Source organism: Streptomyces macrolidinus, assembly GCF_023887685.1.
Classification (GTDB): Bacteria; Actinomycetota; Actinomycetes; order Streptomycetales; family Streptomycetaceae; genus Streptomyces; species Streptomyces macrolidinus.
In genome coordinates, this window is the sequence record NZ_JAMWMR010000001.1 from 341508 (window position 1) to 455831 (window position 114324).

Annotated in this window: 107 protein-coding genes, 2 tRNA genes and 3 pseudogenes (2 of these 112 running past the window's edge); 74 read left to right on the forward strand and 38 right to left on the reverse strand. The window is 70.8% G+C overall.

Annotated features, from left to right (window positions below):
• From proB to NGF19_RS01615, 5 genes are all read left to right on the forward strand, one after another.
• Nucleotides 1–1082, forward strand: partial view of a glutamate 5-kinase gene (gene proB, locus NGF19_RS01595; protein ID WP_252421570.1) — the 3' portion only. 100 nt of this gene lie to the left of the window's left edge; 1082 of the gene's 1182 nt are visible here — the last part of the coding sequence; its start codon lies beyond the left edge, outside the window; its stop codon occupies nt 1080–1082.
• A gap of 168 nt (nt 1083–1250) precedes the next feature.
• On the forward strand, nt 1251–1664 hold the full coding sequence (locus tag NGF19_RS01600; RefSeq protein ID WP_252421571.1) for a DUF8830 family protein: 414 nt from the start codon (nt 1251–1253) through the stop codon (nt 1662–1664).
• A gap of 99 nt (nt 1665–1763) precedes the next feature.
• On the forward strand, nt 1764–3050 hold the full coding sequence (locus NGF19_RS01605; protein ID WP_252421572.1) for a glutamate-5-semialdehyde dehydrogenase: 1287 nt from the start codon (nt 1764–1766) through the stop codon (nt 3048–3050).
• Between the two features lie 78 nt (nt 3051–3128).
• Nucleotides 3129–3737: an SCO2584 family spore wall biosynthesis protein gene (locus NGF19_RS01610; protein ID WP_252421573.1), complete on the forward strand. Its 609-nt coding sequence runs from the start codon at nt 3129–3131 to the stop codon at nt 3735–3737.
• Between the two features lie 85 nt (nt 3738–3822).
• Nucleotides 3823–4890 (forward strand): SCO2583 family membrane protein, encoded by a 1068-nt coding sequence (locus NGF19_RS01615; RefSeq protein WP_252421574.1) that lies wholly within the window; start codon nt 3823–3825, stop codon nt 4888–4890.
• Between the two features lie 22 nt (nt 4891–4912).
• On the opposite strand, the gene NGF19_RS01620 is transcribed toward NGF19_RS01615, so the two are convergent.
• Nucleotides 4913–6043 (reverse strand): M48 family metallopeptidase, encoded by a 1131-nt coding sequence (locus NGF19_RS01620; protein ID WP_252421742.1) that lies wholly within the window; start codon nt 6041–6043, stop codon nt 4913–4915.
• 149 nt (nt 6044–6192) lie between these two features.
• Between NGF19_RS01620 and NGF19_RS01625 the strand changes: the two genes are divergently transcribed.
• The 18 genes from NGF19_RS01625 to holA all read left to right on the forward strand — a co-directional run bounded on the left by NGF19_RS01625 (nt 6193) and on the right by holA (nt 23283).
• Nucleotides 6193–6351, forward strand: a complete 159-nt coding sequence (locus tag NGF19_RS01625; RefSeq protein ID WP_252421576.1) for a hypothetical protein — start codon at nt 6193–6195, stop codon at nt 6349–6351.
• A 124-nt stretch (nt 6352–6475) separates the two neighbouring features.
• Nucleotides 6476–6892, forward strand: a complete 417-nt coding sequence (locus NGF19_RS01630; RefSeq protein ID WP_252421578.1) for a hypothetical protein — start codon at nt 6476–6478, stop codon at nt 6890–6892.
• A gap of 115 nt (nt 6893–7007) precedes the next feature.
• Entirely contained in the window at nt 7008–7163 is a 156-nt protein-coding gene (locus NGF19_RS01635; RefSeq protein ID WP_252421580.1) for a hypothetical protein, read from the forward strand.
• Between the two features lie 79 nt (nt 7164–7242).
• Nucleotides 7243–7905 carry a nicotinate-nucleotide adenylyltransferase gene (gene nadD / locus NGF19_RS01640; protein WP_252421582.1) on the forward strand — a complete coding sequence of 221 codons (663 nt, stop codon included), beginning with the start codon at nt 7243–7245 and terminating at the stop codon, nt 7903–7905.
• A gap of 16 nt (nt 7906–7921) precedes the next feature.
• A complete protein-coding gene (locus NGF19_RS01645) occupies nt 7922–9664 on the forward strand; it encodes an LCP family protein (RefSeq protein WP_252421584.1) in 1743 nt (580 codons plus the stop codon).
• 139 nt (nt 9665–9803) lie between these two features.
• Complete coding sequence (gene rsfS, locus NGF19_RS01650; RefSeq protein WP_252421586.1) at nt 9804–10250, forward strand: ribosome silencing factor; 447 nt, start codon at nt 9804–9806, stop codon at nt 10248–10250.
• Complete coding sequence (locus NGF19_RS01655) at nt 10247–10927, forward strand: histidine phosphatase family protein (RefSeq protein ID WP_252421588.1); 681 nt, start codon at nt 10247–10249, stop codon at nt 10925–10927. The genes rsfS and NGF19_RS01655 overlap by 4 nt, the downstream gene beginning before the upstream one ends.
• Before the next feature lie 96 nt (nt 10928–11023).
• Nucleotides 11024–11096, forward strand: a tRNA-Ala gene (locus NGF19_RS01660).
• Nucleotides 11097–11532: 436 nt separating this feature from the next.
• Nucleotides 11533–11766 (forward strand): hypothetical protein, encoded by a 234-nt coding sequence (locus NGF19_RS01665; RefSeq protein ID WP_252421590.1) that lies wholly within the window; start codon nt 11533–11535, stop codon nt 11764–11766.
• 147 nt (nt 11767–11913) lie between these two features.
• Nucleotides 11914–11986: transfer RNA gene (locus NGF19_RS01670), tRNA-Ala, on the forward strand.
• A gap of 299 nt (nt 11987–12285) precedes the next feature.
• The gene (leuS, locus tag NGF19_RS01675) at nt 12286–15171 is read left to right on the forward strand and encodes a leucine--tRNA ligase (protein WP_252421591.1); all 2886 of its coding nucleotides are present in this window, start codon (nt 12286–12288) and stop codon (nt 15169–15171) included.
• Nucleotides 15172–15363: 192 nt separating this feature from the next.
• Nucleotides 15364–16164, forward strand: a complete 801-nt coding sequence (locus NGF19_RS01680; protein WP_252421592.1) for a hypothetical protein — start codon at nt 15364–15366, stop codon at nt 16162–16164.
• 72 nt (nt 16165–16236) lie between these two features.
• Nucleotides 16237–17082: a DegV family protein gene (locus tag NGF19_RS01685; protein ID WP_252421593.1), complete on the forward strand. Its 846-nt coding sequence runs from the start codon at nt 16237–16239 to the stop codon at nt 17080–17082.
• Nucleotides 17083–17165: 83 nt separating this feature from the next.
• Nucleotides 17166–18173 carry a ComEA family DNA-binding protein gene (locus NGF19_RS01690; protein ID WP_252421594.1) on the forward strand — a complete coding sequence of 336 codons (1008 nt, stop codon included), beginning with the start codon at nt 17166–17168 and terminating at the stop codon, nt 18171–18173.
• A complete protein-coding gene (locus tag NGF19_RS01695; protein ID WP_372505540.1) occupies nt 18170–20827 on the forward strand; it encodes a ComEC/Rec2 family competence protein in 2658 nt (885 codons plus the stop codon). Before NGF19_RS01690 ends, NGF19_RS01695 begins: the two co-directional genes overlap by 4 nt.
• Nucleotides 20828–21016: 189 nt before the next feature.
• Nucleotides 21017–21898, forward strand: a complete 882-nt coding sequence (locus NGF19_RS01700; RefSeq protein WP_252421744.1) for a YceI family protein — start codon at nt 21017–21019, stop codon at nt 21896–21898.
• Between the two features lie 42 nt (nt 21899–21940).
• Nucleotides 21941–22186, forward strand: coding sequence for a hypothetical protein (locus tag NGF19_RS01705; RefSeq protein ID WP_252421595.1), 246 nt, complete (start codon nt 21941–21943; stop codon nt 22184–22186).
• Nucleotides 22187–22293: 107 nt separating this feature from the next.
• Entirely contained in the window at nt 22294–23283 is a 990-nt protein-coding gene (holA, locus tag NGF19_RS01710) for a DNA polymerase III subunit delta (protein WP_289733807.1), read from the forward strand.
• Nucleotides 23284–23473: 190 nt separating this feature from the next.
• Here the strand turns inward: holA and rpsT are convergent, their stop codons facing one another.
• On the reverse strand, nt 23474–23740 hold the full coding sequence (gene rpsT / locus NGF19_RS01715; RefSeq protein ID WP_252421596.1) for a 30S ribosomal protein S20: 267 nt from the start codon (nt 23738–23740) through the stop codon (nt 23474–23476).
• Between the two features lie 232 nt (nt 23741–23972).
• Between rpsT and lepA the strand changes: the two genes are divergently transcribed.
• From lepA to NGF19_RS01740, 5 genes are all read left to right on the forward strand, one after another.
• On the forward strand, nt 23973–25841 hold the full coding sequence (gene lepA / locus NGF19_RS01720) for a translation elongation factor 4 (protein ID WP_252421597.1): 1869 nt from the start codon (nt 23973–23975) through the stop codon (nt 25839–25841).
• Between the two features lie 291 nt (nt 25842–26132).
• On the forward strand, nt 26133–28007 hold the full coding sequence (locus tag NGF19_RS01725) for an AMP-dependent synthetase/ligase (RefSeq protein WP_252421599.1): 1875 nt from the start codon (nt 26133–26135) through the stop codon (nt 28005–28007).
• Between the two features lie 249 nt (nt 28008–28256).
• Nucleotides 28257–30158, forward strand: coding sequence for a SpoIIE family protein phosphatase (locus NGF19_RS01730; RefSeq protein WP_252421600.1), 1902 nt, complete (start codon nt 28257–28259; stop codon nt 30156–30158).
• 62 nt (nt 30159–30220) lie between these two features.
• Nucleotides 30221–31453 (forward strand): radical SAM family heme chaperone HemW, encoded by a 1233-nt coding sequence (gene hemW, locus NGF19_RS01735; protein ID WP_252421602.1) that lies wholly within the window; start codon nt 30221–30223, stop codon nt 31451–31453.
• A gap of 102 nt (nt 31454–31555) precedes the next feature.
• Nucleotides 31556–32146, forward strand: a complete 591-nt coding sequence (locus tag NGF19_RS01740; protein ID WP_252421604.1) for a Uma2 family endonuclease — start codon at nt 31556–31558, stop codon at nt 32144–32146.
• On the opposite strand, the gene NGF19_RS01745 is transcribed toward NGF19_RS01740, so the two are convergent.
• Both NGF19_RS01745 and NGF19_RS01750 read right to left on the reverse strand, forming a co-directional pair.
• Nucleotides 32124–32933, reverse strand: coding sequence for a DUF3097 domain-containing protein (locus NGF19_RS01745; protein WP_252421605.1), 810 nt, complete (start codon nt 32931–32933; stop codon nt 32124–32126). The genes NGF19_RS01740 and NGF19_RS01745 overlap by 23 nt on opposite strands.
• A 46-nt stretch (nt 32934–32979) precedes the next feature.
• Nucleotides 32980–33714: an MBL fold metallo-hydrolase gene (locus NGF19_RS01750; RefSeq protein WP_252421607.1), complete on the reverse strand. Its 735-nt coding sequence runs from the start codon at nt 33712–33714 to the stop codon at nt 32980–32982.
• A 197-nt stretch (nt 33715–33911) separates the two neighbouring features.
• Here NGF19_RS01750 and hrcA point away from each other — a divergent pair, with 197 nt between their 5' ends.
• The 11 genes from hrcA (at nt 33912) to NGF19_RS01805 (ending at nt 46052) form a co-directional block, all read left to right on the forward strand.
• Entirely contained in the window at nt 33912–34931 is a 1020-nt protein-coding gene (gene hrcA / locus NGF19_RS01755) for a heat-inducible transcriptional repressor HrcA (protein ID WP_252421609.1), read from the forward strand.
• Nucleotides 34932–36068: a molecular chaperone DnaJ gene (dnaJ, locus tag NGF19_RS01760; protein ID WP_252421611.1), complete on the forward strand. Its 1137-nt coding sequence runs from the start codon at nt 34932–34934 to the stop codon at nt 36066–36068.
• Nucleotides 36069–36227: 159 nt separating this feature from the next.
• Nucleotides 36228–37337 (forward strand): nitronate monooxygenase, encoded by a 1110-nt coding sequence (locus NGF19_RS01765; RefSeq protein ID WP_252421613.1) that lies wholly within the window; start codon nt 36228–36230, stop codon nt 37335–37337.
• Nucleotides 37334–38074, forward strand: a complete 741-nt coding sequence (locus tag NGF19_RS01770; RefSeq protein WP_252421615.1) for a 16S rRNA (uracil(1498)-N(3))-methyltransferase — start codon at nt 37334–37336, stop codon at nt 38072–38074. The genes NGF19_RS01765 and NGF19_RS01770 overlap by 4 nt, the downstream gene beginning before the upstream one ends.
• A gap of 21 nt (nt 38075–38095) precedes the next feature.
• On the forward strand, nt 38096–38488 hold the full coding sequence (locus NGF19_RS01775; RefSeq protein WP_252421617.1) for a VOC family protein: 393 nt from the start codon (nt 38096–38098) through the stop codon (nt 38486–38488).
• 96 nt (nt 38489–38584) lie between these two features.
• The gene (locus NGF19_RS01780) at nt 38585–39148 is read left to right on the forward strand and encodes a hypothetical protein (protein WP_252421618.1); all 564 of its coding nucleotides are present in this window, start codon (nt 38585–38587) and stop codon (nt 39146–39148) included.
• Nucleotides 39149–39249: 101 nt separating this feature from the next.
• Entirely contained in the window at nt 39250–42456 is a 3207-nt protein-coding gene (locus tag NGF19_RS01785; protein ID WP_252421619.1) for a S41 family peptidase, read from the forward strand.
• A gap of 72 nt (nt 42457–42528) precedes the next feature.
• Nucleotides 42529–42882, forward strand: a complete 354-nt coding sequence (locus NGF19_RS01790) for a histidine triad nucleotide-binding protein (protein WP_252421620.1) — start codon at nt 42529–42531, stop codon at nt 42880–42882.
• Nucleotides 42883–42897: 15 nt separating this feature from the next.
• Complete coding sequence (locus NGF19_RS01795; protein ID WP_252421621.1) at nt 42898–43803, forward strand: ribonuclease Z; 906 nt, start codon at nt 42898–42900, stop codon at nt 43801–43803.
• 76 nt (nt 43804–43879) lie between these two features.
• Entirely contained in the window at nt 43880–44872 is a 993-nt protein-coding gene (locus tag NGF19_RS01800) for an adenosine deaminase (RefSeq protein WP_252421622.1), read from the forward strand.
• Nucleotides 44873–44891: 19 nt separating this feature from the next.
• Nucleotides 44892–46052, forward strand: a complete 1161-nt coding sequence (locus tag NGF19_RS01805) for a carbohydrate kinase family protein (protein ID WP_289733812.1) — start codon at nt 44892–44894, stop codon at nt 46050–46052.
• Nucleotides 46053–46088: 36 nt separating this feature from the next.
• Here NGF19_RS01805 and era read toward each other — a convergent pair whose 3' ends face one another.
• The 8 genes from era to NGF19_RS01845 form a co-directional block, all read right to left on the reverse strand.
• Complete coding sequence (gene era / locus NGF19_RS01810) at nt 46089–47048, reverse strand: GTPase Era (protein ID WP_252421624.1); 960 nt, start codon at nt 47046–47048, stop codon at nt 46089–46091.
• An 85-nt stretch (nt 47049–47133) separates the two neighbouring features.
• Complete coding sequence (locus NGF19_RS01815) at nt 47134–47487, reverse strand: cytidine deaminase-like protein (protein ID WP_252421625.1); 354 nt, start codon at nt 47485–47487, stop codon at nt 47134–47136.
• A gap of 88 nt (nt 47488–47575) precedes the next feature.
• Nucleotides 47576–48448: a helix-turn-helix transcriptional regulator gene (locus NGF19_RS01820; RefSeq protein ID WP_252421626.1), complete on the reverse strand. Its 873-nt coding sequence runs from the start codon at nt 48446–48448 to the stop codon at nt 47576–47578.
• A 66-nt stretch (nt 48449–48514) separates the two neighbouring features.
• Nucleotides 48515–48874, reverse strand: coding sequence for an MmcQ/YjbR family DNA-binding protein (locus NGF19_RS01825; protein WP_252421627.1), 360 nt, complete (start codon nt 48872–48874; stop codon nt 48515–48517).
• Nucleotides 48871–50178 carry a hemolysin family protein gene (locus NGF19_RS01830; RefSeq protein ID WP_252421629.1) on the reverse strand — a complete coding sequence of 436 codons (1308 nt, stop codon included), beginning with the start codon at nt 50176–50178 and terminating at the stop codon, nt 48871–48873. The genes NGF19_RS01825 and NGF19_RS01830 overlap by 4 nt, the downstream gene beginning before the upstream one ends.
• Nucleotides 50175–50672 carry an rRNA maturation RNase YbeY gene (ybeY, locus tag NGF19_RS01835; protein ID WP_252421631.1) on the reverse strand — a complete coding sequence of 166 codons (498 nt, stop codon included), beginning with the start codon at nt 50670–50672 and terminating at the stop codon, nt 50175–50177. The genes NGF19_RS01830 and ybeY overlap by 4 nt, the downstream gene beginning before the upstream one ends.
• Nucleotides 50673–50684: 12 nt before the next feature.
• On the reverse strand, nt 50685–52835 hold the full coding sequence (locus NGF19_RS01840; protein WP_252421633.1) for a PhoH family protein: 2151 nt from the start codon (nt 52833–52835) through the stop codon (nt 50685–50687).
• 199 nt (nt 52836–53034) lie between these two features.
• Entirely contained in the window at nt 53035–53757 is a 723-nt protein-coding gene (locus NGF19_RS01845; RefSeq protein WP_252421635.1) for an SGNH/GDSL hydrolase family protein, read from the reverse strand.
• A 107-nt stretch (nt 53758–53864) separates the two neighbouring features.
• Between NGF19_RS01845 and NGF19_RS01850 the strand changes: the two genes are divergently transcribed.
• A complete protein-coding gene (locus tag NGF19_RS01850) occupies nt 53865–54587 on the forward strand; it encodes a TetR/AcrR family transcriptional regulator (RefSeq protein WP_252421636.1) in 723 nt (240 codons plus the stop codon).
• 33 nt (nt 54588–54620) lie between these two features.
• On the opposite strand, the gene NGF19_RS01855 is transcribed toward NGF19_RS01850, so the two are convergent.
• Complete coding sequence (locus NGF19_RS01855) at nt 54621–54887, reverse strand: protealysin inhibitor emfourin (protein ID WP_252421638.1); 267 nt, start codon at nt 54885–54887, stop codon at nt 54621–54623.
• 32 nt (nt 54888–54919) lie between these two features.
• Nucleotides 54920–55990, reverse strand: coding sequence for a M4 family metallopeptidase (locus NGF19_RS01860; protein WP_252421640.1), 1071 nt, complete (start codon nt 55988–55990; stop codon nt 54920–54922).
• Nucleotides 55991–56345: 355 nt separating this feature from the next.
• On the opposite strand from NGF19_RS01860, the gene leuA reads away from it, so the two are divergent.
• The gene (gene leuA, locus NGF19_RS01865) at nt 56346–58067 is read left to right on the forward strand and encodes a 2-isopropylmalate synthase (RefSeq protein ID WP_252421642.1); all 1722 of its coding nucleotides are present in this window, start codon (nt 56346–56348) and stop codon (nt 58065–58067) included.
• Between the two features lie 182 nt (nt 58068–58249).
• Nucleotides 58250–58954, forward strand: coding sequence for a tellurite resistance TerB family protein (locus NGF19_RS01870; protein WP_252421644.1), 705 nt, complete (start codon nt 58250–58252; stop codon nt 58952–58954).
• Between the two features lie 33 nt (nt 58955–58987).
• Here NGF19_RS01870 and NGF19_RS01875 read toward each other — a convergent pair whose 3' ends face one another.
• The gene (locus tag NGF19_RS01875) at nt 58988–59521 is read right to left on the reverse strand and encodes a GNAT family N-acetyltransferase (RefSeq protein ID WP_252421645.1); all 534 of its coding nucleotides are present in this window, start codon (nt 59519–59521) and stop codon (nt 58988–58990) included.
• 288 nt (nt 59522–59809) lie between these two features.
• Between NGF19_RS01875 and NGF19_RS01880 the strand changes: the two genes are divergently transcribed.
• The 10 genes and pseudogenes from NGF19_RS01880 to NGF19_RS01925 all read left to right on the forward strand — a co-directional run bounded on the left by NGF19_RS01880 (nt 59810) and on the right by NGF19_RS01925 (nt 68928).
• Nucleotides 59810–60598: an SCO2525 family SAM-dependent methyltransferase gene (locus NGF19_RS01880; protein ID WP_252421646.1), complete on the forward strand. Its 789-nt coding sequence runs from the start codon at nt 59810–59812 to the stop codon at nt 60596–60598.
• Between the two features lie 71 nt (nt 60599–60669).
• A complete protein-coding gene (locus NGF19_RS01885; protein WP_252421647.1) occupies nt 60670–62508 on the forward strand; it encodes an SCO2524 family protein in 1839 nt (612 codons plus the stop codon).
• 2 nt (nt 62509–62510) lie between these two features.
• Complete coding sequence (locus NGF19_RS01890; RefSeq protein WP_252421746.1) at nt 62511–63428, forward strand: SCO2523 family variant P-loop protein; 918 nt, start codon at nt 62511–62513, stop codon at nt 63426–63428.
• Nucleotides 63425–64408 (forward strand): SCO2522 family protein, encoded by a 984-nt coding sequence (locus NGF19_RS01895; RefSeq protein WP_252421648.1) that lies wholly within the window; start codon nt 63425–63427, stop codon nt 64406–64408. Before NGF19_RS01890 ends, NGF19_RS01895 begins: the two co-directional genes overlap by 4 nt.
• 1 nt (nt 64409) lies before the next feature.
• The gene (locus NGF19_RS01900) at nt 64410–65378 is read left to right on the forward strand and encodes an SCO2521 family protein (RefSeq protein ID WP_252421649.1); all 969 of its coding nucleotides are present in this window, start codon (nt 64410–64412) and stop codon (nt 65376–65378) included.
• Nucleotides 65379–65425: 47 nt separating this feature from the next.
• Entirely contained in the window at nt 65426–66457 is a 1032-nt protein-coding gene (locus NGF19_RS01905) for a DUF6879 family protein (RefSeq protein ID WP_252421650.1), read from the forward strand.
• A 47-nt stretch (nt 66458–66504) separates the two neighbouring features.
• A pseudogene (locus NGF19_RS01910) lies at nt 66505–66669 on the forward strand (response regulator transcription factor); the annotation flags it as partial.
• 34 nt (nt 66670–66703) lie between these two features.
• Nucleotides 66704–67450, forward strand: coding sequence for a DNA repair protein RecO (recO, locus tag NGF19_RS01915; RefSeq protein WP_252421651.1), 747 nt, complete (start codon nt 66704–66706; stop codon nt 67448–67450).
• A gap of 24 nt (nt 67451–67474) precedes the next feature.
• Nucleotides 67475–68320 carry an isoprenyl transferase gene (locus NGF19_RS01920; RefSeq protein WP_252421652.1) on the forward strand — a complete coding sequence of 282 codons (846 nt, stop codon included), beginning with the start codon at nt 67475–67477 and terminating at the stop codon, nt 68318–68320.
• Between the two features lie 71 nt (nt 68321–68391).
• Nucleotides 68392–68928, forward strand: a complete 537-nt coding sequence (locus NGF19_RS01925) for a hypothetical protein (RefSeq protein WP_252421654.1) — start codon at nt 68392–68394, stop codon at nt 68926–68928.
• Between the two features lie 40 nt (nt 68929–68968).
• Here the strand turns inward: NGF19_RS01925 and NGF19_RS01930 are convergent, their stop codons facing one another.
• From NGF19_RS01930 to NGF19_RS01945, 4 genes are read right to left on the reverse strand one after another with little or no spacing between them, the layout of a single operon-like run.
• Nucleotides 68969–69391, reverse strand: a complete 423-nt coding sequence (locus NGF19_RS01930) for a Fur family transcriptional regulator (RefSeq protein ID WP_252421656.1) — start codon at nt 69389–69391, stop codon at nt 68969–68971.
• A gap of 59 nt (nt 69392–69450) precedes the next feature.
• Nucleotides 69451–70353 carry a metal ABC transporter permease gene (locus tag NGF19_RS01935; protein WP_252421658.1) on the reverse strand — a complete coding sequence of 301 codons (903 nt, stop codon included), beginning with the start codon at nt 70351–70353 and terminating at the stop codon, nt 69451–69453.
• Complete coding sequence (locus tag NGF19_RS01940; RefSeq protein WP_252421660.1) at nt 70353–71120, reverse strand: metal ABC transporter ATP-binding protein; 768 nt, start codon at nt 71118–71120, stop codon at nt 70353–70355. The genes NGF19_RS01935 and NGF19_RS01940 overlap by 1 nt, the downstream gene beginning before the upstream one ends.
• Nucleotides 71121–71137: 17 nt before the next feature.
• The gene (locus NGF19_RS01945; protein ID WP_252421662.1) at nt 71138–72094 is read right to left on the reverse strand and encodes a metal ABC transporter substrate-binding protein; all 957 of its coding nucleotides are present in this window, start codon (nt 72092–72094) and stop codon (nt 71138–71140) included.
• Nucleotides 72095–72292: 198 nt separating this feature from the next.
• On the opposite strand from NGF19_RS01945, the gene NGF19_RS01950 reads away from it, so the two are divergent.
• On the forward strand, nt 72293–73675 hold the full coding sequence (locus NGF19_RS01950) for a glycine--tRNA ligase (RefSeq protein ID WP_252421747.1): 1383 nt from the start codon (nt 72293–72295) through the stop codon (nt 73673–73675).
• An 85-nt stretch (nt 73676–73760) separates the two neighbouring features.
• Here NGF19_RS01950 and NGF19_RS01955 read toward each other — a convergent pair whose 3' ends face one another.
• Nucleotides 73761–74216, reverse strand: coding sequence for a VOC family protein (locus NGF19_RS01955; protein WP_252421664.1), 456 nt, complete (start codon nt 74214–74216; stop codon nt 73761–73763).
• Nucleotides 74217–74297: 81 nt separating this feature from the next.
• A complete protein-coding gene (locus NGF19_RS01960) occupies nt 74298–75356 on the reverse strand; it encodes a chitinase (protein WP_252421665.1) in 1059 nt (352 codons plus the stop codon).
• Between the two features lie 326 nt (nt 75357–75682).
• On the opposite strand from NGF19_RS01960, the gene NGF19_RS01965 reads away from it, so the two are divergent.
• The 6 genes from NGF19_RS01965 (at nt 75683) to tgmC (ending at nt 79884) form a co-directional block, all read left to right on the forward strand.
• Complete coding sequence (locus tag NGF19_RS01965; protein ID WP_252421666.1) at nt 75683–75928, forward strand: hypothetical protein; 246 nt, start codon at nt 75683–75685, stop codon at nt 75926–75928.
• Nucleotides 75897–76421, forward strand: a complete 525-nt coding sequence (locus tag NGF19_RS01970) for a DUF6879 family protein (protein WP_252421667.1) — start codon at nt 75897–75899, stop codon at nt 76419–76421. The genes NGF19_RS01965 and NGF19_RS01970 overlap by 32 nt, the downstream gene beginning before the upstream one ends.
• A gap of 12 nt (nt 76422–76433) precedes the next feature.
• The gene (locus NGF19_RS01975; protein WP_252421668.1) at nt 76434–77285 is read left to right on the forward strand and encodes a helix-turn-helix domain-containing protein; all 852 of its coding nucleotides are present in this window, start codon (nt 76434–76436) and stop codon (nt 77283–77285) included.
• 180 nt (nt 77286–77465) lie between these two features.
• The gene (tgmA, locus tag NGF19_RS01980; RefSeq protein WP_252421669.1) at nt 77466–77726 is read left to right on the forward strand and encodes a putative ATP-grasp-modified RiPP; all 261 of its coding nucleotides are present in this window, start codon (nt 77466–77468) and stop codon (nt 77724–77726) included.
• Nucleotides 77726–78694, forward strand: a complete 969-nt coding sequence (gene tgmB, locus NGF19_RS01985) for an ATP-grasp ribosomal peptide maturase (RefSeq protein WP_252421670.1) — start codon at nt 77726–77728, stop codon at nt 78692–78694. The genes tgmA and tgmB overlap by 1 nt, the downstream gene beginning before the upstream one ends.
• The gene (gene tgmC, locus NGF19_RS01990; RefSeq protein WP_252421749.1) at nt 78694–79884 is read left to right on the forward strand and encodes an ATP-grasp peptide maturase system methyltransferase; all 1191 of its coding nucleotides are present in this window, start codon (nt 78694–78696) and stop codon (nt 79882–79884) included. Before tgmB ends, tgmC begins: the two co-directional genes overlap by 1 nt.
• 125 nt (nt 79885–80009) lie before the next feature.
• Here tgmC and NGF19_RS01995 read toward each other — a convergent pair whose 3' ends face one another.
• From NGF19_RS01995 to NGF19_RS02005, 3 genes are read right to left on the reverse strand one after another with little or no spacing between them, the layout of a single operon-like run.
• Nucleotides 80010–80225 carry a DUF397 domain-containing protein gene (locus NGF19_RS01995; RefSeq protein ID WP_252421671.1) on the reverse strand — a complete coding sequence of 72 codons (216 nt, stop codon included), beginning with the start codon at nt 80223–80225 and terminating at the stop codon, nt 80010–80012.
• Between the two features lie 55 nt (nt 80226–80280).
• The gene (locus tag NGF19_RS02000) at nt 80281–80490 is read right to left on the reverse strand and encodes a DUF397 domain-containing protein (RefSeq protein ID WP_252421672.1); all 210 of its coding nucleotides are present in this window, start codon (nt 80488–80490) and stop codon (nt 80281–80283) included.
• Entirely contained in the window at nt 80487–81314 is an 828-nt protein-coding gene (locus tag NGF19_RS02005) for a helix-turn-helix domain-containing protein (protein ID WP_252421674.1), read from the reverse strand. The genes NGF19_RS02000 and NGF19_RS02005 overlap by 4 nt, the downstream gene beginning before the upstream one ends.
• A 353-nt stretch (nt 81315–81667) precedes the next feature.
• Between NGF19_RS02005 and NGF19_RS31310 the strand changes: the two genes are divergently transcribed.
• The 3 genes from NGF19_RS31310 to NGF19_RS02020 all read left to right on the forward strand — a co-directional run bounded on the left by NGF19_RS31310 (nt 81668) and on the right by NGF19_RS02020 (nt 83658).
• Nucleotides 81668–82294, forward strand: coding sequence for a DUF7848 domain-containing protein (locus tag NGF19_RS31310; protein WP_505016629.1), 627 nt, complete (start codon nt 81668–81670; stop codon nt 82292–82294).
• 49 nt (nt 82295–82343) lie between these two features.
• The gene (locus NGF19_RS30565; RefSeq protein WP_289733828.1) at nt 82344–82472 is read left to right on the forward strand and encodes a hypothetical protein; all 129 of its coding nucleotides are present in this window, start codon (nt 82344–82346) and stop codon (nt 82470–82472) included.
• 70 nt (nt 82473–82542) lie between these two features.
• Nucleotides 82543–83658 (forward strand): methyltransferase domain-containing protein, encoded by a 1116-nt coding sequence (locus NGF19_RS02020; RefSeq protein WP_289733955.1) that lies wholly within the window; start codon nt 82543–82545, stop codon nt 83656–83658.
• 189 nt (nt 83659–83847) lie between these two features.
• On the opposite strand, the gene NGF19_RS02025 is transcribed toward NGF19_RS02020, so the two are convergent.
• Nucleotides 83848–85074 (reverse strand): MFS transporter, encoded by a 1227-nt coding sequence (locus NGF19_RS02025; protein WP_252421682.1) that lies wholly within the window; start codon nt 85072–85074, stop codon nt 83848–83850.
• A 55-nt stretch (nt 85075–85129) separates the two neighbouring features.
• On the opposite strand from NGF19_RS02025, the gene NGF19_RS02030 reads away from it, so the two are divergent.
• Nucleotides 85130–85492: a winged helix-turn-helix transcriptional regulator gene (locus NGF19_RS02030; protein WP_252421683.1), complete on the forward strand. Its 363-nt coding sequence runs from the start codon at nt 85130–85132 to the stop codon at nt 85490–85492.
• 92 nt (nt 85493–85584) lie between these two features.
• Here the strand turns inward: NGF19_RS02030 and NGF19_RS02035 are convergent, their stop codons facing one another.
• Nucleotides 85585–86277 (reverse strand): hypothetical protein, encoded by a 693-nt coding sequence (locus NGF19_RS02035; protein WP_252421684.1) that lies wholly within the window; start codon nt 86275–86277, stop codon nt 85585–85587.
• A gap of 59 nt (nt 86278–86336) precedes the next feature.
• Here NGF19_RS02035 and NGF19_RS02040 point away from each other — a divergent pair.
• Nucleotides 86337–86672 (forward strand): annotated as a pseudogene (locus tag NGF19_RS02040) (TetR-like C-terminal domain-containing protein); the annotation flags it as partial.
• Nucleotides 86673–86841: 169 nt separating this feature from the next.
• On the opposite strand, the gene NGF19_RS02045 reads toward NGF19_RS02040, so the two are convergent.
• A complete protein-coding gene (locus tag NGF19_RS02045; protein ID WP_252421685.1) occupies nt 86842–88269 on the reverse strand; it encodes an MFS transporter in 1428 nt (475 codons plus the stop codon).
• Between the two features lie 100 nt (nt 88270–88369).
• Here NGF19_RS02045 and NGF19_RS02050 point away from each other — a divergent pair, with 100 nt between their 5' ends.
• The gene (locus NGF19_RS02050; protein WP_252421686.1) at nt 88370–89335 is read left to right on the forward strand and encodes an MmyB family transcriptional regulator; all 966 of its coding nucleotides are present in this window, start codon (nt 88370–88372) and stop codon (nt 89333–89335) included.
• A 3-nt stretch (nt 89336–89338) separates the two neighbouring features.
• On the opposite strand, the gene NGF19_RS02055 is transcribed toward NGF19_RS02050, so the two are convergent.
• The gene (locus NGF19_RS02055; RefSeq protein WP_252421687.1) at nt 89339–90784 is read right to left on the reverse strand and encodes an MFS transporter; all 1446 of its coding nucleotides are present in this window, start codon (nt 90782–90784) and stop codon (nt 89339–89341) included.
• 106 nt (nt 90785–90890) lie between these two features.
• Between NGF19_RS02055 and dusB the strand changes: the two genes are divergently transcribed.
• The 3 genes from dusB (at nt 90891) to NGF19_RS02070 (ending at nt 96271) form a co-directional block, all read left to right on the forward strand.
• The gene (gene dusB / locus NGF19_RS02060) at nt 90891–92048 is read left to right on the forward strand and encodes a tRNA dihydrouridine synthase DusB (RefSeq protein WP_372505544.1); all 1158 of its coding nucleotides are present in this window, start codon (nt 90891–90893) and stop codon (nt 92046–92048) included.
• A gap of 543 nt (nt 92049–92591) precedes the next feature.
• The gene (gene ppdK, locus NGF19_RS02065) at nt 92592–95285 is read left to right on the forward strand and encodes a pyruvate, phosphate dikinase (protein WP_252421688.1); all 2694 of its coding nucleotides are present in this window, start codon (nt 92592–92594) and stop codon (nt 95283–95285) included.
• A 203-nt stretch (nt 95286–95488) separates the two neighbouring features.
• Nucleotides 95489–96271, forward strand: coding sequence for a sulfite exporter TauE/SafE family protein (locus tag NGF19_RS02070; RefSeq protein ID WP_252421689.1), 783 nt, complete (start codon nt 95489–95491; stop codon nt 96269–96271).
• Between the two features lie 4 nt (nt 96272–96275).
• On the opposite strand, the gene NGF19_RS02075 is transcribed toward NGF19_RS02070, so the two are convergent.
• Both NGF19_RS02075 and NGF19_RS02080 read right to left on the reverse strand, forming a co-directional pair.
• The gene (locus NGF19_RS02075; RefSeq protein WP_505016630.1) at nt 96276–96974 is read right to left on the reverse strand and encodes a class F sortase; all 699 of its coding nucleotides are present in this window, start codon (nt 96972–96974) and stop codon (nt 96276–96278) included.
• A 114-nt stretch (nt 96975–97088) separates the two neighbouring features.
• Nucleotides 97089–97610, reverse strand: a complete 522-nt coding sequence (locus tag NGF19_RS02080; protein ID WP_252421691.1) for a GVDTG sorting domain-containing protein — start codon at nt 97608–97610, stop codon at nt 97089–97091.
• 317 nt (nt 97611–97927) lie between these two features.
• Here NGF19_RS02080 and NGF19_RS02085 point away from each other — a divergent pair, with 317 nt between their 5' ends.
• Nucleotides 97928–98563: an NADPH-dependent FMN reductase gene (locus NGF19_RS02085; protein ID WP_252421692.1), complete on the forward strand. Its 636-nt coding sequence runs from the start codon at nt 97928–97930 to the stop codon at nt 98561–98563.
• Nucleotides 98564–98570: 7 nt separating this feature from the next.
• On the opposite strand, the gene NGF19_RS02090 is transcribed toward NGF19_RS02085, so the two are convergent.
• Nucleotides 98571–99473 carry an aminoglycoside phosphotransferase family protein gene (locus tag NGF19_RS02090; protein ID WP_252421693.1) on the reverse strand — a complete coding sequence of 301 codons (903 nt, stop codon included), beginning with the start codon at nt 99471–99473 and terminating at the stop codon, nt 98571–98573.
• Nucleotides 99474–99666: 193 nt separating this feature from the next.
• Here NGF19_RS02090 and NGF19_RS02095 point away from each other — a divergent pair, with 193 nt between their 5' ends.
• Nucleotides 99667–100584 carry an intradiol ring-cleavage dioxygenase gene (locus NGF19_RS02095; protein WP_252421694.1) on the forward strand — a complete coding sequence of 306 codons (918 nt, stop codon included), beginning with the start codon at nt 99667–99669 and terminating at the stop codon, nt 100582–100584.
• On the opposite strand, the gene NGF19_RS02100 is transcribed toward NGF19_RS02095, so the two are convergent.
• The gene (locus tag NGF19_RS02100) at nt 100559–102028 is read right to left on the reverse strand and encodes a membrane-associated oxidoreductase (protein WP_252421751.1); all 1470 of its coding nucleotides are present in this window, start codon (nt 102026–102028) and stop codon (nt 100559–100561) included. The genes NGF19_RS02095 and NGF19_RS02100 overlap by 26 nt on opposite strands.
• A 2-nt stretch (nt 102029–102030) precedes the next feature.
• Nucleotides 102031–102726 carry a SanA/YdcF family protein gene (locus tag NGF19_RS02105; protein WP_252421695.1) on the reverse strand — a complete coding sequence of 232 codons (696 nt, stop codon included), beginning with the start codon at nt 102724–102726 and terminating at the stop codon, nt 102031–102033.
• A 200-nt stretch (nt 102727–102926) separates the two neighbouring features.
• Here NGF19_RS02105 and NGF19_RS02110 point away from each other — a divergent pair, with 200 nt between their 5' ends.
• The 3 genes from NGF19_RS02110 to dnaG all read left to right on the forward strand — a co-directional run bounded on the left by NGF19_RS02110 (nt 102927) and on the right by dnaG (nt 107708).
• A complete protein-coding gene (locus NGF19_RS02110) occupies nt 102927–104270 on the forward strand; it encodes a deoxyguanosinetriphosphate triphosphohydrolase (protein ID WP_252421696.1) in 1344 nt (447 codons plus the stop codon).
• Between the two features lie 164 nt (nt 104271–104434).
• On the forward strand, nt 104435–105700 hold the full coding sequence (locus NGF19_RS02115; RefSeq protein ID WP_252421697.1) for an NAD(P)/FAD-dependent oxidoreductase: 1266 nt from the start codon (nt 104435–104437) through the stop codon (nt 105698–105700).
• Nucleotides 105701–105803: 103 nt separating this feature from the next.
• Nucleotides 105804–107708 carry a DNA primase gene (dnaG, locus tag NGF19_RS02120; protein WP_252421699.1) on the forward strand — a complete coding sequence of 635 codons (1905 nt, stop codon included), beginning with the start codon at nt 105804–105806 and terminating at the stop codon, nt 107706–107708.
• Nucleotides 107709–107726: 18 nt separating this feature from the next.
• Here the strand turns inward: dnaG and NGF19_RS02125 are convergent, their stop codons facing one another.
• Nucleotides 107727–107942, reverse strand: a complete 216-nt coding sequence (locus NGF19_RS02125) for a hypothetical protein (RefSeq protein ID WP_252421700.1) — start codon at nt 107940–107942, stop codon at nt 107727–107729.
• 18 nt (nt 107943–107960) lie between these two features.
• Nucleotides 107961–108089 (reverse strand): hypothetical protein, encoded by a 129-nt coding sequence (locus NGF19_RS30570; RefSeq protein WP_289733837.1) that lies wholly within the window; start codon nt 108087–108089, stop codon nt 107961–107963.
• A gap of 150 nt (nt 108090–108239) precedes the next feature.
• On the opposite strand from NGF19_RS30570, the pseudogene NGF19_RS02130 reads away from it, so the two are divergent.
• Nucleotides 108240–109481, forward strand: a pseudogene (locus NGF19_RS02130) (RNA polymerase sigma factor).
• A 79-nt stretch (nt 109482–109560) separates the two neighbouring features.
• Here NGF19_RS02130 and NGF19_RS02135 read toward each other — a convergent pair.
• The 3 genes from NGF19_RS02135 to NGF19_RS02145 form a co-directional block, all read right to left on the reverse strand.
• On the reverse strand, nt 109561–111480 hold the full coding sequence (locus NGF19_RS02135) for an ABC transporter ATP-binding protein (protein WP_252421702.1): 1920 nt from the start codon (nt 111478–111480) through the stop codon (nt 109561–109563).
• Nucleotides 111480–113213, reverse strand: coding sequence for an ABC transporter ATP-binding protein (locus NGF19_RS02140; protein WP_252421703.1), 1734 nt, complete (start codon nt 113211–113213; stop codon nt 111480–111482). Before NGF19_RS02140 ends, NGF19_RS02135 begins: the two co-directional genes overlap by 1 nt.
• A gap of 110 nt (nt 113214–113323) precedes the next feature.
• On the reverse strand, nt 113324–114324 hold the 3' portion of the coding sequence (locus NGF19_RS02145; protein WP_252421704.1) for an FGGY family carbohydrate kinase. It continues 454 nt past the right edge of the window; only the last 1001 of its 1455 coding nucleotides appear in the window; the start codon falls outside the window, past its right edge; it ends in the stop codon at nt 113324–113326.

Sequence of the window (114324 nt, forward strand, 5' to 3'; positions counted from 1 at the left end):
GCGTCGATGCGCTCGTAGACGCCCTCGCCAAGAGTCGAAAGGATGGGGCGGCCCGAAGGGCCTCTGTTGAGGGTGGTGGTGGGAGACGGGTGGGCGGAGGGGAGAAGGAGATCGTTCTGGTCTCCTCCGGTGCCATCGCCGCCGGTCTCGCCCCTCTCGGTCTGCGCCGCCGCCCCCGCGATCTGGCTCGTCAGCAGGCCGCCGCCAGTGTCGGCCAGGGCCTCCTGGTCGCCCGCTACACGGCGTCCTGCGCCCGCCACGGCATCCGTGTCGGCCAGGTGCTGCTGACCTCCGACGACACCAGCCGCCGCGCCCACCACCGCAACGCCTCCCGCACCCTCGACAAGCTCCTCGCGATGGGCGCGCTGCCGATCGTCAACGAGAACGACACGGTCGCCACGGACGAGATCCGCTTCGGCGACAACGACCGCCTCGCCGCCCTCGTCGCCCACCTCGTCCACGCGGACCTGCTGGTCCTGCTCTCGGACGTGGACGGCGTCTACGACGGCGACCCCAGCAGGCCCGGCACCTCGCGGATCACGGAGGTACGCGGGCCCGAGGACCTCGCCCATGTCGAGATCGGCAGCGCGGGCAAGGCGGGTGTCGGCACCGGTGGCATGGTCACCAAGGTCGAGGCGGCCGGGATCGCGGCGGCGGCCGGCATCCCCGTGGTGCTCACCTCCGCCGTGCACGCGGCCGACGCCCTCGCGGGCCGCGACACCGGCACCTACTTCCACCCCACCGGCAAGCGCTGCGCCGACCGCCTGCTGTGGCTGCAGCACGCCTCCACTCCCCAGGGCGCGCTCACGCTCGACGACGGGGCCGTGGACGCGGTCGTCACCCGCCGCAAGTCGCTGCTGCCCGCCGGGATCGCGGCCGTCGAGGGCGACTTCACCGCCGGTGACCCCGTCGAGCTGCGCGACGGCGAGGGACGGGCCGTGGCGCGCGGGCTCGTCAACTTCGACGCCCGGGAGATCCCCCGGCTGATCGGCCGCTCGACCAGGGAGCTGGCCCGCGAACTCGGCCCCGCCTACGAACGCGAGGTCGTCCACCGGGACGACCTGGTGGTCCTTCACTCATAGGGCCCCTTGCGCGAGCCCCACCGCACGCGCGGCCGAAAGGCGCCGCCCCGCGGCCCCGGGGTGGGGACGTTCCGTAAAACCACCCCACGGAGGCGTGCGGCCTGCTCAACTGTGTTCCACGGGCACATTCCGCACGAGCACCACAAGCACCCGCGTAAGGAGGCTGTCGTGAGACGAGTACGCCCTGAGCGCGCGCTGACCAGCGTCGCGGCCGGGACGGCGTACGAACCGCCCGCCGACACCCCCCGCCTGTGGCATGTCACCCTCAGCCTCTCCGGCGCCACGGCCCCGCTGGACGAGGTCCGGCGCGCCCTGGAGCAGCTCGCCCACGACCACCCCTTCCTGCTCACCAGCCGCTACGCCCGCGACCACGCGGAGATCCGTTACTGGGAGGAGGCCCGCGATCTGCACGACGCCGCCGCGGTCGCGCTGCGCCTGTGGGGCGAGCACCGCCAGAGCGCGGGGCTGCCGCCCTGGGAGATCGTCGGCCTGGAGGTCATCGACCGCGAGACGTACCACCAGCGCGTCGCCGAGGGGTACGGCCCACCGCCCGCGACCCGCGTCGGCATACAGCCCTTCTGAGACACCGCCCTCGCAACCCCGGTGACCGCCCTTCGGCCACGTGTCTCGGCCGGTGGGATGACCCGTGAGGAGAGCCGTCCGGCGCACTACCCTGCCCCCATGACCACGCTCTCCCCGTACGACTCGATGTCCCCGGTCACGCAGGCCGCCTACCGCGCCCGAGCCGCCGCCGCCGACCTCGCGCCGCTGCCGCGCGCCGAGAAGGACGACGCGCTGCTCGCCATCGCGGACGCGCTGGAGGTCCGCGCGCAGGAGATCGTCGAGGCCAACGCCCGGGACATCGCCCGTGCCCGCGAGGCCGGCAGCAGCGAGGCGATCGTCGACCGGCTCACGCTCACCCCCGAGCGCATCCGGGCCATCGCCTCCGACGTACGGGACGTGGCCGCGCTGCCCGACCCGGTCGGCGAGGTCGTCCGCGGCTCCACGCTGCCCAACGGCATCGATCTGCGCCAGGTCCGTGTCCCGCTCGGCGTGGTCGGGATCATCTACGAGGCCCGCCCGAACGTGACGGTCGACGCCGCCGCCCTCTGCCTGAAGTCGGGCAACGCCGTCCTGCTGCGCGGTTCGTCCTCCGCGTACGAGTCGAACACCGCCCTCGTACGGGTGGTGCGCGACGCCGTGGGCGGGGCCGGGCTGCCCGCCGACGCCGTGCAGCTCGTGCCCGGCGAGAGCCGCGAGTCCGTGCACGAGCTGATGCGGGCCCGCGGACTGGTCGACGTGCTCATCCCGCGCGGCGGTGCCTCCCTGATCCGGACCGTCGTCCAGGAGTCCACGGTCCCGGTCATCGAGACGGGCACCGGCAACTGCCATGTCTACGTCGACGCCCACGCCGACATCGACATGGCGATCGAGATCCTGATCAACTCCAAGGCCCAGCGGGTGAGCGTGTGCAACGCCGCCGAGACGCTCCTCGTCCATCAGGACATCGCCCCCGAGTTCCTGCCGCGCGCCCTGGACGCCCTCGCGGACGCCGGGGTCACCGTGCACGCGGACGCGCGTGTGCTGGCGTACGCCAAGGACTCCCGGGCCACGGTGGTGGAGGCCACGCCGGAGGACTGGGACACCGAGTACCTCTCGTACGACATCGCCGCCGCGGTCGTGGACTCCCTGGACAGCGCCGTGCAGCACATCCGGCTGTGGAGCTCCGGCCACACCGAGGCCATCGTCACGACCTCCCAGCAGGCCGCCCGCCGGTTCACCCGGTTGGTCGATTCGACGACGGTCGCCGTGAACGCGTCCACGCGCTTCACGGACGGCAGCCAGTTCGGCTTCGGCGCGGAGATCGGCATCTCCACCCAGAAGCTGCACGCCAGGGGCCCGATGGGGCTGCCGGAGCTGACCAGCACCAAGTACATCGTGACCGGGGACGGGCACGTACGGCGCTGAGCGTGCCCCGAGGACGGGCGGGCAGACGAAGTTCCTTACGGTCTGCCCAAATTGACCCCCCAGGTCTACTCTGGATCCGTGCCGGAGGACGTGGGGGGCACGCCGTCTCACGACGGCCGGGAGCCCGACGACGACCGCGACCGCGGAGGCAGGGACGAAGAGTTCGCCTCCGTGGTCTTCGACGAGGCCTTCGTACGGGCCGCCGCCGTCCATGAGCCCACGGCCGTGGAGCGGCTCCTCGCCGCCGCCGAGGCCCGCGCGGCGGCCCAGGAGGCCGAAGCACGCCGGGCGCGCGCCAGGGGCGCGCGAGGCGACGACGAGCGCTATGACGACCGCTTCGGGCCCGACGACGACCGCGACACCGGCCTCGGCCCGGACCCGGACGACCTGGACGACACGGAGTTCCCGGCGGGGTACCACCGCGCGCGACGCCCCTACGGCCGGGGCAAGGGAGCCCGCTGGCACCGCCCGGTCGCCTGGCTGTTGGCCCTCGTGATGGGCATCGGCATGGTCGCGCTGGCCTTCACCGCGGTCTACCGGGGCGCCTCCTCGGGCCGCCAGAGCCAGGTCCCCTCACCCGCCCCCACCGGTCTCGAACAGGGCGGGAAGGCCACCACGGGCACGGACCCCTCGGCCTCCGCGGACTACTCACCCCCGGCGTTCTCGGCGGTCCCGCGCACCCCCTGACGTTCGGACACCTGGTGAGAACCTGTCAGAACTTGTCGTGTACCAGGGCGTTTACGGCAGCGCCAGGAGACCTACTCTGAAAGGTATGGGCGGGCCCGCAGAACCACCTGAGGGAACACCCGCGGGTACGCCCGGGGGCGGCGAGGACGAATACAGATCGGTCGTGTTCGACGAGTCCTTCGTACGGGCCGCCCGGCTCCAGGAGTACTCCGCGTACGAACGCATGGCCGACCGCGCCCCGGCCGTACGCCGTCGCCGACCGCTGCGCCGCGGCCTGTCCTGGCCCGCGCTGATCCTCGTCATGCTGATCGCGGTCGCCTTCGGCACCGCGCTCTACAAGAGCGTGCACCACCCCTCCCCGCAGTCCGCGAGACGCGCGCTCGAGCAGCCGCGGATGACGGTGATACCCCTGGCCCCGCAGTCCGCCGTGCCCGGCGCGGCCGACCCCGAGGCCCTGTACGCGCACAGCCCCGCCGCCCGGTTCCGAGTCGGCGCCAAGGGCATCACACTGCCCGCCGTCCGGCGCACCGCGCACTTCTCCGAGGACCAGGTCTACGCCGCGCTGGTCATCGCGAAGGACTACCTCGTGGAGTCCTCGCTCGACCCGGCCGTCCTCACCGGCGGCGCCACCCGCCCCGTACGGTTCCTGCTCGCGCCCGAGCAACTCGGCCAGTTCGACCGCAGCTTCGCGCATCCGGCCGCCGACGGGCGCCACACACCCACCGGCTGGCTGGTCCGCTTCGACCCCTCCCGCGTCGAGCTGGCCGACCGCCGTGTCCGCGTCCAGGGCACGCTGAAGGCGGAGGAGACGGGCTCCGGCACGCTGGAGGTCACCGCCGACCACACCCTGGCGTACGCGCTGAGGCCGACGGGTGCCGGAGCGAAGGCGCCGGTCTCGCTGTTCACCGTGCGGCGCCGGATGACCTTCCGGTTCGTCCGCGACGATCTGCGGCTGCACCAGGCCGAGCTGGTCGCCTCCTCCGTCCAGGCCGGGCCGCTGGCCTGCGCCGAGGACTCCGCGGACCGGCTGCGCCCGCTGCTGGCGGGCCAGCGGGCCAAGGCCGGCGCCCCGGCGGGCACCGACCTGTACGCGACGGAGGGCGCCACGGCGCTGTGCGGCACCCTGGCGGGGGCCGCACAGCCGAAGCCGTGAGCGGTCGGTCGAGACGGTCGGATCAGTCGGCCGTGCCCGGGTTCCCGTCGTCCGAGCGGCCCTCGCGCGGGGCGTCCTCGGGGGTGTCCTTGGTCGGGTCCTTGGGCGTGTTGCCGGAGAACCCGGCGAATCCGCGCCGCATCCGGCCGCCGAGGTCGCCCGCCCCGCCCGCGATATCGGTGACCAGCTTCATCAGCGGGTCCTTGGAGCGCTTGACCTCGCTCGCGTAGCTGGCCGCGGACTGCCGGAAGGAGTCGGACACCGAGGTGTCGCCGTCCTCGTCGCGCCGCGGGTAGTGACCGTCCATGATCCGCTGGTAGTCGCGGGTGGCGGCCCACTTGCGCAGCTCGGCCGCGCGGACCGTGGCGAAGGGGTGGGTGCGCGGCAGCACGTTGAGGATCTTGAGCACGGAGTCGCGCAGATCGCCCCCGGCCTCGTACTCGTCGGCCTGCTCGAGGAACGCGTCCACGTTCATCTCGTGCAGGTGGTTGCCGCCCGCGAGCTTCATCAGCCCGCGCATGGAGGCCTGGAGGTCCTGTCCGACCAGCAGTCCGGCCCGGTCGGCCGACAGCTCCGACTTGCGGAACCACTCCCGCAGCGCGGTCACGATCGCCATGATCGCGACGTTGCCCAGCGGGATCCAGGCGACCCGGAGCGCGAGGGTGGTCAGGAACAGCAGGATGGTGCGGTAGACGGCGTGTCCGGACAGCGCGTGCCCGACCTCGTGCCCGACGACCGCGCGCATCTCCTCCTCGTTCAGCAGTTCGACCAGACCCGTCGTCACGACGATGATCGGCTCGTCCAGGCCGATGCACATCGCGTTCGGCTGCGGGTCCTGGGTGACGTACATCGGCGGGACCTTCTCCAGGTCCAGGATGTGGCAGGCGTCCCGCAGCATGTCGTCGAGGTGCGCGAACTGTACGTCCGAGACCCGTACGGAGTCGGACAGGAACAGCAGCCGCAGGCTGCGCTCGGGCAGCAGACCGCTGAGCGCCTTGAAGACCGCGTCGAAGCCGCTGAGCTTGCGCAGGGCCACCAGGGCCGAACGGTCCGCCGGGTGTTCGTACGCGCGCGAGGAGATCCCTGGGAAGCGCCTGCGCTGCCTGCTCGGCACGTTCGCGTGCCCGTTCTGCTCGTGGCCGGAGTCGGACATGTGTTCCCCCAGTGTCTGAAGGCTCATGGTGCGTATGACCATCGGACGACGACGTACGACGACGTGCGGTGCCCGATGTGCCCCCGAGGCGGGGTCCAGCCTAGGCGGAGATACGGTGACAGGGCAGCACAGCCCAAGGAGCGCCCCTCATGAACCCCATCGCCGCCTCCTGGTTCACCGAGGCCGCAGTGGCCGCCGAACGACAGGGCGGAGGCGATCTCCTGCGCGTCGTCCTGATCGTCACGATCGTCGGCTGCGCCCTGGCCGCGTGGCTCCTGCTGCGCGGCTACAAGCGTGAGGACCGGTAGCCGAGGACGAGAGCCGGTGGCCAGGGGCAAGTGACACCGAGCGGCGCCACGGCTGGGCTGCCCGGCCGGAGCGAGTCGGCCTCCGACCGGAACCCCTGCCGCGTCGTACGCGTACCCCGTGGCCATGGAGAGACGCAGGAACAGCCACCCGGAAGCAGCGGGTTGCCTCGCCCTCGTGGCGGGAGGGCTCGCGGGGTACGGCTCCTACCGCCTGTCCCGCGCGGCCCGCAGGGCCTGTGCCGTCCTGCTGCGTGAGCATCCCAGCATCTTCGACCTGTGGACCTGGGAAGCCCCGCTCACCATCGTCGCGGCCTCCTTCACCGGCCTCGCCGCATGGGCGGTGCCCGCGGTCGCACTGCGCCGGTGCGGCAGCGGCGCAGTGCGACGGACCGCCCCGGCCCTGTCGTTCCTCGTGGTCCTCGCGGCGTTCACGCCGGCCCACTTCGCCTGGTTCGGCACCCCGATGGGCATGGGGAGCGACACGGGCGCGTGCCCGGCCGACCATGTGCCGCCGTGGTGGCCCGCGTGGCTGCCGAGCTGACCTTCACCACGCGGCCCGTTCCCCAACAGTGGAGTCGCCGTGAGCCGCGCGAAGGCGCCCGCATACGATGAGCGAACGTCTTTATCCCGCCCACACCGGATAGGTTCTGCCGAAGATGAGCTTCCACAGCACCGCTGCACAGTTGGCCACTCTCGCCGAGGGCGAAGGCGGCAACCACGAGAGCCTCAGCCCCTTCGTGACGGGCGGAGCCGCCCTCGTCATCCTCCTTCTGCTGCTGTGGATCACGACGCGTTTCAACCGCGACCGCTGAGCCCGGCACACGGCCCGGTCCCGCTGTCCGCCGCAGGGGGCGACGGAGCCCGGTGGCCGGGCCGGTAGGGTCTGCACGCATGGGAGAGCAGCACAAGCCCGCCGGTCCGGCGAAGGGCCCGGGGCCCGGCCCCGGCAGCGGACCCTCGAACCCGGGCAAACGCCGCCTTGGCGTGATGGGTGGAACGTTTGACCCGATTCATCACGGGCACCTCGTCGCGGCCAGTGAGGTCGCCGCGCAATTCCACCTGGACGAAGTGGTGTTCGTGCCCACCGGCCAGCCGTGGCAGAAGACCGACCGCAAGGTCAGCCCGGCCGAGGACCGGTATCTGATGACGGTCATCGCGACCGCCGAGAACCCCCAGTTCTCGGTCAGCCGCATCGACATCGACCGCGGTGGCCCCACCTACACCACGGACACCCTGCGCGATCTGAAGGCGCTCAACCCCGACACCGACCTCTTCTTCATCACCGGTGCGGACGCGCTCGGCCAGATCCTCACCTGGCGCTACACGGACGAGTTGTTCTCTCTCGCGCACTTCATCGGCGTCACCCGGCCCGGCCACACCCTGGCCGACCCGGGCCTTCCCGAGGGCGGTGTCTCGCTCGTCGAAGTACCCGCGCTCGCGATCTCGTCGACGGACTGCCGGGTGAGAGTCGCCCAGGGCGAACCCGTCTGGTACCTGGTGCCGGACGGCGTCGTGCGCTACATCGACAAGCGGCAGTTGTACCGCGGCGACTGAGCCGAGAGGGGCACCGGTGAACGACCCATACGACGGATACGCGGGCGGCGACCAGTACGAGCTCGTCGGTTATGACGAGTTCGGGCAGCCTGTGTACCGACAGGTGCCCGCGCGGCAGAGTCCGCAGGGCTACGACCCCTACGGCAACCCACAGCACCAGCAGCAGCACCAGCAACAGCCCCAGCAGGGCTACGGATACGACCCGTACGCGGCCAACGCCCCACAGCCCACGGCCCCTTCGTACGACCCCTACTCCTCGTACGGCACCCCCGCCCCCGGCGGCTACGACCCCTACGGCCAGGCCGCGACCAGCGGTCAGCAGCCGCGTGTTGCCGCACAGGCTCCCTATATCCCGCAGCAGGCGGGCCCGGTGGAGAGCGGACCGGGACAGACCGGCTACGCCGACCCCGCGCCCGACTTCGCCGACCTAGCCGACAGCGCCCCGCCCGGGGCGCCCGGGACCGGCGCAGGGACGGATCCGCGGGACGAACGCGACTACCGCACCGAGCAGTTCGCCTTCATCGAGGAACCCGACGGCGACTCCGAAGACGTCATCGACTGGATGAAGTTCACGGAGAACCGCACCGAGCGCCGCGAGGAGGCCCGGCGCCGCGCCCGCAGCCGGGTCGTCGCCCTGGCCGTCGTCCTCGCCCTGGTGGTCGTCGGTGGCGTCGGCTACCTCTGGTACGCGGGCAAGCTGCCCGGCACCTCGTCCGGCGGCGCGTCGGGCACACCGGCCGCGACCGCCCAGAACCGCGACGTGATCGTCGTCCATCTGCACAACACCAAGGGCGGCGGCACCTCCACCGCGCTGCTCGTCAACAACACCACCACCCAGCAGGGCGCCACCGTCCTGCTGCCCAACTCCCTTGCCCTCACCAGCGACGACGGCGTCGCGACCACACTCGCCAAGTCCGTCGCCGACGACGGCTCCGCCGGTACCGGCGACTCCATCGACGCCGTCCTCGGCACCAAGGTCGAGGGAACCTGGCGGCTGGACACCCCGTTCCTGAACAACCTCGTCGAACTCGTCGGCAACATCATCGTCACCACCGACACCGACGTCCCCGACCCCGGCGCCAAGAAGGGCGGCGCGCCCCTGGTGCACAAGGGCACGCAGCAGACGCTCAGCGGCAAGATGGCTGTCGCGTACGCCACCTACCGCGGCCCCGGCGAGGCCCAGGACGCCCAGCTCAAGCGGTTCGGCCAGGTCATGCAGGGCATCCTGCGCAAGGTGTCCTCCGACCCGCAGGCGGCCACGGTCACCGTGCAGACGCTCGCGCAGATCCTCGACCCGCCGCTGACCGAGAAGGACCTCGGCTCCTTCCTCGCCAAGCTCGCGGACCACGCCAAGCAGGGCGACTACAAGACCGAGCTGCTGCCGGTCCAGGCCGACGGCACCGTGGGCCGGGAGGCCACCGACACCGTGGTCAAGGAGCTGCTCGGCGGCACCGTGAAGAGCCCCCAGGCCGGTGACGCCGTCCGGGTCGGCATCACCGACGCCACCGGTTCCAAGGCCGCCACGGGGCAGGCCCGCGTCGTCCTGGTCAACGGCGGCTACGCCTTCGTGGACGCCGGCAGCGGCACCCCCCGGGCCACGTCCGAGATCACCTACGCCGACGACGGCGACAAGGAGAACGCGGTCGAGGTCGCCAAGACCCTGGGCCTGCCCACCGGGTCCGTGAAGAAGGGCAAGGTCACCTCGAACGTCACCGTCTCCGTCGTCCTCGGCCAGGACTACAAGCCGTCGGCGTCGTGACATGGGCCACACCCCGGTGCGCCGGGGTGTGGCCGCCGTATGCGCCGGGGTGGTGTGGCCGCCGTAAATGGCCTCGGGAGCCGTGGGCGGTCCGTGAGACCCTGGTGATATCAGTGACCATCCGACGGAAAGCCTGGTAGTGACCGCCACGGACCGCTCTCTCGAGCTCATCACCACCGCCGCGCAGGCGGCTGCCGACAAGCTCGCGCACGACATCGTCGCCTACGACGTCAGCGATGTGCTCTCGATCACGGACGCCTTCCTGCTCGCGTCCGCCCCCAACGACCGCCAGGTCAAGTCCATCGTCGACGAGATCGAGGAGCGACTGAACAAGGAACTCGGCGCCAAGCCGGTGCGCCGGGAGGGCGACCGCGAGGCCCGCTGGGTCCTGCTGGACTACGTCGACATCGTGGTGCACGTCCAGCACAGCGAGGAGCGCGTCTTCTACGCCCTGGAGCGGCTGTGGAAGGACTGCCCCGAGCTGGACCTGCCCGCCGACGCCAAGGCCACGCGCGGCAAGGCCGCCGAGTACGCCGAGCTGCGGGCCGCCGAGGAGGCCGCGGAGCTGGGCGGGGACCTTCGGTGACGCCTCCGGGCGCCGACGCCGGGAAGGGCGCCGACGCCGGGACGACGGGCCGCCGCCTCATCCTGTGGCGCCATGGGCAGACCGCGTGGAACGTGGAGCGCCGCTTTCAGGGCTCCACGGACATCGCGCTGACCGAGACCGGTATCGGTCAGGCCCGGCGCGCCGCCCGACTGCTCGCTTCCCTCAAGCCGGACGCCATCGTGGCCTCCGACCTGGGGCGCGCCGCCGCCACGGCCGCCGAGCTGGCCGCGCTCACCGGCCTCGAGGTCACCCATGACAAGGGCCTGCGGGAGACGTACGCGGGCTCCTGGCAGGGACTGACCCATGAGGAGATCCTCGCCCGCCACGGCGAGGAGTACGCCGCCTGGAAGCGCGGCGAGCCCGTCCGCCGCGGCGGCGGCGAGCTGGAGACCGAGGTCGCCGACCGCGCCGCCCCCGTGGTGCTGCGGCACGCCGAGAAGCTCCCCGGCGGCGGCACCCTCGTGGTGGTCAGCCACGGCGGAACGATCCGCACCACCATCGGCCGTCTGCTCGGCCTGGAGGCCCGCCACTGGGAAAGCTTCGGCGGCCTCTCCAACTGCTGCTGGTCCGTCCTCGGCGAAGGCGTCCGCGGCTGGCGCCTGCTGGAGCACAACGCCGGCACACTGCCGGAACCGGTCCTCGGCGACGACGACTGACGCCTCCTCACCCGGCCCCAGGACCCGGATTTCACTTTCCGGCGGGTCGCAGGCTAAAGTTCTTCTTGTTCGCCCCGCCGAGCGGGAAGAACGCAAGGGGCTATAGCTCAGTTGGTAGAGCGCCTGCATGGCATGCAGGAGGTCAGGAGTTCAATTCTCCTTAGCTCCACGGATCGACACTCCCAAGGTGTCAGAGATCGATACGAAAGATCCCGTCCCTCTCAGGGGCGGGATCTTTCGCATATCCGCCCTGCCGCCGCATTACCGCCCGAACGACCGGGCAACGCGCCCTCTCCGTACGTCACTTGGGGCAGGGGGCGGATACCGCCTCGGGCGCGCCCCTCCTGTGCGCGTACGCGCTGGTCGCGACGGTCGAGCCGAAGCGCCGTGTCCGGACTGGTACCAAGGCGTCGCTGACCGTGTCGGCCGTGCCATGGCAGAATCAACGGCCGGAAGGGGGCGCGGCCCGACGGGAGGGAGTGGCGATGCGTGCGAGCACCCGCGGGGAGGTCCGTGATCTTCCCGCAGTGGCGGTGACACATCGCAACACCGCCCTCCTCGACTGCCTTTCCCGCACGGTCTACGGCCACAGCGGGAGCTGATCGATGGGTGCCCACAGGCGGAAGTGCGACTGGTGCGGCAGCGGCACGCCGATCGTGCGGGACATGGACCCGGTCAACGCCGACTACCAGTACTGGTGCGAGGAGTGCGCACGGGCGCTGATCATAAAAGGGGACCCGATCGAGACGTATCGGGAACTGGAGGGCGAGCCGATCTATGGTCGGCTCCTCGACGAGCACTGCACGCTCAAACGCTTCTACTCGTTCGCGACGGCCTGACGCGAGGGCCGGTGCGGACTCCCCGCCGGGACTCCCTGCCGGACGGTCCGGGCCACGGTCCGATCGGGCGCCGGGAAACCGATTTGGTGTTTCACCTGGTGGACCGTGTAATGTTGGCGTCGCCGCCGGGGAAACCGGGCGACACGAGGGGCTATAGCTCAGTTGGTAGAGCGCCTGCATGGCATGCAGGAGGTCAGGAGTTCAATTCTCCTTAGCTCCACAGAAGTTGAAGGCGGTTCATCCGGTCGGATGGACCGCCTTCGGCGTATGCGGGTCCGTGAAGCGGGCTGCCCGGCGGGCAGGCGCCGCCGGTCCCGTCGCGGCGCACATGGGCGCTGCGGTACCCTGACGCCATGCGTGCCGTACGCCTTCTGCTTAGCGAGCCGCGCTGATCAGTCCCGACCACCGGGCGAGGCCCAGAGTCGGAATCAGCGCGGCGTCCCCTCCTGTGCGAGGGGATTTTTCGTTTCTTGAATGTCACAGCCGCTGGCAGAGACGATCGATGGAGCTTTGAGGATCATGAGCGAGACGAACCCCGCTGCCGCCGCTGCCGTGTCGGCGGAGGCAGCACCGCACCGCTACACGGCTGCCATGGCGGCCGAGGTCGAGGCACGCTGGCAGGACTTCTGGGACGCCGAGGGGACGTACGAGGCGCCGAACGCGAGTGGGGACCTGGCCGGTGACGCCGAGGTGGTCGCCCGCCCCAAGAAGTTCATCATGGACATGTTCCCGTACCCCTCGGGTGCGGGCCTGCACGTCGGTCACCCCCTGGGCTACATCGCCACCGATGTCTTCGCCCGCTTCCAGCGCATGACCGGCCACAACGTCCTGCACACCCTCGGCTTCGACGCCTTCGGCCTGCCCGCCGAGCAGTACGCCGTGCAGACGGGCACGCACCCGCGCGTGTCCACCGAGGCCAACATCGAGAACATGAAGTCCCAGCTCCGCCGGCTGGGCCTGGGCCACGACAAGCGCCGGTCGTTCGCGACGATCGAACCGGACTACTACCGCTGGACCCAGTGGATCTTCCTGCAGATCTTCAACTCCTGGTACGACGACGAGGCGAAGAAGGCCCGCCCGATCTCCGAGCTGATCGCGCAGTTCGAGAGCGGCGAGCGCGCCGTACCCGGTGACCACGGGCGCGCGTGGAACGAGCTGAACGCCACCGAGCGCTCCGACGTCCTCGGCGAGTACCGCCTGGCGTACGCCTCCGACGCGCCCGTCAACTGGTGCCCCGGTCTGGGCACCGTCCTGGCGAACGAGGAGGTCACCGCCGACGGCCGCTCCGAGCGTGGGAACTACCCGGTCTTCAAGGCCAAGCTGCGCCAGTGGAACATGCGGATCACGGCGTACGCCGACCGCCTGCTGGCGGACCTGGAGGAGCTGGACTGGCCCGACGCCATCAAGCTCCAGCAGCGCAACTGGATCGGCCGCTCCGAGGGCGCCCGCGTCGACTTCCCGATCGACGGCGAGGCGATCACGGTCTTCACCACGCGCCCGGACACCCTGTTCGGCGCGACCTACATGGTGCTGGCCCCCGAGCACCCGCTGGTCGACAAGTTCACCCCCGAGGCCTGGCCCGAGGGCGCGCACGAGGTGTGGACCGGCGGTCACGCCACGCCCACCGAGGCCGTCGCCGCCTACCGCGCCCAGGCCGCCTCGAAGTCCGACGTCGAGCGCCAGGCCGAGGCCAAGGACAAGACCGGCGTTTTCACGGGCGCGTACGCCCTGAACCCGGTCACCGGCGAGCAGATCCCGGTCTTCATCGCCGACTACGTCCTGATGGGCTACGGCACCGGCGCGATCATGGCCGTCCCGGCGCACGACAGCCGCGACTTCGCCTTCGCGCGCGCCTTCGAGCTGCCGGTCCGCTGTGTGGTCGAGCCGACCGACGGCCGGAGCACGGACGCGTCGACGTGGGACGACGCCTTCGACTCGTACGACGCGAAGATCGTGAACTCGCACGGCGAGGACGTCTCGCTGGACGGCCTGGGCGTCGTCGAGGCCAAGGCGCGCGTCACCGAGTGGCTGGAGCGCAAGGGCATCGGCCAGGGCACCGTCAACTTCCGCCTGCGCGACTGGCTGTTCAGCCGCCAGCGCTACTGGGGCGAGCCCTTCCCGATCGTCTACGACGAGGACGGCATCGCCCACGCGCTGCCCGAGTCGATGCTGCCCCTGGAGCTGCCGGAGGTCGAGGACTACTCCCCGCGCACCTTCGACCCGGACGACGCCGACACTCAGCCCGAGACGCCGCTGTCGCGCAACGACGAGTGGGTCAACGTCACCCTGGACCTGGGCGACGGACCGAAGAAGTACCGCCGCGAGACCAACACCATGCCCAACTGGGCGGGTTCGTGCTGGTACGAGCTGCGCTACCTGGACCCGCACAACAGCGACAAGCTGGTCGACCCGGAGATCGAGCGCTACTGGATGGGCCCGCGCGAGGGCATGCCGCACGGCGGTGTCGACCTCTACGTCGGCGGCGCCGAGCACGCCGTGCTGCACCTGCTGTACGCGCGGTTCTGGTCCAAGGTCCTGTTCGACCTGGGCCACATCTCGTCGCCCGAGCCGTTCCACAAGCTGTTCAACCAGGGCATGATCCAGGCCTACGTCTACCGCGACAGCCGTGGCATCGCGGTGCCCGCCGCCGAGGTGGAGGAGCGCGACGGCGCCTTCTTCCACCAGGGCGAGAAGGTCAGCCGACTGCTGGGCAAGATGGGCAAGTCGCTGAAGAACGCGGTCACTCCGGACGAGATCTGCGCCGAGTACGGGGCGGACACGCTGCGGCTGTACGAGATGGCGATGGGCCCGCTGGACGTGTCGCGGCCGTGGGACACGCGCGCGGTGGTGGGCCAGTTCCGGCTGCTCCAGCGGCTGTGGCGCAACATCGTCGACGAGAAGACCGGTGAGGTCACCGTCACCGACGCCGAGCCCGGCGAGGAGACGCTGCGCGCCCTGCACAAGGCGATCGACGGCGTGCGTCAGGACCTGGAGGGCCTGCGCTTCAACACCGCCATCGCCAAGATCACCGAGCTGAACAACCACCTGACGAAGGCGGGCGGCGCGGTCCCGCGTCCGGTCGCCGAGTCCCTGGTACTGCTGATCGCTCCGCTGGCCCCGCACATCGCCGAGGAGCTGTGGCGCAGGCTGGGCCACACCGACTCGGTCGTCCACCGGGACTTCCCGGTCGCCGACCCGGCGTACGTCGTGGACGAGGCCGTGACCTGCGTGGTCCAGATCAAGGGCAAGGTCAAGGCGCGCCTGGAGGTGTCGCCCGCCATCTCCGCGGAGGAGCTGGAGAAGGTGGCGCTGGCGGACGAGAAGGTCGTCGCCGCGCTGGACGGCGCCGGGATCCGCAAGGTGATCGTGCGCGCGCCGAAGCTGGTGAACATCGTCACCGCGTAGATCACCCCTCTCACCTGGGCGTTCCCGCCCGGGTGAGAGGTTCGTCCACCGTACGTCGACAGCGCGTCGACGTACGTCGGGGTAGTCCCCTACGGGCAGGTTCGGGGTTCGGGCGGAACCCGGAGCCTGCCCGTTGCGTTTACGGTGGAGGAGCGGCACCAGCAGCCGCGTGCCGGTCGGAGGAGGAGCGCCGTGGAAGCTGTCGTGACCGTCGTCGCCCTCGTGTTCGTGCTGTGTGTCGTGCTCGGGGTCTATGCGACGGTGAAGGCGGTAGGCGCGGCCAAACGCGGAGTGGACCGCACGATCGCGCAGGCCCGCCGCAAGGTCGAGGACACCACGCTGCGCGCCAAGACCTTTGCCCAGCCCGGTCCGTCGGGCGAGCTGGCCCACCTCCGGCTGACGCTGCGGACCACCATGCGCGCCACGCAGGACGCGCTGCACGCGGGCGTCACGGAGGACGAGTCGCTGAAGGAGTCGCTGGACCTCTTCAAGCGCCTGAGCGCGCACGGGTTCGAACTGGACGCCGATCTCAAGCGACTTGAGGCCGAACCGGACCAGGGCGTGATCGCCTCCCGTCTGCCCGGACTGCGCGAGCGCGCCGAGCGGATCACGGGATCGGCCAACTCGCTGCGCTGGGCGGCCCATGACCGGGCCCGCCGGTTCGCGGAGGACGACCTGGACACGCTGAGCGCGCAGATCGACGTGGAGGCGGGCGCGCTGCGCCACTGGGTCAAGGAGTCGCCGACGACATCCGAGGGCTCGACGTCCGAGGGGTCGACGTCCGACCGGTCCTGGCCTCGGACACCCGAGGCGGATGCCGGTGTTGCGGCCGGTGCTGGTGCGGGTGCCGGAGCCGATGTCGGCCGGACGCGGCCCGGGACTACGCCCGAGGCCCGTACGCCGAAGGACTCGGCCCGGCCCGCTCTCACGCCGCCGGCACAGCGGCCCGTGCACCCCTGGCAGCGGAAGGCGCATCCCGAGAGCACGTCATGATGGTGGAAAGGGACGGCCCGGCCGGTGGGGCCGGGCTGCCACCTGCTCGTTCCGGCAGGTAACCTCCAGCACATGTCCCGCCATGTCGCGATCGTCACCGATTCAACGGCCTACCTGCCGCCGCGGACGATGGAGCGCCACGGCATCACCGCGGTGCCGTTGACCGTGGTCCTCGGCGACCAGGCGCTCGAAGAGGGCACCGAGGTCTCCGCCCGCTCCCTGGCCCAGGCCCTGCAGAAGCGACGGCCCGTCACCACCTCACGGCCCAGCCCCGAACTGTTCGCCGAGACCTACCGCGCGCTCGCCGAGTCGGGCGCGAGCGACATCGTCTCACTGCATCTGTCCTCCGAGCTCTCGGGCACCTACGACGCCGCGGTGCTGGCCGGGCGCGAGGCCCCCGTGCCGGTACGGGTGATCGACACGGGGACGGTCGCGATGGCCCTCGGCTTCTGCGCGCTGGCCGCCGCGGAGACCGCGGAGGCGGGCGGCACCGCGGACGAGGCGGTCGCGGTGGCGGAGAAGCGGGCCGAGGGCACCTCCGCGTACTTCTACGTCGACACCCTCGACTATCTGCGGCGGGGCGGCCGGATCGGGGCCGCGCAGGCGCTGCTGGGCTCGGCGCTCGCCGTGAAGCCGCTGCTGCGGCTGGACAGCGGCCGTATCGAGTTGCTGGAGAAGGTGCGTACGGCGTCGCGGGCGATCGCTCGCCTGGAGGAGCTGGTGGCCGAGCGCGCGGGCGGCGCGACGGTCGACATCGCGGTCCATCATCTCGCCGCCCCCGAACGGGCGTCGGCGCTCGCGGACCGCCTTCGGGCCCGGGTGCCGGGGCTGGTCGACCTGCATGTGAGCGAGGTCGGCGCGGTGATCGGGGCGCATACGGGGCCCGGGTTGCTGGGGGCTGTGGTCTCGCCGAGGTGACGGAGTTATCCACAACTGGGCAGTAATCCCCCGGAATTGACCAAGATCATCACGAAGTCGGTGATGTGCCGCATGCTCGGCGCATGGCACTTCGATCACGCACCCATGTCCCCACCGCCGCGCCCACGAGCGGCCCCGGCCGCGCACCCGGCTCCGACGGGCGTGCGCGCCACCGGTTGCGGCATGCGCGAGGCCGCGCCCGGCGGCATGAACGGGCCCCGACCGCCGACGCCCTGCGCCTGCGCGCGGAGGCACTCTTCGCACAAGGGGTGAAGGAGCGGCGGGAGTCGGGCAACGGCCCACCGCTCGCGGTGGGCGGCTCCGTCCCGGTGCACGGGGCTACGGGTGCGGCATGGGAAGAGCGGGTCGGGCCCGCCGTGCGGGAGCGGTTGCCGCTGTGGCTCCAGGCGAGGTGCGGGCTGGAGCGCAGGAGCGTGGTGGCGCTGAGCGCGCTGCTCGTGCTCGCCGCTGTCCTTGCCGCGCAGCACTTCTGGGCCGGGCGGACCGAGCAGGTGCGGGCACCCGAGGAGGTGCGCGCGGCGGCACCGCACGAGGTGCGGGAAGCCGGGCGGCGGGCAGAGCCGGGTGGTGCGACGGGGGCGCGATCGGAGGCCGGGAGTGGTGCGGGGACGGACGGCGCGGCAGCGGGTGGCGCGGTGGCGGGCGGTGCGGTGGTCGTGGATGTCACCGGCAAGGTGGGCAAGCCCGGCCTGCTCACGCTCCCGGCCGGATCCAGGGTCGCGGACGCCCTGCTGGCCGCGGGCGGCGTGCGTCCGGGCACCGACACGGCCGGTCTCAACCGCGCCCGCCTCCTGGTGGACGGCGAGCAGATCGTGGTCGGCGGCCCCGCTCCCGCGCCGGGCCCCGCGAGTCCGGTCGTGGGTGGCGCCGCTCTCGCCGGTCCGGTGTCGCTCAGCACGGCGACCGTGGAGCAACTCAACGCGCTGCCGGGCGTGGGCCCCGTCCTGGCCCAGCACATCGTCGACTACCGCACCCAGCACGGCGGATTCCGCTCGGTAGACGATCTCCGCTCGGTCAACGGCATCGGCGAACGCCGCTTCGCCGATCTGCGGAATCTCGTACGGCCATGAGGGGCCCGGACACGACCGTGAGGGGCCCGGATACGACGGTGAGCGGCCCGGATACGACCGTGAGGGGGCCGGAGGCGAGTGGCACGGGCGTGCCGCAGGCGCCGCCTCGGGACAGGCGGGGGCGCCCTTCGGGGACCACCGGCCCCGACGGCACCCTGGGCGATCCGCACCCCCGGCAGGACCGTCCGACGGATCTGCGACTGGTGCCGCCCGCGCTCGCGGCCTGGGCGTCGGCGGCCTGGGCGCTGGATGCCCCGCCCATGTGGGTCACCGGTGTGGTGCTCGTCTGCCTCGCGGTGGCGGGCGGGTTGCTGGTGGTGCGGCGGCAGCGGAGGCGTGGTGACGCCGGGACGGATCGCCGGTCAGGGGGCGCCTGGCCGAAGGCGTCCGCCGCGGCCGTGCTGCTCTGTGTCGCCGCGGCCGGGGCTTCCGCCGGGCTGCACGGCGCGGACCTGCGGCGGGGACCCGTCCCGGCGCTCGCGCGTCAGTACGCCGAGGTGACGGCGGAGATCGAGGTCACCGCCGATCCGCGGTTCACCCGGCCCAGGGTCAGAGGCGACCATATGACGCCGGTCGCCGTACTGCTCGACGGAGAGATCCGACGCCTGCGGAAGCCGGACGGCACGGTGACGAGGACGCGGGCTCCGGTCCTGGTGATCGCCGACGTGAACCGCGGGACGGGGAGGAGCGGTTCGGCGGAGGCCATGAACAAGGCCGGGTTCAGGCCTTGGTCGGGGCTGCTGCCCTCCACACGGGTGCGGGTGAGCGCGCGGCTGGCACCCCCACTGGCCGGGAGCGACCGCGTCGCCGCCGTGGTCCGGGTGCGGGGTGGGGCCCCGCCCGAGGTGGTGGGGGAGCCGAGCCGGACGCAGCGCTGGGCGGGACGGCTGCGCGCCGGGCTGCGGGAGGCGACGGAAGGACTTGACCCCGATCCGCGGGCGCTGTTGCCGGGGCTGGTGGTCGGGGACACCGCACGGGTCACGCCCGAGCTGGACGAGGCCTTCAAGGAGACCGACCTCGCGCATCTGCTGGCCGTCAGCGGGGGCAACTTCACCGTTCTGCTGGCCCTGTTCATCGGCCCCGCACAGTTGGCGCAGCGGGCCGAGCGCCGAGGGCTCGCGCCGCGGCTCGGCGTTCCGCTGCGCGGGACGGCGCTGCTCGGTGGTGGGCTCACGCTCGGGTTCGTCGTCGTGTGCCGACCGGAGCCGAGCGTGCTGCGGGCCGCGGCCTGCGGAGCGATCGCCCTGCTGGCGCTCGCGACCGGGCGCCGCAGATCCCTGCTTCCCGCGCTGGCGGCGGCGGTTCTGCTGCTGGTGCTCTACGACCCCTGGCTGGCCCGTGGTTACGGCTTCCTGCTCTCCGTGCTGGCGACCGGTGCCCTGCTCACCGTCGCCCCCCGCTGGAGTGCGGCGCTGCGACGGCGCCGGGTGCCGCCGCGCCTGGCCGAGGCACTGGCCGCCGCGGCTGCCGCGCAGGCGCTGTGTGCCCCGGTCATCGCGGTGCTGTCGGCGCGGGTGAGCCTGGTCGCGGTGCCGTGCAACCTGCTCGCGGAGTTCGCGGTCGTACCGGCGACGGTGCTCGGCTTCGCCGCCCTCGCGACCGCGCCGTTGGCGATGCCGCTCGCCAAGGCGCTGGCCTGGGGCGCGAGTTGGCCGGTGGCATGGATCGCCCATATCGCGCGTACGGGGGCGTCGCTGCCGGGCGGGGGAGCGGACTGGCCGGGCGGTTGGACGGGGGCGCTGCTGCTCGCCGCCGTGACGGGGCTCGTCGTGCTGGTCGCGCGATGGCTGCTTCGGCACCCCTGGTCGGCCGCTGCCTGTGCCCTGGCGTTGCTCCTCGTGGTGGTGCAGCCGCCGCCCCTGCCCCGGGTGCTCACGGGGTGGCCGCCGCCGGACTGGAGGTTCGCCATGTGCGATGTGGGCCAAGGGGACGCGACCGTGCTCGCGGCGGGCGACGGCACAGCGGTGGTCGTGGACGCGGGACCCGATCCGGCCCTGGTCGACCGCTGTCTGACCCGGCTCGACGTCACCCGCGTCCCGCTGCTCGTGCTGACCCACTTCCACGCCGACCATGTGGCGGGCGTGGCGGGGGTGTTGCGCGGACGCTCGGTGGGCGCGATCGAGACGACCGGGCTGTCGGAACCGGCGGACCAGGCCGCGGCCGTGCGGGCACAGGCCGCCGCCCGGCACATTCCGGTGCTGCGCGCCGTGGCCGGGGAGCACCGTCGCACCGGGGCGCTGGACTGGCGGGTGCTGTGGCCGCCACCGGAACCGGCCCTGCCCCCGGAGGGTCCGAACGACGCGAGCGTCACCCTGCTCGTACGGTCGGCGGGGCTCACCCTGTTGCTGCTCGGGGACCTCGAACCTGACGCCCAGCAGGAGCTGTTGAGGTCACCGGCCGGTGCTGGGCTGGGGCCCGTGGACGTGCTCAAGGTCGCGCATCACGGGTCGGCGTACCAGGATCCGCAGCTCATACGGACCGTGGCGCCACGGCTCGCGCTGGTGTCGGTCGGCCGGGACAACCCGTACGGGCATCCGGCACCGAGGACGCTCGCGGCGCTGCGGGACACGGGCGCGCTGGTGCTGCGTACGGACCAGGACGGGGCGATCGCCGTCGTCGGAGAGGGCAGGAGGCTGGCCGTGGCGAAGGACTGAGAGACGGGAGTCGAGAGACGAGGGCTGCGCGAAAGGCCGCGCGAAAGCGGCCAATTGGGGTCAGCCGTGCGCAGTCGCAGTACATCGGATGGTTTCCCGCGATGTGGCCTGTGTTGCCTCGAAAGCCTCGGTGGTGATCGAATGCATCTTTGGTAACAGATGGGTTCACATTGCGCAGGGGTGTCGCAGATGATCGGCCGTTGGCGGGCAAGCCGTACGAACCGGGTGCAGCGGACCGGTCCTCTCGGAGCGATACGGACGCCGACCGGTGCGGGCGTGCTGAGCTGCAGGGTGCTCGACCCGGTCAATGACCCGGTGGCGCATGCCGGGTTCGCGGTCAGTGACGCGCTGGGGCGCAAGGTGGTGACGGGCGAGACGGATCCGTTCGGTTCGTTCGTGGCGACCGTTCCGGCGGGGGAGTACCGGGTGGCGGTGTCGGCCGAGGGGTACACGCCTCATCTGGCGAGCATCGTGGTCGCGGAGGACTCCCTGGCCTCGCTGGGCGATGTCAGGCTCCAGGTCGCACGGCCGCCGGAGCTGCCGAGGCCCGGTGAGTGGGAGATCGACCCGACGCATTCCTCGATCGCGTTCACCGCGCGGCATATCGGACTGGCCCGGATCCACGGGCGGTTCAACACCTTCGCGGGGGTGGCCCGGGTCGCCGACCCGATGGAGCGGTCCGCGATGCACGTGGTGATCGACGCGGCCTCCATCGACACCAACGTCGCGCTGCGCGACCAGCATCTGCGGTCCGCGGACTTCCTGGACGTGACGCGCTTCCCGACGCTGGAGTTCTTCGGCGACAGGTTCGTGCACAAGGGCGGTGCGCGATGGGCGGTCACCGGGGCGCTGACCCTGCACGGGGTGACGCGGACGGTGACGCTCGACACGGAGTACCTCGGCCTCGGACACGGCGTGGAGGGCGAGGTGCGTGCCGCCTGCCGGGCCACCACGGAGCTGCATCGCGACGACTTCACCATGAGCTGGCAGACGATGCTCGCCCGGGGCATCGCGGCCGTGGGGCCGAGCATCGTGGTCGAGCTGGATGTGCAGCTCGTCCCCAAGGGCTGACCTGCGTGTTCGCCGCCGCGGGAGTACCGGAGAATGGCCCCCGTGAGCGATGTGAGACATGTGCTGGTGCTGCCCGACCGCGATGCCGCGGAAGAGGCGGCGGAGGCGCTCGGGGAGCGGTTCGGCCTGGACGAGGAGCCGCGGATCGTGCGCGATGCCCTGGCCGGTGAGGACGATGCCGAGGACGCGCAGTGGCTGGTGGTGCTGGACGACGAGGACGGGCTGCTGGACGCGGAGTCGCTGGACGCGTTCGCGGGGGAGTGGGACGGCTGGCGCGAGGAGCCGTGAGCCGGGGGCGCCGAGGTGAGGTCCGGCCGTGTGCGGCGGGGTTCGCCGGAGCGTGAGGGGCGGGCGTGGGGGCCGGGTTGTCGGTGGGGCGTGGGATGCTGTCGGTGATGGCCAAGAAGACCGCGCATGACGACCCCCTCGCCCCTGTCACCCTGGCCGTGGGCCAGGAGGACCTGCTGCTCGACCGTGCCGTGCGGGAGGTGGTGGCCGCCGCCAGGGCCGCCGACGCCGACACGGACGTACGGGACCTGACCTCGGACCAGTTGCAGCCCGGCACGCTCGCCGAGCTGACCAGTCCGTCGCTCTTCGCCGAGCGCAAGGTCGTGGTCGTACGCAACGCACAGGACCTGTCGGCGGACACGATCAAGGAACTGAAGGGGTACTTCGGTTCGCCCGCCGAGGAGATCACGCTGGTGCTGCTGCACGCGGGCGGCGCCAGGGGCAAGGGGCTGCTCGACGCCGCGCGCAAGGCCGGTGCGCGGGAGGTGGCCTGCCCCAAGATGACGAAGCCGGCTGACCGGCTGGCCTTCGTCCGGGGAGAGTTCCGTACGCACGGGCGGTCGGCGACGCCCGAGGCCTGCCAGGCGCTGGTCGACTCGATCGGCAGCGATCTGCGGGAACTGGCGTCCGCGGTGTCCCAGCTCGTCGCGGACATCGAGGGCACCATCGACGAGGCGGTGGTCGGGCGGTACTACACCGGCCGGGCCGAGGCGTCGAGCTTCACGGTCGCCGACCGGGCGGTCGAGGGCCGGGCGGCGGAGGCGCTGGAGGCGCTCAGGTGGTCGCTGGCCACGGGCGTGGCACCGGTGATGATCACAAGCGCCCTCGCGCAGGGTGTGCGGGCCATCGGGAAGCTGTCCTCCGCGCGCGGCGGCCGTCCCGCGGACCTCGCCCGTGAGCTGGGGATGCCGCCGTGGAAGATCGACCGGGTGCGCCAGCAGATGCGGGGATGGACCCCGGACGGCGTGGCGATCGCCCTGCGAGCGGTGGCCGAGGCCGACGCGGGCGTCAAGGGCGGTGGAGACGACCCGGAGTACGCCCTGGAGAAGGCCGTCGTGACCATCGCACGAGCAGCACGATCCAGAGGCCGGGCGTAGCACCACGGGGCAGGGCCCCACACGCCAAAGACCCCCCGGCCGTCCCGGGGAGGACGGTCGGAGGGGTCTTTGGGTCAAGCTTGTGGGTTCATACCCGCGTGGCGAACGCAGGCCGCGTACGAACCCGGGGTGCCGGGTGGGAGCGGATGAGAGAGGGCCCGCTCGGATTCCCCCGGCGTCGAATCAAGTGTCAGCCCTTGAGGGCCGCGACCTTGGTGGCCAGCGCCGACTTCTTGTTGGCGGCCTGGTTCTTGTGGATGACGCCCTTCGAGACAGCCTTGTCGAGCTGACGCGCGGCGATGCGCTGGAGCTCGGTGGCCTTCTGGACGTCACCCGCGGCAGCGGCCTCGCGAGCCTTGCGGATCGCGGTCTTGAGCGAGGACTTGACGGCCTTGTTGCGCAGGCGCGCCTTCTCGTTCGTCTTGTTCCGCTTGATCTGGGACTTGATGTTCGCCACGAATGAGCCTTTACAGGTTCAGGCACGGGGGACGGACCGTCTCCCGCGCCGGTGATTTCTTCAGACCGTGCCTCGCGCTGAGAGGGCAAGAGACACAGTGGCCCAGGCTACCAGTCGCCTTTCGGGCCGCCCAAACCGGTCGCAGCCTCTCGCGCGTGGGACCATGGAGGCTACGTATAGATCCGACCCGAGACCGCAGACACTGCGGACGCCTCAAGAATCAGGACCCTGCGTGCCCGCGATCCCCAGCCATGTGCCCGAGCCGAGCCGTACCGACCCGGCGCTGATCCGCAACTTCTGCATCATCGCGCACATCGACCACGGCAAGTCCACACTCGCCGACCGGATGCTCCAGCTCACCGGCGTCGTCGAGCAGCGGCAGATGCGCGCTCAGTACCTCGACCGCATGGACATCGAGCGTGAGCGCGGCATCACGATCAAGTCACAGGCGGTGCGTCTGCCCTGGGCCCCGACCCACGATCAGGGCAAGACGCACATCCTCAACATGATCGACACCCCGGGACACGTCGACTTCACCTACGAGGTCTCGCGTTCGCTCGCCGCCTGCGAGGGAACCGTCCTCCTCGTCGACGCCGCCCAGGGCATCGAGGCCCAGACCCTCGCCAACCTCTATCTGGCGATGGAGAACGACCTCACGATCATCCCGGTCCTCAACAAGATCGACCTGCCGGCGGCCCAGCCGGAGAAGTTCGCCGAGGAGCTCGCCAACCTGGTGGGCTGCGAGCCGGACGACGTGCTCAAGGTGTCGGCCAAGACCGGCCTGGGCGTCGAGGCGCTGCTCGACAAGGTCGTCGACCAGATCCCGGCCCCCGTCGGCGTCGCGGACGCGCCCGCCCGCGCGATGATCTTCGACTCGGTGTACGACTCCTACCGCGGCGTGGTCACGTACGTCCGTGTGGTCGACGGACAGCTCAACAAGCGCGAGCGCATCAAGATGATGTCCACCGGCGCCACCCATGAGCTGCTGGAGATCGGCGTCAGCTCGCCCGAGATGCGCCCGGCCGACGGCCTCGGCGTCGGCGAGGTGGGCTACCTCATCACCGGCGTGAAGGACGTCCGCCAGTCCAAGGTCGGTGACACGATCACCAGCCAGCACAAGGGCGCCGAGGAGCCCCTCGGCGGATACAAGGACCCGAAGCCGATGGTCTTCTCCGGTCTGTATCCGCTCGACGGCTCCGACTACCCCGACCTGCGCGAGGCCCTCGACAAGCTCCAGCTCAACGACGCCGCGCTCGTCTACGAGCCGGAGACCTCCGCCGCCCTCGGCTTCGGATTCCGCGTCGGCTTCCTCGGCCTGCTGCATCTCGACGTGATCCGCGAGCGCCTTGAGCGCGAGTTCGGGCTCGACCTGATCGCCACCGCGCCCAACGTGGTCTACCGCGTGATCATGGAGGACGGCGAGGAGATCACGGTCACGAACCCGAGCGAGTTCCCCGAGGGGAAGATCGCCGAGGTGTACGAGCCGGTCGTGCGCGCCACGATCCTCGCGCCCACCGAGTTCATCGGCGCGATCATGGAGCTGTGCCAGACCCGCCGCGGCACCCTCCTCGGCATGGACTACCTCTCCGAGGACCGCGTCGAGATCCGCTACACCCTCCCGCTCGCCGAGATCGTCTTCGACTTCTTCGACCAGCTCAAGTCCAAGACCCGCGGCTACGCCTCCCTCGACTACGAGCCCACCGGAGAGCAGTCCTCCAGCCTGGTCAAGGTGGACATCCTGCTGCACGGCGACAAGGTCGACGCCTTCTCGGCGATCACCCACAAGGACCAGGCGTACGCGTACGGCGTCCGGCTCGTCGCCAAGCTGAAGGAACTCATCCCGCGGCAGAACTTCGAGGTGCCGGTGCAGGCCGCCATCGGCTCCCGGGTGATCGCCCGCGAGACCATCCGTGCCATCCGCAAGGACGTCCTCGCCAAGTGCTACGGCGGTGACATCTCCCGTAAGCGGAAGCTGCTGGAGAAGCAGAAGGAAGGCAAGAAGCGGATGAAGATGGTGGGTTCCGTGGAGGTCCCGCAGGAGGCCTTCATCGCGGTGCTCTCCAGCGACGACAGCGGCGGGTCGAGCAAGGCCAAGAAGTAACCGCTCAGCTCCCGGGCGAACCGTCCGGAACCGGGCCCGTCGTGCGAAAGCGCGGCGGGCCCCGTTGCATGGAACCTGCACCTCTGGACGAAGCGAGGGCCTGCCGCCCCTTACGTACCGGCCGGTCGGCCTCTACTCTGATCCGTGCTCCAGAGTTACTCGCGAGTTAAGAACTGCTTGCGAACGCAGTACACCCGAAACGCAATACAGCCGAACCGAGCCGCCGTACCAAGCCGCCGTACCAAGCCGAACTGAGCCGCCGTTCCACCGTCGCGGGCCCCGGAGGATGTCGTGAGCGACACACAGACCTTGATCGAGAACCGTCCGCCGTCCCTCGCGGCCCTCTTCCTGGAGCGTGTGGCGGCCACACCGGATACCGAGGCTTTCCGCTACCCCGTACCGCCCTCGTCCGGCCAGGGCCCGGACGACTGGAAGTCGCTGAGCTGGGCGCAGACCGCCGAGCGGGTCTACGCGATCGCGGCCGGGCTGATCGAGCTGGGGGTGCGGCCGGAGCAGCGGGTGGCGCTGGCCTCCTCGACGCGCGTCGAGTGGATCCTCGCCGACCTCGGCATCCTGTGCGCCGGTGCGGCCACGACGACGGTCTACCCGCAGACCAACGCCGACGAGTCCGCGTTCATCCTCGCCGACTCCGAGAGCAAGGTGCTGATCGCGGAGAACGCCGAGCAGCTCGCCAAGGCGGAGGAGAAGCGTGAGGAGCTGCCCGAGCTGGCCCATGTCGTGGTGATCGACCCCAAGGGCGTCGAGACCGACGACCGGGTGCTCACCCTCGCCGAGCTGGAGAAGCGCGGCGCCGCGTATCTGGCGTCGCACCCCGAGCTGATCAAGGAGCGGGTCGGCGCGATCACCAGAGACCAGCTCGCCACCCTGATCTACACCTCCGGCACCACCGGCCGCCCCAAGGGCGTGCGCCTGCCGCACGACAACTGGTCGTACATGGCCAAGGCGATCGCCGCGAGCGGCCTGCTCGGCCCCGACGACGTGCAGTACCTGTGGCTGCCGCTGTCGCACGTCTTCGGCAAGGTCCTCACCTCCGGTCAGATCGAGATCGGGCATGTCACCGCCGTCGACGGCCGTGTCGACAAGATCATCGAGAATCTGCCGGTCGTCCAGCCGACGTACATGGCGGCCGTGCCGCGCATCTTCGAGAAGGTCTACAACGGGGTCGCGGCCAAGGCGCGGGCCGGTGGCGCCGCCAAGTACAAGATCTTCCAGTGGGCGGCGGGGGTCGCGCGCGAGTACGCGAAGGTCACGCAGGACAACTTCCGCCGCACCGGTGCCCGCTCCGCGCCCTTCGGCCTCGCCGCCCAGCACAAGGTCGCCGACGCACTGGTGTACGCCAAGATCCGCGAGGCCTTCGGCGGCAGGATGCGCGCCTGTATCTCCGGGTCCGCCGCCCTCGCGCCCGAGATCGGCTACTTCTTCTCCGGCGCCGGTATCCACATCATGGAGGGGTACGGACTCACGGAGTCCTCCGCCGCCTCCGTCGTGTACCTCGGTGAGGCCTATCGCACCGGCACCGTCGGCAAGCCGATGCCCGGCACCGAGGTGCGCATCGCGGACGACGGCGAGATCCTGCTGCGCGGCCCCGGCATCATGGAGGGCTACCACGGGCTGCCGGAGAAGACCGCCGAGGTGCTGGAGCCGGACGGCTGGTTCCACACCGGTGACATCGGCGAGCTCTCGCCCGACGGCTATCTGCGGATCACGGACCGCAAGAAGGACCTCATCAAGACGTCCGGCGGCAAGTACATCGCGCCCGCCGAGGTCGAGGGGCAGTTCAAGGCGGTGTGTCCGTACGTCTCCAACATCCTGGTGCACGGCGCCGACCGGAACTTCTGCACCGCGCTGATCGCGCTGGACGAGCCGTCCCTCATGGCATGGGCGAAGGGGAACGGCCTGGAGGGCAGGTCGTACGCGGACGTCGTCGCCGCGCCCGCCACGGTGGAGATGGTCGGGCAGTACATCGAGCAGCTCAACCAGGGCCTCCAACGCTGGCAGACCATCAAGAAGTTCCGCCTCCTGCCGCGCGACCTCGACGTGGAGCACGGCGAGGTGACCCCGAGCCTGAAGCTGAAGCGGCCCGTGGTGGAACGCGAGTACAAGCACCTGATCGACGAGATGTACGCGGGCACCCGCGAGGCGTGAGCCGCACGGTGTGACCACGGAGGCGGGATACCGGACTTGATCCTGGTATCCCGCCTCCGTGGGCGTGCTCACCCGCACGGTGATCACATTGCTCCCAACTGGCCCTCTTCTGTTCGTTCTTGATCACGCACACCCCCTGATTCGGGCCTCCAGCGCATCACTTCCATAACTCCGTGCATATAGACGCACCCGGTCTGTCAGCCTGTCTGCAACGACCGACCTTTCGTCCGATTGCTCGGGGAGCGGTAGATGGGGGCCATTCCGACGCAGTGGGAGACGGGGGCCCGCCCCGGTGATCCGGTGGCGCGGCGGCGTGCGGGACACGCGGCGTGGAGCGATGTGCGGACGACGCTGCCCGGCAGCCCTCTCGCCCCGGGATCCGCCCGTGCGTTGGCGCGTGCGGCGCTCATGGACTGGCGGGACCTCGGCCTGAGCGTTCCCGAACGGCTCGCCGACGACGTCCTGGTCGTCGTCAGTGAACTGGTCACCAACGCCGTGGTGCACGCGGGCACGGATGTCGAACTGGCCGTGCGGTTCGAGCCGGAGACCGGCGCGTGCGCCGTCGAGGTGTCCGATCAGCACCCCTCACGCGCCCCCCGCGCCCACGGCTCCGAGAGCCCGTACGAGCAGCCGGAGTACGGCCGGGGGCTGCGGCTCGTCGCCGCGCTCGCCGAGGAGTGGGGCGTCAGCTATCGCACGGGCGCCAAGACGGTGTGGGCGCGGCTGCCCGCCGAGGCCGCGCGGGAGGCGGACCCGTACGAGGCGGAGCCGGGCCCCGGGCTCGCGGAGATCCTCGCCCCCGAGGCCCAGCGGGCCGACCGCGACCGCGAGTGGCTGGGCCGCGGCGCGCTGTCCTTCCTCGCCGAGGCCTCCGACCTGCTCGCCGGACAGCTCGACGAGGACCTGGTCGCCGCGCTCACCGGGCAGTTGCTCGTGCCCCGGCTCGCCGACTGGTGCGCGGTGTGGCTGGAGGACGAGTCCACCGCCCGGTGGGGCTCCGGGGGAGGCCGGCACGACAGCACCGGAGCTGCGGGCCCGCGCCTCGCCCGTGTCTGGCACGGCAGCGAGAACCACATCGAGGAGCTGCGCCGGGTCCTGGAGAAGGACCCGCCGGGCGCCACCGAGGACCTGCGCTCCGGCCCGGTCCCCTATCCCTGGCCCGCGGAGGCCCTCGGCCCGCGCGCGACGGAGGGCGCCGCGCTCGCCTACCGGTTGATCGCCGGGGGCCGTCCGCTCGGCACGCTCGTCATCGGACGGGCCGGGCTGCCCCGCTTCCCCGACGAGATCACGGGGCTGGTGGAGGACCTGAGCCGCCGGGTCGCCCTCGGTATCGGCGCGGCCCGGCAGTACGCCCGCCAGGCCACCATCAGCGCGGTGCTCCAGCGCGGGCTGCTGCCCGGCGCGGTCGCCGAGATCCCCGGGGTGCGCAGCGCCCTCGTCTACGAGCCGTGCGTCAAGGGCGGCCCGAGCGGCGACTTCTACGACCTCTTCCCGACCGGCGACGGGCGCTGGTGCTTCGCGGTGGGCGACGTCCAGGGCAAGGGGGCGGAGGCCGCCGTCGTCATCGGGCTCGCCCGCCCCTGGCTGCGGCTGCTGGCCCGCGAGGGCTACGGCGTCGCCGATGTCCTGGACCGCCTCAACCAGCTCCTCCTCGACGACGCCACCGAGGCCGCCGACGCCGCCGCCCGCGTCCTGGCCGCCGCGGGCGGACGGCCCCCGGCCTCCGGTGACGCCCCGCAGAACCGCTTCCTCTCCCTGCTCTTCGGCGAACTCACCCTCATCGACGGCGGCCTGCGCTGCACCCTGGCCAGCGCCGGGCACCCGCTGCCGCTGGTCCTCACCCGGGACGGCGACGTCCGGACCGTCGCGCGCCCGCAGACCCTGCTCGGCGTGATCGAGGACGAGACATACGGCTGCGACACCTTCGAACTGGGCCGCGGCGACACTCTGCTGTGCGTCACGGACGGGGTGACCGAACGGCGCTGCGGCACCCGCCAGTTCGACGACGGCGACGGACTCGCCGCCGCCCTCGCCGACTGCGCGGGACTCGCCGCGGAACCGATCGCCGAGCGCATCCGGCGCCTGGTGCACGAGTTCGGCGAGCGACCGCCGGAGGACGACCTGGCCCTGCTGGTCCTCCAGGCCGTGTGACGGCGCGGTGACCGTGCGCGTGCGGGAGAGGGGCAACCGCGCGGGTGCTGGACAATGAAGGCATGCCTTCCGCACTTCCCGACGGCGAGCCCGTCCCCGCCGACGGCGCGCTGCCCGTGCAGGCGCTCGCCGGTGCCGCCGAGCGGCCCCTCGGGTTCTATCTGCACGTCCCGTACTGCGCCACCCGCTGCGGCTACTGCGACTTCAACACCTACACCGCCACCGAGCTGCGCGGCACGGGCGGTGTGCTCGCCTCCCGCGACAACTACGCCGAGACCCTCACCGACGAGGTCCGCCTCGCGCGCAAGGTCCTCGGCGACGACCCCCGCGAGGTCCGTACGGTCTTCGTCGGCGGCGGCACGCCCACGCTGCTGGCCGCGGCCGACCTCGTCCGCATGCTGAAGGCCATCCGCGACGAGTTCGGCCTCGCGGCCGACGCGGAGGTCACCACGGAGGCGAACCCCGAGTCCGTGGACGAGCGGTATCTGGCCACGCTCCGGGAGGGCGGCTTCAACCGGATCTCCTTCGGTATGCAGAGCGCGAAGCAGCATGTACTGAAGATCCTCGACCGCACCCACACCCCCGGCCGCCCCGAGGCCTGCGTGGCCGAGGCCCGCGCGGCGGGCTTCGCGCACGTCAACCTCGACCTGATCTACGGCACACCGGGGGAGTCGGACGACGACTGGCGGGCGTCCTTGGACGCCGCGCTGGGCGCGGGCCCCGACCACATCTCGGCGTACGCCCTGATCGTCGAGGACGGCACCCGGCTCGCGCACCGCATCCGCCGGGGCGAGATCCCGATGACGGACGACGACGTCCACGCGGACCGCTACCTGATCGCGGACGACGTGCTGACACGCGCGGGCTTCGACTGGTACGAGGTCTCCAACTGGGCCACCTCCGAGGCGGGCCGCTGTCTGCACAACGAGCTGTACTGGCGCGGCGCCGACTGGTGGGGCGCGGGACCGGGTGCCCACAGTCATGTGGGCGGGGTGCGCTGGTGGAACGTGAAGCACCCGGGCGCGTACGCGTCGGCCCTCGCGGCGGGCCGCTCGCCCGGTGCCGGCCGCGAGATCCTGTCGGACGAGGACCGCCGGGTGGAACGCGTCCTGCTGGAACTCCGGCTACGGGAGGGCGCACCACTGTCCCTGCTGAGGGAGGCGGGGTTGGCGGCTTCCCGCCGAGCCCTGGCGGAAGGGCTGCTGGAGGAGGGGCCGTACGCGGAGGGGCGGGCCGTTCTGACCTTGCGGGGGCGGCTGCTGGCGGATGCGGTGGTGCGGGATCTGGTGGACTGATCACTCCGGCGGGTGAATCGGTGCGGAATGGGGGTTCGGTCCCTAACCTTGTTCGTACGCTGCTGCCGTAATTGACGGTGGCAGAAACCGGAGGCTGCGGAGATGACCGCTGTGATGGACCGACCGATGACCACCGACGTCGTGGAGTTCTTCGAGAACCTCGAGGTTCCCGAGGGATACAAGGCCGAGCTCCTGCGGGGGGAAATCGTGATGATGGCGTCGCCGGACCTGGTGCACAACGACATCGTTGAGGCGGTTCTCGACCAGTTCCCGCGACGGGAATGGAGGCGCCTTCAGGTACAGGCAGTCGCAATCCTGCAAGAGACGAGTGAACCCTTGCCGGACCTCGTGCTGGTCGAGCGCGGGGTCGGGCCACGCAGCGGGCAGCTCATGCCGTCCGAGGTAGTCACCATGCTCGTCGAAGTCGTGTCCAAGACCAGCGTCGAACGGGACTACAGCATCAAGCGTTCGATCTACGCAGCAGGCAAGATCCCCGCTTATCTGATCATCGATCCCATCATGGCCCACTGTGTCCTGCTCACCGAGCCGACAGGCGCCGGCGGAGAAGCGGACTACGAGGTGCAGCGGGTGACCAAGTTCGGCGATTCGGTGCCACTGGAGACGCTCGGCATCAAACTGGACACCAGCGAGTTCGAAACCTACCCGGCCGTCAAGCCGCACAACCGACCGTGACGAAGTCGATCAACTCCTCCACCCTGCCCAGCAGTTCAGGCTCCAGATCCTTGTAGGACCGCACCCGCGACAAGATCCCCTGCCAGGCCGCCCCCGTGTTCTCCGGCCAGCCCAGCGCGCGGCACACCCCTGTCTTCCAGTCCTGGCCGTGCGGGATCCGGGGCCACCCCTCGATGCCCAGGGACGCCGGCTTCACCGCCTCCCAGATGTCGATGTACGGGTGGCCGACCACCAGCGCGTGTTCGCTGGTCACCGACTGCGCGATACGCCACTCCTTGGTGCCGGGGACCAAGTGGTCCACCAGGACGCCGAGGCGGGCGTCCGGGCCGGGGGAGAAGGACGCGACGATCGACGGCAGGTCGTCCACGCCCTCCAGGTACTCCACCACCACGCCCTCGATGCGCAGGTCGTCGCCCCACACCTTCTCGACCAGCTCCGCGTCGTGGCGGCCCTCCACGTAGATGCGCCCGGCGCGGGCCACACGCGCGCGGGCGCCGGGGACGGCCACCGAACCCGACGCCGTACGGGTCGCGCGCGCCGGCGCCTGCGCGGGGCGCACCAGTGTCACCACCCGCCCCTCCAGCAGGAACCCCCGCGGCTCCAGCGGGAACACCCGGTGCTTGCCGAAGCGGTCCTCCAGGGTGACCGTGCCCGCCTCGCAGCGGATCACCGCGCCGCAGAAGCCCGTACGCGGCTCCTCGACCACCAGACCGGGGTCCGCGGGGACCTCCGGTGCGGGCCGGGGCTTCTTCCAGGGCGGGGTCAGATCGGGTGAGTACGCGCGCATTCGGATGACGATAGGAGAAGCGGGGGTGTGATGGGCGTACGACCGGCTACGACACGCCGAAACGGGCCGCCAGTTCGTCCCGCTGGGAGCGGACGAACCCGGCGTCCACCACCGCGCCGTGCCCCGGAACGTACAGCGCGTCCTCGCCGCCCAGCGCCAGCAGCCGGTCCAGGGCCGCCGGCCACCGCGAGGTCACCGCGTCCGGGCCCGCCTGCGGTTCACCGGACTCCTCCACCAGGTCCCCGCAGAACACCACCCGGGGGCTCCCGGGGACGAGGACGGCCAGGTCATGGGCCGTGTGCCCCGGCCCCACGGTCGCCAGCAGCACCTCCACCCCGCCCAGCTCCAGCGTCCGTTCGCCCGCGACCTCGTGGTCCGGACGCACCAGCGCCTCCGCGGCCTCGGCCGCCTCCTCCGGGGTCAGACCGTGGCGTACCGCGTCCGCGCGCAGCTCCTCGCGCCCGCGGGCGAGCAGTGCGGTGAGGCCCGCCGCCCCGAACACCTCCGCGTCCGCGCAGGCCGCGGCCCCGAAGACATGGTCGAAGTGGGGGTGGGTGAGGGCGAGATGTGTCACACGCCGTCCCGCGCCCAGGGGCGCGAGCAGCCGCCGCGCCTCGGCGCGCAACCGCGCGCCCTCGGCCAGGCTCGCCCCCGGATCGATCAGGAGCGCCCCGTGCGCACCGACCACAAGACCGGCCGTACAGTCCCAGACCGGAAGCCGTACGCGCCCCGCGCGCGGACCGAGCGCCTCCCACCCGGACTCTTCCCACAACACCGTCATACGGCGACGCTATCGGCGGAGGCGGCCCGGCGGGACCGGCGGGACAGCACCGGACAGGTCGGTACACGTCGGTACGGAGGCAGGGCCCACCCTTGCCGGGGGCGTACCCGACGGCCGTACACTGGGCCGGGGATGCTGGCACTCGCACGGACCGAGTGCCAGGAACGTCAACGGGGCGAAGAGCTGGAGGTGCGCGGATGCTGAGTGAACGCAGGCTGGAAGTGCTGCGCGCCATCGTCCAGGACTACGTCGGCACCGAGGAGCCGGTGGGCTCCAAGGCGCTCACCGAGCGGCACAAGCTCGGCGTCTCCCCGGCCACGGTCCGCAACGACATGGCCGCGCTGGAGGACGAGGGCTACATCGCCCAGCCGCACACCAGCGCCGGACGCATCCCCACGGACAAGGGCTACCGCCTCTTCGTCGACAGACTGGCGGGCGTCAAGCCGATGACCGCCCCCGAGCGCCGGGCGATCCAGAACTTCCTGGAGTGCTCGGTGGACCTCGACGACGTCGTCGCGCGTACGGTTCGGCTGCTCGCGCAGCTCACCCGGCAGGTCGCCGTCGTGCAGTACCCCTCGCTGACCCGCTCGACGGTGCGGCATGTGGAGCTGCTGTCGATGGCGCCCGCGCGGGTGATGCTCGTGCTGATCACGGACACCGGACGGGTCGAGCAGCGCATGATCGACTGCCCCGCCCCGTTCGGCGAGACCGCCCTCGCGGATCTGCGCGCCCGGCTCAACAGCCGGGTCGCCGGACGCCGTTTCACGGACGTCCCGCAACTGGTGCAGGACCTCCCGGAAGCCTTCGAGGAGGCCGAGGACCGCGGTACGGTCACGACGGTGCTCTCCACGCTGCTGGAAACGCTCGTGGAGGAGACCGAGGAACGGCTCATGATCGGCGGCACCGCCAATCTCACCCGCTTCGGGCATGACTTCCCTCTCACCATCCGGCCCGTGCTGGAGGCGCTGGAGGAGCAGGTCGTGCTCCTCAAGTTGCTGGGTGAGGCGAAGGATCCGGCCATGCGGGTGCGTATCGGTCATGAGAACGCGCACGAAGGACTCAGCTCCACGTCCGTGGTCTCCGTGGGCTACGGTTCGGGCGGCGAGGCAGTAGCGAAACTCGGCGTGGTCGGCCCGACCCGCATGGATTACCCGGGAACGATGGGAGCGGTACGAGCGGTGGCACGGTACGTAGGACAGATCCTGGCGGAGTCGTAAGTGGCCACGGACTACTACGCCGTACTCGGCGTGCGCCGCGACGCGTCGCAGGATGAGATCAAGAAGGCGTTCCGTCGGCTCGCGCGCGAGCTGCACCCGGACGTCAATCCCGATCCGAAGACGCAGGAGCGGTTCAAGGAGATCAACGCCGCCTACGAGGTGCTCTCGGACCCGCAGAAGAAGCAGGTCTACGACCTCGGCGGCGACCCGCTGTCCCAGTCCGGCGGCGCCGGCGCGGGCGGCTTCGGCGCGGGCGGCTTCGGCAACTTCTCCGACATCATGGACGCGTTCTTCGGCACGGCGTCGCAGCGCGGACCGCGCTCGCGCACCCGCCGCGGCCAGGACGCCATGATCCGGCTCGAGATCGATCTCGACGAGGCCACCTTCGGCACGACCAAGGACATCCAGGTCGACACGGCCGTCGTCTGCACCACGTGCAGCGGCGAGGGTGCCGCGCCCGGCACGTCCGCGCAGACCTGTGACATGTGCCGTGGCCGCGGCGAGGTCTCCCAGGTCACCCGGTCCTTCCTGGGCCAGGTCATGACCTCCCGGCCCTGCCCCCAGTGCCAGGGCTTCGGCACGGTCGTGCCCAACCCCTGCCCGGAGTGCGCGGGCGACGGACGGGTGCGCTCCCGCAGGACGCTCACCGTCAAGATCCCGGCCGGTGTCGACAACGGCACGCGGATCCAGCTCGCGGGCGAGGGCGAGGTCGGCCCCGGCGGCGGCCCCGCGGGCGACCTGTACGTCGAGGTCCACGAACTGCCGCACGCGGTCTTCCAGCGCCGCGGCGACGACCTGCACTGCACGGTCACGCTCCCGATGACGGCGGCGGCCCTCGGCACGAAGGTCCCGCTGGAGACGCTGGACGGCATGGAGGAGGTCGACATCCGGCCCGGCACGCAGTCCGGGCAGTCGATCCCGCTGCACGACCGCGGCGTCACGCATCTGCGCGGCGGCGGCCGGGGCGATCTGATCGTCCATGTCGAGGTGCAGACCCCGGGCAAGCTGGACGCCGAGCAGGAGCGACTCCTGCGCGAGCTGGCCAAGCTGCGCGGCGAGGAACGGCCGCAGGGGCAGTTCCAGCCGGGGCAGCAGGGGCTGTTCTCGCGCCTGAAGGACGCGTTCAACGGGCGCTGACGTGAAGCGCTGACGTGAAGGGGGCGCCCGCCCGCCGGGTGCCCCCGACCCGTACCGCCCCGCTCCGGGCCTGCGTGCGCTCCCGTATCGCCCCATCCCTGACACATGCCGCGCAAGCCCGGATTCGGACCTGATAGCGGGGCATGACACCATGCGGTCATGTCCTCCGCGCTGACCGATCTGCTTCGGTATCCGATCGTGCAGGCTCCCATGGCGGGCGGCGTCTCCGTGCCCCAGCTCGCCGCCGCCGTGTCCGAGGCGGGCGGCCTGGGGTTCCTCGCCGCCGGGTACAAGACCGCCGACGGCATGTACCAGGAGATCAAGCAACTCCGCGCGCTCACGGGCCGCCCCTTCGGAGTGAACCTGTTCCTGCCGCAGCCCGAGCTGCCGGGCGCGGGCACCAACGCGGCCGGCACCGCGCCGTCGTGCGCCGCCGTCGAGATGTACGCGCATCAACTCGCCGACGAGGCCGCCTGGTACGAGACCGGACTGGGCGACCCCGACAGCGGCCGGGACGACGCCTACGACGCCAAGCTCGCCGTACTGCTCGACAACCCGGTGCCGGTGGTCTCCTTCCACTTCGGCACCCCCGCCCCGAAGGTCCTGGACGCGCTGCGCCGCGCGGGCACCTTCACCCTGGTCACCGCGACCACCGTGGAGGAGGCCCTCGCCGTGCAGGAGGCGGGCGCCGACGCGGTGATCGTGCAGGGCGTCGAGGCCGGCGGCCACCAGGGCACCCATCGCGACAACCCCGAGAACGACGGCGCGGGCCTCGGGCTGCTCACCCTGCTCGCCCAGGTCCGCGAGGCCGTACGGCTCCCGATCGTGGCGGCCGGGGGCCTCATGCGCGGCAGCCAGATCGCCGCGGTGCTCGCGGCGGGCGCGAGCGCGGCCCAGCTCGGCACGGCGTTCCTGATCACGCCCGAGTCCGGCGCCGCCGCACCGTACAAGCAGGCGCTGACCGACCCCCGGTTCGCTCGTACGGAGTTGACGCGCGCGTTCTCCGGGCGCCCGGCGCGCGGTCTGGTCAACCGCTTCCTGCGTGAGCACGGCCCGTACGCGCCCGCCGCCTACCCCGAGGTCCACCACCTCACCTCGCCGCTGCGCAAGGCCGCCGCCAAGGCGGGCGACCCGCAGGGCATGGCGCTGTGGGCGGGGCAGGGCCACCGGATGGCCCGCGAACTGCCCGCCGGGGAACTGGTGGCGGTGCTGGCGGCGGAACTCCAGGCGGCCAGGGCCGAGTCGGCGACGGAAGAGGTGAACCGATGACCGCTCCCGTGTTCATCGTGGACCAGATCGAGGGCATCGGGCCGGAGTTCGTGCTCGACGGACCCGAGGGGCGGCACGCCGTCTCGGTGAAGCGGCTGCGGCCCGGCGAGGACGTGGTCCTCACCGACGGGCGCGGGCGGTGGATCGAGGGCGTGGTCAAGGCCGCCGAGGGCAAGGACCGGCTGGTGGTCACGGAGCTGGACTCCCTGTGCGAGGAGCCGCCCGCGGCCCCGCGGATCACCGTCGTCCAGGCCCTGCCCAAGGGCGACCGGGGCGAGTTGGCCGTGGAGACCATGACCGAGGTGGGGGTGGACGCGATCGTCCCCTGGGCGGCCTCGCGGTGCATCACGCAGTGGAAGGGCGAGCGCGGGGTGAAGGCGCTCGGCAAGTGGCGGGCCACCGCCCGCGAGGCGGGCAAGCAGTCCCGCCGCGTGCGCTTCCCGGAGGTCGCGGACGCGGCGACCACCCGGCAGGTTGCCGCACTTCTCGGCCAAGTGGACTTCGCAGCGGTCCTGCACGAGAGCGGGGAGGAGCCCCTGGCGACCGTACAACTCCCCACCGAGGGCGAGATCGTGCTGGTCGTCGGGCCCGAAGGAGGCGTCTCCCCCGAGGAGTTGGCGCTGTTCGAGGAGGCGGGCGCGCGGGCGTTCCGGCTGGGGCGTAGCGTGTTGCGCACCTCGACCGCCGGTACCGCGGCGGCAGCGCTGCTGCTGGGCCGCACGGGCCGCTGGTCCTGACACACCCCAGGGGGTCCCGGTATGGAACTCGCCCAAGTGCGGCTGCTCGTCTCGGACTTCGCCGCCTGCTACCGGTTCTACGCCGATGTCCTCGGCCTCAAGCCCCAGTCCGGGAAGGTGGACGGCCCGTACGAGAAGTTCAGCCCTGTCACCGGCTCGGCGGGTGTCGCGCTCCAGGACCGGGCCATGATGGCGCGGGTCCTGGGCGAGGTGGGCGACGAGGCGACCGGGCACCGCTCGCTGGTGGTCCTGCGCGTGGACGACCTCGACGCGTACTGCGCGCGGATCACCGCCCGGGGCGGCACGCTTCTGCACGGTCCGGCCCCAATGACGGAGCGGATGCGCGTCGCGCATCTCAAGGACCCCGAGGGCAATCTGGTGGAGCTTCAGCAGTGGCTGCTGCTGCGTGACTGACGGCTTGCAGGGGGGCGGTCGGCGGGGGCGCACGCGGGCGCGTGAGTGTCCGTATGCGCTCTACCGTCGCGGGCGGGACAGTGGGAAGCTGCCCCTATGCGTGCATTGAGGCGGATTCCACGGCCGTCCGGACGGCGGTTCGCGGCGGTCACCGGGATCGTGGTGGTCGCCGTGGCCGGAGTCGTCGCATGCGAGCCCACCGACCTGAGTTCCACGGCGGTGGCGTACACGACCAGTCAGACCTCGACCCGGAAGCTGGAACAGCAGCATGTGAAGGTGCGCTGGCTGACCTGCACCGGCAGCTATGGCGACAAGGCCGGTTCCGCCACGTCCGGCAAGGCGTCCTCGACCACGAACACGGTCGTCGCCGTCGACTGCAAGGGCCAGACGGACGACGGCAAGGACATCACCGTCAAGGGCCGGGTCACCCGCGCCGTCGACGGCAGGTGTGTCCGCGGCGACCTCAGGGCCACGGTCGGCGGCAAGCAGGTGTTCCACGTCGAGGGCCTCGGCAACTGCGACGCGCCCGGCGCGCCGTCGTACACCCCGCCCGCCTCGTACCAGCCGACCGTCCCCGGACAGCCCGGCCCCACCGTCACGGTGACCCGGACCATCTGGTGCCAGCGCGACCCGAGTTGCTGGCCTGTCCAGGGCAAGTGACGGGAACAGGGCGCAAGTACGGACAAGAGCGGGGGCAAGAGTGGGGACAAGAGCGGGGAAATCGCCTGTCAGGTAGGGCGGTTGATGCTTAGGGTGGCCTGGTGACTCAGTCCGCATCGCGCGCGTATCTCCGGTTCCCGCACCTGCACGGCGAGTTGGTCGCCTTCACCGCCGAGGACGACGTCTGGATCGCCCCGCTCGACGGCGGCCGAGCCTGGCGGGTCAGCGCCGACAACATGCCCGTCGACCATCCCCGGATATCCCCCGACGGGGCGACCGTCGCCTGGACGTCCACCCGTGACGGCGCCCCCGAGGTCCACACGGCCCCGGTCGACGGCGGCCCCGCCACCCGCCTGACCCACTGGGGCAGCGCGAAGACCCAGGTACGCGGCTGGACCCCCGAAGGCCGGGTGCTCGCCCTCAGCACGGCCGGCCAGGCCTCGCTGCGCCGCACCTGGGCCCGCGCCGTGCCGCTCGACGGCGGCCCCGCGACCACCCTGCCCTACGGCCCCGTCGGTGACATCGCCTACGGACCGGCCACCGTGCTGCTGTCCGCGACCATGGGCCGCGAGGCCGCCCGCTGGAAGCGCTACCGGGGCGGCACCGCGGGCAAGCTGTGGATCGACCCCACGGGCGAGGGGGAGTTCGTACGGCTCCACGAGGACCTCGACGGCAACATCGAGTACCCGATGTGGGTCGGTGACCGCCTCGCCTTCCTCTCCGACCACGAGGGCGTCGGCGCCCTGTACTCGTCGTCGGCCGACGGATCGGACCTGCGCCGCCACACCCCGCTCGGCGGCTTCTACGCCCGGCACGCCGCCACCGACGGCACCCGGGTCGTGTACTCCTCGGCCGGTGAACTCCGGCTCCTGGACGACCTCGACGGGGCCGAGCCCCGCACGCTGGACATCCGGCTCGGCGGCCAGCGCGTCGACCAGCAGCCGTATCCCGTCAGCGCCTCCCGCTGGTTCGGGGCCGCCTCGCCCGACCACACCGGGCGCGGCAGCGCGGTCGCCGTGCGCGGCGCCGTCCACTGGGTCACCCACCGCTCGGGCCCCGCCCGCGCGCTCGCCGCCGACCACGGCGTACGCACCCGGCTGCCGCACACCTTCCGCGTGGACGGCGAGGAGTGGGTGGTGTGGGTGACGGACGCGGAGGGCGACGACGCGTTGGAGTTCGCGCCCGCCACCGGACCGGCACTCGGCGCGGAGCCGCGGCGGCTCGCGGCCGGGCGGCTCGGGCGGGTCCTCGCGCTCACGGTCTCGCCCGACGGCAGCCGCGTCGCGGTCGCCGCGCACGACGGGCGGGTGCTGCTCGTCGAGCGGGACAGCGGCGAGGTGCGCGAGGTCGACCGCGGGGAGCAAGGCGAGGCCACCGGACTGGTCTTCGCGCCGGACTCGGCCTGGCTGGCCTGGTCGCACGCCGGTCCGGGCGCTCTGCGGCAGCTCAAGCTCGCCGATATGACCGACCTGTCGGTGACGGAGGCGACACCGCTTCGCTTCCGGGACTACGCGCCCGCGTTCACCCTGGACGGCAAGCACCTGGCGTTCCTCTCGGCGCGCTCCTTCGACCCGGTCTACGACGAGCACGTCTTCGACCTGGCGTTCGTGGGCGGCTCCCGGCCGTATCTGATGACGCTCGCCGCGACCACCCCGTCCCCCTTCGGACCGCAGCGGCACGGCCGCCCCTTCGAAGCGCCCGAGAAGGACGAGACGCCCGACAGCGAGGGCGCCCCCACGACCCGGATCGACCTGGAGCGGCTCGCCGACCGCATCGTGCCGTTCCCGGTGGAGGCGGCGCGCTACTCCGGGCTGCGGGCCGCGAAGGACGGCGTCCTGTGGCTGCGGCATCCGGTGCAGGGCGTGCTCGGCGCCTCGCGCGCCACCCCCGACGACCCCGACCCCAAGTCGGAGCTGGAGCGCTACGACCTGCTCCAGCGGCGCGTGGAGCATCTGGCGTCGGACGCCGACCGCTTCGAGGTCAGCGGCGACGGCAAGCGGGTCCTGCTGTGGACCGGCGGCCAGCTCAAGGTCGTCCCGAGCGACCGCAGCGCTCCGAACGACGACAGCAGCGACGCGAACATCACCGTCGACCTCTCGCGGGTCCGGCAGACCGTCGACCCGGCCGCCGAGTGGCGGCAGATGTACGACGAGACCGGCCGCCTCATGCGGGACAACTTCTGGCGGCCCGACCTGGGCGGCGTCGACTGGCAGGGCGTCCTCGACCGGTACCGGCCGGTCCTGGACCGGATCGCCACCCATGACGACCTGGTCGACCTCCTGTGGGAGGTGCAGGGCGAACTGGGCACGTCCCACGCGTATGTCTCCTCGGGCGGCTACGGTCCGGGCGCCGACCGCCGCCAGGGCCTGCTCGGAGCCGACATCTCCCGCCACGAGGACGGGAGTTGGCGCATCGACCGGGTCCTGCCCTCGGAGACCTCCGACCCCGGCGCCCACGCGCCGCTGGCCGCGCCCGGCGTTGCCGTCCGGGCCGGGGACGCGATCCTCGCGGTCGGCGGGCACCCCGTGGACCCGGTGACCGGCCCCGGACCGCTGCTGGTCGGAACGGCGGGCAAGCCGGTCGAGCTGACGATCTCCCCGGCCGGCGGCGGTGACGCGCGCTACGCCGTCGTGGTCCCGATCGCCGACGAGGAGCCGCTCCGCTACCACGCGTGGGTCGCGGACCGGCGGGCGTATGTGCACGAGCGGTCCGGCGGGCGGCTCGGCTATCTGCACGTACCGGACATGCAGGCCCCCGGTTGGGCCCAGATCCACCGTGACCTGCGCGTGGAGGTCGCCCGGGACGGGCTGGTCGTGGACGTCCGCGAGAACCGGGGCGGGCACACCTCCCAGTTGGTCGTGGAGAAGCTGGCGCGGCGGATCGTGGGATGGGACCTGCCGCGCGGCCGACGCCCCTACAGCTACCCCGAGGACGCCCCGCGCGGGCCGGTCGTCGCCGTCGCCGACGAGTTCTCCGGCTCGGACGGCGACATCGTGAACGCGGTCATCAAGACGCTCGGCATCGGACCGGTGGTGGGGACGCGCACCTGGGGCGGTGTCATCGGGATCGACAGCAAGTACCGGCTGGTCGACGGAACGCTGGTGACCCAGCCGAAGTTCGCGTTCTGGCTGGAGGGCCACGGCTGGGGCGTGGAGAACCACGGAGTCGATCCGGACGTGGAGGTCGTCCAGCGCCCGCAGGACCACGCGGCCGGACGCGACGCGCAACTGGAGGAGGCCGTACGGATCGCGCTGGCCGAGTTGGAGGAGCACCCGGCGAAGCGGCCCCCGCAGCTGCCGCCGCTGTGACGGGCCGTACCCCGGCCTCCGTCCGACCGATACCATGCCGTAACTGATCAAGTCTGTGTGAGGAGCACGCACATGGCGGGAGAGCCGCAGGACGACTGTCTGTTCTGCAAGGTCGTGGCCGGGCAGGTCCCGGCGACGGTCGTCCGGGAGACCGAGACCACCGTGGCCTTCCGGGACATCAACCCTCAGGCGCCGACGCATGTGTTGGTCATCCCCCGGGCCCACTACCGGGACATCGCCACCCTCGCCGCCGCCGAACCGGCCATCACCGCCGACCTGCTGAAGGAGACGGGCGAGGTCGCCGCGCAGGAGCAGTTGGACAGCTACCGCGTCGTCTTCAACACCGGCAGCGGCGCCGGACAGACCGTCTGGCACGCGCACGCCCACGTCCTCGGTGGCCGCGGCCTGCAGTGGCCGCCCGGATAGGCGGTACAAGACGTCGTGTCCGTACGTGAACTGGTGATCCTCGGCACCGCCAGCCAGGTCCCCACCCGGCACCGCAACCACAACGGCTATCTGCTGCGCTGGGACGGCGAGGGCATCCTCTTCGACCCCGGCGAGGGCACCCAGCGGCAGATGCTCCGCGCCGGGGTCGCCGCCCACGATCTGAACCGGATCTGTGTCACGCACTTCCACGGCGACCACTGCCTGGGCCTGGCCGGGGTCGTCCAGCGCATCAACCTCGACCGGGTGCCCCACCGGATCACCGCGCACTACCCGCAGTCGGGGCAACGGTTCTTCGAACGGCTGCGGTACGCGACGGCGTACCACGAGACCGTCCCGCTGACCGAGGCGCCCGTCACCGCCGACGGGCCCCTCGCCGTCACCCCCGGCTACACCCTCGAGGCCCGCAGGCTCTCCCACCCCGTCGAGTCCTACGGCTACCGGCTCGTCGAGCCCGACGGCCGCCGGATGCTGCCCGAGCGGCTCGCCGCGCACGGCATCAAGGGCCCCGACATCGGGCGGATCCAGCGGGAGGGCTCCCTCGACGGGGTCGCGCTGGACGAGGTCAGCGAGGTACGGCGCGGCCAGCGCTTCGCCTTCGTCATGGACACCCGGCTGTGCGACGGCGTCCACGCGCTCGCCGAGGGCTGCGACCTGCTCGTCATCGAGTCCACGTTCCTGGACGAGGACGAGCAACTCGCCGCCGATCACGGGCACTTGACCGCCGGGCAGGCCGGACGGGTCGCCGCCGGGGCCGGGGTGCGCCATCTCGTCCTCACCCACTTCAGCCAGCGCTACGGCGACCCCGAGCTGTTCGAACGGCAGGCGCGGGAGGCCGGGTTCGAGGGAGAGCTGACCGTCGCACGCGACCTGATGCGGGTGGCCGTACCGAAACGGCGGTGAGGAGGGGGACAAGCGAGGCGGACGGGCGGGCCGTGGCGGGAACGAGGCGGCCGTGATCAGCCCGTACGATGTCCCGATGCCTCTCCCGAAAGCCGAACTGCACCTCCACATCGAAGGCACCCTCGAACCCGAGCTGGCCTTCGCGCTCGCCGCGCGCAACAGCGTCGTACTGCCCTACGCCGACACCGACGAGCTGCGCAAGGCGTACGCCTTCGAGGACCTCCAGTCCTTCCTGAACCTGTACTACGAACTCATGGCCGTGCTGCGGACCGAGCAGGACTTCGAGGACCTCGCGAACGCCTATCTGGAGCGGGCCGCCGCACAGGGCGTACGGCACGCCGAGATCTTCTTCGACCCCCAGGCCCATATCGCCCGGGGCGTGCCGATGGGGACGGTGGTCGAGGGCCTGTGGCGCGCTCTCGGCCGCAGCGAGGCGAACCACGGCGTCTCCACGCAGCTCATCATGTGCTTCCTGCGCGACGAGTCCGCCGCGTCGGCGCTGCAGACGCTGGACGCCGCGAAGCCCTACCTCGACCGGATCGTCGGCGTCGGTCTCGACTCCGCCGAGGTCGGGCATCCCCCGGTGAAGTTCCGCGAGGTGTACGAGGCCGCCGCCGCCCTCGGGCTGCGCCGGGTCGCGCACGCCGGGGAGGAGGGGCCGCCGGAGTACATCACCGAGGCCCTCGACGTCCTCGGTGTCGAGCGCATCGACCACGGGCTGCGCTGTATGGAGGACCCGGCGCTGGTCGAGCGGCTGGTGCGCGAGCAAGTGCCGCTCACGCTCTGCCCGCTGTCCAACGTCCGGCTGCGCGCCGTCGACGCCCTCGCCCGGCACCCGCTGCCCGCGATGCTGGAGGCGGGGCTGCTGTGCACCGTCAACTCCGATGATCCCGCGTACTTCGGCGGATACGCCGGGGACAACTACCACGCCGTACGGGACGCGCTCGGCCTGAGCACCGAGCGGATGCGCGAGCTGGCCCGCAACTCCTTCCGCGCCTCCTTCCTGGACCACGACGAGGAGCGCCGGGCCCGCTACCTCGCCGAGGTGGACGCGTACGAGTTCGCGTAGCCGCACCTTCCGGCGGGACATGTGGGGCACACTGGCTGAATCCGTATCGTGTCAGGAGCCCACCGTGACCGCGTACTTCGGAGAGGGGCCGCACCACCAGGCCCATGTCGACCCGTTGGCGGCGCTGCGCGCGCCCGGGGACCCCGCGTGGGACGTGTATCTCACGGGGACGGTCTTCCTCGACATCGTCTTCACCGGGCTCGACTCCGCCCCGGTGCGCGGGACCGAGTCCTGGGCGCGCGGGATGGGGTCGAGCCCGGGGGGTGTCGCCAACATGGCCACCGCCCTGGCCCGGCTCGGCCTGCGGACCGCCCTCGCGGCGTCCTTCGGCGACGACCACTACGGCGAGTACTGCTGGGACGCCCTCGAACAGGGCGAGGGCATCGATCTCTCCGCCTCGCGGACCGTGCTCGGCTGGCACTCCCCGGTCACCGTCTCCATGGCCTACGACGACGAGCGGACCATGGTCTCGCACGGCCACGAGCCGCCGCCCGAGGAGCCCGCGCCCGACTGCCCGCCCCGCGCGCGGGCCGCCGTCGCCTCGCTGACCCCGGGCCGGCCCGCCCCCTGGATCGCGCAGGCCGCGGGGCGCGGCACTCGCGTCTTCGCCGACGTCGGCTGGGACGACACCGGCGCCTGGGACGTGGCGAACCTGAAGGACCTCCAGTACTGCGAGGCGTTCCTGCCGAACGCGGAGGAGGCCATGCGCTACACCCGCACCCGCTGCCCGCGCGCCGCCGCGCACGCGCTGACCGAGCATGTGCCGCTGGCCGTCGTCACCCTCGGCGCGGAGGGAGCCTACGCCGTGGACCGGCGCACGGGCGAGAGTGCCAGTGAGCCCGCGATCGCCGTGGAGGCGCTGGACCCCACGGGCGCGGGCGATGTCTTCGTGGCGGGGTTCGTGACCGGCACCCTGGCCGGGTGGCCGCTGGCCGACCGGCTGGCCTTCGCGGGGCTGACGGCCGCGCTCTCCGTGCAGGAGTTCGGCGGCTCGCTGTCGGCGCCCGGCTGGTCCGAGGTCGCCGCGTGGTGGCGCGCCGTCCAGTCGTACGAGGGCCAGGAGCCCGCGGCGCTCAGCCGGTACGCGTTCCTGGAGAGCCTGGTGCCGAAGACGGAGTGCGTCGATCCCTGGCCGCGACGCCGGGCGGTGCCGACCATCGGGTTCGGCAGAACGGCGTGACCGGCGCGGGATTCCGCCCGCGCCGGGGGAGCCCGGTCAGAAGCCCAGTCGGCGAAGCTGCTTGGGGTCGCGCTGCCAGTCCTTGGCGACCTTCACATGGAGGTCGAGGAACACCGGGGTGCCGAGCAGCGCCTCGATGTGCTTGCGGGACTTCATGCCGACTTCCTTCAGGCGCTTGCCCTTGGGGCCGATGATGATGCCCTTCTGGCTCGGGCGCTCGATGAACACGTTCGCGTGGATGTCGAGGAGCGGCTTGTCCGCCGGGCGGTCCTCACGCGGCAGCATCTCCTCCACGACCACCGCGATCGAGTGCGGCAGCTCGTCGCGTACGCCCTCCAGCGCGGCCTCGCGGATCAGCTCCGCCACCATGACCTGCTCCGGCTCGTCCGTCAGGTCGCCCTCGGGGTAGAGCGCGGGCCCCTCGGGCAGCAGCGGGACCAGCAGCTCCGCCAGCAGCTCGACCTGCTTGTCCCCGACCGCGGACACCGGGACGATCTCCGCCCACTCGAAGCCCAGCTCCTTGCCGAGCTGGTCGATCGCGATGAGCTGCTCGGCCAGGGTCTTGGGGTCCACCAGGTCCGTCTTGGTGACGATCGCGATCTTCGGGGTCTTCCTGATCCCCGCGAGTTCCTTCGCGATGAAGCGGTCACCGGGGCCGATCTTCTGGTCGGCGGGCAGACAGAAGCCGATCACGTCGACCTCGGCCCAGGTCGTGCGGACCACGTCGTTCAGCCGCTCGCCCAGCAGCGTGCGCGGCTTGTGCAGCCCGGGGGTGTCCACCAGGATCAACTGGGCGTCCGGCCGGTGCACGATGCCCCGGACCGTGTGCCGCGTGGTCTGCGGGCGGTTGGAGGTGATCGCCACCTTCTGCCCGACCAGAGCGTTCGTGAGGGTGGACTTGCCCGCGTTGGGGCGGCCCACGAAACAGGCGAAGCCTGCCCGGTGGACGGCCTCGGTCGGCTCGGATGACTGGGTACGAACGCTCATGGCGCCCATTGTCCCTGATCCGCGGAGCCCCACCGCACCGCCGGTCGCCCACCGGGCAGAACGATCTTGCCGAAACCGGGTGTCGGCGCGGGTCTCAGCCCGCCGCCACCGTCGCCCGGACCGTGCCGTCGGGACCGGCCACCAGCACCGGCGTCCCGGCGCCGCCGAGGTCCCGCACGGCCGCCAGATCCTCGGCGGACGCGACCTCCGCCTCCGTCACCAGGGCCGCTGCCTCCAGCGACGTCGCGCCGGACGCCACGGCCATGGCCACCGCCGTCCGCAGCGCGCTCAGCTTCAGGGAATCCAGGGCCACGGCCCCGGCCACATACGTACGGCCCGTCTCGTCCCGTACGGCCGCGCCCTCCGGCACGCCGTTGCGGGCCCGTACGGAACGGGCCAGGGTGACGATCTTGAGGTCCTCGGGGTCGAGCGCGTTGCTGTCGGTCATCTGCCGAGCATACGAAGCGCGACCGACACCATCCGTGACGGGGTACGACCGTCATCCCTGCGACCGTTCCCGCGACGGGATACGACCGTCATCCCGCGACGGGGTACATCGCCCCGCGCCTGCCCTCCGGCGAGGCCAGCCACTCCAGCTTCGCGGCGGTGTTCGCCTCGTTCAGCGGGGTGTGCAGCACGATCGTCAGGTCGGGGCGCGCCGGTACCTTCAGCGCCGTGGCCTCCACGCACAGCTCGCCCACCAGCGGGTGGTCCAGCTCCTTGCGGATCAGCCCGGCGTCCTGGATGTCCCGCCGCTCCCACAGCTCGGTGAACTCCGGGCTGGCGGCCTTGAGTTGGCCCACCACGGCCTGGAACCCCTCGTCGTCGGGGCGGTCCGCGCACGACGCGCGGAACTGGGCGACCACCCGGCGCGCGTTCTGCTCCCAGTTCCGCGCGCGGGAGCGGTACGTCGGGTCGGTGAAGTAGTCGACGACACAGTTCTGCGTGGTCTCGGGCCGCATGCCGAGCACCCAGCCCGCGGCCTCGTTGTACATCACGCAGTTGTAGTACCGGTCCATGATGTGGGCCGGGAACGGCATCCAGGTGTCGATCAGCCGCCGCAGGCCCTCGACGCCCTGATGGTCGGCCGCGGGCTCGGGCGCGGGCGGGTTCAGCCCGGCGAGGGCGTACAGATGGCGCCGCTCGGCGTTGCTCAGCCGCAGCACGCGCGCCACGGAGTCGAGGACCTGCGGGGAGACGGAGATGTCCCGCCCCTGCTCCAGCCACTGGTACCAGGAGACGCCCACCCCCGCGAGCACGGCGACCTCCTCGCGGCGCAGCCCGGGGGTACGGCGGCGCGCCCCGCCGTCGGGCAGCCCGGCCTCCGCCGGGGTGATCCGGGCCCGTCTGCTCCTGAGGAAGTCGCGCAACTCCCGCAACCGCCCGCTCTTCGCCGCGTCGTCGGACACGTACCCGTCCCCCTCGTACTGTCTCTGGTCCGGCCACCCTAAGGCGGTCGGCCTCGGGGGCAGGCGTCAGGCGCGGTCGAGGCGGAGGCGGTCGGCTCGCGGCAGACCGGCGACGACCAGGTCGTAGGAGTCCTCGACGAGCTCCCGGATCACACGGTCCGGGAGGCCGCCGTCCACCGTGACGGTGTTCCAGTGCCGCTTGTTCATGTGCCAGCCGGGGACGATCAGGCCGTCGTACGCGGCGCGGAGCCGGACCGCGTCGTCCGGGTCGCACTTGAGGTTGACCTTCAGGGGCAGCGCGTCGAGGTTCGTCAGCGCGAACAGCTTGCCCCGCACCTTGAAGACCGAGGTCCGCGGATCGAAGGGGAAGTCCTCGACGGCCGCGTTGAAGGACAGACAGAACGCGCGCAGCTCCTGCGGGGTCACTCCGGCCGCTCCTCATCGCCGATGGGGCGCGCCGGTTCCACCGGCTCGACCAGCACCGTGACGATCTTGTTCCGGCGGCCGGCCGACGCCTCCGCGGTCAGTTGCAGCTCCCGGCCGTCCGGGAGTTCGACCAGGGACGTCGCACCGGCGATCGGCACCCGGCCCAGCGCCTTGGCGAGGAGGCCACCGACCGTCTCCACGTCCTCGTCGTCGTAGGACTCCAGCCCGTACAGCTCGCCGAGGTCGCCGATGTCGAGGCGGGCCGTGACCCGGTAGCGGCCCTCGCCCAGCTCCTCCACCGGCGGCAGCTCGCGGTCGTACTCGTCGGTGATCTCCCCGACGATCTCCTCGAGGATGTCCTCGATGGTGACGATGCCCGCCGTGCCGCCGTACTCGTCGATGACGACGGCGACGTGGTTGCGCTCCTTCTGCATCTCGCGCAGCAGGTCGCCCGCGTTCTTGGTGTCGGGCACGAAGGTCGCGGGCCGCATCGCCGTGGACACCAGCTCCGCCTCGGCGTCGCGGCTGATGTGCGTCTTGCGGGCGAGGTCCTTCAGGTACACGATCCCGACGATGTCGTCCTCGCTCTCCCCGGTGACGGGGATGCGCGAGAAGCCGGACCTGAGCGCCAGGCTCAGCGCCTGGCGGATGGTCTTGAAGCGCTCGATGACCACCAGGTCCGTCCGCGGCACCATCACCTCGCGCACGAGGGTGTCGCCCAGCTCGAACACCGAGTGCACCATGCGGCGCTCCTCGGCCTCGATCAGGGACTCCTTCTCCGCGAGGTCGACCAGCGCCCGTAGCTCCGCCTCGGAGGCGAAGGGGCCGCGGCGGAAGCCCTTGCCGGGCGTGAGGGCGTTGCCGATGAGGATGAGGAAGGACGGGATCGGGCCCATCACCCGGGCCAGCGGCACGAGGACGTACGCCGCCGCCGTCGCCGTGGTCAGCGGATGCTGGCGGCCGATGGTGCGCGGTGAGACACCGACCGCGACATAGGACACGAGGACCATGACCGCGATCGCGACCAGGAGGGCCTCGGTGGTGTTGTCGAACTCCCGCAGACAGGCGAACGTGACGAGCGCGGCGGCGGCCATCTCGCAGGCGACCCGGACCAGCAGCGCCACGTTGAGATAGCGCGTCGGGTCGGCGGCGACCTGGGCGAGCTTGCCGCTGCCGCGCCGACCGCCGCGTACGGCCTCCTCGGCGCGGAAGCTGGAGACGCGCGCCAGGCCCGCCTCCGCGCAGGCGGCGAGCCAGGCGACGACGATCAGGGCGACGGCGCCGAGGACGAGCTGCGGACTCATGACACGGTCGGTGCCGGGGAGGGGCCGGTCAGCCCCTTCTCCGCACGCCAGCCGTCCACGATGGCGGCCTGGAGGCCGAACATCTCGGCCTTCTCGTCGGGCTCCTCGTGGTCGTAGCCGAGCAGATGCAGCACGCCGTGCACGGTGAGCAGTTGCAGCTCCTCGTCCATGGAGTGCCGCGTCGGCGCCTCGGCACCCTGCCGCGTGGCGACCTCCGGGCACAGCACGATGTCACCGAGCAGCCCCTGCGGCGGCTCGGCGTCGTCCTTGGTCGGGGGCCGCAGCTCGTCCATGGGGAAGGACATGACATCCGTGGGACCCGGCAGGTCCATCCACTGGACGTGGAGCTGCGTCATGGCGTCGGCGTCCACGACGATCACCGAGAGCTCGGAGAGCGGGTGGATGCGCATCCGCGCGAGTGCGTAGCGGGCGATGTCGAGGATCGCCTGCTCGTCGACCTCGGTGCCGGACTCGTTGTTGACGTCGATCGACATGGTGGTGCTGTTCTACTTCCCCTTGTGCCCGTGCGCGGCCTTGCCGCGGGGCTTGTGCGTGCCGTTCTCGGTGCCGTACTTGCTGTCGTACTGCTCGTACGCGTCGACGATACGGCCGACGAGCTTGTGCCGTACGACGTCATGGGACGTCAGCCGGGAGAAGTGGACGTCCTCGACGCCTTCCAGGATCTCCTGAACCTGCCGCAGCCCGCTCTTGGTACCGCTCGGCAGGTCCACCTGGGTCACATCACCCGTGATCACTATCTTCGAGTCGAAGCCGAGCCGGGTGAGGAACATCTTCATCTGCTCCGGGCTCGTGTTCTGCGCTTCGTCGAGGATGATGAAGGCGTCGTTGAGCGTGTTGTGCGTCAGCAGGTAGTCCTGGGTGACGTACAGGGAGTCCTCGGCCGCGACCTGGATGCAGACGCACTCCTCCCTGCCCGCGGGCTCGATGCTGTCGATGAACCGCATCGGACGTCCGCCGCCTCCGGCCGCGTGGTACTTGTCGCGCTTGCGCGCCAGGCGGAAGGGCTCGATGCCATCGGGGAGACGGATGTCGATGATGTGGGCGTCGTGACGGTGTGCGACCTCACGGCCGTTCGCCCGGCCCGGCGCGCGGCCCTCGGCGGCCCTGCGACGGGCGTACGCGACGCCGCCCAGTGACTGCACGAGAGCGATCACGTCGTCCCGGAGGAGGATCGAGGTCGTCGCGTACTGGATCCGGCAGGTGCGGTCCTGCTGCGTGACCGGGTCGCCGTCGGAGTCCAGGAGACCCTGGAGGACAGCGAGCCGTACGTCAGCCGAGTTGTGCAGGTAGACGTCCGGGACGAACTTCGTGTGCGAGCGGGTACGCAGCAGGTCCAGTTCACGGAGGCCTCGCGTGACCGGATTCTCCAGGGTGATCACGTCACCGGGAGACTTGATCCGGTTGAGGGCGTAATCGGGTCCGCCACGATGCCGTACGGCGATTCCCGGGAGCGCCTCTTCCAGGGCCACCGCCAGCTCGGGGTCCTCCGTGGCGAAGGAAGGCGTGGTGGAACCGGTCAGGCAGCCGTCGCCCAGCAGGAGTCCCAGCGCATACGGATCCATCGGGACCTCGCGCTCCGGGAAACAGACCGGGGCGGTGAGCAGCGGCAGCTCGTATCGCCGCGCGTGGGCCGCACGGAGGTTGCCGATCATCTCCTGGGTCTCCAGGACCCGCCACGGCTTGTCGCGGCGCTTGTCGTCGCGCGTCCTGACCGTCCACAGGTGCTCGCCGCAGCACAGGGTCCAGGAGCCGTCCTGGGCGGTGACACGGTAGATGTCCTTCTCGCCCTGCGGATAGACGCCCAGCACCGGAGTGGGCTCGCCGTTCGAGCCGATGACCAGGTCACCGACCTGGAGATCGCCGATGGGGCGCCAGCCGTCGGGCGTCAGGACGTTCGTGAAGCGCGGCTGCGCGCGGCCTCGCATATACGCCAGCGGCGCCACCTCGATCGTCCCCGCTGCCATGAGCCGCGGGATCGAGTCGGGGTCGAGCATGTCGTGCAGTGCGTCGTACAGCGGGCGCAGATACGGGTCGATCTTCTCGTACAGCGTGCCCGGCAGGAAGCCGAGGCGTTCGCCCGCCTCGACGGCGGGGCGGGTCAGGATGATGCGGTTGACCTGCTTGGACTGCAGGGCCTGCACGGCCTTGGCCATGGCGAGATAGGTCTTGCCGGTGCCCGCCGGGCCGATGCCGAAGACGATCGTGTGCTTGTCGATCGCGTCCACGTACCGCTTCTGGTTGAGCGTCTTGGGGCGGATCGTGCGGCCACGCGAGGACAGGATGTTCTGCGTGAGTACCTCGGCCGGGGTCTCCTCCGGGCCCTTGCCGTCCGCGCTCGCCCTGAGCATGGCGATCGAGCGTTCCACCGCGTCCTCCGTCATCGGCTGTCCGGTGCGGAGCACCAGCATCATCTCGTCGAACAGGCGCTGGACCAGGGCGACTTCACCGGCGTCGCCGACCGCGCTGATCTCGTTGCCCCGGACATGGATGTCGACCGCCGGGAAGGCCTTCTCGATCACGCGCAGGAGAGAGTCGCCGGACCCCAGAACGGTGACCATGGGGTGCTGTGCGGGGACGGTGAAATGCGCTCGGGCCTGTCCCTGCGCGGGGCTGTGCGCTGTGGGTGTCTGAGTCATGGGCCGGCTCTGTAGGCCTGCGATTCCTCCTCCGTAGGGCCGCGCAACCGCGGGCGGCCTCGCGGTTCCAAGAGTACGACGCGGTACTGACAGAGCTGTAGGCATTTCCTCGGGCACCTGTCCGACGCATCGAACGCCTCCCGACCGTCTGCCCGCGAGCGTCTGTCCGACGCCGGTCTGCACGCCGTCGACCGCGCCGTCAGGGCCCGGTCGACGGCGCCGGGGCCAGGGTCTCCGTCAGTGTGGCCAGGCGGGCCGCCAGCACCCGTGCCCACGCTCGGTAGCCCGCGGGTGACGGATGGAAGCGGTCCGCCGCCAGCCACTCGCCCGCGGCTTCGGGCGGTCCGCCGGAAGGCAGATGGAAGACGGTGACTCCCCTCGCGGCCACCGTCCTCATCTGCCGGTCCAGCAGCCGTACGTAGCCGGCGAGCGGTCCCCGCACCCGGCGCGGGAGCGCGGCATGCCCGTCGAGCGAGGGCAGCCCGGCGAAGACCACCGGCACGTCCTCGCCGAGCCGCAGCCGTACGTCCCTGACCAGCCCCTCCGCCTCCCGGCGGAACGCGCGCGGCCCACGCAGCCGCAGCGCGTCGTTGGTGCCCGCCACCACCAGCACCACGTCCGGCCGCCAGCGGGTGGCCGGATCCGTGAGCCCGGACAGCAGCCTCCGCCGCACCGTCGACAGGGTCGCCCCGGCGCGCGCCGCCACCCGCCAGGAGACGGCGCGCCCGGTCATCGCCGACAGTGCCTGCGCGAGCTGTCCGGCCAGCGCCTCCTGGTGGTCACGGGCGCCCACGCCCGCCGCTACCGAGTCCCCGATCACGACGAGCCGCAGCTCGGGCGTCTTCCCCTCCGTGACGCCCGAGCCGGCCCCGGCCGCCTCCGGAAGCCGTACCAGCCGCCGCCGCATCCCTTTCGTGAACATCCGGACCCCCCGTCCTCGCGCATGTTGCGTACGTCCCCGCGCACACCCTGGCGCTGATCTCTGCGTATAACGCTGTTATTGCCTATAACAGCGTTATGATGCTGCCCGTGTCAACTGACCACCCGGAGCCCGCCTCGGGGGAGAGGCGGAATTCAGCCACTCCCCGCGACCCGGCCGCCTCCGCCGGGATCCGCCGCCGTCTGCTCGACGAAGCCGCTCGTGTGCTCGTCGAGGAAGGGCCGGCCGCGCTCAGCGCGCGGCGGCTCGTCAAGGCCGTCGGGGCCTCGACCATGGCCGTCTACACCCACTTCGGCTCGATGCCGGGGCTCGTACGGGAGGTCATGCGGGAGGGGTTCGCCCGGTTCCGGACCCGGGTCGAGGCCGTCCGCCCCGCGCTCGGCCCCGACGCCGACCCCGTGTCCGAACTCGCCGGACTCTGCCGCGTCTACCAGGAGTTCGCCCGCGCCGAGCCCGAGGTGTACGCGGTGCTGTTCGGTGGCTCCCCCCTCGCCGGGTTCGAACTCACCGACGAGGACCGGCAGATGGGCGCACGAGTGATCCGCTTCCCGTTCGAGGCGATCCTGCGGTGCGCCGCCGCCGGGCGGTTCCGCACGGACATCGACGCCGGTCTCGCCGTACGGCAGCTCTTCGCGCAGATGCACGGACTCGCCCAACTCGCCCGCGCCGGATACATCCTGGGCGACTACCGCCCCGACGACGTACTCGCCGGACTGCTGCGGGACTTCGCGGTCGCCGCCGGGGACGACCCGGATCGGGCGGCCCGATCCGTGCGGTCAGGGCTCGGCCAGGGGGCGGGTCCCGGCGCGTAGCCGAGTAGTCGAGCAGTCGATCGGCAGGTCCCGTCAGGCCCCCTCCGCCAGGACGCGTGAGATCAGCGCCCGCTGCTCCTCGGTGAGCCGCGGGTCCGCGCAGTACACGGTCCTGCCGTCCACGGTGATCTCGTAGCGGAACCCGTCGGGCACGCCGGTCGGCGGCGCGCCCCGGCCCGCGGCGAGCGCCCGCTCGGCCAGGGCGTGCCACTCCTCGGCGTCGGCCCGCTGTGAGGTCTCCACCTCGCCTTGTCGTTCGATGCCCGCGAACCCGCCCGTGCGCCTCACCCGGATATGCATGGCACCTGTCTAGTACGTGAGCGGCGCCGCGGCTACGAGGTCGGCACCCCGACCTCCTCCCACGCCTTGAGGACGGCCTCCTTCTCCTCGCCCTCGTGATAGCGGGCCGTGGCCGCCGCCACCGTCAGCTTCGCGAAGTCCGCGAACGTGGCCTGCGCCTTCAACTGCCCTCCGGTCAGCACGTCGTACCAGATCTGTCCGGCCCGTTCCCAGGCGTGGCCGCCGAGTTCGACCGCGAGCAGGTAGAACGCGTGGTTGGGGATGCCGGAGTTGATGTGCACGCCGCCTTCGTCCTTGGTGGTCTTCACGAAGTCGGCCATCGTGGCGGGCTGGGGGTCCTTGCCGAGCGTCTCGTCGTCGTAGGCCGTGCCCGGCGCCTTCAGCGAGCGCAGTGCCGTGCCGTGGACGCGCGGGGCGAGCAGCCCGGCGCCGATCAGCCAGTCGGCCTCGGCGGCGGTCTGGCCGAGGGTGTGCTGCTTGATCAGCGAGCCGAAGACATCCGAGACCGACTCGTTGAGGGCGCCGGACTGGCCGGAGTAGGCGAGGTTCGCGGTGTGCTGGGTGACGCCGTGGGTGAGTTCATGGCCGATGACGTCCACCGGGAGGGTGAAGTCGAGGAAGATCTCCCCGTCCCCGTCGCCGAACACCATCTGCTCGCCGTTCCAGAAGGCGTTGTCGTACTTCTCGCCGTAGTGCACGCTTGCGTCCAGCGGCAGTCCGCTGCCGTCGATGGAGTCGCGGCCGTACACCTTCCGGTACAGGTCGAAGGTGGCGCCGAGGCCCGTGTAGGCGCGGTTGACCGAGGCGTCCTTGCCGGGCTTGGAGCCCTCGGCGCGGACCTTCTTGCCGGGCAGCGACTGCTGGTGGCCCGCGTCGTAGACGGTGCGGTGCGGGTGCCCGGCGGTCGCCTCAGGGGGCCGGGCCACGGTGCGGGCGCCCCGGGTCGTGGCGAGCAGTCGGCGGGAGCGCTCCTGGGCGTCGCACTCCAGCGTGCGTCGGGCGCGGGTGGCGAGCGCGCTGTCCTCGTGCTGGGCGAGCTTGTCGAGTACGTGGGGTGGCACGACGGTGCAGAAGACGGGTTCGAGGCCCGCGGTGCTGTTCATGCACCTCACCATCGCATTGCGTGACGGTCATGTCACTACTTGCAATCGTGATTGGTGCTAAGTCGCTCCAAAGGGGCCTGTGTTGCGCCAGAGGGTGATGGGATTCGGGGACCCGGGGCTCAGGGTGACTGTGATGCTCCGCACCATTTGTCCGCGATGTCACCCCGGTCCCGCATACTGATACGCAACGTCGCATCGGATGCGGCTCGGCTAGCATGCGGAGCATCATGCGTTTCGGGCTGCTTCTTCTTAGCTGCCGCGGCGAGGGCCTGTAGTCGAGGCCGACTCCCTCCCCGCGGAGCTTGGCGTTGCGTCGTCGGCCGTCCTTCCGGACACCCTGAGGAGCCCTCGCATCATGGCGAACCGTCAGCAGCCCACCTCCATGCCGATCCACAAGTACCGTCCGTACGAGATGGTCGAGATCCCCGACCGCACCTGGCCGGACCGGCGCATCACGAAGGCTCCCCGCTGGCTCTCCACGGACCTGCGCGACGGCAACCAGGCCCTGATCGACCCCATGTCCCCGGCGCGCAAGCGGGCGATGTTCGACCTGCTGGTGGCCATGGGCTACAAGGAGATCGAGATCGGCTTCCCGGCCTCCGGCCAGACCGACTTCGAGTTCGTGCGCTCGATCATCGAGGACGAGGGCGCGATCCCCGACGACGTGACGATCTCCGTACTGACCCAGGCCCGCGAGGACCTGATCGAGCGGACCGTGGAGTCCCTGAAGGGCGCGCGCCGCGCGACCGTCCATCTGTACAACGCCACCGCCCCCGTCTTCCGCCGGGTCGTCTTCCGCGGCTCGAAGGACGAGATCAAGCAGATCGCGGTCGACGGCACGCGGCTGGTGATGGAGTACGCGGACAGACTGCTGGGCGCCGAGACCGAGTTCGGCTACCAGTACAGCCCCGAGATCTTCACCGACACCGAGCTGGACTTCGCGCTGGAGGTCTGTGAGGCGGTCATCGACGTCTGGCAGCCCGGCCCGGACCGCGAGATCATCCTCAACCTGCCCGCCACCGTGGAGCGTTCGGCCCCCTCCACGTACGCGGACCGCTTCGAGTGGATGCACCGCCACCTCTCGCGCCGTGAGTACGTCTGCCTGTCCGCCCACCCGCACAACGACCGCGGCACGGCCGTCGCCGCCGCCGAGATGGCCGTGCTGGCCGGCGCCGACCGGGTCGAGGGCTGCCTGTTCGGCCAGGGCGAGCGCACCGGCAACGTCGACCTGGTCACCCTGGGCATGAACCTCTTCTCCCAGGGCGTCGACCCGCAGATCGACTTCTCCCGTATCGACGAGATCCGCCGGACGTGGGAGTACTGCAACCAGATGGAGGTCCACCCGCGCCACCCCTACATCGGGGACCTCGTCTATACCTCCTTCTCCGGCTCCCACCAGGACGCCATCAAGAAGGGCTTCGACGCCATGGAGGCCGACGCGAAGGCCCAGGGGCGCACGGTCGACGAGATCGAGTGGGCGGTGCCGTATCTGCCGATCGACCCGAAGGACGTCGGCCGCTCCTACGAGGCGGTCATCCGCGTCAACTCGCAGTCCGGCAAGGGCGGTGTCGCCTACGTCCTGAAGAACGACCACAAGCTGGACCTGCCGCGCCGGATGCAGATCGAGTTCTCGAAGATCATCCAGGGCAAGACGGACGCCGAGGGCGGCGAGGTCACGCCGCAGGCGATCTGGGCGGTCTTCCAGGACGAGTACCTGCCGAACCCCGACAACGCCTGGGGCCGTATCCAGGTCAAGGAGGGGCAGACCACCACCGACAAGGACGGTGTCGACACCCTCACGGTCGCGGCCACGGTCGACGGCGCGGACACGGTCCTGACCGGCTCCGGCAACGGCCCGATCTCGGCGTTCTTCGACGCCCTGCACTCCATCGGCGTCGACGTACGCCTGCTGGACTACCAGGAGCACACGATGAGCGAGGGCGCCTCCGCGCAGGCCGCCTCGTACATCGAGTGCGCCATCGACGGACAGGTGCTGTGGGGCATCGGCATCGACGCGAATACGACACGTGCCTCGCTGAAGGCGGTCGTCTCCGCGGTCAACCGCGCCACGCGCTGACGCCCTGACCGGCACGTTCACGGCCCCGTCCGCCTCACCCGGCGGGCGGGGCCGCGTCATGGACCGGCCATTTCGGCCGATGTCACGGAGAGGTCTCGTCCGGAGTGCTGACGCCACCTCACCGATGTGGCTAACATCACGCAAGCAACGGCGAGGTTGCCGCTGCGATACGGAGGTGCGACGTGCTGCCAGGACGGGGACGCAACGACCGTGGTGCCCGCAGAGGCCGCGTTTCGCAGGTCCTGGGCGTGCGTACGGCGTGGACCACCACCGGCGACGGCGAGTTCTTCTGCCCCGGCTGCGGCGGTGACCGCAACTACCAGCGCCTGACCGGGCGTCGCCGCCTCACCCTCGCGGGCGTCCCGCTCCTGCCGCGCGGCGAGACCGGCCCGGTGGTCGAATGCGCCGCCTGCGGCCACCACTACGGCACGGACGTCCTCGACCACCCCACCACCACCCGCTTCTCGGCGATGCTCCGCGACGCGGTCCACACGGTCGCCCTCGCCGTCCTCGCCGCGGGCGGCACCTGCTCCCGTACAGCGCTGGAGACGGCCGCGACCGCCGTCCGCTCGGCGGGCTTCGACGACTGCACGGGCGACCAACTGCACGCCTTGGTCGAGGCGTTGGCCGCCGACACGGGCCGCGTGCTGTGCGAATCCGGCGGCGCGGGCCTCGCCATAGAGCTGCATGAGGCCCTGGACCCCCTGGCCCCCCATCTCGCCCCGCCCGGCCGGGAGTCGATCCTGCTCCAGGGCGCCCGCATCGCTCTCGCCGACGGCCCCTACAGCCTCGCCGAGCGCGATGTCCTCGCGACCGTGGGCGCCGCCCTGACGATCTGCTCGGACGACGTCGCCCGGCTGCTCGCGGCGGCCCGAACTCCCTCGTGACGAAGGCGACTTCGGATGCGTGGCCGATGCGCCTCACAGGCCGAGCGTCATGATGAGCCGGTCCTCGCCCGGCCCGAAGTAGTCAGGGCGCACGCCCTCGTCACAGGAGAAGCCCAGCGACCGGTACAGCGTGATCGCGGCGGCGTTCGTCGGCTCCACCGTCAGCCGGGCCTCGCGGACCCGCTCGGCGCGCAGCCTGCGCAGCACCTCCAGCATCAGCCGCCGCCCCAGCCCCCGCCCCCGCTGGTCGCGGGTGACACCCAGGCTGGCGATCCAACTGCGGTAGCCGTCAGAGGTGGTGACGAACAGGACGTACCCGTGCAGCCGCTCCCCGTCGTCCAGCACGAGCAGGCTGTCGCCGTGCAGGTCGAACAACTGCCGCAGTACGAAGTAGGGGTAGGGCTCCTCGGGGAACGCCTCCCGGTCGACCCGGACCAGTTCGGGCAGATCCGCCTCCGTGACGCCCCTCATCGTCAGCGGCCGGTCGACGAACGCCTGGTCACGAAAGAGCGCCGGGCCGCCCGGATCGCCTCGCGACGGGAAACGCTCCTCTGGAAACACGGTCATGCCGCCCCCCTGCGGGTGAAGTCGAGGGCGCACCTGCCGCCCCGTTTGGGTGAACGAGGGGGATGATGCGCAGGGGACTGCCGTATGGGTCGTTCGGCAGCCTCACGACCATCTTGAGAGGGGCGATCTGAGCCATTCAAGGCGGGATCAGGCCCAAATGGCCATGCGCTGCGATGAGCCCCCGCGTGCTTCCCGCGTGCTTCCCGCGCGCTTCCTACGATACGAACTGTCCCCGTTGACCTGAGCGCGAGGGGAGCCGCGGGTCGCGGGCGTTGGTACCGTAAGCCAATGACCATCAGATGGCCGGGGGACACCCTGCTGAATGCGGATGTGCGCTGGTCCGCATTCGACCCGATCGCCTACGTCGATCACAATTACCGCGACTTGCAGGCAGAGGACGCGGAGATCCTCCAGATCCTTCGCGATCATTTCGGCGGTCATTTCGCTGGTCGTGCCGACGGGCCGGTTTCGGGTATCGACGTGGGGGCCGGGGCGAACCTCTATCCCGGGCTGGCCATGCTGCCCTGGTGCGACGAGATCACCCTCTTCGAGCGCTCCTCCGCGAATGTGCGCTATCTGAAGAGTCAGGTCGCCTCCTACGACGCCAACTGGGACCAGTTCTGGCGCGTCCTGTGCAAGAACGAGGTGTACGCCGCCCTCGACATCGACCCACGAGCCAAGTTCCGTACGGCAGTTCGCGTCGAGGAGGGCAACCTCTTCGAGCTGGTGGCCCACGAGGGGCAGTGGTCCATGGGGACCATGTTCTTCGTCGCGGAGTCGATGACCACCTCCCGCGAGGAGTTCACCCGGGGCGTCGAGTGCTTCCTGCGCGCCCTGAGGCCCGGCGCGCCCTTCGCCGCCGCGTTCATGGAACATTCGAAGGGCTATCACGCGGGCAAGCATTTCTTCCCGGCGTGCGACGTGGGAGAATCAGAGGTGTACGAGAGCCTCGCCCCTTTCGCCGACGAGTTCACGACCACGCGCCTCAAGGCCTCGGCCGCGGTACGCGAGGGGTATTCGGGAATGATCGTCGCCTACGGCCACCGGAATTCGAACTTCCGTATCCAGGGGGGTTGAGGGCTTCCCCGGCGGGGCACATAGGGGTTCTTCCTCAATTGATGGCAGCGCGGCCTGTGTGAGGGGCATGGATGCAGATCAAGCCACGTCAGCATCTGCTGGACATCTGGCAGGCGATCGCCCGTCAGTCGTTCGACGGCGGAGAGTGGGACTGGGGTAAACGAGGTGGCCAGAGCAGCGTCGCCGACGCCGAACGCCTGCTGTGCCTGCTCTACCCGGCCACCGAGATCCCGGCCTTCCGCCTGGACGACCCGGACACCACACAGGACGACGTCCAGAAGGTGCTCAAGAAGGCGGGCGGGCGGCTGGACATCCCGGCGAACCTCGTCACGGCCGCCGCCCAGTTCATGCGCGCGCACACCGCCGAGAACAAGTCGCCGACGTTCGCGGGTGGTTACTACTTCGTCTCCGCGGACGACGGCCACGACCTCAGCGAGCAACAGCGTCAGGTCGGCGTCGTCGAGTCGTACTCGTTGTCGATCACGCTCTGCCTGGCCATCCTCGGCTTCCTCAAGGTCTACGAGACCAAGACCCGCCGCAGCGACATCCTGGAGACGATCCAGGAACTGCGCGCCGCCACCAGCAGGCGCCTGACCGCCGCCATGGTCTGCCTGCTGCGCTCGTTCACGGTCAACGTCTTCGACGTCGACTCCTCCCAGGGCAGCACGCTGTGTGAACTCCTCGGCCAGGGACGGCTGTCACCCCGGCATGTCGTGCACAACTTCCAGCGCCGCTTCCGGGCGCTGCGCGCCGCCATCGTCGAGAGCATGTCCCTCGGTGTCGATGTCGAGGAGGGCCTCAAGGACGAGAACCAGCTCTTCGAGTGCGGCTGGGCCTGGAGCCTGGTGAAGGACGCCCCCGAGGTGGAGATCGAGGAACAGATCGGGCAGCCCGACGGGGTCGCCAACCCGGTGCCGTACCTCTACTTCACCGTGGTCGCCCTCGACGGTATCCAGGACCTGTTCTCCGACCGCACGCTCACCCTCGGCCTGCTGACCCCCGAACAGCAGCGGCTCGCCGAGGCGTTGCGGCTGCGCTGGGAGATCACCCAGCAGTACTGGTCGGGCATCGCCCGCTTCGACTCCGACCGCTGGCCCCTGGAGGACATCCCCTGGCGCACCACGGGCCAGAAGCTGGAGTCCGAGTACTTCTCCCTCTCCATCGCCGCCATCCTCGTCCACGACCTGATGCGCCGCCGCGCCACCGACGACGACCTGACCCGCACGGTCAGCGTCATGGAGCGCCTCGCCGAACGCGGCCGTATCACCAGCCGTCTGATGCGCGACGACCCCATGGTCCGGCTGCACAACCCCGGCATCAGGCTGCCGCTGCAGGGCAGTGAGCGCATCGGGCCGCCCATGCAGTGGATCATGAACGACTTCTCCGCCCAACTGCTCAAGCGGACCATCCAGTTGGGCACGCTCTCCCGCAACCTCACCGCGCACGACCGGCTGCTCAGGCTCGCCGAGGACATCTTCGGCCATATGTGGCGGCGCCGTATCCGTGACGGAGAAGGAATCGGGCTGTGGGACAACGTCCACGCGGCCTACCCCGAGTCGCCCACCCTGGAGAGCCCGATCTCCTGGAGCATCACCGAGCGTGTCACCGAGGTGATGGTCCAGGTCCATGAGATGTACCGGCAGCCGCCGATCCGCAGTGCCGAACTGGCCGAGGTCGCACGGGCGTTGCTCAGTGAGTCCGCGCACATCCTCGGCAACGAGCAGATGGAGCCCGCGCCGTCCGCCGAGGGCAGGCGCGGCATGGAACTCAGGAGTATCGAGATCAAGTTGAGCCGCGCGCGCAGACTCGTGGACGAGAAGCCCGGCACGGCCTGTGCGTTGACGCTCGACGTGCTCGGGGAACTCGACGCCCTCGCCCGTGCCCGCGAAGCCGCGACCCAGGGAGCGTGAGCGTGCTCGTCTTCGCGGCCTCCGACAAGGGAGGCACGGGCCGGTCCGTGACCAGCGCCAACCTCGCCTACCACCGGGCGCTGGCCGGTGACGACGTCTGCTACCTGGACTTCGACTTCGGCTCGCCCACCGCGGCGGCCGTCTTCGACGTGCCCGACGCGCGCCAGGCCGCCGAGGAGCGGGGCCTGCACGCGTATTTGATCGGCGAGGTCGCCGAACCGGCCCGGATCGACGTCTGGTCGGAGACCGAGCACCGGGTGCTGCGTACCCGGCCGCCGGGCTCGGGCCGCCTGGTGCTGATGCCCGGCGACGTCAGCGGCGGCGAGTTCGCCACCACCGAGGACAACCTCCGCCGCTGCGTGGACCTCCTGCTCCGGCTCAACAGCGAGTTCGACCTGATCATCGTCGACCTCAGTGCCGGTCGCAGCTATGCCGTCGACATGGTCCTGGAGGCCACCTCCCAGCGGGAGTTGAGCGGCGTCGAGGCCCGCTGGCTCGTCTTCCACCGCTGGACCCGCCAGCATGTGTCGGCCGCGGCGAGCCTGGTCTTCGGCAAGCGCGGCATCGTCGCGGGCGGCGTGGCCCGCGGCCATGACGAGGAGGCCCTGCGCGGCGTCATCCGCTTCGTCCGGGCCGCCGTACCCGACCCCGAGTCCGCGCTGTGGTCACAGGTGTCGCCCACCCAGTCGGCCTGGATGCGCGAGTGCGACCGCGACCTCAAGCAACTCGCCTCCACCCAGGGCATCGGCTACAGCCTCGTCCTCGGATCCGTGCCACTGGAGCCCGTCCTCCAGTGGCGCGAGCAGCTCATCACCGACGAGGACGTGCTCGACAGTCAGATCGCGGGCCGGGAGACCTGGGAGGCGCTGAGCGACCTGGCCGGGCGGCTCACCGACGACAAGTTCTGGGAGCAGCCGTGACGGACGCCGTGTTCCGCGAGACCACCGCAGAGCCGCGCACCCAGGCCGTGCCGCTGTCCCATCTCTCCCTGGAGCTGGGCCACCTCTACATGGAGGACTTCGAGGCCGGCCCCGAGCGGCTGCGCGAGCACTTCGCCGAGGTGCGCATCTGGGTGGACGCCGCCCGCGCCTCCGCCGCCCGCCGTATCGGCGGCAAGCGGCCCCGGATCAGCACCTGCTTCCTCATCGACGACTACTTCACCCGCTTCTCCACCCCCGCCGAACTCATCCCGATCGTCCTCGACGAAGCCGAGCGGGCCGGTCTCGTCATCGACTACCTGGCCCGCGAGTCGGGCTGCGCCGTCGCCGACAAGATCGAGCTGGCCGAGGCCGTGATGCACCGCCTCGTGGAGTCGCCGCCGCCGGGCAGCTACGGCTCCCGCCCACCCGTCAGCCGGACCGGCTGGCTCCCCAACGGGCAGCGCACCCCCGCCCTGCGCCCCGCCCTGGGCGAGGTCAAGGGCTGGCAGCCGCCCCAGGAGACCGCGGCCCGCAACCACTCGGTGTTCATGGACGTCGAACTGTGGTCGGACAAGGACGAACAGCGCCTGTGGTCCTGCCCGTTCCTCGCCGCCGTCTGGCAGTTGGCCCGCCTCGGCCTGCTGCGCCACCTCGGCGAACCCGTGCTGGCCCCGCGCCCCTGGACCGGCGGCGACTTCCCCCACGACTGGGACCAACTGCCGCCCCTGCTCCGGCTGAACGCCACCGCGGCGCCCTTCAACGCGTACCGCACGTGCACGCTGATGGCCAACCGCTTCCTGGCCGTCGAGGACGCCGTCCGGCTCATTCTCGACCAGGTGGACGTCGACGCGGGCGCCCTGCGCCAGGTCGCCGAGCGGTCCGCCCGCGAAGGGGTCGCGGTCCCGGCCGCGGTCGCGCAGCGCGCCACGTACGTGTTCTACGAGGAGCCCGCCCGGGACTCCTCCCGCGAGGCGAGCTGAGATGGGAGCCCTCCCACCGGTGGCACCCGCGGTCCTGGCCTGCGGCGAGGTGCGCACCGGCCTGCTGCCCTCCTTCCAGGCGCTGGACGGCCGGGCGGCGGCCCAACTGCTGCGGCTGCGCGCGGACGAACGCGTCCGGGTCTCCGAACGCCCCAACCTCTACGCGCTCTCGCCCGACGTCCTCACCGGAGTGGACTGCCGGCTGCCCACCTCCAACGGCGCCAAGGTGCGCGCCGTCGGCACGGTGGCCGCCCGCGCCGCGCTCACCGAGGGCCGCGTCCTGCAGGCCACGGCCTACTTCAGCGCCCCGGCCGACGGCCCCGACCTGCGTCGGCCCTGGGGCCACTACCTCGTCCGGCCCGGCCTGGTGGAACCCTTCGGGAAGCTCCCCGAACAGGCCACCGCCGAGGGTGTGTTGCGCGGGAGCGGGCGCGGCGAACTGGACCTCGGGATGATCGCCGAGGGCCTGCTCGCCCAACTGCTGCGCCATCCCCTGCTCGACCACAAGGCGCCCTTCAAGTCCCGCCGCACACACCTGCGGTGGGCCGCACGGCGCGCCCCCGAGGGCGAGGGGCCGTCCCTGGAGCGCTTCACCCTGGCCGAGGACGGACTGCGTACGGTATCGCTGCGGCTCCCGGAGCACGTCCCGGCCGCCGCGGCTGCGGGCCTGTGCGAGGATCTCGCCCTGCACGACTGGCTGTTGACGACCGTCGTGCACATGCTGGACACCAGCAGGCTCGGCGCGGCCGACGGCCCCGCGGCCGTGCTGGCGCTGCGCCCGGCCGTCGACCATCTGCTGCATCTGTGGATGCCACGCGCGCATGTGGACCAGGACCTGGGCCACCTGTGGGAGGTGCTGGAACGGGAGCCGGGGTTCACCCGCCAGTGGCGGACCCTGGTCCAGCGCATCCGCGATCAACTGGCCGTACAGGCCATTCCGTTGCTGCACGAGGCGCTCACGACGCGCTGACCGGCGGCGACCGCACCCACGAACACCCGACGGGGGAGGACGACGACATGACCGGAGCATCCTCATCAGGGGAAGTACGGGCCGCGCCGATGCACCACGACGAGCCCCGCGCGGCCAAGCTGCTCAAGAGAATCGTGATCACGATCGTGGTCGCGGGCGGCATGTATGTGCTGACCAACGTCCTGGACCAGGACAAGAACCAGATCTGGCAGCTCACGGTGTCCGTCGTCCTGGGCGGCGCGGCACTGATCATCCAGTACCTCGTGGAGTTCGAGGAGCGGCTGGAGGCCATGGAGGACGGCCAGAAGAAGCGCATCCGGGAGATGAGGGACCGCCTCGGCATCCACCACCGGGACATGCTCGCGGTGGTCGACGACCGCTTCGCCAAGATCAACGACGCGACGGAGCTGTTCAGCCAGGTGGACCGCTCGGTGCTCCGCTCCGACGGGGTGACCCGGCTGGCCCGTAAGTACACCCAGGTCGGCGAGCACGGCTCGGAGATCGTGAAGACCTTCGCCCAGGAGGAGATCGCGCGTCTCGCCTCCCTGATGGAGAGCCTCAGCAACGGTACGGCGGACTGTCCGGGCGAGAACCACGAGTGGCTGATAGACCTCACCACGTGCGCGAAGCGGACGCTCTACGCCACCAGCACCGATGTCGACCGGGACTTCTGGTCCAGCGAGCCCGCCAAGCGCTATCTCGCCGCGCAGGGGGACGCGATCAAGAAGCGCCAGGTGGACGTGCGGCGGCTGTTCCTCGTGGAGCGGCCGGAGGACGTCACGGAGAGCCTGGAGGCGATCTGCCGGATCCAGCGCAGTTTCGGCATCGACGCGCGGATCGCGGTCCGCGAGCTGCTGGAACCGAGCGCCCAGGTCACCCCGTTGAACGACTTCATCATCTTCGACGGCGAGCTGTGCTACGAGACCGAGCCGGACGTCCGGGTCGTACCCGCCAAGACCACGCTGAAGATGAAGCGGGACCACGTGGAGGAGCGGATCAACCGCTTCAACGTCCTCTGGGCGGCCAGCGACCCCGCCGACCCCGACGCCGAGCCGGAACCCGCCACCGCGTCCGGCTGACCGGGCCCGTCGCTACGCGCACCTCACACGTTGCGGCGGTCCACGACGACGGCCTGTCGAACACAGAGATCGCCGCCGAGCTGTACATCAGCGTGGCCACGGCGAAGACATACCTGACCCGCCTCCTCACCAAGCTGAACGCGAGAGACCGCGTCCACCTGGTGATCATCGCGTACGAGGCGGGGCTGGTGTCGGTCGGACAGCGCTCATGACGGGGGCCCGGCCGGCGTAGGCGAGAATGGGTCCATGAGTCTGTTCCGCGACGACGGCATCGTGCTGCGCACCCAGAAGCTGGGTGAGGCGGACCGGATCATCACGCTGCTCACGCGTGGGCACGGGCGGGTGCGGGCCGTGGCGCGCGGGGTGCGGCGGACCAAGTCGAAGTTCGGGGCCCGGCTGGAGCCCTTCTCCCATGTCGACGTGCAGTTCTTCGCGCGCGGCAGTGAGCTGGTGGGGCGCGGGCTGCCGCTGTGCACGCAGAGCGAGACCATAGCCCCCTACGGCGGCGGCATCGTGACCGACTACGCCCGCTACACCGCCGGGACCGCCATGCTGGAGACCGCCGAGCGGTTCACCGACCACGAGGGGGAACCGGCGGTCCAGCAGTATCTGCTGCTCGTCGGCGGGCTGCGGACGCTCGCCCGCGGTGAGCACGCGCCGCATCTCGTCCTCGACGCCTTCCTGCTGCGCTCCCTCGCCGTCAACGGCTACGCGCCCAGCTTCGGCGACTGCGCGAAGTGCGGCATGCCGGGCCCCAACCGGTTCTTCTCCGTCGGGTCCGGCGGCTCCGTGTGCGGCGACTGCCGGGTGCCCGGCAGCGTCGTACCCTCCCCCCAGGCCCTCGAACTGCTCGGCGCGCTGCTGACGGGCGACTGGGCGACCGCGGACGCGTGCGAGCCGCGGTACGTGCGGGAGGGCAGCGGGCTGGTGTCCGCCTATCTGCACTGGCATCTGGAACGCGGGCTGCGCTCGCTACGGTACGTAGAGAAGTAGGCACGGAAGAGGAGACGAGAGCACATGGCCGTACGCGGGATCCTGGGGCGGCAGCGCCGCGAGTACAGCACGCCGGAGCCGCACCCGTCCGGGGCCCGTCCGCCGAAGCTCCCCGGCGAGCTGATCCCGAAGCACGTGGCGATCGTCATGGACGGGAACGGCCGGTGGGCCAAGGAGCGCGGGCTGCCGCGCACCGAGGGGCACAAGGTCGGCGCCGAGCGTGTCGTGGACGTGTTGCAGGGCGCGATCGAGATGGGCGTCGGGAACATCTCGCTGTACGCCTTCTCCACCGAGAACTGGCGGCGCTCCCCGGACGAGGTGCGCTTCCTGATGAACTTCAACCGCGACTTCATCCGCAAGTCCCGCGACCAGCTCGACGCGCTCGGTATCCGGGTGCGCTGGGTGGGCCGGATGCCCAAGCTGTGGAAGTCGGTCGCCAAGGAACTCCAGGTCGCCCAGGAGCAGACCAAGGACAACGACAAGCTCACGCTCTACTTCTGCATGAACTACGGCGGCCGTGCCGAGATCGCGGACGCGGCGCAGGCCATGGCGGAGGACGTGAAGGCGGGCAGGCTCGACCCGTCGAAGGTCACGGAGAAGACCTTCGCGAAGTACATGTACTACCCGGACATGCCGGACGTGGACATGTTCCTGCGGCCGAGCGGCGAGCAGCGCACCTCCAACTACCTGATCTGGCAGAGCGCGTACGCCGAGCTGGTGTTCCAGGACGTGCTGTGGCCCGACTTCGACCGGCGTGACCTGTGGCGCGCGTGCCTGGAGTTCGCCTCCCGTGACCGCCGCTTCGGCGGAGCCGTCCCGAACGAGCAACTGCTCGCCATGGAGAGCGAGTTGAGGGGCGAGCGGGAGTAACCCGCTGGTCCGCGCCGTCAGCGCTGCCCTACGATCACGGCTCGTCACAGCGGAAGAACCGTGGAGGGGCCGTGATCGAGCAGCCTGTGGGGCAGCGCGAGGAAGTCGTGCTGGAGTACGAGTACCAGCAGCAGGAGATGACGGACGCGCTCCGGGCGGTGCTGCGCAAACGGGGTGGGTCCGGCTTCCTCTACCACCCCGTCTTCCTGGTGTGCGCCGGGCTGTTCGGGGCGGCACTGCTGGTGCTCGGCATATGCGTCGACGACGGCGCGTGGTTCGCCTTCGGGGTGATGTTCCTCGTCTGGCCGGTGCTGATGTCCCGCGTGCCCCATATGTCGGGCCGCCAGACGCTGCGGGCGAACCAGCACCACGGCCCGATGCGGGTGACCATCGCGAACGAGGGTGTGCGGGTGGTGAGCGCGCACATCGATACGCGTATGGGGTGGGCGAACTACGGCAGTTACGCCGAGACCGAGCACTGCTTCCTGCTCCGCAGCCCCGACCGGGCCGGCGTCTGCGCGCTCGTCCTGGTCAAGAGGGGTGCGCGGAGCCAGGAGGACGTGGACAGGCTGCGTGCCCTTCTGGACCGCCGCCTGCCCCGCGTCTGATCCTGCCCCGCGTCTGATCCTGCTCAGTCGCTCGGCCTGCTCAGTCCTCGGCCGCGGTCCGCGCGCACTCCGCGCACGTGCCGAAGATCTCCACCGTGTGCGCCACGTTGACGTAGCCGTGCTCCGTGGCGATCGCCTCGGCCCACTTCTCGACGGCCGGGCCCTCGACCTCGACCGCCTTGCCGCACATGCGGCAGACCAGGTGGTGGTGGTGTTCGCCGGTCGAGCAGCGGCGGTAGACCGACTCACCGTCGGAGGTGCGCAGGACGTCGACCTCGCCCGCGTCGGCGAGGGACTGCAACGTGCGGTAGACCGTGGTGAGTCCGACCGAGTCGCCCTTGTGCTTGAGCATGTCGTGGAGTTCCTGCGCGCTGCGGAATTCGTCGACCTCGTCGAGCGCCGCCGCTACGGCGGCACGCTGGCGGGTGGATCGTCCCCGTACGGGCGGGCCGGCGGTCGTCACCGTTGCCTCCTTGCATATGCGCCTGCCGGGCCATTGTGCCAGCCCGGCACGGCACATGGTCAGACTTCGACCCCGTCGCCCGCACTCCGCGTGGCCGGAATCGTGCACTCCGCCGGGTCCCCGTCGCCCTGCGCCGCGGCGGCTGCTCGGGCGCGGCGGCGGGCCAGCGGTGCGGCGAGCGCGGTCAGGGCGATGAACGCGGCGATCGTCATCAGCACGATCGTCGCGCCGGGCGGCACGTCCTGGTAGTACGACGTGATCGTGCCGCTGAGGGTGACGGTCACGCCGAGGGCGACCGAGATCGCGAAGGTGGCCGCGAAGCTGCGGCTGAGCTGCTGCGCCGCCGCCACCGGGACCACCATCAGGGCGGACACCAGCAGCAGACCGACCACCCGCATCGCGACCGTCACGGTCACCGCCGCGGTGACCGCCGTCAGCAGGTTCAGCGCCCGCACCGGCAGCCCCGTCACCCGCGCGAACTCCTCGTCCTGGCTGACGGCGAAGAGCTGGCGACGCAGACCGACGGTGACGAGGACCACGAAGGCCGCCAGCAGACAGATCGCGACGACGTCCGACGGCGACACCGTGGACAGCGAGCCGAACAGGTACGACATCAGGTTCGCGTTCGAGCCGCCCGGCGCGAGGTTGGTGAACATCACGCCGCCGGCCATACCGCCGTAGAAGAGCATCGCGAGGGCGATGTCGCCGCGCGCCCTGCCGTACCAGCGGATCAGCTCCATCAGTACGGCACCGAGGACGGAGACGGCCGTCGCCATCCACACCGGGGAGGTGTTCAGCAGGAAGCCGAGGCCGACGCCGGTCATCGCCACATGGCCGATGCCGTCGCCCATCAGGGCCTGGCGGCGCTGCACGAGGTAGACGCCGATGGCGGGGGCGGTGATGCCGACCAGCACGGCGGCGAGCAGGGCCCGCTGCATCAGGGCGTAGTTCAGGAAGTCCATCAGCTCAGCAGTCCCGTCCGGATCGAATCGGTGCCCGCGGTGTCATGCGGGTGGACATGGTCGTGGCCGGGCAGGGCGTGCTGGCCCACGGCCTTCGGAGGCGGGCCGTCGTGCAGGACGCAGCCGTCGCGCAGGACGACCGCGCGGTCGATCAGCGGCTCCAGCGGGCCCAGCTCGTGCAGCACCAGCAGGACGGTCACCCCGGCCGCCACCTGGCCCCGCAGGGTCGCCGCGAGGACCTCCTGGCTCGCCAGGTCGACGCCCGCCATCGGCTCGTCCATGATCAGCAGCTCGGGTTCGGAGGCGAGCGCGCGGGCGATCAGTACGCGTTGGTGCTGGCCGCCGGACAGGGCGTCCACCGAGTCCTTGGCCCGGTCGGCCATCCCGACCTGCTCCAGGGCCGCGCGTACGGCGTCGTGGTCGGCCTTGCGCAGCACGCCGAACCGGGCGCGCGAGAGGCGGCCGGTGGAGACGACCTCGGTCACCGTGGCGGGCACCCCGCCCGCCGCGGTCGTGCGCTGCGGTACGTACCCCACGCGCCGCCAGTCGCGGAAGCGGCGCCGCGGCGTGCCGAACAGCTCGATCTCGCCGCCGCTCAGCGGCACCTGGCCGATGATGCTGCGGATCGCGGTCGACTTGCCCGAGCCGTTCGCGCCGAGCAGCGCGACGACCTCCCCGCGGCGCACCGTGAGGTCGATGCCGCGCAGGACGGGGCGCGAGCCGAGGTCGGCGCGTACGCCCCGCAGGCGTATGACGGACTCTCCCATGGTGTCCTCCATGACGATCACTTGGCTCCCAGGGCGGTCTGCAGTGCCGTGAGGTTGGCCTCCATGACCTCGAAGTAGTCGCTGCCGCGGGACCGGCCCTTGACGATGCCCTCGATCGGGTCGAGGACGTCCGTGCGCAGATGCGTGTCGCGGGCGAGGGTCTTCGCGGCCTTGTTGCTGACGAGCGTCTCGTAGAAGATCGTGGAGACGCCGTCGGCCTTCGCCATCGTCTCCAGGTCCCTGATGCGGGAGGTGCTGGGCTCGGACTCCGGGTCCAGACCGCTGATGGCCTCCTGGGTGAGGCCGTAGCGCTCGGCGAGGTAGCCGAAGGAGGCGTGCGTGGTGATGAAGACCTTGCTCTTGGTGTTCTTCAGTCCCTGCTCGAACCGGGTGTCGAGGGCGTCGAGCTTCTTGACGAGTGCGTCGGTGTTCTTGCGGTACGCGTCCGCGTGCTTCGGGTCGGCCTTCTCGAAGGCCTTGCCGACGCCCCGGGCGACCTCGGCGTAGCGCACCGGGTCGAGCCAGATGTGGAGGTCCTCGGCCTGGGAGTGCTCGTGCTCGTGGTCATGGGCCGCCGCATGGCCGCCCACCTCCGTGCCGTGGTCCTCCAGCGTGGTCAGCGAGGCGGCGTCGATCTTCGTCTTGACTCCGGACTGGGCCACCGTGTCGTCGACGGAGGGCTGGAGCCCCTTGAGGTAGAGCACGGCGTCGGACTCCTCGAGTCCTACGGCCTGCCTGGCGCTGATCTCCAGCTCGTGCGGCTCCTGGCCGGGCTGGGCGAGACTGGTGACGTGGACGTACCGACCGCCGATCTGCTCGGCGAGGAACGCCATCGGGTAGAAGGACGCGACGACGTCGAACTTGCCGCTGCGGTGCGCGCCCGTGTCGGAGGAACAGGCGGTGAGGGCCCCGAGGCCCAGCGCGGTGGCCACCGCGAGAGCGGTGCCGGGTATGAGGCGTCGACGTACGTTCATGACACTCATTTTCAACAAACATGGAAACCGTTGTCAACAAGCTTCCCGTCGCCGACCCCGCGAGGACCCGCTGTCCGCCCCCGGCGCCCCACCGATTTGATTGAAGGGGAGTCCCCGCCGGTAACCTGAAGCATTCGCTCTGAAGCAATGCTCTTCAGCAGTCGCTTCGTCGCCCGTCGTCGTAATGAAGAGAGCACCGTGGCCGCCGACAAGATCGACACCATCGTCAGCCTGAGCAAGCGCCGTGGCTTCGTATTCCCGTGCAGCGAGATCTACGGCGGTCAGCGCGCCGCCTGGGACTACGGACCGCTGGGTGTCGAGCTCAAGGAGAACCTCAAGCGCCAGTGGTGGCGCTACATGGTGACGTCGCGCGAGGACGTCGTCGGTATCGACTCGTCGGTGATCCTGGCGACCGAGGTCTGGCAGGCCTCCGGTCACGTCGCCACCTTCACCGACCCGCTCACCGAGTGCACCTCCTGTCACAAGCGTTTCCGCGCCGACCACCTGGAGGAGGCCTACGAGGCCAAGCACAACCGCCTCCCGGAGAACGGCCTCGCCGACATCAACTGCCCCAACTGCGGCAACAAGGGCCAGTTCACCGAGCCCAAGCAGTTCTCGGGCCTGCTCGCCACCCACCTCGGCCCGACGCAGGACAGCGGCTCGATCGCCTACCTGCGCCCCGAGACCGCCCAGGGCATCTTCACCAACTTCGCCCAGGTCCAGCAGACTTCGCGCCGCAAGCCGCCGTTCGGCATCGCGCAGATGGGCAAGTCCTTCCGCAACGAGATCACGCCCGGCAACTTCATCTTCCGCACCCGCGAGTTCGAGCAGATGGAGATGGAGTTCTTCGTCAAGCCGGGCGAGGACGAGAAGTGGCAGGAGTACTGGATGCAGGAGCGCTGGAACTGGTACACCGGCCTCGGCCTGCGCGAGGAGAACATGCGCTGGTACGAGCACCCGAAGGAGAAGCTCTCCCACTACTCCAAGCGCACCGCCGACATCGAGTACCGCTTCCAGTTCGGCGGCTCGGAGTGGGGTGAGCTGGAGGGCGTCGCCAACCGCACGGACTACGACCTCTCCGCGCACGCGCAGGGCTCCGGCCAGGACCTCTCCTACTTCGACCAGGAGGCCGGCGAGCGCTGGACGCCGTACGTCATCGAGCCCGCGGCCGGTGTCGGCCGCGCGATGCTGGCGTTCCTGCTCGACGCCTACGTCGAGGACGAGGCCCCGAACGCCAAGGGCAAGATGGAGAAGCGCACGGTGCTGCGCCTGGACCACCGCCTGGCGCCGGTGAAGGTCGCGGTGCTGCCGCTGTCCCGCAACCCCGAGCTGTCGCCGAAGGCCAAGGGCCTGGCCCAGACGCTGCGCACGCACTGGAACATCGAGTTCGACGACGCGGGCGCCATCGGCCGCCGCTACCGCCGCCAGGACGAGATCGGTACGCCGTACTGCGTGACGGTCGACTTCGACACCCTGGACGACAACGCCGTGACCGTGCGTGAGCGCGACTCGATGAAGCAGGAGCGTGTCTCCCTCGACCAGATCGAGGGCTACCTGGCCAGCCGCCTCCTGGGCTGCTGAGCGGGTACCTGACCGCGAACGCCGGGCCGGGCTGGATCACTTCCAGCCCGGCCCGGCGTTCTGCTGCGCGTGGAGGCTCGTCCGCCTACGCCACGCAGAACTCGTTGCCCTCCGGGTCGCGCATGACCCACCAGTGACCCGCCGGGCCCCTGTCCACCTCTTCGACGCGGGTCGCGCCCAGGGACTCCAGCCGGGCCACCGTGGCATCGCGGGCGTCCGGACCGGCGTGGACGTCGAGATGCAGGCGGTTCTTCCCGCCCTTGGCCTCGGGCACGTCCTGGAAGAGGATGCGACGACCCCGGCCGATGCCTGTCGCCGCGTCGTACGGGTCGTCGGGGTGCCGTATCGCCGCGAAGCCCCGGAAGACACGGGTGCCGTTGTGCTCGGCGACCGCCGCCTCGGGAAGCCGGCCCGCCGCCAGCAGCCCGTCGATCAACGCGCTGTTGTCCTCCACCTCGTACGCCAGCGCCGCCGCCCAGAAGTCCGCGAGGACAGGGGCGTTGCGGGTGTCGACGACCAACTTCCACTCCAGTGCTGTCATACGGCCCTTTCTACGCACTCCCGCTCGCCCCTGTCCCGGGAATCGCTCGACCGATCGTCGCGAGAGCGAGGGCGCGGGTGGTCAACGCCCTTGCAGCGAGCGGACGTTGTCGCCGAACGTCCAGTTCTTCGAGCCGTCCCAGTTGACGGACCACGTCATGAGGCCCTTGAGGCCGGTGCCGTAGTGCTGCCAGGCCTCGGAGACGAGGGACGGCGCCATGTACCCGCCGCCCGCGCCCTGTTGGGCGGGAAGGCCCGGCACCTGCTTGTCGTAGGGGACCTTGACCGTGGTCCCCTGGATGGTCAGGCCGCTGTTCAGACAGTCCGTCTGCGCGACGAAGCCCGCCACGGTGCCCGCCGCGTACGAGTCGCCGGAGCAGCCGTACATGCTGCCGTTGTAGTACTGCATGTTCAGCCACCACAGCCGGCCGTTGTCCGCGTACTTCTTGATGACCGGCAGATACGCGCCCCAGATCGACCCGTAGGTGACACTGCCCCCGGTCACGTACGCCGTCTCCGGGGCCATGGTGAGCCCGAAGCCTGCGGGCATCTGCGCCAGCACCCCGTCGATGATGCGGATCAGGTTCGCCTGGGACGTGGACGGTTGGCCGATGTTCCCACTCCCCGTCAGGCCGGTCTCGATGTCGATGTCGATGCCGTCGAAGTTGTATTCCTTCAGGATCGGGACGATCGTCGAGACGAACCGGTCGGCGACGGCGGTGGAGTTGAGGTCGATGCCCGCGGTCGCGCCGCCGATGGAGAGCAGGATCGTCTGTCCTGCGGCCTTCGCGGCGCACATCTCCGCCGGGGTGGCCACCTTCACCCCGCTGTCCATGCCGTCCTCCCACAGCGCGGTGCCGTCGGAGAGGATGACCGGGAACGCGGCGTTGAGCACGTTGTAGCCGTGCGCGGCGATCCGGGAGTCGGTGATCGGGGTCCAGCCGAACGGCGGGTGGACCCCGTTGGCGGCCCCGTCCCAGTTCTCCCAGTAGCCCTGGAGAACCTTGCCGGACGGACGGGACTTCACGGCGCAGGTCTCGGCCGCGGAGGCGGAGGCGGCGGGGGCGGTGGCGACGGAGAGCGGCGCGAGGACGGCCGCGGTGAGGGCGGCGGCGAGCAGGCGCGGCCAGTGGCGGATCATGCGAGGCCTCCCGTGTGGGGGTGCGGTGAGGTGTCGTAGGCATGACGGTGCTCTGGTCCAGACCTTTCGTCAAGAGGTCTGGACCAGATCGCCGAGGCTGGGGGAACCGGACGCTCAGTGCGAGCGCAGTACGTGGTCCGCTTCGGACGAAGAAGACCGGGCGGTGACCGGGCTCACCAACGGCGGGGTCATGGTCGACCAGAGCCTCCGTGCTCGTTACCCACGTTCGGGGCAAGTGCCCGACAGACAGGTGGTCTTGACGCTGCCCACTCGGCAGGGTGACGCTCGTGCAACAAGGCGCAACCAAGTAGGCAGGGGGCAAGGTCATGGCTCTACTGTTCTTCGGCAAGGACCCGAACACCAACGGCGACAACTGTCCGACCGTGTGGGTGGACGAGATGTCGGCCGAACTGGTGATGCAGGGATGGAAGGCTGACGAAGACACGGAAGCGGAATGCCTGACGGTCGGACACATTCCCGACTCCGAGGCAGTGATCCGCATTCCGGCGCGCATGGTGCCGTTGATCAGGAAGGCGTGCGATGAAGCCGAGCAGCGTTCCGCCGTTCAGTGAGCTGATCGGGAACTGTCACCGCTCCGCTGTGCATCTCGAACTTCGGGACACCTACGAGGGATACGACGACGGCGGTCGCTTTGCCGAATGGAAGCGAGAGGGCGGGATCACACCGGCCTTCGTCGAGGACTTCCGGGCATGGACCGACCTCGTACGAGAGACGGTTGCCCGTGGCGTGGAGATGCGTCGGGTCAGGGTGGTATCCGTACCGGTCACCGAGTACATCCGGTTCGAGTACGAGGCGGCGCACCTCAACCAAGAGGCAGGCGAACAGGTGCGATGGCTGCCACGCTCGGATGCCGCGACGCTGCTTGTGCCGGGAGCTGATCTGTGGATCTTCGATGGTCGATTGATCAGGTTCGGGCACTTCACCGGAGACGGCGCACTGGTCCGCAACGAGATGTGCCAAGACCCGTCAGTGATCAAGAAGTTCAGTGAGGCGTTCGAGGCCGTCTGGCAGCGAGCGACCCCGCACGAGAGGTTCACGGTCTGACCGCGCTGGCTCATGCCCCAGTACCAGTCATCGAGTGTCGAGAGCGCCCGCAAGGCTGTTGCGGCACGGCTCCGCGAAGTGCGCCTGGACGCCGGCTTGAAAGGGCATGAGCTAGCCGCTCGCTGCGGCTGGCACAAGTCCAAGACCTCTCGCATCGAGAGCGCCCGTACACCTCCGTCCGACGCCGATATCCGCGCATGGTGTGCCGCCTGCGGAGCGGATGATCAGGCGGTCGACATAGTGGCAGCCTCCCGCACGGCCGACTCCATGTACCTGGAATGGAGGCGGCTGCAGCGCACCGGCCTGCGTCGTTTGCAAGAGGCACGCATCCCGCTGTACGAGCGCACCAGACTGCACCGGGGCTACGCCTCGCACGTCGTGCCTGGACTCTTCCAGACGCCCGCCTACGCCGCCGCGCTGCTGTCGTCTGTCAGCCGGTTCCACGGCACCCCCGACGACACAGTGGAAGCCGTAGATGCCCGCATGGCGCGCGCCCGAGTGCTGCACGAGGGGACGCACCGCTTCGCATTGCTCATCGAGGAAGCAGTCTTGCGGTACCAGGTGGGCGACGCTGAAGCCATGGCAGGGCAATTGGGGCACCTGCTGTCGGTCATGTCACTTCCCGCTGTCTCCATGGGGGTCATCCCGTTCGCTGCACAGGAGCGGGGCATGTGGACCCTTGAGACGTTCGACATCTTTGATGATCGGCGTGTGCATGTGGAATTGCTGACGGCTCAGGTCACGCTTACCGCGCCGGGTGAAGTCGGGATGTACGTCAAGGCATGGACGGACTTGCATGAGTTGGCCGTCTACGGCGCGGACGCCCGATCGCTGGTGTCGGATGCTCTTGGGGCCCTGGGCTGAGAATTCGCGTGCAACAACGTAGAACCGGCTCGATGTCGGGGCTACGGCATCCCTAACGTGGTCGTCATCCGGACGACGCGAAGGGTCCGACTGCAACGCCTGCTCGCGTCGGCACCCGGTGGGGCACTGACGACCCGCACGGTCATGCGCTCACCAGAAGTCCACGAGAGAGGGCACACCATGCAGACCACCAGCACGACTCAGGCGCGCATCCCCTGGGGCATCAGCCGGATGCGCCCGTACCCCAGCACCTACCAGCCGGGCTACGCGACCGCCGAAGTCGACCCTGTCACGCAGACCACCGTCTTCCGTGACGTGCGGGGCGGCGTCGTGGAGATGGGCAAGCACGGCACGAGCAAGGGCACCGAGACACAGCCCCAGTCCACGAACCAGGACAGCCGCAATGACACGGACCACGACCAGGACAGCGAGCAGGACTGATGAACCATGCTGGACCGGTCGCGGTCGTCACCGAGGTGGACGACGTGACCGCCGACATGGTGATCACCGAACTGAACAAGCGCGGTGTCCCGGTCGTGCGGTTCGATCCCTCCGACATCGGTGACCGTCTCTCACTGTCAGCCCGGTTCGGCGCCAGCCGGGCGGCAACCCCCGCCGGCCATCTGCGCACCCCCTCCAGAACCACCGCCCTGGAGGGGGTGCGGTCCCTCTACTGGCGCCGCCCGACCTGGCCCTGCTTCGAGCACCTGGACGATCAGGACGCCCGCTTCGCCGCCGCCCAAGTCCGTCATGGTCTGGGCGGCACTCTCTACGCCCTGGCGAACTGCCGCTATGTGAACCACCCGTTCAGCAACTACGCGGCGGAACACAAGCCCATGCAACTGGCCGTGGCCGAACGCCTCGGCCTCACCGTCCCGCCCACCCTGATCTCCAACGATCTGGCCGACATCCGCGCATTCATCACCGAACACGGCCGGGCGATCTACAAGACACTGCGCTGGACCCCCTACCGGCGCGGCGACGGCGTAGGGCTCACCACCTGGACCGAGCCCGTCACCGCCGACGAGGTGGACGAGAGCGTGGCCGAGGTCCCGCACCTGTTCCAGGCACGCGTGGACAAGGTGGCGGACCTGCGGGTGGTCATCGTCGGGCCCAAGGCGTTCGCGATCCGTATCGACTCCGACCTGCTGGACTGGCGCGCGGATTACAGCGCCCTGACCTACGCGCCCGTGGCCCTGCCCGCCAACGTGGAGAAGGCCTTGACCGCCCACTTGGAACACTTCGGCCTCGCCTCCGGCAGCTTCGACCTGTGCATCACCCGTGACGGTGACCTGCACTGGCTGGAGCTGAACCCGAACGGCCAGTGGGGTTGGCTCGAAGACGAAACCGGGCTGCCGATCGCCGCCGCTTTCGCCGATCTCCTGGAGCAAGGAGCGTCCACACCGTGATCCGACCCGACTCCACAAGCCTCCGCCGCGCTCTGGCCGATCAGCTCGAACAGGGCGGCGTACTGAGAACCCCGGTATGGCGAAAGGCCGTCGAAGCCGTACCCCGGGAGCTGTTCCTCCCGTCGTTCTTCAGGAGTGCGCCCGGTCCCGGCGGCATCACGCAGTACATCCCCGTCACCCAGGACACCGACGAGGACGAGCGGCTGACCCTCACCTACCAGGACGAAACCTGGGTGACTCAGCTCGACGGCCACCTCACCGCCGACACCGCCGACGGGCCGGTGACCGGCTTCCCCACCTCCTCCTCCACGATGCCATCCACCGTCATGGGGATGCTCGAATCCCTGGACGTGGAGGACGGCATGAACGTCCTGGAGATCGGCACCGGTACCGGCTACTCCACGGGCCTGATGTGCCACCGTCTGGGAGAGGACAACGTGACCAGTGTGGAAGTCGACCCCGCCGTGTCGGAGCGGGCGGATGCCGCGCTGGAGGACGCGGGGTACTCGACCTGGACCGTCACAGGGGACGGCCTCCTCGGACACCCGCGCCGCGCACCGTATGACCGGACCATCGCCACCTGCGCTCTACGGCGCATCCCGTACGCGTGGGTCCGGCAGACCCAGCCGGGCGGGATCATCCTCGCCACAGTGGGCCCCAGCGCCTGGACCTACGGCACGGGCCTGGCCAAGCTCACCGTCAAGGACGACGGAACCGCAGTGGGCCGGATCATCGGCCGAACCTCGTTCATGCCCGCCCGAGCGGAGGCGGCCGTCCAGCTCTCCGGAGACCTGTCCGCCCGTGCCGCCTACGCGGACACCGAGCGTGCGACCAGCCTTCCCCCCGATGCGCTGAACCACTGGATGCCCGCGTTCCTGGCCCAGCTCGCCGCACCGGGCGCCCAGCTCGTACGAGCGGTCAGCGGCAGCCGAGAGACGGTCTACCTGTTCGACACCGGTCGGGAAGCCTTCGCGGCGCTCACCGCTGACGGAGACGAGTGGACCGTTCGGCAAGGGGGACCGGTCGCCATCTGGGACGCCATCGAAAGCGCGCTCACGGCGTGGCAGAGCGCTGGGGAACCTGACATCACCTCCGTTCGTATGGAGGTCACTTCCAGAACGCACACGTACTGGATCGGGGACCAGCCAGCCCTCCGCTGGGAGCACCCACACCCGCCGCTGAACGCCTGACAGCTTCCGGACGGCCGAGCCCCTTGCCCCCGCGGGCCTTGGACTCCAGTGCTGCTCCACGGAAGTTCGCGGAGCAGCACTGGAGATGGCCGGACTTCGTCGTTGCCGGGGTACCGGTAGGGCGGTCAGTCGGAGCCGAGCTGTCCGCGCTTGAGGCTCGTCACGAATGATGAGAACGCGGCGGTGGGGAAGTTCAGCACCGGTCCGTTCGGGTTCTTGGAGTCACGGACGGGGACCGTGTCGCACGAGGCGACGAGGTTGGTGGCGACCTCGATGCATGAACCGCCGTTGCCGCTGTAGGAGGACTTGAACCAGATAAGGGGGAGGGAGTCGGTCGCCACGGGGTGCCCTTTCGAAGCTAATCGATCACGGCCACAGGTACAGCGTGAGGGGCGGTCAGTGGGAGTCGAGCTGCCCGCGCTTGATGCTCGTCACGAACGAGGAGAACGTGGCGGAGTGGAAGCTCAGTACGGGACCGCTCTGGACCTTGGAGTCGCGGACGGGGACCACGCCGCGCGAGTCGGCAAGGTTCGTGGCGACCTCGATGCACTGGCCGCCGTTGCCGCTGTAGGAAGACTTGAACCAACGGGGGAACTCGGTCGTCACTTGAAACCCTTTCGGAGCCGTTCGATCAAGGCCACAGACGCCGCTTGGGAGTGCGCTTCGGCCTGTAGCTGATGGTAGGCCGCCAGTATCGGAAGGACGGACGCACTTTCCCGTTCGAGGTGGCCCCGATGGGCGGACTCGGCGTAGGACACAAGTGAGCGGTCCGGCATCGTGAGTACGGTAATGGGCAGACTGAACGGTCTGCGAGCTCCCATGGAGAACGGTGCGACCTGTAGCACGGTGTTCGGGCGCTCGGCGAACTCAAGCAAGCGCGCGAACTGAGCGTCCATGGCCGATGGGGCTCCCATCGGTCGACGGATGCACCCTTCATCAAGTACCGCGGTGATCAGAGGGGATGGTGACCGCGCGAGGCTGTTCTGTCGCCTCACTACGAGTTCAACTCGTTCGTCCGCTTGCTCAGGGGTGATCGCTTCCCGCCGTACCGCGTCCGCTTCCAACGTCGCGGCGTACTCGGGCGTCTGTAGGAGACCAGGGATGACGCCCACTTCGTACAGTCGGATCTCTGTTGCCTGCGCCTCAAGTGCAACGTACTCCGGGAACCCTTCGATGAGCGCTGTGTGGCGCACGGCCTGACTCAGACGCTCGAACCTGTCTCCCGTGCCCAGCGCTCTGTCAACGCTTGCCGCAAATCGGCGAGTTGGAGATCGGCGACCAGTTTCTACGGCGGAGATGTGTGCTCCGGAACAGCCAGCGCGTGCAGCTAGCTCGTCCTGTGTCCACCCCCGTTCGTCCCGCAGCGTGCGCAGTAGCTGCCCAAACCGTGCACTCGGTGACGATTCGGGGTCCAGTTCTCTCCGGTTCAATGGGCACCGTCCAATTTGCCAAGCAACTTCCGTAAGTTGAAGACACGTCGACTCTAGGTCACGCTGAGCCTCCTGGTAGTGGAACCACTACAGAGAGGAGCGACCGTGCCCGGCAACAGCGACGCCGTCGAACGGCAACCCCCACCCGTTCCCGCCTCCGGCGCGCTCGTGGTGGACGCTGACGGTCGAGTCGGAGAGTTCCGCGGTGAAGTCAGCGGACTCTGGTGCCTCCGTCCCGTCACGGGCGGTACCACCTGGACCGTCGTCCCCGAGGACACCCGGCCGGCGACTCCCGAGCAGCGCATACACGCCGACGTCGCCCGTGCGAACGCGCGGAGTCGGGGTGAGGTGCTGTGAGCACACCGACTCGCCGCGAATTCGCTTACGTTGACTGGGTGTTGCGGCCGGACCGTGACGATGACGCCGCACCGACCACGTACACGTTCCGCTGCCTCACGCTTGGCGACGACGACACCGAGTGCGCCGCGAAGTCTCCTACGGGCAAGGACCCGGGCGAACCGCAGAGGTGGGCGTTCGACCACATGCGTCAGCACCCCGAACACACCAGCTACGCCGAAGTGATCGAGCGCCCTTGGGTGATGTGGCTCGGGGGTCCGACTCGCTCCGCTGAACGTGGAGAGCGGCGCATGAGGTGCTGCGACGAAGTGGGACGGCCCCCGCTCGACGAAGTGCTGCGACAGCTCCGGAACGCTGGGGAAGACCCCGCGGAACTGCCCCTGTGCGAGCTGCGAACAGCCGTATGCGAGCTGGAAGCGGAGCATGGCGGCACCCACGCCGGCTACCTGTGCGAGATCGACCCCAGGACTCAGCTCTGGGTCCGGTGGCAGGGAGACAGCCACGAGTTCGTCCGCCTCGCGCCGTGCGAGGCCCCCGCAGACTCCTCCGACGACGTATGCCACCTGTTCACCGGTCACGCGCCGGGGCACTCGTGGGAGATGGCCGAGACGTCGTGCGACTGACCCGGCCGTCGGAGGGACCGCAAGGAACGACAACCGAGAAGGGAAGACCATGACCTACGACACCTTGGCCGACAGCGACGGCAACGGAGGCGACGGCCTGCCGGGCGAGCCGTGGCCCGCGCCGCCGCCTCCCACCCCGGACGGTGGCCCCGGGGTTCCCAACCCTCCGAAGCAGTAGAGGTAGTCACCCCGTGACTGCAAAGGCGAACCAGGACCGCCCCAGCCGTACTGAGCTGGGGCGTGTCCTCATGTCGGGCGGCGCCCTCCCCGTGGACTGGGCCCCCTCCTACGCGGCCGTTCCCAGGTCGGCGTTCCTTCCGGATCTGATGTGGCCGTTCGACATGGACACGGGCACGAGCATCGCGGTGTCCAGAACGGACGACCCCGGGGCATGGTTCGGATACGCGGACTCGGACGTACCCGTCGTCACCCAGTGGGACGACGGAGCGCATACGGGGACGGACCCGGGGCGGGTCTCGACCTCGTCGGCCTCGATGCCCAGCGTGGTGTTCCGCATGCTCCGGGACCTGGACGCACACCCCGGGAACCGGGTACTGGAGATCGGCACGGGCACAGGCTGGAACGCCGCTCTGCTGGCTCACCGCGTGGGAGTGGAGAACGTCGTCACGGTAGAGGTGGACGGAGCGGTCGCCGAAAGGGCGCGGGCATCCCTGTCGCGGTTCGGTGCGGCCGTACGGGTCGTGCACGGCGACGGATACGAAGGGTGTCCCGAAGGCGCGCCGTACGACCGGATCATCGTTACGGCCGGCGTACGGCACATCCCGTTCGCCTGGGTGGAACAGGCCCGGCCGGGCGGGCTCATCGTGGTCCCGTGGGGCACCCACTACAGCAACGGCGACACCGTGGCCCGGCTCGTCGTCGCGCAGGATGGGCGGAGCGCGTCAGGAGCCTTCACGGGTCCGGTGGAGTTCATGAAGCTCCGGGCACAGCGGCTCCCCCTCGTCGTCCACAGTGACTACGTCACGGGCGGCCCCACCGGCCGGGACGAGTCGACGACGGACATCACGGAGGACGAGTTCGTCGGGGACCGGTTCGGCCCCCAGCGCTTCGCCCTCGGTCTCCGGATCTCGAACTGTCACTGCGTCGTCGCCGACAAGCGGGACGGAGCACGGCCCGTGTGGTTCTACGGGCTCACCGATCGCTCATGGGCGTGCGTCATGTTCCGCGACGGCGACACGGCACGTGTCTGGCAAGGTGGCCCGCGCCGACTGTGGGAGGAGGCGGAAGCGGCACACCGGTGGTGGGAGAACGCGGGCAGACCTGGACACGAGCGGTTCGGGCTCACGGTGACAGCATCAGCGCAGCACGCCTGGCTGGACGAACCCGGCCAGTCGGTGAACTAGTGCCCCGGCAGGCAACGCTCGCCCCGTCGCGGCGTCCGGCACGTGCTCTCGCCGCACCGGACGAAAGCCCACGTACGTCCAGTACGAGGGCTTCCGTCCGGCACTCCCCCAAGCTCTGTGAGCAGGGGGTACCCCCAGAGCACGCACCGGACGCCGCTCCTGACGGGGCGAGCGTTGCCTGCCGGGGCACTAGGCACCTCCGATGTGGCTCTGCGCCGCCGGCACCACTTTGCCGATCGTGGTGGCGAGCGTGGCTCCGAGGACGCTGACGCCGACCAGGGTCAGCCAGATCGCGGCTGCCCCCGTGGACAGCAACCCGGAGAGGGCGGCCGGAGCGACCGCTCCGGCGACGCTCACGGCGAGCTGGTTGAGGGCCAAGTACCGGCCGCGGAGAGCGTCCGGGGCGCTCTCCGCGGCGACAGTCGACGTGATGGGGCCGCCGATGATCTCACCGAAGGTGTAGCTGATCGCACCGAGCAGCACGACGCCGACCGCGAGGGCGAGCGCAGCCACACGATCGGCGGCGAGGAACAGGAGGTAGCCGGTCGCGAAGCAGGCGTGTCCGGCGACGAGGACGCGGCTGCGGATACGCCCGCTGAGCCGCCCGACGACGACGCCTTGGACGAAGCCGACCATCACGGTGTTGAGCGTGAAGACGGCGCCGGCGGTCCAGCCGGGCAGGCCCAGCACGTCCACGGCGTAGACCGGTATCGCGATATTGAGGGCGAACAAGGAGATCGCGAAGCACAGTTGATGCGCGACCACTGGCAGGTACCGCAGGTCCCGGAGCACGCGCCCCCAGCCTCCGGCAGCGTCCTGGCCCGCCTCCGGACGGGTGTTCGGCACGGCCCGCATCAGAACGAAGGCGGTGAGGTAGGACAAGGCATTGACGACCACGATCGCGACGTAGACGCTGTGCGTACCGAAGCTGACGGCGACCGCGGTGAAGAGGCCGCCGAGTGCGTAGCCGAGGTTGCGTACCGACCCCAGAAGACCGAACCAGCGCTCGCGTTGGCCGGGCCCGGCCAACGCCGTGACGGTCACGCCGTAGCAGCCGAAGAACACCGCCCGCCCGGCACTGTTCAACCAGGCGCAGACGGCGATCTGCCATGTCTGGCCCACGACGAGATACCCGGCGAAGCCGAGCGCCTGGGCCAGGTTCGCCGCCTGCAGTACCGGCTTGGCGCCGTACCTGTCGACCAGTCCTCCGACCAGCGGCCCCACCGGGAGCGCCAGCAGCCCGGCCGTCGTCAGCGCCGCGCCCACCTGCACCAGCGTCAGCGACGTCGTGGCCAGGAAGTACAGCATCGAGACGGGGACGAAGACGCCGGTGCCGATCGAGTCGATGACGATCGCGGCGACGAAACGGCGGTGCCGGGCTATCGAGGGACGGACCGCGCCATCGGAAATAGTCACGACCCGGACGGTATAGATTTGATACCGGTATCCACAACGCTACCGGGAGTCGTGCATGGGCAACGCCTACAACGTCATGGCCGCGACCTGCCCCAGTCGCACCGTTCTGCACCGGATCGGGGCGCGCTGGACGGTGTTCGTCGTCAACGCACTGGACAACAGGCCGATGCGATTCACCGAACTCAAGGCGCACATCCGGGGGATCACCTCGAAGGCGCTCACCGAGACGCTTCGCGCGATGGAGTACGACGGCCTGATTTCTCGCACGGAGATCCCCGCACATCCCCCGCATGTCGAGTACGCCCTCACCGACCTCGGACGGTCACTGCTGACACCCCTACGCGCCGTCCGGGAATGGGCCGAGAGCCACGTCCCCGACATCGAAAGCGCCCGCGCACAAGCCGATGCGCAACGGTGACTCCGTTCGCTTGTCAGGCCGGACGACCCCTCGGTCCCTGACCGTGGCTGTTCAGTCACTTACCGCCGTTCGGCCTGAGGGCAGTCACGTCTTCACTTGTGGGCGCGCAAGAAGGCGGGGATCTCCTCGCGGGTCGGGTAGTTCGGCAGGGGCGCCGGCTTGTCCTGAAGGAACGCGGTGATGACGGCGGCGGCTCGGTCGTTGTTGTCGTCCAGGCCGTTCCACATGTGGTGTCCGACTCCGGGCATGTGCTGCGTGCGCTGGATGGCGGGGTCGTCGGCAAGGACGGTGGTCGCCCATTGGCGGACCTGGGAGGAGCACTCGGCGATCATCAGCATCGCGGGGGTCCGGGACTTCCTCAACAACGGTGCGATGGAAGGCGAGTCGGTGACCGTCCGCTGAATGCGGAGGCTGGCGGCGGGGCTGAAGGAGAAGTTCTGTGCGGTGTCCTCGACGGGGATGCGGTGCGCGTCGCGCGCACAGTAGGCGGACGCGGTGTCGCTGCCGAGGTCGGCGGCGGTGAAGGCGTTGTCGCCCTCGGCCTGTCCGAGCAGTCCGGTGTCGGGGGTGAGGAGCCCGAGTCGCATGAGGCCGAATGCCACGGCGTACCGGGGAACGTGCGTGGATCGCGGTCCGGTCATGGCCGGTGCGAGACCGCGTGCGGACTTTCGGCCCTTGTGCCCGGTGGTGTGGACGGTGGGGCCGTCCATGGGGCCGGGGTCGGCGATGATCGCCCGATGCAGGCGTGCGGCGATGCTCGGATCGGCCAGGGCTCGGGTGAGCACGACCCCGCCTGAGGAGAAGCCGAGGATGTCGACCTTGCCCTTGTCCAGGCGGTCGACGAAGGCGGCGAGGCCGCGGACACAGCCACCTGTACACCGTGCTGTTCGGTGGTGTGCAGTCCTTCGCCCCAGGGGAGGTCGGCGCCAGGGACCCGATCCGTCCGCTCCTCGCGGCGATCGATCGCGCCTTGACGGCGTCCGTCCTCGCAGGCGAAGCGACGTCGATCGCCCTGTCGATCTGGGGGACCCTGCACGGGCTCGTGACGCTCGAACTGGCCGGGGCCCTCGACGCCGCCACGGCCGAGGCCGCCTTCCGGTCGACGATTCACGCCACGTTGCGAGGATGGACGACCCCGGAGGTGTTCCGCAGCCTTCGCGAAGCCGAACTCGCTCCCTGACAGGACCAGTTCGACTGCACGACGCCGCGGGGGCGTACGGGTGGCCGGACAGCACAACGCCCCGTTCGGCCAACTGCCGGGCGGGGCTCTGTAGTTGGTGCTGGCCTGCGACTACGCCGTCATGCGTCCTTTCCCGCGCGCCTGTTCTCGCCCACGTCCCGGAAGCGGATCAACTGATCGTCCGCGGCAGCCGCAGGCTCAGGGCGATCGTCAGGGCCACGCCGGCGAGTTGGGTCAGCAGCGTGATCACCAGTGCGTCCCTCATGCCGATCGCGGGCACCAGGGCCAGGAAGAGCGAGCCGAGCGTCGCCACGCCCAGTGCCATCGCCGACTGCTGGGTGGTGGCCATCACGCCGCTGCCGACCCCCGCCCGCGCCGACGGCACCTCGGACAGCACGATCCGTAGCAGGACAGGGAGTTGGAGCGACTGGCCCACCCCGGCCACCGCTGCCCCCGGCAGCAGTTCCACCACGCCGAGATGGGGCCACGAGCGCCAGGCCGCGAGCGCGATCAGCGCCAGACCGGTCGCCTGGAGCAGCCCGCCCGCGGTCACCACCCGGGTGCCGAAGCGGGCGATCAGCCGGGGCCCGTACAGGGAGACCACGAAGAACGTCGTCGCCAACGGCGCGAGCGCGAGACCCGCGGGCACCGGACCCAGCCCGGCACCCTGCTGCAACGCCACCGCGATCACGAACATGAACCCGCTGAAGCCGATACAGAACGGCACGATCATCACCAGCCCGCGCCGCAGCGACACCAGCGCGAACAGGCTCGGCGGCACCAGCGGCGTCCGGCCCAGCCGGTCCTCGCGGCGCTCCACGGCGTAGAACGCCCAGGCCGCGAACGGGAACGCGGCCAGCGTCGGCCAGGTCCACAGGGGCCAGCCCGCCGCGCGGCCCTCGGTGAGCGGCACCAGCAGGGTCAGCAGCGACAGCGCGAGCAGCACGGTACCGGCGCGGTCCACCGGCTCCGGGCGCGGCGAGCGGGTCTCCGGAACGGCGCGCGCGGCGAGGGCCAGGCCGACGAGCACCACGGGGAGGTTGACGAGGAACACCGAACGCCAGCCGGTGCCCGCGATGTCCGCGGCCACCAGCAGCCCGCCGAGGATCTGCCCGGCCACCATGGACAGTCCGGCCGTCGCGCCGTACAGGCTCATCGCCTTGGCGCGGCGCTGCCCGGCGGTCGCCGCCTGGATGGTCGCGAGCACCTGCGGCAGCATCGCCGCGGAGGCCGCGCCCTGTGCGACGCGTGCGACGACCAGCGTCCAGGCGTCCGGTGCGAGGCCGCAGGCCAGCGAGGTCAGCCCGAAGGCCGCCATGCCACCGAGGAAGAACCGTCGGCGGCCGAAGAGGTCGCCCAGCCGGCCGCCGAGGACGAGCAGCACGGCGTACGCGACCCCGTACCCGGCGACGACGAGTTCGAGGAGGGCCTCGCTCGCGTGGAGGTCCTTGCCGATCGTCGGCAGGGCGACGTTGACGATGAAGAAGTCGACGAGGGGGAGTGCCGCGCCCAGCAGCACGGTGAACAGTCCGAGCCCGCTCAGCCGGGTGGTCGTCACCGGGGAGCGGACCGCAGGGGAGGTGAGAGTGTCGGTCACACCACGAGCCTGGACCGATCCCCAGCGTGGTACCAGAGTGTCCTTGTCCTGGTACCAGCAGTACCTGGCAACAGGGTCCGCGTGGCGGCAGTCTGGAGGAATGACGACCATGGTGCGGGAGACGGCGGCGGTGGAGACTGCGGCGACGGCGGCGGTGGAGACGGCGGCGGTGGATGTCCCGGAGGACCGGACGGGGGAGGGGCCGACGCAGCGCGCAGGCGAGATCCGACGGCATGAACTGGCCGCGTTCCTGCGGCATCGTCGCGAGCACCTCTCCCCCGAGCAGGTCGGGCTGCCCCGTGGCCGGCGCCGCCGCACCCCGGGGCTGCGCCGGGAGGAGATCGCGCAGCTCTCCGCGGTCGGCGTCACCTGGTACACCTGGCTGGAGCAGGCCCGTGACATCAAGGTCTCCGCGCAGGTCCTCGACGCACTCGCCCGCGCCCTGCTGCTCGACGCCAGCGAGCGGGCGCACCTCTTCCAACTGGCCGGAGCCACGGACCCCGCCCCCGGCGCCTCCTGCCCGTCGGTCACCGCCGCTCAGCGCGCGCTGCTGGAGCAACTCGAGCCGATCCCGGCCTGTATCCAGAACAGCCGGTACGACATCCTCGCCTACAACCGCACCTACGGGCTGCTGCTGTGCGACCTGGAGACGGTCCCGCCCGCGGACCGCAACTGCCTGGTGCTGTGCTTCACGAACGCGGACTGGCGGGCCTCGCTCCACGACCCCGAGGAGGTCATGCGAGTGATGGCGGCCAAGTTCCGTGGCTCGATGGCCGGTCATCTCGGCGAGCCCGCCTGGAAGTTGCTGCTCAAGCGGCTGATGGCGGAGTCCGCCGAGTTCCGCGCGGTCTGGGAGCGACACGAGGTGGTGGGCAGCCGCGGCAGGCGGAAGCAGTTCCGCAACGCCCACGTGGGGCTGGTGGCCGTGGACCACACGGACCTGTGGCTGGGCCCGCACCAGGGGCCGCGCATGGTCACGTACCCGCCCGCCGACGACGAGTCGCGCGGGAAGCTCGAGAAGCTCCAGGCCATCGCGCTGGAGCGGGGCGTACCGCCAGGCCGGTGAGGCCTACGCGGAGATGCCCGCCGCCTCCCGTACCTCCGTCGACTCCAGGCGCGCGGCGGTCCGTTCGGCCGTACGCCTGCCCCAACGGCCCGTGGTGAGTGCGCCCAGGGCCAGGACCGCGAGGCCGCAGGCCACGAGGATCCACCAGCCGGGGCGCGCGGCGGCGACGAAGGCGTCGCGGTACGGCGAGGAGCCGATGCCCGAGGCCAGCACCGCGCCGACCACCGCGACCCCGAGGGTCTGGCCGAGCTGGCGGCTCGTGGAGGCGACGGCGGCGGCGACCCCGGCCTGGGCGCGGGGCATCCCGGAGACGGCCGTGTTGGTGATCGGGGCGTTGACGAAGCCGAAGCCGATGCCGAACAGCACGTACCCGACGCACAGCGTCACGTTCGACGTCTCCGCCTCGAACGCGGCGAACAGCACGGCGCTCGTGGTCATCGCGCAGCCCGCGATCAGCAGGGGCAGGCGCGGGCCGCGGGTGCCGACCAGCCGGCCGGACAGCGGCGCGCACAGGAAGGTCGGCACGGCCATCGGGAGCATCCACAGGCCCGCGTGCAGGGCGTCCAGGCCGCGCACGTTCTGCAGGTAGAGCGTGGACACGAACAGGAAGCCGCCGAGCGCCGCGAACGCGGTGACCGCGATCACCGTGGCCCCGCTGAACGGTGCCGAGTGGAAGAAGCGCAGATCGATGAGGGGTTCGGCGCGGCGCGGCTCGTAGTACAGCAGGCCCAGGAGGGCCGCGAGCGCGACCGTGGCGAACGGCACGAGCGTGGCCGGGCCCGCGTGCGGGGCCTCGATGATCGTGTACGTGAGGCTGCCGAACAGGGCGATCACCAGTACCTGGCCGACCGGGTCGGGGCGGCGGGGCTTCGGCGCCCGGGACTCCGGGATGAAGCGCAGGGTGAGCAGGATGGCCGCGAGGCCGACCGGGAGGTTGACCCAGAAGATGGAGCGCCAGCCGACGGACTCCACCAGCAACCCGCCGACCAGCGGGCCCGCGGCCATGGATATGCCGACCACGGCTCCCCACACACCGATCGCGCGGGCTCGTTCGCGCGCGTCGGTGAAGGTGTTCGTGATGATCGACATGGCGACGGGGTTGAGCATCGAACCGCCCACCGCCTGCACCATGCGGAAGGCGACGAGCGACTCCAGGTCGGGGGCCAGCGAGCAGAGCAGGGAGCCCAGGCTGAAGACGACGAGACCCGCCATGAAGACGCGTTTGCGGCCGATCCGGTCGGCGGTGGAACCCGCGAGCATCAACAGCGAGGCCAGGACGAGCGTGTACGCGTCGATCGTCCACTGAAGCCCGGCCACGCTCGCGTGCAGTTCTCTCTGCATCGAGGGCAACGCCACGTTCAGGATCGTGTTGTCGAGGCTCACGATCAGCAGGCTCATACAGCAGATCGCGAGGACCAGCAGGCTTCGTCGTCGGCTCGGCTCCGGCATGCGCCTCATCGTACGCCCACTTCAATAGTGCGTCTAACTAATGACCACTACACGATCAGGTGCTCGTCAGCGCCGAGTACCCCTCGCCGTACGGGACAATGGGTTCATGTCCACGCCCATGCCCACGCCCACGATGAACTCGACCTTGCGGATCGGCCCGCACGCCGTTCAGCCGCCCGTCGTCCTCGCGCCCATGGCCGGGATCACGAACGCGCCGTTCCGCACCCTGTGCCGGGAGTTCAGCGGCGGCAAGGGCCTCTTCGTGAGCGAGATGATCACGACCCGGGCGCTGGTCGAGCGCAACGACAAGACCATGCAGCTCATCACGTTCGACGCGAGCGAGAAGCCGCGCTCCATCCAGCTCTACGGCGTGGACCCGGCGACCGTCGGCAAGGCCGTCCGCATGATCGTCGAAGAGGACCTGGCCGACCACATCGACCTGAACTTCGGCTGCCCGGTGCCGAAGGTGACCCGCAAGGGCGGCGGGTCCGCGCTGCCGTACAAGCGGAACCTGCTGCGGGCGATCCTGCGCGAGGCCGTGAGCGGCGCGGGCGACCTCCCGGTCACGATGAAGATGCGCAAGGGCATCGACGACGACCACCTCACCTTCCTCGACGCCGGACGGATCGCCGTCGAGGAGGGCGTCACCGCCATCGCGCTGCACGGCCGCACCACCGCCCAGCACTACGGCGGCACGGCGGACTGGGAGGCGATCGCGCGGCTGAAGGAGCATGTGCCCGAGATCGCGGTGCTCGGCAACGGCGACATCTGGTCGGCCGAGGACGCGCTGCGGATGGTGCGCGAGACGGGCTGCGACGGCGTGGTGGTCGGGCGCGGCTGCCTGGGGCGGCCCTGGCTGTTCGGGGACCTGGTGGCGGCGTTCGAGGGGCGCGACGACTTCGCCCGCCCGGCGCTGCGCGAGGTCGCGGACGTCATGGTCCGGCACGCCACCCTGCTCGGCGAGTGGATCGGCGACGAGGCACGCGGGGTCATCGACTTCCGCAAGCACGTGGCCTGGTACCTCAAGGGCTTCGCGGTCGGCTCGGAGATGCGCAAGCGGCTCGCGATCACGTCGTCCCTTGCGGAACTGCGGGCCGGGCTGGACGAACTGGACCTCGACCAGCCGTGGCCTGCGGGCGCCGACGGGCCCCGGGGTCGTACGTCCGGCAACAACCGGGTGGTGCTCCCGGACGGCTGGCTGAAGGACCCGTACGACTGCGCGGGCGTCGGCGAGGACGCGGAGCTGGACACCTCCGGGGGCTGATCCCGGCCCGCGGGCGGGGCGTGAACCCGTGAACCAGGTTCGTGGGGGGCGTGGACCCGTGAACCCGGTCCGCGGGCGGGGCCCCGCGACCGTCCGCGACACGCCCGGATGCGTGTCCGCATGGTGACATAAAGCCTCCTCAGTTCGCGTGATTCTCGCCACCCCTGATCGGGGATGCGCTCAGATGAGCGATTGAAGGTCGGCTGCACTTCTCCAAGGGGTGGCACTCAGTGCCACCCCTTGATCGTTCATCGATCAAAATCAAACGTGCGGGATGGGTGCTCATGTGAGCGTCGAGGGGCGTCTGTGAGGGATGATGTGTTCAAGAAGTGAAAACACGCGGCGCCAGGTGCTTGCCAAGCTTTGACTTTCGATCCCCTGGCGGACGGGTGGTTGCATGCGCATGACGCGCAAGAGGATGTACGCAGATGCCTTCGATCTGGGTATGTTCCTCGCCGTCAGGGCAGCCACCGCGTCTTCGAGGAGTCGGGACCCGTGTCGGAAATCAGAGATCACCGCGTAACTGAAAAGGGTGTCGAGGGCGTGAAGTTCGTTTATGACTTCACCGAGGGCAACAAGGACCTCAAGGACCTTCTCGGCGGCAAGGGTGCGAACCTCGCCGAGATGACCAATCTGGGTCTGCCCGTACCTCCCGGCTTCACCATCACCACCGAGGCCTGCAAGGTCTACCTCGGCAGTGGCGAGGAGCCGGTGGCACTGCGTGACGAGGTGAGCGACCACCTCACCGCGCTGGAGCAGCGCATGGGCAAGAAGCTCGGCCAGGCCGACGACCCCCTGCTGGTGTCGGTGCGTTCCGGTGCGAAGTTCTCGATGCCCGGCATGATGGACACGGTCCTCAACATCGGTCTCTCCGACAAGTCCGTGCAGGGACTGGCCAAGCAGGCCGGCGACGAGCGTTTCGCCTGGGACTCCTACCGCCGCCTCATCCAGATGTTCGGCAAGACGGTCCTCGGCGTCGACGGCGACCTCTTCGAGGACGCGCTGGACGCGGCCAAGAAGGCCAAGAAGGTCGCGGTCGACACGGAGTTGGAGGCCGCGGACCTCAAGAAGCTGGTCACCAAGTTCAAGAAGATCGTCAAGACCGAGGCCGGGCGCGACTTCCCGCAGGACCCGCGCGAGCAGATGGACCTCGCCATCAAGGCCGTCTTCGACTCGTGGAACGGCGACCGCGCGAAGCTCTACCGCCGCCAGGAGCGCATCCCGCACGACCTCGGCACGGCCGTGAACATCTGCTCCATGGTCTTCGGCAACCTCGGCCCCGACTCGGGCACGGGCGTCGCCTTCACCCGCGACCCGGCCTCCGGCCACCAGGGCGTCTACGGCGACTACTTGCAGAACGCCCAGGGCGAGGACGTCGTCGCGGGCATCCGCAACACCGTCCCGCTCGCGGAGCTGGAGCGTATCGACAAGACGTCGTACGACCGGCTGATGCAGATCATGGAGACGCTGGAGAACCACTACAAGGATCTCTGCGACATCGAATTCACCATCGAGCGCGGCCAGTTGTGGATGCTCCAGACCCGCGTCGGCAAGCGCACGGCGGGCGCCGCCTTCCGGATCGCGACCCAGCTCGTCGACCAGGGGCTCATCGACGAGGCCGAGGCGCTCCAGCGCGTCACCGGCGCCCAGCTCGCCCAGCTCATGTTCCCGCGCTTCGACGAGAAGGCCAAGGTCGAGCAGGTCGGCCGGGGCATCGCAGCCTCACCGGGCGCGGCCGTCGGCAAGGCGGTCTTCGACTCGTACACGGCCGTCAAGTGGTCGCGCTCGGGCGAGAAGGTCATCCTGGTGCGCCGTGAGACGAACCCGGACGACCTCGACGGCATGATCGCGGCCGAGGGCATCCTGACCTCGCGCGGCGGCAAGACCTCCCACGCGGCCGTCGTCGCGCGCGGCATGGGCAAGACCTGTGTGTGCGGCGCCGAGGAGCTGGAGGTCGACACCAAGCGGCGGCGCATGACCGTGCCCGGCGGCCAGGTGGTCGAGGAGGGCGACCTCATCTCGATCGACGGCTCCAGCGGCAAGGTGTACCTCGGCGAGGTCCCGGTGGTCCCCTCGCCCGTCGTGGAGTACTTCGAGGGTCGGATGCACGCGGGCGCCGACGACGCCGACGAACTGGTCGAGGCCGTGCACCGGATCATGGCGTTCGCCGACCGCAAGCGGCGCCTGCGGGTGCGCGCGAACGCGGACAACGCCGAGGACGCGCTGCGGGCGCGGCGCTTCGGCGCGCAGGGCATCGGCCTGTGCCGTACGGAGCACATGTTCCTCGGCGACCGGCGCGAGCTGGTCGAGCGCCTGATCCTCGCGGACACGGAGACCGAGCGCGAGGAGGCCCTCAAGGAGCTGCTCCCGCTCCAGAAGACCGACTTCGTGGAGCTGTTCGAGGCGATGGACGGGCTCCCCGTGACCGTCCGCCTGCTGGACCCGCCGCTGCACGAGTTCCTGCCCGACATCACCGAGCTGTCGGTGCGCGTGGCGCTGGCCGAGGCCCGTCAGGAGCCGCACGAGAACGAGCTGCGGCTGCTCCAGGCCGTCCACCGCCTGCACGAGCAGAACCCGATGCTGGGTCTGCGCGGCGTGCGCCTCGGTCTGGTGATCCCCGGTCTGTTCGCCATGCAGGTACGGGCGATCGCCGAGGCCGCGGCCGAGCGCAAGAACGCGAAGGGCGACCCCCGCGCGGAGATCATGATCCCGCTCGTCGGCACCGTGCAGGAGCTGGAGATCGTACGGGAGGAGGCCGACCGGGTCATCGCCGAGGTCGAGGCGGCCACCGGCACCGAGCTGAAGCTGGCGATCGGCACGATGATCGAGCTGCCGCGCGCCGCGCTGACGGCCGGCCAGATCGCCGAGGCGGCGGAGTTCTTCTCCTTCGGCACCAACGACCTGACCCAGACGGTGTGGGGCTTCAGCCGTGACGACGTGGAGGCCTCGTTCTTCACCTCCTACCTGGAGAAGGGCATCTTCGGCGTCAGCCCGTTCGAGACGATCGACAAGGACGGCGTCGGCAAGCTGGTCCGTGACGCGGCCAAGGCGGGCCGGGCCACCCGCCCCGACCTGAAGCTGGGCGTGTGCGGCGAGCACGGCGGCGACCCCGAGTCCGTCCACTTCTTCCACGAGGCCGGACTCGACTACGTCTCCTGCTCCCCGTTCCGTATCCCCGTGGCCCGGCTGGAGGCCGGCCGGGCGGCCTCGCAGGCGCAGGGCAGCGACCACCGCTGACCTGGTCGTCACACTCCCGGAGCCGTCATCGGTCACCACCCTCACCGACCCGAGGACGGCTCCGGACCGCCGGGAGAGGGCGGCACCCCTGTGCGGGGGGTGCCGCCCTCCCCGTTTCCCCGTCTCTCCGGAAGACGTCGCCAACCTCAGAAGACGCTCAGGATCGTAGACCGCGCCATTGCCCGCTCCTTAGGGTCGCGATCATGCCCGATATATCGCTGACCATGGTCGTTGTCCTCTGTCTCACCGCGCTCGCGGCCGGTTGGGTCGATGCGGTGGTCGGCGGTGGCGGGCTTCTGCTGCTCCCCGTGCTGCTGCTCGGCCTGCCCGCCGGTACGGCGGCGTCGGCCGCGCTCGGCACCAACAAGGCGGTCGCGATCGTCGGTACGACGGGCGCCGCCGTGACGTACGTACGCAAGACGCCGGTCGACGTGGCGCTGGCCGTACGGATCGGCCTCGCGGCGCTCGCCGGGTCCACGGGCGGGGCGTTCGTGGCCGCCGGGATGAGCACGGACGTCCTCAAGCCGGTCGTGATGGTCGTCCTGCTCGCCGTCGGCGCCTTCGTGATCCTGCGGCCCGCCTTCGGGACCGTGCCCTCGGCCGAGCCGGTCTCCGCGCGCCGCGTGCTCGCCGCGATCGGGCTCGCGGGCCTCGGCATCGGCTTCTACGACGGCCTCATCGGCCCCGGCACGGGCACCTTCCTCATCCTGGCGCTCACCGCGGTCCTCCACCTCGACCTGGTGAACGCCTCCGCCATCGCCAAGATCGTCAACTGCTGCACCAACGCCGGTGCCCTCGCCACCTTCGCCTGGAAGGGCACGGTCTTCTGGCAACTGGCCGCGGTGATGGCGGTGTTCAACCTGGCGGGCGGGATGTTCGGCGCGCGTACCGCGCTGAAGAAGGGCAGCGGGTTCGTCCGGATCGTGCTGCTGACGGTGGTGTTCGCGCTGGTGGCGAACATGGCGTACCAGCAGTGGCTGGCCTGAGCGGTCAACGGACGCTCGTGACACGACTGTTCGCGGGACGGCTTCCCATGAGGCGGCTTCCCGCGGGACGGCTTCCCGTGAGGCGGGCGAAGACCACCACGTTCCCCTGGTAGCCCGTCGCCTTCGTGTATCCGCCGCCGCAGGTGATCACCCGCAACTCGGGGCGCCCGGCCGCCCCGTACACCTTGTCGTCGGGGAAGGCGTTCGCCGCGTACACCTCCACCGCGTACACCGTGAACACGGCCGCCGAGCCGTCGCGCCGCCCCACCTCGATCGTGCTGCCCTTCGGCAGCGCGCCGAGGGCGTAGAAGACGGCCGGGCCGCGGGCGGTGTCGACGTGTCCGGCGACGATCGCGGTGCCGATGCCGCCGGGGACGGTCCCGGCCGCGTACCAGCCCGCGAGGTTGCGCCGCCCCGCGGGCGGGACGTCGAGGCGGCCGGTCCGGGTCAGACCGAGGCCGGTCAGCGGGGCGTCCACGCGTATCTCCGGTATGCGGATGCGTACGGGTATCGAGGGCGCGAGCGCGGGTGCGGCGGACCGTATGCGGTCGGCGCCCGTGGCGGCCTGCGCGACCGAAGGTTGCGGCGGGGCGTGGCCCTCGGCGGCGTGGTGCAGCAGCCACAGACCTCCGCAGAGGGCTATCGCCGAGGCGGAGGCTATGGCGGCGTTGGCGACTTCCCTGGCACTGCCGGCCTGATGCACCTGGGCCTCCTTCGTGGGCACGGCGTTCCGTGCCCCCTCCGGGCCGCGAGGGGCATCGGCACCCGGAGGGGGAGCGGACGGCGGTACCGGCCGACGGGCAGCGGAGGGCGCCCGTCAACTCCTGTCACGTCGCGCACGGCGGTGCAGGAGCCAGGTACCGCTCGCGGCGGCGACGGCGAGGGCCGCCACGCCTACCGCGGTCTGCACAGGGTCGGCGCCGAACGCGCCGCCGACCCCCGTCTTCACACTTCCCCGCGGCTGCGTGGCGCTGCCGGCCGGGGTCAGGGTGACCGTCAGATCACCGGTCACGGTCGCGTGCTCACCACCGGAGCAGGTCGCGACGATCTCGTACGTCCCCGGCTGCGCACTCGGCGGCACCCTGAAGTGCCCGCTCGCGTCCTTGCCGGGCGAGCCGGGCGCGAGCGTGAACATACCGGCGCCGACCGCGCTGGCGTTGCCCATCGCGGTGCCGCCCGCGCCGCAGGCCGCCGTGGTCACGGTGACACGGGTCCCCGGCACGGCGCTGGAGGGCAGGACCGCCAGGCTCCCGGCGCCCTCGCCGTACGCGGGCACGGCCATGCCGCCCGCCGCGACGGCGAGCGCGGTACCGGTCACCAGACGGGCCGTACGTCGCATCCTCGTGCTCCTCGGAGGGGGCACGGCCCGCGACACCTCCACTGTGCCGCTGTGTCGGTCGTACCCCTGCCCTTCCGAGGTAACGGGCACTCGGCCGCGGGCGCTCGCTGACGGGGTGTCAGAACTGCGGTGAACGGGTGTCGGTGACGTGCTCCAAGTGGTGCGTGTGTCCGACGTTCCGGCAGGTCAACGGCGTACGGCGGACGAGTCGCGAACGGAAGCCCGAGAGGTGCGGAAAGGGTGAACGGGGGGCGGGGGCCGCGGGGTACTCGGCTTCGCTTGACCTCAAGAATGGTCGAGGTACCAGGCTGTGCCGCATGAACACCGCAACGAACACAGCAACGAACACAGCAACGGACGCAGCAGTGGACACCTCTCTCGCTCCCCCCGTCCGCGTCGCCGTCGTGATCGGCAGCACCCGGCACGGTCGCTTCGGCCCCGTCGTCGCACAGTGGCTGCTCGCCCGTGCCCGTGAGCGCGAGGACCTCGTGGTCGACGTCGTGGACGTGGCGGAGATCCCGCTGCCCCTGACCTTCGCCCCGTCCCCGGAGGCGACGGCCGCGCTGGCCGACGTCACCCCGAAGCTCGCCGCCGCCGACGCGTTCATCGTCCTCACCCCCGAGTACAACCACTCCTTCCCGGCCGGTCTGAAGAACCTGATCGACTGGCACTTCACCGAGTGGCAGGCCAAGCCGGTCGCGCTGGTCTCCTACGGCGGCATCTCCGGCGGCCTGCGCGCGGTGGAGCACCTGCGTCAGGTCTTCGCGGAACTGCACGCGGTGACGGTACGGGACACGGTGTCGTTCATCGGCGCGAGCGCCGCGTTCGACGACGAGGGCAACCCGCACGACACGACCGGCCCGGCCGCCGCCGCGAAGAAGATGCTGGACCAACTGCTCTGGTGGGCACGGGCGTTGCGAGAGGCGAAGGAGAAGCGGCCGTACGCCGCCTGACCAGCGCTCAGGAACCCTGTCGGTCCGCGAGTGCCTCCGTCGCCGCACGGTGGCCCACGGCGGCCAGGACCGGATTCGTCTCCTGGTAGTAGTGCTCCGCCATCAGGCCGAAGCACAGGGCCCAGCCCCGCCCTCGCGCCCAGGTCGCGTCGTCGACCTCGGCCGCCTCGCGGAACAGATTGCGGGTGTCCGCCGAGAACACCGCCCACGCGGCGAGCGTGTCGGCCGCCGGGTCCCCGACGCCGAGGCCACCGAAGTCGATCACGGCGGTGAGACGGCCCGCCGAGGTCAGCAGGTTGCCGGGCAGCAGATCGCCGTGGAGCCACTTGGGTGCGCCGTCCCACTGTGGGAGCCGTATGACCTCCTCCCACAGAGCCGTCGCGGCCCGGCCGTCCACCGTGCCGTCCGCGCCCAGGTCGTGGACCGCCGCGCGGACGTCCGCGTCGTTCTCCGCGACCGGCCCGCCGCGCCAGGAAGGCGGGCCACCGGCGGCGTCGACCCGGCGCAGCGCCGCCACGAAGCGGCCCAACTCCACGGCGGCGTCCGCTTGTTCCGTGAGCGGGGCGTCGTAGGCGTTCGCACCGTCCAGCCAGCGCAGCACCGACCACGACTGCCCGTACCCCGGTGCCGCCGCACCCCTGCCGAGCGGCACCGGGACCGGCAGCGGCAGATGCGGGGCCAGGAGCGGCAGCCACCGTTGCTCCTTGTCCACCTGCCGGGCCCCGCCGGGCTGCCGGGGCAGCCGTACGACCATGTCCTCGCCCAGCCGGTACATCGCGTTGTCGGTCCCGGCGGAGGGAACCTCCCTGACGGGCAGCCCGGCCCACTGCGGGAACTGCTCCGCGATCAGCCGGCGTACGAGCGCCTCGTCGATGTCGAGTTCGTCGGGGTGCAGCTTCGTGGCGGGCATGAGCCTCCGTGGGTGCGCGGGGTGGCCGGGTGTCGGAGCGTAGAGGCAGGGGTGGCCGACGTGCCATTGATTTGGGCGACTCCGCGCACCTCCCCGCAGGGGGACGGCACTCGGGCGCCCGCGTCGCTCGTGCGGGCGACCGTCCCGTGCGCCCCCGGCAGGCGTTCCGGCGCTCGCGCCTAGGGTCCCGGTCATGGCCGACAGCGACCTCACCCGGCGGCGTGTCCTCGCGCTGGGCGGTGCCGCGGCCGGTGCCGTTCTGGGGCTCGGTATCGCCTCCTGCTCCTTCTCCGGGCACGGCTCCCGCGCGTCGGGACCGGACGACGCCTCGAACGCCGCCCCGGACGCCGAACTGTGCATGCTCAACCCGAGCACCACGGAAGGCCCGTACTACCTGGACGGCGCGCTCTTCCGCAGGGACGTCACCGAGGGCAAGCGGGGCGTCCCACTCACCGTCCGGTTGACCGTGCGCGACCAGCCCCACACCTGCGCCCCGTTGAAGGGCGCGTACGTCGAGATCTGGCAGCCCGACGCCTGGGGCTACTTCTCCGGCTACACGGCCCTGTCACCGGGCGGCACGGTGCCCCCGGCCGACACGGACCCCGGCGGCGCGAACTCCGGGACGTATCTGCGTGGTTACCAGCGGACCGGCGCCGACGGCGTCGCCGAGTTCCGGACGATCTTCCCCGGCTGGTACCGGTCCCGCGCCCCGCATGTCTATGTCAAGGTGCACACCGGCGGCCGGCAGGCGGGCGGCACCTACGAGGGCGGCCGGGTCAACTGGACCGGGCAGCTCTTCTTCGACGACCGGTACACCGACGCGGTGTACGCGAGGGCGCCGTACACCGAGCACGTCGGGACGCGCGCGCGGCTCGCGCAGGACACCGTGTACCACGGGGGCGGTGAGCGGGACGGCCTGATGCGTGTCACGGGGAACGCGGACTCGGGGTTCGTCGCGACACTGACCGTGGGGGTCGACCCGACACGGGAGAACGCCGGGGCGGAGGTGGACGGCGAGAGCCCCGCACGGCCGAGTTCCGCGCCGCCGAATTCCGCTGCCATGACGCCCATGACGCCCATGACGCCTACTGGCGCGACAGCGACCGCGTGATGCCCGCCGCGATCGTCGTCGCGAGCACCCAGCCCGTGGCGATCAGCAGATACGACAGCCACTGATAGCCGCCGTGCGGCGCGAACGCCGCCTCCTGCCCGAAGTCGATGATCGGCAGCAGCAGATCGAGGGTGTAGAAGAGCGGGTTGAACCCGGGCGCCTCGGACGGCTTGAGCGCGGGCGGGTGGTGCAGGGCGAAGGCGAGCGTGCCGGTGCACAGCAGCAACAGCAGCCAGCTCGCGGCCCGCATCGGGCGGAAGCCGTAGCCGACGGCCGCGTCCTGCACATGCCCCCACAGCCGGGCGTAGGCCGGCAGCGTACGGCGATGCCTGCGGAGCTTGGCGAGTTGGACGGTACGGGCCGCGGCCTCGTCGCCCACCGTGCGGTAAGCGGCGGTCAACTGCTCGTAGGCGTACGGGAGATAGCCGTCGGCCTCGCGTTCCAGCAGGGGCAGGCGCTGCTCGGCGGGCAGATGCGGGGTCAGTACGCGGTAGTCGAGCCCGTCGATGCGGACCTGCTCGGGCCACACCTCGGGCGGTACGTGCAGCAGGTCGAGTTGGGTGCGGCGCAGGTTCACGGTGCCCTCGATGGGCGCGGCCTCGCGCAGCCACAGTTCGCCGATGACACAGCTACTGGCGCGCAGGGCCTGTCCTTCCGGGTGGGACAAGCGGGCGTAGGCGAAGTTGAGCCGGCCCGGGATCCGGGAGCCGGTGAGATTGACCCGGCCCCGGGCCTTGAGTCGCATGGCGTGCAGGTCGGTGCCGACCGTCAGCGTCTCGGCGTGCAGGGCCGTGTCGCCGGGGTGGTGGAGCTGTGCGTCGTCGAGGTTGACCTGCCCGGCGACGGTGGCGCCCTTCAGCCGGACCTGTCCGTGCGCGACGAGCCCGACGGCCCATATGTCCGTGCCCACCTCCGTGTGGTTGAGCTGGAGGACGGGATCCTCGGCCCTCTCGCCGGGGTTGCCGAGCCGCGCCTTGTTGACGAAGACCGCTCCGGAGAACTTCGCCCCCGCGAGCTGTACCGGACCCGAGATACGGCAGCACGTGAGTCGCAGCACCCCGTCGACGCGGAGCGTTCCCGCGGTGAGCCCCGGCAGGACCGAGTCGGTCAGGACGAGCGCGGGGATCCGCGCGCCGTACAGGTTCGGGGGCTTCTCGAAGTGGCAGCCGCGCAGCCGGACGGGATGCTCGATCGTCCCGTACATCAGATGGAGCGTCCCGGTGACCCGCGCGCCCCACAGCTTCAGTCCGGCGATCTCGCCGTCCTGCGCGGGCCCGTCGAGCAGCAGGGCCCGCAGCACCTCGCCTCGGACGGTCCGTTCGGGGCCCCAGGACGCGCCGGTCGTGGGGTCCTCGTCGGGGCTCTCGCGGAAGTCGACCGCGGCACCGCGCGGGAAGGCCTCCCAGACGCGGCGTTCGGCGGGGGTCAGATCGGCGATCTCCACGGTCATTCCCGCCCCGCCGCCAGCGCCTTGGCCACTCCGGGCTCCTTCGGGCCGAGGAAGGTCGGGTCCGGCTGGAACAGGGCGTCCAGGGCGGCCTTGCCCGCGGCGGCGACCTCGCGCGCGCCGCCGTAGTACCAGGTCGCGTCGTGCTTGGCGGCGACCCCGACGCCGTAGGAGGTCACGCCCGCCGCCTGGCACAGGGCGACCGCGCGGCGGACATGGAAGCCCTGGGTGATCAGGACCGCCCGGTCGACGCCGAAGACCTTCTTCGCACGGACGCAGGAGTCCCAGGTGTCGAAGCCCGCGTAGTCGCTGACGATCCTCTTGTCCGGCACGCCGTGGCGGGTCAGATAGGCGCGCATCGCGTCCGGTTCGTCGTAGTCCGCACGGCTGTTGTCGCCGGTGACGAGGACGACCTCGATACGGCCCGCCCGGTACAGCCGCGCCGCCGCGTCCAGACGGTGGGCGAGATACGGCGAGGGCTCGCCGTCCCACAGACCGGCGCCGAAGACGACCGCGACCTTGGCGCGGGGCACGTCGGCGGTCGTGTGGAGCCGGTCGGCCGTCGACACGAACAGCCAGGTCGCCGGCAGCAGCGCCAGGACGCACACGAGCATCAGCAGTTGCAGGGCCCGGCGCTGCCCGGCGCGGGTGCGCGGCAGGCGCGGTCTGCGGATCGTCAGGCGCGGCAGGCCCATCGCACACATTCCCCCGTTCCCCCCACATTCGGTTACATCAGTGGGGACGCGGTGGACGCCGTTCCGGTTCACGCGGCACACCGGGAACGTTCCCGTGACCGCCGAGAGACCGCCGAGAGACCGCCGAATGACCGCCGAACGACCGCCGATACGAGGGGGCTCGCATCCCGATTGTCCCCGGCTGCGACTACTGTCGGGTCATGGACGGGACTGCACCGAAGGCCTCCGAGAGCCCCGCGCGGTACGAGAACGGCGGGGCGGACGGCCCGGCGTACGGCGCGGCGGACGTCGAGCGTTGGGCGGCCGAGCCCGACAAGCGCCCGGGGCGCACCGCGTTCCAGCGGGACCGTGCGCGGGTGCTGCACTCGGCGGCGCTGCGCCGCCTCGCGGGCAAGACCCAGGTCGTCACCCCGGGCACCTCGGGCCAGGCCCCGGCCTGGGACGCCACCCCCCGCACGCGGCTCACCCATTCGCTGGAATGCGCCCAGGTCGGCCGCGAGCTGGGCGCCGCCCTCGGCTGCGACCCGGACCTCGTCGAGGCCGCCTGCCTCTCCCACGACCTCGGCCACCCGCCCTTCGGGCACAACGGCGAACAGGCGCTGAACGAGTTCGCGCGGGACTGTGGTGGCTTCGAGGGCAACGCCCAGTCCCTGCGACTGCTCGCCCGGATCGAGCCGAAACGGTTCGTCAGCAGCGCGGCGACGGGGCGGCTCGTCAGCGTCGGCCTGAACCTGACCCGCGCCGTCCTCGACGCCGCCACCAAGTACCCCTGGCCGCGCGGCGCCCACCCCAGCGACCCCGCCTCCCCCAAGTTCGGGGTCTACGACGACGACCGGCCGGTCTTCGACTGGGTCCGCCTGGGCGCCCCCGGCCACCGCACCTGCTTCGAGGCGCAGGTCATGGACTGGTCCGACGACGTGGCCTACTCGGTGCACGACGTGGAGGACGGCCTGCACGCGGGCCATGTCGACCCCGACTGTCTGCACGCGGAGCCCGAGCGGCAGGCGGTCTTCGCCGTCGCCGTCGGGCGCTACGTACCGGCGGACACCGACCCCGACGAACTCGCCGAGGCCCTCGACCGGCTGCTCGCCCAGGAGTGGTGGCCGCACGGCTACGACGGTTCGGCGGTCGCCCAGGCCCGCCTCAAGGACGCCACCAGCCAGCTCATCGGACGCTTCTGCCTGGCCGCCGAGGGCGCGACCCGCGCGGCGTACGGCAGCGGCCGGCTGACCCGGTACGCCGCCGAACTCGTCGTACCGCGCAGCACCCGGATGGAGTGCGCGGTCCTCAAGGCGGTCGCCGACCGGTATGTGATGCAGCGCGCCGAGCAGGAGCGGCTGCGCGCCGATCAGCGGGTCGTGGTCGCCGAGCTGGCCGAGGCGCTCACCGCTCGCGCGCCCGAGGGGCTCGATCCGCAGTTCCGGGCGCTGTTCGAGGAGGCGGCCGACGACCGGGCCCGCAAGCGGGTGATCGTCGATCAGATCGCCTCGCTCACGGACATCTCGGCGCTGGCCCTGCACGCGCGACTGGTGGGACTCCGGTGACCCGGCCTGACCAGGACCCGAACCTGCCCCGGACCTGACTCGGACCCGACCTGAACCTGACCCGGACGTGACCGAGCGTGGCCTGATCGGGTCACTCCCTCTTCCCGCATCACGCTGCGTGCGGGACGCTCGCAAGGGGCGACATCCTCACGAGGAGGCATCACGTGGTCGACGAGGACCAGACGTTCGTCATCGTGGGAGGAGGTCTGGCCGGCGCGAAGGCGGCCGAGACGCTCCGGGCGGAGGGCTTCACCGGCCGCGTGATCCTCATCTGCGACGAACGCGACCGCCCCTATGAGCGGCCTCCCCTGTCCAAGGGCTATCTGCTCGGCAAGGAGGAGCGCGACAGCGTCTTCGTGCACGAGCCCGCCTGGTACGCCCGCCACGACGTCGAACTGCATCTCGGCCAGACCGTCGTCGCCGTCGACCGCGCCGCGAAGACGGTCCGCTACGGCGACGACGGGACGCTCGTCCACTACGACAAGCTGCTGTTCGCCACCGGCGCCGAGCCCCGGCGCCTGGACATCCCGGGCACGGACCTCGTGGGCGTCCACCATCTGCGCCGCCTCGCCCACGCCGAGCGACTCAAGGGCGTACTGAGCGCGCTCGGCCGGGACAACGGCCATCTGGTGATCGCGGGCGCCGGCTGGATCGGCCTGGAGATCGCGGCGGCGGCCCGCGAGTACGGCGCGGAGGTCACCGTCGTCGAGCCCGAGCCGACCCCGCTGCACGGCGTCCTCGGCCCCGAGCTGGGCAATCTCTTCGCCGAACTGCACCGCGAACACGGCGTCCGCTTCCACTTCGGGGCCCGGCTCACCGAGATCGTCGGCCAGGACGGCATGGTGCTGGCCGCCCGCACCGACGACGGCGAGGAACACCCCGCGCACGGCGTGCTCGCCGCGATCGGCGCTGCGCCGCGGGTGGCTCTCGCGGAGGCGGCCGGACTGGAACTGGCCGACCGCGCGCAGGGCGGCGGTATCGCGGTGGACACCGGGCTGCGTACGTCCGACCCCGACATCTACGCGGCCGGTGACGTGGCGTCCTTCCCACTCGACCTGTTCGGCACCCGGCTGCGCGTGGAGCACTGGGCGAACGCGCTGAACGGCGGCCCGGCAGCCGCCCGCGCGATGCTCGGCCGCGAGGTGACCTACGACCGGGTGCCGTACTTCTTCTCGGACCAGTACGACGTGGGGATGGAGTACTCGGGGTGGGCGCCGCCCGGTTCGTACGACGAGGTGGTGATCCGGGGCGACGTCGGCAAGCGGCGCTTCATCGCGTTCTGGCTGCGGGAGGGGCGGGTGCTGGCCGGGATGAACGTGAATGTGTGGGACGTCACAGAGCCCGTTCAGTCGCTGATCAGGGCGAGGACGGTGGTGGACCGGGAGGCGCTCGCGGACCCGGCGGTCGCGCTGGAGACCCTGTCCGCCTAGGTGGCGGCGGGGTGGGCGCGGCAGCGCGTGCGGTGCCCCGCTCGCCGCCGGGGGCGCGGCACGGGCCCGCCGGGCTGTCCGTGCGCCCCCGTAGAATCTCCTCGTGGCAGGACGGATCAACGACGAGGACGTGAAGGCGGTACGGGACGCGGTCCCGATCGACTCCGTCGTGGCCGAGTACCTGCAGTTGCGCAACGCGGGCGGCGGGAACCTCAAGGGCCTGTGCCCCTTCCATGACGAGAAGTCGCCGTCGTTCCAGGTCAGCCCGAGCAAGGGCCTGTTCCACTGCTTCGGCTGCCAAGAGGGCGGCGACACCATCACGTTCGTGATGAAGGTCGACCACCTCACGTTCTCGGAGGCGGTCGAGCGCCTCGCCGCCCGCGCGGGCATCACGCTGCGGTACGAGGAGGGCGGGTACAACCCCAGCCACCAGCGCGGCGAGCGGATCCGCCTGGTCGAGGCGCACCAGATCGCCGCCCAGTGGTACGCCGAGCAGCTCGGCACCAGCCCCGAGGCCGAGACGGGACGCGTGTTCCTGGCCGAGCGCGGCTTCGACCAGGCCGCCGCGGTCCACTTCGGCGTCGGCTACAGCCCCCAGGGCTGGGACCACCTCACCCGCTATCTGCGCGGCAAGGGCTTCAGCGACAAGGAGCTGCTGCTCTCCGGGCTCTCCCAGGAGGGCCGCCGGGGGCCCATCGACCGCTTCCGCGGCCGACTGATGTGGCCGATCCGCGACATCGGCGGGGACGTGGTCGGCTTCGGCGCGCGCAAGCTGTACGAGGCGGACAACGGCCCGAAGTACCTGAACACCCCCGACACGGCGATCTACAAGAAGTCGCAGGTCCTCTACGGCATCGACCTGGCGAAGAAGGAGATCGCGAAGTCGAGCCGCGCGGTCGTGGTCGAGGGCTACACGGACGTCATGGCCTGCCATCTCGCGGGTGTGCCCACGGCCATCGCGACCTGCGGCACGGCCTTCGGCGGTGAGCACATCAAGATCCTGCGGCGGCTGCTGATGGACAACGGCTCGGCGCGGGTGATCTTCACGTTCGACGGCGACGCGGCCGGTCAGAAGGCGGCCCTGCGTGCCTTCGAGGACGACCAGAAGTTCGCCGCCGAGACATACATCGCGATCGCGCCGGACGGGATGGACCCCTGCGAGCTGCGCCTGGCCAAGGGGGACGAGGCCGTCGCCGATCTGGCCCAACCCCGTACGCCGCTCTTCGAGTTCGCGCTCCGGCAGATCGTCGGACGCTATGACCTGGAGACCCCCGCGGGCCGCGCGGCGGCGCTCGACGAGGCGGCTCCGGTCGTCGCCCGGATCAAGAACAGCGGCGCTCAGCACGAGGTCGCGGTGCAGCTCGCCGGGATGCTCGGCATCCTGGACACGCAGTTCGTGGTCAAGCGGGTGGGACAGTTGGCCCGTTGGGCGCGTCAGCGGGGCGGCAGGGGCCCTGCGCCGACCGGGCCGCGCCCGGCGCAGCCGTACGAGGCGGCGCCGCGCCGGAGCGCCTCGGGCCCGGCGCTCAACCTCCGCAACCCGGTCTACGCGACCGAGCGCGAGCTGCTCAAACTGGCCCTGCAGCAGCCGGAGTTGGTCTCCCCGGCGTTCGACGCGTACGGCGTGGACGAGTTCACCGCGGCGCCGTACGCGGCGGTCCGCGAGGCGATCCTGGAGGCGGGCGGGGTGGAGTACGGCGCCCAGGACCCGCAGGAGTACCTGATCCGCGTTCGCGAGGCGGCCCCCGACGACACGGTCCGCGCCATGGTCACGGAACTCGCGGTCGAGGCGATCATGCGCCGCACGGTCGACGAGGTCTACGCGGGCACGGTCCTCGTCTCGGTCCGCCGCCGCGCGGTCGAACGCCGCGTCCGCGACGTCCAGAGCACCCTGACCCGCCTGGGCCCCCACGGCGACCCGGCCCACCTGTCCGCGGTACAGAACGAACTGTGGGTACTCCAGCAGTACGACCAGGCGTTGCGGGAGAGGGGCGCGGCGGCGCTCTGAACGCCGCCGCGTGAGCGGTTACGCCTCCGGGTGCGCGTCGGGCGGTGTGACCCCGAGGTGATCGGTGATCGCCTGAAGCTGCTCCATCATCGCCACTTGGCCGGAGACCAGGGCGCCGAGAAGCTTGCCGTGCTCGGTCAGGGTCTTGGTGTGCGCCTCCAGCGCCTTGCTCTGCGCCTCCAGCGCCTTGCCGTGCTCCAGTTGCGTGTCACGCAGTGCCCGGATCAGTTGCATATCGGACCGACGCTGCACTTACAGTGCGGCCACGTCACGGTCGGAGCCCACGGCAAGGTTCTGCGTCGTGGTCTGCTGCTCCACGACCTGACTCACCTGTGCCTCCAGCGCCTCGATGCGCCGCCGCAGCTCCTCGATCTCGCCCATGCCACCCATCCTGCCTTACTCGGGGAGACTTCAGCGCCCCCGGCCATCAGTCCGATGGTCCAACGAACTGAGTAACCAGGCGGTCACGGAACGAACTCAGAAAGTGGTCGCACGCCCCTCGTGGTGGCCTTGTGTCGTACTCCACACTGGATTCCGGTTCCTGAGTCCTCGGAGCGTGGCCGACCCGTGTACGGCGGGTCCGGCACCCCGCGGTTCCGCTCGACGACCACGGGATGCCCGGCGGCATCCCCGACGTACCGCTGCCGCACGCCCCCCGCAGCGACATCCCTGGAGGTCGCCCCCGTGCAGACCCAGACCCTCACCCAGACCGACACCCCTGCGGACGAGCCGGACGTGGAGAGCGACGTCCTTTCGGCCGTGCCCTCGCAGAGCCGGCCCGCGCACCACCCCGAGGCGGGGCCCGGCGCGGCCGTAGAGGCGCCCGAGCCCGTCGAATCGTTCCGCGGCGCCACCGACCCCGGCCCGTCCTCGGACCTGTTCCGCCAGTATCTGCGCGAGATCGGCCGCGTCCCCCTGCTCACGGCCGAGGAGGAGGTCGAACTCGCCCGCCGTGTCGAAGCCGGCCTGTTCGCCGAGGAGAAGCTCGGCAACACCCCCGACCTGGACACCCAACTCGCCCTGAATCTCGACCGGTTGGTGGTCATGGGCCGGGTGGCCAAACGGCGGCTCATCGAGTCCAACCTGCGGCTCGTCGTCTCCGTCGCCAAGCGGTACGTCGGCCGCGGGCTGACCATGCTCGACCTGGTCCAGGAGGGCAACCTCGGCCTGATCAGGGCCGTCGAGAAGTTCGACTACGCCCGCGGGTACAAGTTCTCGACGTACGCGACCTGGTGGATCCGCCAGGCCATGTCGCGCGCCCTGGCCGACCAGGCGCGCACCATCCGCGTCCCGGTCCACGTCGTCGAGTTGATCAACCGGGTCGTGCGCGTCCAGCGCCGGATGCTCCAGGAGCGCGGCTACGAGCCGACACCCCAGGAGGTCGCCGCGCACCTCGGCCTGCCCGGCGAACGCGTCCGCGAGGTGCTGCGGCTCGCCCAGGAGCCGGTCTCGCTGCACGCGCCCGTGGGCGAGGAGGACGACGTGGCCCTCGGCGACCTCATCGAGGACGGCGACGCCGCGAGCCCGGTCGAGTCCGCCGCCTTCCTGCTGCTCAGGCAGCACCTGGACGCGGTCCTGTCCACCCTCGGCGAACGCGAGCGCAAGGTCGTACAGCTCCGGTACGGACTGGTGGACGGCCGCCCCCGCACGCTGGAGGAGATAGGCCGCATCTTCGGCGTGACCCGTGAACGGATCCGCCAGATCGAGTCGAAGACCCTGAACAAGCTGCGGGACCACGCGTACGCGGAGCAGTTGCGGGGATATCTCGACTGACCCGCCCCTCGACCGGCCCCCGAACGACCGGGGCCGGTGCTGGAGTTCAGCACCGGCCCCGGGCCCCGGGTGTCCGGCGTCAGTCGACCTCGGCCACCGCCTGCGCGAACTGCGCCTTGTACAGCCGCGCATACGCCCCGTCGGCCGTCAACAGCTCGCCGTGCGCGCCCTGTTCGACGATGGACCCGTTCTCCATCACTAGGATCGTGTCCGCGTCCCGGATCGTCGACAGCCGGTGCGCGATGACGAACGACGTCCGCCCGTGCGCGAGTTTGGCCATCGCCTTCTGGATGAGCACCTCGGTACGGGTGTCGACCGAACTCGTCGCCTCGTCGAGCACCAGGATCACCGGGTCGGACAGGAACGCCCGCGCGATGGTGATGAGCTGCTTCTCACCCGCGCTGACCCCCGTGCCCTCGTCGTCGAGCACGGTGTCGTAGCCGTCCGGCAGCGTCCGGATGAACCGGTCCGCGTGCGCGGCCCGCGCCGCCTCCTCGATCTCGTCGCGCGTGACCTCGCGCCGGGCACCGTAGGCGATGTTCTCCGCGATCGTGCCCCCGAACAGCCAGGTGTCCTGGAGCACCATCCCGATCCCGGCCCGCAGCTCGTCCCGCGACATCTTGGCGATGTCGACACCGTCGAGCGTGATCCGGCCGCCGGTGACCTCGTAGAACCGCATCAGCAGGTTCACGAGCGTCGTCTTGCCCGCGCCCGTCGGGCCGACGATCGCGACCGTCTGCCCCGGTTCCACCTTCAGCGACAGGTCCTCGATGAGCGGCTTGTCGGGGTCGTAGCGGAACGACACGTTCTCCAGCGCGACCCGGCCACGCAACTCGTCGGGGCGCATCCCGGGCTCGGGGTCCGCCTCCTGCTCCTCGGCGTCCAGGAGTTCGAAGATCCGTTCCGCCGAAGCGACGCCCGACTGCACGAGGTTCGCCATCGACGCGACCTGCGTGAGCGGCATCGAGAACTGCCGCGAGTACTGGATGAAGGCCTGGACGTCACCGATGGACAGCGAGCCGGAGGCGACCCTGAGCCCACCGACGACCGCCACCAGTACGTAGTTCAGGTTGGAGACGAACATCATCAGCGGCTGCATCACACCGCTGTTGAACTGCGCCTTGAACCCGGCCTCGTACAGCTTCTCGTTCTGCTCGGCGAACTGCCGCGCCGACTGTTCCTGGCGCCCGAACACCTTCACCAGCGTGTGCCCGGTGTACATCTCCTCGATGTGCGCGTTCAGCGCGCCGGTGGTGCTCCACTGCTGCACGAAGTGCGGCTGCGAGCGCTTGCCGACGCGCGTGGCCACGACGAAGGAGAGCGGCACGGTCACCAGCGCGACCAGGGCCAGCAGCCACGACACCCAGAACATCATCGCCAGCACGCCCACGATGGTCAGCAGCGAGTTGACGAGCTGCCCCAGCGACTGCTGCAGCGTCTGCCCGATGTTGTCGATGTCGTTGGTCGCGCGGCTGAGCACCTCACCGCGCTGCCGCTGGTCGAAGTACGACAGCGGCAGCCGCGACAGCTTCGCCTGCACGTCCTCGCGCAGCCGGTAGACCGTCTTGTTGATGGCCCGGTTGGAGAGCCGCGTGGAGACCGCCATCAGCAGCCCGGCCACCAGGAACGTCACCAGCGCCAGCAGCAGTACGTCCCCCACGGCACCGAAGTCGATGCCCTTGCCCGGCGTGAAGTCCGTCCCCGAGAGCATGTCGGCGACGCGGCCCTCGCCGCGCTTCCGCATGGCGTCGAGGACCTGCTCCTTGGACGCCCCCGAGGGCATCTGGCGGCCGATGATCCCGGCGAAGACCAGGTCGGTCGCCTTGCCGAGGATCTTCGGCCCGACCACGGACAGGGCCACGCTCAGCACACCGCAGGCGACCATCCAGTACATCAAGGCGCGTTCGGGCTTGAACTGGGCGAGGAGCCGCTTCCCGGACCCCTTGAAGTCCATCGAGCGCTGGTCGGGGCCGCCGGCCATCATGCGTCCCATGGCCATCAGGCAGCCTCCGCTTCCGTGAGCTGGGAGAGCACGATCTCCCGGTAGGTCTCGTTGCTCGCCATCAGCTCGTGGTGGCTGCCGGTGCCGACGACCCGGCCCTCGTCCAGGACCACGATCCGGTCGGCGTCGCGGATGGTCGACACGCGCTGGGCGACGATCACCACGGTCGCCTCGGCGGTCTCCCGCCCCAGCGCCGCGCGCAGGGCCGCGTCCGTGGCGTAGTCGAGCGCGGAGAAGGAGTCGTCGAAGAGGTAGATCTCCGGGCGCTGCACCAGCGTGCGGGCGATGGAGAGCCGCTGCCGCTGCCCACCGGAGACATTGGTGCCGCCCTGCGCGATGGGGGAGTCGAGGCCGTCCTCCAGGGCCGTCACGAACTCCTTGGCCTGCGCCACCTCCAGCGCGTGCCACAACTCCTCGTCGGTGGCGTCCGGATTGCCGTACCGCAGATTGCTCGCGACCGTACCCGCGAACAGATACGGCTTCTGCGGGACGAGCCCGACCGTCCGCGCCAGCAGCCCGGGATCGATCTCCCGGACGTCGACGCCGTTCACGAGCACCTCGCCGTCGGTGACGTCGAAGAGCCGGGGGATCAGCCCGAGCAGGGTCGACTTGCCGCTGCCGGTGGACCCGATGACCGCCGTGGTCTCGCCGGGCCGCGCCACCAGGTCGACGGCCTTGAGCACCGGCTCCTCGGCGCCCGGGTAGCCGAACCCGCCGCCGCGGATCTCCAGATGACCGTGGCGGCGCATCTCGACGACGGGCGCGGTGGGCGGCACGACGCTCGACTCGGTGCCGAGCACCTCCTGGACGCGCTCGGCGCACACCTCGGCGCGCGGCACCATCATGAACATGAACGTGGCCATCATCACGGACATCACGATCTGCATGAGGTAGGCCAGGAAGGCGGTCAGATCGCCGATCTGCATCCCGCCGCTGTCGATACGGTGCGCGCCGAACCAGACCACGGCGATCGAGGAGAGGTTCACCACCGTCATCACCAGCGGGTACATCAGCGCCAGCGTGCGGCCGGTGCCGAGCGAGATCTCGGTGAGTTCGGTGTTCGCGCCCTTGAAGCGGTCCTTCTCGTACGCGTCCCGGACGAAGGCGCGGATGACGCGGTTGCCGGTGATCTGCTCGCGCAACACCCGGTTCACCGTGTCGAGACGGACCTGCATGGCGCGGAACAGCGGACGCAGCCGGCGCACGATCAGCGCCACGCAGATGCCGAGCACCGGGACCACCGCGACCAGCACGCCGGACAGCGGGACGTCCAGACCGAGCGCGAGCACGATGCCGCCCACACACATGATGGGCGCCGACACCATCAGGGTGAACGTCATCAGGACGAGCATCTGGATCTGCTGGACGTCGTTCGTGGTCCGGGTGATCAGCGACGGCGCCCCGAACCGGCCCACCTCACGGGCGGAGAAGGACTGGACGCGGTCGAAGACGGCGGCCCGGACGTCCCGGCCGAGGGCCGACGCCGTCCGGGCGCCGTAGTAGACGGCGCCGATGTTGCACACTACCTGGCCCAGCGAGACGGCGATCATCAGGCCGCCGAAGGACAGGATGTAACCGGTGTCCCCCTTCACCACACCGTTGTCGATGATGTGCGCGTTGAGGGTGGGCAGATAGAGCGTGGCGCAGGTCTGCACGAACTGCAGCAGCACCAGCAGGCCGATGGGTTTCTTGTACGGGCCCAGATGGGCCCTCAGAAGTCGTATGAGCACGCGGGATCTCTCGGAGTCGTCGGCGGACCGGGGTGGTCGGGATGCACCACCCCCTATCGTCGAACACTCCACCGGCGTTACCTCAACCGATTAACCCGACGAGCGGCGTGTTACGGCCGGAACGCGCCCGGGTGGGTCTGCTCGCGCACCGAGACGTACTGCTGACGCACGGCCTGGCCCACCGCCAGCTCCTCGCCCGGCTCCAGGACCTGGGCGACCGCGCCCTGCCAGGCGGGCGGGGTGTGGGGGTCGAGGGTGCCCTGGGACACACCGAGCGCCCAGGCCGCCTGCCGGGCCGCGCCGATCGCCGCGTAGTCGGCGGGCTGCACCACCACGACCTGTACGCCGAACAGCGCGGGAGCCACCGCCTGCACGGCCGGCAGCTCCGCCGCGGCGCCCAGCAGGAAGATCCGCCGTACGTCGACCCCACGGCCGCGCAGGACGTCCAGCGCGTCCGCGAGCCCGCACAGCATGCCCTCGAACGCGGCCCGCGCCAGATGCTCGGGCTTCATCGACTCGCGCCGCAGACCCGTCAGGGTGCCCGCGGTGTGCGGCAGGCTGGGCGTCCGCTCGCCCTCCAGATACGGGAGCATGACGAGCCCGTGCGAGCCCGGCGTCGACTTCATCGCGAGGTCGGACAGCGACCGCAGATCGGGAACGCCGAGCAGCTCGGCGGTGCCGCGCAGGGCGCGCACGGCGTTGAGCGTGGTCACCACCGGCAGATGCATGCCCGTCGCATCCGCGAGCGAGGTGATCATCCCGGTCGAGTCCACGAGCGCCTCGGGGTGCACCGCCATCACCGACCCGGAGGCACCGAGCGAGACGACCGCGTCGCCGGGCCCGATGCCGAGCCCCAGGGCGGCGGCCATGGTCTCGCCGGTGCCCGCGGAGATCAGCAGCCCCTCCGGCGTCGTCCCCGCCGCCTCGGACGGGCCGATCACCTCGGGCAGCACGGCCTGGTGACCGAGCGCCAGCTCGACGAGGTCGGTGCGGTAGGCGCCGGTCGCGGCCGACCAGTACCCGGTCCCCGAGGCGCCGCCGCGGTCGGTGGTCCTGCGTGTGGGCCGCCCCAGGAGCTGCCACACCAGCCAGTCATGGGCCTGCAGCAGCA

Coding starts and splice junctions, on each gene's coding strand:
- NGF19_RS01605 (WP_252421572.1), top strand. CDS start 1,764: ATGACCACGCTCTCCCCGTACGACTCGATGTCCCCGGTCACGCAGGCC.
- NGF19_RS01615 (WP_252421574.1), top strand. CDS start 3,823: ATGGGCGGGCCCGCAGAACCACCTGAGGGAACACCCGCGGGTACGCCC.
- NGF19_RS01620 (WP_252421742.1), bottom strand. CDS start 6,043: ATGTCCGACTCCGGCCACGAGCAGAACGGGCACGCGAACGTGCCGAGC.
- NGF19_RS01625 (WP_252421576.1), top strand. CDS start 6,193: ATGAACCCCATCGCCGCCTCCTGGTTCACCGAGGCCGCAGTGGCCGCC.
- NGF19_RS01630 (WP_252421578.1), top strand. CDS start 6,476: ATGGAGAGACGCAGGAACAGCCACCCGGAAGCAGCGGGTTGCCTCGCC.
- NGF19_RS01635 (WP_252421580.1), top strand. CDS start 7,008: ATGAGCTTCCACAGCACCGCTGCACAGTTGGCCACTCTCGCCGAGGGC.
- nadD (WP_252421582.1), top strand. CDS start 7,243: ATGGGAGAGCAGCACAAGCCCGCCGGTCCGGCGAAGGGCCCGGGGCCC.
- NGF19_RS01665 (WP_252421590.1), top strand. CDS start 11,533: ATGGGTGCCCACAGGCGGAAGTGCGACTGGTGCGGCAGCGGCACGCCG.
- leuS (WP_252421591.1), top strand. CDS start 12,286: ATGAGCGAGACGAACCCCGCTGCCGCCGCTGCCGTGTCGGCGGAGGCA.
- NGF19_RS01685 (WP_252421593.1), top strand. CDS start 16,237: ATGTCCCGCCATGTCGCGATCGTCACCGATTCAACGGCCTACCTGCCG.
- NGF19_RS01690 (WP_252421594.1), top strand. CDS start 17,166: ATGGCACTTCGATCACGCACCCATGTCCCCACCGCCGCGCCCACGAGC.
- NGF19_RS01695 (WP_372505540.1), top strand. CDS start 18,170: ATGAGGGGCCCGGACACGACCGTGAGGGGCCCGGATACGACGGTGAGC.
- NGF19_RS01700 (WP_252421744.1), top strand. CDS start 21,017: ATGATCGGCCGTTGGCGGGCAAGCCGTACGAACCGGGTGCAGCGGACC.
- holA (WP_289733807.1), top strand. CDS start 22,294: ATGGCCAAGAAGACCGCGCATGACGACCCCCTCGCCCCTGTCACCCTG.
- NGF19_RS01730 (WP_252421600.1), top strand. CDS start 28,257: ATGGGGGCCATTCCGACGCAGTGGGAGACGGGGGCCCGCCCCGGTGAT.
- hemW (WP_252421602.1), top strand. CDS start 30,221: ATGCCTTCCGCACTTCCCGACGGCGAGCCCGTCCCCGCCGACGGCGCG.
- NGF19_RS01740 (WP_252421604.1), top strand. CDS start 31,556: ATGACCGCTGTGATGGACCGACCGATGACCACCGACGTCGTGGAGTTC.
- NGF19_RS01745 (WP_252421605.1), bottom strand. CDS start 32,933: ATGCGCGCGTACTCACCCGATCTGACCCCGCCCTGGAAGAAGCCCCGG.
- NGF19_RS01750 (WP_252421607.1), bottom strand. CDS start 33,714: ATGACGGTGTTGTGGGAAGAGTCCGGGTGGGAGGCGCTCGGTCCGCGC.
- hrcA (WP_252421609.1), top strand. CDS start 33,912: ATGCTGAGTGAACGCAGGCTGGAAGTGCTGCGCGCCATCGTCCAGGAC.
- NGF19_RS01765 (WP_252421613.1), top strand. CDS start 36,228: ATGTCCTCCGCGCTGACCGATCTGCTTCGGTATCCGATCGTGCAGGCT.
- NGF19_RS01770 (WP_252421615.1), top strand. CDS start 37,334: ATGACCGCTCCCGTGTTCATCGTGGACCAGATCGAGGGCATCGGGCCG.
- NGF19_RS01775 (WP_252421617.1), top strand. CDS start 38,096: ATGGAACTCGCCCAAGTGCGGCTGCTCGTCTCGGACTTCGCCGCCTGC.
- NGF19_RS01780 (WP_252421618.1), top strand. CDS start 38,585: ATGCGTGCATTGAGGCGGATTCCACGGCCGTCCGGACGGCGGTTCGCG.
- NGF19_RS01790 (WP_252421620.1), top strand. CDS start 42,529: ATGGCGGGAGAGCCGCAGGACGACTGTCTGTTCTGCAAGGTCGTGGCC.
- NGF19_RS01800 (WP_252421622.1), top strand. CDS start 43,880: ATGCCTCTCCCGAAAGCCGAACTGCACCTCCACATCGAAGGCACCCTC.
- NGF19_RS01805 (WP_289733812.1), top strand. CDS start 44,892: ATGTGGGGCACACTGGCTGAATCCGTATCGTGTCAGGAGCCCACCGTG.
- era (WP_252421624.1), bottom strand. CDS start 47,048: ATGGGCGCCATGAGCGTTCGTACCCAGTCATCCGAGCCGACCGAGGCC.
- NGF19_RS01815 (WP_252421625.1), bottom strand. CDS start 47,487: ATGACCGACAGCAACGCGCTCGACCCCGAGGACCTCAAGATCGTCACC.
- NGF19_RS01830 (WP_252421629.1), bottom strand. CDS start 50,178: ATGAGTCCGCAGCTCGTCCTCGGCGCCGTCGCCCTGATCGTCGTCGCC.
- ybeY (WP_252421631.1), bottom strand. CDS start 50,672: ATGTCGATCGACGTCAACAACGAGTCCGGCACCGAGGTCGACGAGCAG.
- NGF19_RS01840 (WP_252421633.1), bottom strand. CDS start 52,835: ATGACTCAGACACCCACAGCGCACAGCCCCGCGCAGGGACAGGCCCGA.
- NGF19_RS01845 (WP_252421635.1), bottom strand. CDS start 53,757: ATGTTCACGAAAGGGATGCGGCGGCGGCTGGTACGGCTTCCGGAGGCG.
- NGF19_RS01855 (WP_252421638.1), bottom strand. CDS start 54,887: ATGCATATCCGGGTGAGGCGCACGGGCGGGTTCGCGGGCATCGAACGA.
- NGF19_RS01860 (WP_252421640.1), bottom strand. CDS start 55,990: ATGAACAGCACCGCGGGCCTCGAACCCGTCTTCTGCACCGTCGTGCCA.
- leuA (WP_252421642.1), top strand. CDS start 56,346: ATGGCGAACCGTCAGCAGCCCACCTCCATGCCGATCCACAAGTACCGT.
- NGF19_RS01875 (WP_252421645.1), bottom strand. CDS start 59,521: ATGACCGTGTTTCCAGAGGAGCGTTTCCCGTCGCGAGGCGATCCGGGC.
- NGF19_RS01880 (WP_252421646.1), top strand. CDS start 59,810: ATGACCATCAGATGGCCGGGGGACACCCTGCTGAATGCGGATGTGCGC.
- NGF19_RS01885 (WP_252421647.1), top strand. CDS start 60,670: ATGCAGATCAAGCCACGTCAGCATCTGCTGGACATCTGGCAGGCGATC.
- NGF19_RS01900 (WP_252421649.1), top strand. CDS start 64,410: ATGGGAGCCCTCCCACCGGTGGCACCCGCGGTCCTGGCCTGCGGCGAG.
- NGF19_RS01905 (WP_252421650.1), top strand. CDS start 65,426: ATGACCGGAGCATCCTCATCAGGGGAAGTACGGGCCGCGCCGATGCAC.
- recO (WP_252421651.1), top strand. CDS start 66,704: ATGAGTCTGTTCCGCGACGACGGCATCGTGCTGCGCACCCAGAAGCTG.
- NGF19_RS01920 (WP_252421652.1), top strand. CDS start 67,475: ATGGCCGTACGCGGGATCCTGGGGCGGCAGCGCCGCGAGTACAGCACG.
- NGF19_RS01935 (WP_252421658.1), bottom strand. CDS start 70,353: ATGGACTTCCTGAACTACGCCCTGATGCAGCGGGCCCTGCTCGCCGCC.
- NGF19_RS01940 (WP_252421660.1), bottom strand. CDS start 71,120: ATGGGAGAGTCCGTCATACGCCTGCGGGGCGTACGCGCCGACCTCGGC.
- NGF19_RS01945 (WP_252421662.1), bottom strand. CDS start 72,094: ATGAACGTACGTCGACGCCTCATACCCGGCACCGCTCTCGCGGTGGCC.
- NGF19_RS01955 (WP_252421664.1), bottom strand. CDS start 74,216: ATGACAGCACTGGAGTGGAAGTTGGTCGTCGACACCCGCAACGCCCCT.
- NGF19_RS01960 (WP_252421665.1), bottom strand. CDS start 75,356: ATGATCCGCCACTGGCCGCGCCTGCTCGCCGCCGCCCTCACCGCGGCC.
- NGF19_RS01965 (WP_252421666.1), top strand. CDS start 75,683: ATGGCTCTACTGTTCTTCGGCAAGGACCCGAACACCAACGGCGACAAC.
- NGF19_RS01970 (WP_252421667.1), top strand. CDS start 75,897: ATGAAGCCGAGCAGCGTTCCGCCGTTCAGTGAGCTGATCGGGAACTGT.
- NGF19_RS01975 (WP_252421668.1), top strand. CDS start 76,434: ATGCCCCAGTACCAGTCATCGAGTGTCGAGAGCGCCCGCAAGGCTGTT.
- tgmA (WP_252421669.1), top strand. CDS start 77,466: ATGCAGACCACCAGCACGACTCAGGCGCGCATCCCCTGGGGCATCAGC.
- tgmB (WP_252421670.1), top strand. CDS start 77,726: ATGAACCATGCTGGACCGGTCGCGGTCGTCACCGAGGTGGACGACGTG.
- NGF19_RS30565 (WP_289733828.1), top strand. CDS start 82,344: ATGACCTACGACACCTTGGCCGACAGCGACGGCAACGGAGGCGACGGC.
- NGF19_RS02020 (WP_289733955.1), top strand. CDS start 82,543: ATGTCGGGCGGCGCCCTCCCCGTGGACTGGGCCCCCTCCTACGCGGCC.
- NGF19_RS02030 (WP_252421683.1), top strand. CDS start 85,130: ATGGGCAACGCCTACAACGTCATGGCCGCGACCTGCCCCAGTCGCACC.
- NGF19_RS02050 (WP_252421686.1), top strand. CDS start 88,370: ATGACGACCATGGTGCGGGAGACGGCGGCGGTGGAGACTGCGGCGACG.
- NGF19_RS02055 (WP_252421687.1), bottom strand. CDS start 90,784: ATGCCGGAGCCGAGCCGACGACGAAGCCTGCTGGTCCTCGCGATCTGC.
- dusB (WP_372505544.1), top strand. CDS start 90,891: ATGTCCACGCCCATGCCCACGCCCACGATGAACTCGACCTTGCGGATC.
- NGF19_RS02070 (WP_252421689.1), top strand. CDS start 95,489: ATGCCCGATATATCGCTGACCATGGTCGTTGTCCTCTGTCTCACCGCG.
- NGF19_RS02080 (WP_252421691.1), bottom strand. CDS start 97,610: ATGCGACGTACGGCCCGTCTGGTGACCGGTACCGCGCTCGCCGTCGCG.
- NGF19_RS02085 (WP_252421692.1), top strand. CDS start 97,928: ATGAACACCGCAACGAACACAGCAACGAACACAGCAACGGACGCAGCA.
- NGF19_RS02090 (WP_252421693.1), bottom strand. CDS start 99,473: ATGCCCGCCACGAAGCTGCACCCCGACGAACTCGACATCGACGAGGCG.
- NGF19_RS02095 (WP_252421694.1), top strand. CDS start 99,667: ATGGCCGACAGCGACCTCACCCGGCGGCGTGTCCTCGCGCTGGGCGGT.
- NGF19_RS02105 (WP_252421695.1), bottom strand. CDS start 102,726: ATGGGCCTGCCGCGCCTGACGATCCGCAGACCGCGCCTGCCGCGCACC.
- NGF19_RS02110 (WP_252421696.1), top strand. CDS start 102,927: ATGGACGGGACTGCACCGAAGGCCTCCGAGAGCCCCGCGCGGTACGAG.
- NGF19_RS02125 (WP_252421700.1), bottom strand. CDS start 107,942: ATGCAACTGATCCGGGCACTGCGTGACACGCAACTGGAGCACGGCAAG.
- NGF19_RS30570 (WP_289733837.1), bottom strand. CDS start 108,089: ATGGGCGAGATCGAGGAGCTGCGGCGGCGCATCGAGGCGCTGGAGGCA.
- NGF19_RS02135 (WP_252421702.1), bottom strand. CDS start 111,480: ATGGCCATGGGACGCATGATGGCCGGCGGCCCCGACCAGCGCTCGATG.